The 115343-nt window shown below is 59.6% G+C and carries 86 protein-coding genes and 3 tRNA genes (1 of these 89 running past the window's edge); 53 read left to right on the forward strand and 36 right to left on the reverse strand.

The window, feature by feature from the left end:
* Positions 1-1066, reverse strand: a 1066-nt coding sequence (locus VGN12_26960) for an aminoacyl--tRNA ligase-related protein (protein ID HEY4313123.1), incomplete at its 3' end; no start/stop codon positions are given.
* A gap of 299 nt (positions 1067-1365) precedes the next feature.
* On the opposite strand from VGN12_26960, the gene VGN12_26965 reads away from it, so the two are divergent.
* Positions 1366-2520 (forward strand): GGDEF domain-containing protein, encoded by a 1155-nt coding sequence (locus tag VGN12_26965; GenBank protein HEY4313124.1) that lies wholly within the window; start codon positions 1366-1368, stop codon positions 2518-2520.
* Positions 2521-2892: 372 nt separating this feature from the next.
* On the opposite strand, the gene VGN12_26970 is transcribed toward VGN12_26965, so the two are convergent.
* The 3 genes from VGN12_26970 to VGN12_26980 all read right to left on the reverse strand — a co-directional run bounded on the left by VGN12_26970 (position 2893) and on the right by VGN12_26980 (position 6163).
* Complete coding sequence (locus VGN12_26970; GenBank protein HEY4313125.1) at positions 2893-3174, reverse strand: DUF433 domain-containing protein; 282 nt, start codon at positions 3172-3174, stop codon at positions 2893-2895.
* An 86-nt stretch (positions 3175-3260) separates the two neighbouring features.
* A complete protein-coding gene (locus VGN12_26975) occupies positions 3261-5027 on the reverse strand; it encodes a hypothetical protein (GenBank protein ID HEY4313126.1) in 1767 nt (588 codons plus the stop codon).
* A 287-nt stretch (positions 5028-5314) separates the two neighbouring features.
* Entirely contained in the window at positions 5315-6163 is an 849-nt protein-coding gene (locus VGN12_26980) for a CAAX prenyl protease-related protein (GenBank protein HEY4313127.1), read from the reverse strand.
* A gap of 441 nt (positions 6164-6604) precedes the next feature.
* On the opposite strand from VGN12_26980, the gene fusA reads away from it, so the two are divergent.
* A complete protein-coding gene (gene fusA, locus VGN12_26985; GenBank protein ID HEY4313128.1) occupies positions 6605-8689 on the forward strand; it encodes an elongation factor G in 2085 nt (694 codons plus the stop codon).
* A 117-nt stretch (positions 8690-8806) separates the two neighbouring features.
* Here fusA and VGN12_26990 read toward each other — a convergent pair whose 3' ends face one another.
* Entirely contained in the window at positions 8807-9205 is a 399-nt protein-coding gene (locus VGN12_26990) for a hypothetical protein (GenBank protein ID HEY4313129.1), read from the reverse strand.
* A gap of 317 nt (positions 9206-9522) precedes the next feature.
* On the reverse strand, positions 9523-10008 hold the full coding sequence (smpB, locus tag VGN12_26995; protein HEY4313130.1) for an SsrA-binding protein SmpB: 486 nt from the start codon (positions 10006-10008) through the stop codon (positions 9523-9525).
* A 206-nt stretch (positions 10009-10214) separates the two neighbouring features.
* Here smpB and VGN12_27000 point away from each other — a divergent pair, with 206 nt between their 5' ends.
* The 3 genes from VGN12_27000 (at position 10215) to VGN12_27010 (ending at position 12357) form a co-directional block, all read left to right on the forward strand.
* Positions 10215-10991: a hypothetical protein gene (locus tag VGN12_27000; GenBank protein HEY4313131.1), complete on the forward strand. Its 777-nt coding sequence runs from the start codon at positions 10215-10217 to the stop codon at positions 10989-10991.
* Positions 10966-11877 (forward strand): lipoyl synthase, encoded by a 912-nt coding sequence (lipA, locus tag VGN12_27005; GenBank protein ID HEY4313132.1) that lies wholly within the window; start codon positions 10966-10968, stop codon positions 11875-11877. Before VGN12_27000 ends, lipA begins: the two co-directional genes overlap by 26 nt.
* Before the next feature lie 237 nt (positions 11878-12114).
* Positions 12115-12357, forward strand: coding sequence for a biotin/lipoyl-containing protein (locus tag VGN12_27010; protein ID HEY4313133.1), 243 nt, complete (start codon positions 12115-12117; stop codon positions 12355-12357).
* Between the two features lie 8 nt (positions 12358-12365).
* On the opposite strand, the gene VGN12_27015 is transcribed toward VGN12_27010, so the two are convergent.
* The 8 genes from VGN12_27015 to VGN12_27050 form a co-directional block, all read right to left on the reverse strand.
* Positions 12366-12911 (reverse strand): hypothetical protein, encoded by a 546-nt coding sequence (locus tag VGN12_27015; protein HEY4313134.1) that lies wholly within the window; start codon positions 12909-12911, stop codon positions 12366-12368.
* A 17-nt stretch (positions 12912-12928) separates the two neighbouring features.
* Positions 12929-13582, reverse strand: coding sequence for a hypothetical protein (locus tag VGN12_27020; protein ID HEY4313135.1), 654 nt, complete (start codon positions 13580-13582; stop codon positions 12929-12931).
* A 152-nt stretch (positions 13583-13734) separates the two neighbouring features.
* On the reverse strand, positions 13735-15015 hold the full coding sequence (gene larA / locus VGN12_27025; protein ID HEY4313136.1) for a nickel-dependent lactate racemase: 1281 nt from the start codon (positions 15013-15015) through the stop codon (positions 13735-13737).
* Positions 15016-15126: 111 nt separating this feature from the next.
* Positions 15127-15441 (reverse strand): small basic protein, encoded by a 315-nt coding sequence (locus VGN12_27030; protein ID HEY4313137.1) that lies wholly within the window; start codon positions 15439-15441, stop codon positions 15127-15129.
* A gap of 221 nt (positions 15442-15662) precedes the next feature.
* Positions 15663-15751: transfer RNA gene (locus tag VGN12_27035), tRNA-OTHER, on the reverse strand.
* 90 nt (positions 15752-15841) lie between these two features.
* Positions 15842-16735, reverse strand: a complete 894-nt coding sequence (sdhB, locus tag VGN12_27040; GenBank protein ID HEY4313138.1) for a succinate dehydrogenase iron-sulfur subunit — start codon at positions 16733-16735, stop codon at positions 15842-15844.
* Positions 16736-16882: 147 nt separating this feature from the next.
* Positions 16883-18898, reverse strand: coding sequence for a succinate dehydrogenase flavoprotein subunit (sdhA, locus tag VGN12_27045; protein HEY4313139.1), 2016 nt, complete (start codon positions 18896-18898; stop codon positions 16883-16885).
* 102 nt (positions 18899-19000) lie between these two features.
* Positions 19001-19885: a succinate dehydrogenase cytochrome b558 subunit gene (locus tag VGN12_27050; GenBank protein HEY4313140.1), complete on the reverse strand. Its 885-nt coding sequence runs from the start codon at positions 19883-19885 to the stop codon at positions 19001-19003.
* A gap of 666 nt (positions 19886-20551) precedes the next feature.
* Here VGN12_27050 and VGN12_27055 point away from each other — a divergent pair.
* From VGN12_27055 to VGN12_27090, 8 genes are all read left to right on the forward strand, one after another.
* Complete coding sequence (locus tag VGN12_27055; protein ID HEY4313141.1) at positions 20552-20941, forward strand: response regulator; 390 nt, start codon at positions 20552-20554, stop codon at positions 20939-20941.
* A 251-nt stretch (positions 20942-21192) separates the two neighbouring features.
* The gene (locus VGN12_27060) at positions 21193-21636 is read left to right on the forward strand and encodes a BlaI/MecI/CopY family transcriptional regulator (protein HEY4313142.1); all 444 of its coding nucleotides are present in this window, start codon (positions 21193-21195) and stop codon (positions 21634-21636) included.
* Complete coding sequence (locus VGN12_27065; GenBank protein HEY4313143.1) at positions 21633-28355, forward strand: M56 family metallopeptidase; 6723 nt, start codon at positions 21633-21635, stop codon at positions 28353-28355. Before VGN12_27060 ends, VGN12_27065 begins: the two co-directional genes overlap by 4 nt.
* A 219-nt stretch (positions 28356-28574) precedes the next feature.
* On the forward strand, positions 28575-29024 hold the full coding sequence (locus VGN12_27070) for a DUF393 domain-containing protein (GenBank protein ID HEY4313144.1): 450 nt from the start codon (positions 28575-28577) through the stop codon (positions 29022-29024).
* A 311-nt stretch (positions 29025-29335) separates the two neighbouring features.
* Positions 29336-29740: a hypothetical protein gene (locus tag VGN12_27075; protein HEY4313145.1), complete on the forward strand. Its 405-nt coding sequence runs from the start codon at positions 29336-29338 to the stop codon at positions 29738-29740.
* Positions 29741-29790: 50 nt separating this feature from the next.
* Positions 29791-31038, forward strand: coding sequence for a hypothetical protein (locus tag VGN12_27080; GenBank protein ID HEY4313146.1), 1248 nt, complete (start codon positions 29791-29793; stop codon positions 31036-31038).
* Positions 31039-31182: 144 nt separating this feature from the next.
* Positions 31183-32607: a class II fumarate hydratase gene (locus tag VGN12_27085; protein ID HEY4313147.1), complete on the forward strand. Its 1425-nt coding sequence runs from the start codon at positions 31183-31185 to the stop codon at positions 32605-32607.
* A 357-nt stretch (positions 32608-32964) separates the two neighbouring features.
* Complete coding sequence (locus VGN12_27090) at positions 32965-33561, forward strand: TIGR03000 domain-containing protein (GenBank protein HEY4313148.1); 597 nt, start codon at positions 32965-32967, stop codon at positions 33559-33561.
* 56 nt (positions 33562-33617) lie between these two features.
* Here the strand turns inward: VGN12_27090 and VGN12_27095 are convergent, their stop codons facing one another.
* The 4 genes from VGN12_27095 to VGN12_27110 all read right to left on the reverse strand — a co-directional run bounded on the left by VGN12_27095 (position 33618) and on the right by VGN12_27110 (position 39980).
* Positions 33618-35009 (reverse strand): DUF1501 domain-containing protein, encoded by a 1392-nt coding sequence (locus VGN12_27095; protein HEY4313149.1) that lies wholly within the window; start codon positions 35007-35009, stop codon positions 33618-33620.
* Between the two features lie 189 nt (positions 35010-35198).
* On the reverse strand, positions 35199-37829 hold the full coding sequence (locus VGN12_27100) for a PSD1 and planctomycete cytochrome C domain-containing protein (GenBank protein HEY4313150.1): 2631 nt from the start codon (positions 37827-37829) through the stop codon (positions 35199-35201).
* 27 nt (positions 37830-37856) lie between these two features.
* Positions 37857-38984: a mandelate racemase/muconate lactonizing enzyme family protein gene (locus tag VGN12_27105; protein HEY4313151.1), complete on the reverse strand. Its 1128-nt coding sequence runs from the start codon at positions 38982-38984 to the stop codon at positions 37857-37859.
* A 408-nt stretch (positions 38985-39392) separates the two neighbouring features.
* Positions 39393-39980, reverse strand: a complete 588-nt coding sequence (locus tag VGN12_27110) for a hypothetical protein (protein ID HEY4313152.1) — start codon at positions 39978-39980, stop codon at positions 39393-39395.
* Positions 39981-40281: 301 nt separating this feature from the next.
* Between VGN12_27110 and VGN12_27115 the strand changes: the two genes are divergently transcribed.
* From VGN12_27115 to VGN12_27150, 8 genes are all read left to right on the forward strand, one after another.
* The gene (locus VGN12_27115; protein ID HEY4313153.1) at positions 40282-40980 is read left to right on the forward strand and encodes an HAD family hydrolase; all 699 of its coding nucleotides are present in this window, start codon (positions 40282-40284) and stop codon (positions 40978-40980) included.
* 138 nt (positions 40981-41118) lie between these two features.
* Positions 41119-43545 (forward strand): VCBS repeat-containing protein, encoded by a 2427-nt coding sequence (locus VGN12_27120; GenBank protein ID HEY4313154.1) that lies wholly within the window; start codon positions 41119-41121, stop codon positions 43543-43545.
* Between the two features lie 21 nt (positions 43546-43566).
* Positions 43567-44268 (forward strand): DUF2293 domain-containing protein, encoded by a 702-nt coding sequence (locus VGN12_27125; protein ID HEY4313155.1) that lies wholly within the window; start codon positions 43567-43569, stop codon positions 44266-44268.
* A gap of 159 nt (positions 44269-44427) precedes the next feature.
* Positions 44428-45567, forward strand: coding sequence for a tetratricopeptide repeat protein (locus VGN12_27130; protein HEY4313156.1), 1140 nt, complete (start codon positions 44428-44430; stop codon positions 45565-45567).
* 24 nt (positions 45568-45591) lie between these two features.
* Positions 45592-46698 (forward strand): tetratricopeptide repeat protein, encoded by a 1107-nt coding sequence (locus tag VGN12_27135; GenBank protein HEY4313157.1) that lies wholly within the window; start codon positions 45592-45594, stop codon positions 46696-46698.
* Positions 46699-46760: 62 nt separating this feature from the next.
* Positions 46761-47177, forward strand: coding sequence for a DUF1330 domain-containing protein (locus VGN12_27140; GenBank protein ID HEY4313158.1), 417 nt, complete (start codon positions 46761-46763; stop codon positions 47175-47177).
* 70 nt (positions 47178-47247) lie between these two features.
* Positions 47248-48651 carry a sulfatase gene (locus tag VGN12_27145; GenBank protein ID HEY4313159.1) on the forward strand — a complete coding sequence of 468 codons (1404 nt, stop codon included), beginning with the start codon at positions 47248-47250 and terminating at the stop codon, positions 48649-48651.
* A 90-nt stretch (positions 48652-48741) separates the two neighbouring features.
* Complete coding sequence (locus VGN12_27150; protein ID HEY4313160.1) at positions 48742-48960, forward strand: hypothetical protein; 219 nt, start codon at positions 48742-48744, stop codon at positions 48958-48960.
* Between the two features lie 70 nt (positions 48961-49030).
* Here VGN12_27150 and VGN12_27155 read toward each other — a convergent pair whose 3' ends face one another.
* Positions 49031-51067: a hypothetical protein gene (locus VGN12_27155; protein HEY4313161.1), complete on the reverse strand. Its 2037-nt coding sequence runs from the start codon at positions 51065-51067 to the stop codon at positions 49031-49033.
* A 67-nt stretch (positions 51068-51134) separates the two neighbouring features.
* Positions 51135-51995, reverse strand: coding sequence for a hypothetical protein (locus VGN12_27160; GenBank protein HEY4313162.1), 861 nt, complete (start codon positions 51993-51995; stop codon positions 51135-51137).
* Positions 51996-52445: 450 nt separating this feature from the next.
* Here VGN12_27160 and VGN12_27165 point away from each other — a divergent pair, with 450 nt between their 5' ends.
* From VGN12_27165 to VGN12_27245, 17 genes are all read left to right on the forward strand, one after another.
* A complete protein-coding gene (locus VGN12_27165; GenBank protein ID HEY4313163.1) occupies positions 52446-52826 on the forward strand; it encodes a BlaI/MecI/CopY family transcriptional regulator in 381 nt (126 codons plus the stop codon).
* A 2-nt stretch (positions 52827-52828) separates the two neighbouring features.
* Positions 52829-55597, forward strand: coding sequence for a M56 family metallopeptidase (locus VGN12_27170; protein ID HEY4313164.1), 2769 nt, complete (start codon positions 52829-52831; stop codon positions 55595-55597).
* A 117-nt stretch (positions 55598-55714) separates the two neighbouring features.
* A complete protein-coding gene (locus tag VGN12_27175; GenBank protein ID HEY4313165.1) occupies positions 55715-56029 on the forward strand; it encodes a metalloregulator ArsR/SmtB family transcription factor in 315 nt (104 codons plus the stop codon).
* Positions 56030-56045: 16 nt separating this feature from the next.
* Entirely contained in the window at positions 56046-56714 is a 669-nt protein-coding gene (locus VGN12_27180) for a DUF1648 domain-containing protein (GenBank protein ID HEY4313166.1), read from the forward strand.
* A gap of 162 nt (positions 56715-56876) precedes the next feature.
* Positions 56877-59030, forward strand: a complete 2154-nt coding sequence (locus VGN12_27185) for a hypothetical protein (protein HEY4313167.1) — start codon at positions 56877-56879, stop codon at positions 59028-59030.
* A 306-nt stretch (positions 59031-59336) separates the two neighbouring features.
* Positions 59337-60365 carry an AAA family ATPase gene (locus VGN12_27190; protein ID HEY4313168.1) on the forward strand — a complete coding sequence of 343 codons (1029 nt, stop codon included), beginning with the start codon at positions 59337-59339 and terminating at the stop codon, positions 60363-60365.
* A gap of 87 nt (positions 60366-60452) precedes the next feature.
* Complete coding sequence (locus VGN12_27195) at positions 60453-61364, forward strand: DUF58 domain-containing protein (GenBank protein HEY4313169.1); 912 nt, start codon at positions 60453-60455, stop codon at positions 61362-61364.
* Positions 61361-63340, forward strand: a complete 1980-nt coding sequence (locus tag VGN12_27200) for a BatA domain-containing protein (GenBank protein ID HEY4313170.1) — start codon at positions 61361-61363, stop codon at positions 63338-63340. Before VGN12_27195 ends, VGN12_27200 begins: the two co-directional genes overlap by 4 nt.
* On the forward strand, positions 63337-65535 hold the full coding sequence (locus VGN12_27205; GenBank protein HEY4313171.1) for a hypothetical protein: 2199 nt from the start codon (positions 63337-63339) through the stop codon (positions 65533-65535). Before VGN12_27200 ends, VGN12_27205 begins: the two co-directional genes overlap by 4 nt.
* A gap of 81 nt (positions 65536-65616) precedes the next feature.
* On the forward strand, positions 65617-68892 hold the full coding sequence (locus VGN12_27210) for a hypothetical protein (GenBank protein ID HEY4313172.1): 3276 nt from the start codon (positions 65617-65619) through the stop codon (positions 68890-68892).
* A 7-nt stretch (positions 68893-68899) separates the two neighbouring features.
* Positions 68900-69886 (forward strand): hypothetical protein, encoded by a 987-nt coding sequence (locus VGN12_27215; protein HEY4313173.1) that lies wholly within the window; start codon positions 68900-68902, stop codon positions 69884-69886.
* Positions 69887-69920: 34 nt separating this feature from the next.
* Complete coding sequence (locus tag VGN12_27220; protein HEY4313174.1) at positions 69921-70916, forward strand: hypothetical protein; 996 nt, start codon at positions 69921-69923, stop codon at positions 70914-70916.
* Between the two features lie 279 nt (positions 70917-71195).
* Positions 71196-71927, forward strand: a complete 732-nt coding sequence (locus tag VGN12_27225; GenBank protein ID HEY4313175.1) for a hypothetical protein — start codon at positions 71196-71198, stop codon at positions 71925-71927.
* A gap of 76 nt (positions 71928-72003) precedes the next feature.
* The gene (locus VGN12_27230) at positions 72004-72918 is read left to right on the forward strand and encodes a hypothetical protein (GenBank protein ID HEY4313176.1); all 915 of its coding nucleotides are present in this window, start codon (positions 72004-72006) and stop codon (positions 72916-72918) included.
* A 4-nt stretch (positions 72919-72922) separates the two neighbouring features.
* A complete protein-coding gene (locus tag VGN12_27235) occupies positions 72923-73999 on the forward strand; it encodes a squalene--hopene cyclase (GenBank protein ID HEY4313177.1) in 1077 nt (358 codons plus the stop codon).
* 132 nt (positions 74000-74131) lie between these two features.
* Positions 74132-76882: a TlpA disulfide reductase family protein gene (locus VGN12_27240; protein HEY4313178.1), complete on the forward strand. Its 2751-nt coding sequence runs from the start codon at positions 74132-74134 to the stop codon at positions 76880-76882.
* A gap of 117 nt (positions 76883-76999) precedes the next feature.
* Positions 77000-78385: a DUF1501 domain-containing protein gene (locus VGN12_27245; GenBank protein ID HEY4313179.1), complete on the forward strand. Its 1386-nt coding sequence runs from the start codon at positions 77000-77002 to the stop codon at positions 78383-78385.
* Between the two features lie 11 nt (positions 78386-78396).
* On the opposite strand, the gene VGN12_27250 is transcribed toward VGN12_27245, so the two are convergent.
* The gene (locus VGN12_27250) at positions 78397-79230 is read right to left on the reverse strand and encodes a transporter (GenBank protein ID HEY4313180.1); all 834 of its coding nucleotides are present in this window, start codon (positions 79228-79230) and stop codon (positions 78397-78399) included.
* Between the two features lie 373 nt (positions 79231-79603).
* Here VGN12_27250 and VGN12_27255 point away from each other — a divergent pair, with 373 nt between their 5' ends.
* Both VGN12_27255 and VGN12_27260 read left to right on the forward strand, forming a co-directional pair.
* Positions 79604-81055, forward strand: coding sequence for an outer membrane beta-barrel protein (locus tag VGN12_27255; protein HEY4313181.1), 1452 nt, complete (start codon positions 79604-79606; stop codon positions 81053-81055).
* 218 nt (positions 81056-81273) lie between these two features.
* Positions 81274-82221, forward strand: a complete 948-nt coding sequence (locus VGN12_27260) for an alpha/beta hydrolase (protein ID HEY4313182.1) — start codon at positions 81274-81276, stop codon at positions 82219-82221.
* Positions 82222-82465: 244 nt separating this feature from the next.
* Here the strand turns inward: VGN12_27260 and VGN12_27265 are convergent, their stop codons facing one another.
* Positions 82466-83872 carry an efflux RND transporter periplasmic adaptor subunit gene (locus VGN12_27265; GenBank protein HEY4313183.1) on the reverse strand — a complete coding sequence of 469 codons (1407 nt, stop codon included), beginning with the start codon at positions 83870-83872 and terminating at the stop codon, positions 82466-82468.
* Positions 83873-83969: 97 nt separating this feature from the next.
* Complete coding sequence (locus VGN12_27270) at positions 83970-87200, reverse strand: efflux RND transporter permease subunit (GenBank protein ID HEY4313184.1); 3231 nt, start codon at positions 87198-87200, stop codon at positions 83970-83972.
* Positions 87201-87795: 595 nt separating this feature from the next.
* Between VGN12_27270 and VGN12_27275 the strand changes: the two genes are divergently transcribed.
* Positions 87796-89478 (forward strand): hypothetical protein, encoded by a 1683-nt coding sequence (locus VGN12_27275; protein HEY4313185.1) that lies wholly within the window; start codon positions 87796-87798, stop codon positions 89476-89478.
* A 48-nt stretch (positions 89479-89526) separates the two neighbouring features.
* On the opposite strand, the gene VGN12_27280 is transcribed toward VGN12_27275, so the two are convergent.
* Positions 89527-91038: a S8 family serine peptidase gene (locus VGN12_27280; GenBank protein HEY4313186.1), complete on the reverse strand. Its 1512-nt coding sequence runs from the start codon at positions 91036-91038 to the stop codon at positions 89527-89529.
* 492 nt (positions 91039-91530) lie between these two features.
* On the opposite strand from VGN12_27280, the gene VGN12_27285 reads away from it, so the two are divergent.
* Positions 91531-91603: transfer RNA gene (locus tag VGN12_27285), tRNA-Asn, on the forward strand.
* Positions 91604-92009: 406 nt separating this feature from the next.
* Here VGN12_27285 and VGN12_27290 read toward each other — a convergent pair.
* A complete protein-coding gene (locus VGN12_27290) occupies positions 92010-92855 on the reverse strand; it encodes a PEP-CTERM sorting domain-containing protein (protein HEY4313187.1) in 846 nt (281 codons plus the stop codon).
* Between the two features lie 692 nt (positions 92856-93547).
* Between VGN12_27290 and VGN12_27295 the strand changes: the two genes are divergently transcribed.
* Positions 93548-94429, forward strand: coding sequence for an SMP-30/gluconolactonase/LRE family protein (locus VGN12_27295; GenBank protein HEY4313188.1), 882 nt, complete (start codon positions 93548-93550; stop codon positions 94427-94429).
* Between the two features lie 190 nt (positions 94430-94619).
* Here VGN12_27295 and VGN12_27300 read toward each other — a convergent pair whose 3' ends face one another.
* A complete protein-coding gene (locus VGN12_27300; GenBank protein HEY4313189.1) occupies positions 94620-94889 on the reverse strand; it encodes a hypothetical protein in 270 nt (89 codons plus the stop codon).
* Positions 94890-95090: 201 nt separating this feature from the next.
* On the opposite strand from VGN12_27300, the gene VGN12_27305 reads away from it, so the two are divergent.
* Positions 95091-96116: an NAD-dependent epimerase/dehydratase family protein gene (locus VGN12_27305; protein ID HEY4313190.1), complete on the forward strand. Its 1026-nt coding sequence runs from the start codon at positions 95091-95093 to the stop codon at positions 96114-96116.
* A 28-nt stretch (positions 96117-96144) separates the two neighbouring features.
* Here the strand turns inward: VGN12_27305 and VGN12_27310 are convergent, their stop codons facing one another.
* Positions 96145-97203, reverse strand: a complete 1059-nt coding sequence (locus VGN12_27310; protein ID HEY4313191.1) for an aldo/keto reductase — start codon at positions 97201-97203, stop codon at positions 96145-96147.
* Between the two features lie 309 nt (positions 97204-97512).
* Here VGN12_27310 and VGN12_27315 point away from each other — a divergent pair, with 309 nt between their 5' ends.
* The 4 genes from VGN12_27315 (at position 97513) to VGN12_27330 (ending at position 103335) form a co-directional block, all read left to right on the forward strand.
* Positions 97513-99162 (forward strand): hypothetical protein, encoded by a 1650-nt coding sequence (locus VGN12_27315; GenBank protein ID HEY4313192.1) that lies wholly within the window; start codon positions 97513-97515, stop codon positions 99160-99162.
* Between the two features lie 175 nt (positions 99163-99337).
* The gene (locus VGN12_27320; protein ID HEY4313193.1) at positions 99338-100651 is read left to right on the forward strand and encodes an MFS transporter; all 1314 of its coding nucleotides are present in this window, start codon (positions 99338-99340) and stop codon (positions 100649-100651) included.
* A gap of 51 nt (positions 100652-100702) precedes the next feature.
* Positions 100703-102625 carry an asparagine synthase (glutamine-hydrolyzing) gene (gene asnB / locus VGN12_27325; GenBank protein HEY4313194.1) on the forward strand — a complete coding sequence of 641 codons (1923 nt, stop codon included), beginning with the start codon at positions 100703-100705 and terminating at the stop codon, positions 102623-102625.
* Positions 102626-102684: 59 nt separating this feature from the next.
* A complete protein-coding gene (locus VGN12_27330; protein ID HEY4313195.1) occupies positions 102685-103335 on the forward strand; it encodes a nitroreductase in 651 nt (216 codons plus the stop codon).
* Positions 103336-103378: 43 nt separating this feature from the next.
* Here the strand turns inward: VGN12_27330 and VGN12_27335 are convergent, their stop codons facing one another.
* On the reverse strand, positions 103379-104716 hold the full coding sequence (locus VGN12_27335) for a DUF1501 domain-containing protein (protein HEY4313196.1): 1338 nt from the start codon (positions 104714-104716) through the stop codon (positions 103379-103381).
* Positions 104717-104812: 96 nt separating this feature from the next.
* Entirely contained in the window at positions 104813-105652 is an 840-nt protein-coding gene (locus VGN12_27340; GenBank protein HEY4313197.1) for an amidohydrolase family protein, read from the reverse strand.
* A gap of 77 nt (positions 105653-105729) precedes the next feature.
* Here VGN12_27340 and VGN12_27345 point away from each other — a divergent pair, with 77 nt between their 5' ends.
* Positions 105730-106578, forward strand: a complete 849-nt coding sequence (locus VGN12_27345; GenBank protein HEY4313198.1) for a glucose 1-dehydrogenase — start codon at positions 105730-105732, stop codon at positions 106576-106578.
* A gap of 56 nt (positions 106579-106634) precedes the next feature.
* On the opposite strand, the gene VGN12_27350 is transcribed toward VGN12_27345, so the two are convergent.
* The 5 genes from VGN12_27350 to VGN12_27370 all read right to left on the reverse strand — a co-directional run bounded on the left by VGN12_27350 (position 106635) and on the right by VGN12_27370 (position 109713).
* Positions 106635-106716: transfer RNA gene (locus VGN12_27350), tRNA-Leu, on the reverse strand.
* 6 nt (positions 106717-106722) lie between these two features.
* Positions 106723-108033, reverse strand: coding sequence for a hypothetical protein (locus tag VGN12_27355; protein ID HEY4313199.1), 1311 nt, complete (start codon positions 108031-108033; stop codon positions 106723-106725).
* Positions 108034-108121: 88 nt separating this feature from the next.
* The gene (locus tag VGN12_27360; protein HEY4313200.1) at positions 108122-108574 is read right to left on the reverse strand and encodes a hypothetical protein; all 453 of its coding nucleotides are present in this window, start codon (positions 108572-108574) and stop codon (positions 108122-108124) included.
* A 308-nt stretch (positions 108575-108882) separates the two neighbouring features.
* The gene (locus VGN12_27365) at positions 108883-109197 is read right to left on the reverse strand and encodes a hypothetical protein (GenBank protein ID HEY4313201.1); all 315 of its coding nucleotides are present in this window, start codon (positions 109195-109197) and stop codon (positions 108883-108885) included.
* Between the two features lie 234 nt (positions 109198-109431).
* Positions 109432-109713, reverse strand: a complete 282-nt coding sequence (locus tag VGN12_27370) for a helix-turn-helix domain-containing protein (GenBank protein ID HEY4313202.1) — start codon at positions 109711-109713, stop codon at positions 109432-109434.
* Positions 109714-110359: 646 nt separating this feature from the next.
* Here VGN12_27370 and VGN12_27375 point away from each other — a divergent pair.
* The 3 genes from VGN12_27375 to VGN12_27385 all read left to right on the forward strand — a co-directional run bounded on the left by VGN12_27375 (position 110360) and on the right by VGN12_27385 (position 113275).
* Entirely contained in the window at positions 110360-111109 is a 750-nt protein-coding gene (locus tag VGN12_27375; protein ID HEY4313203.1) for a hypothetical protein, read from the forward strand.
* A gap of 51 nt (positions 111110-111160) precedes the next feature.
* A complete protein-coding gene (locus VGN12_27380; GenBank protein ID HEY4313204.1) occupies positions 111161-112237 on the forward strand; it encodes a thermonuclease family protein in 1077 nt (358 codons plus the stop codon).
* Positions 112238-112336: 99 nt separating this feature from the next.
* A complete protein-coding gene (locus VGN12_27385; protein ID HEY4313205.1) occupies positions 112337-113275 on the forward strand; it encodes a hypothetical protein in 939 nt (312 codons plus the stop codon).
* 49 nt (positions 113276-113324) lie between these two features.
* Here the strand turns inward: VGN12_27385 and VGN12_27390 are convergent, their stop codons facing one another.
* Entirely contained in the window at positions 113325-113753 is a 429-nt protein-coding gene (locus VGN12_27390) for a hypothetical protein (GenBank protein ID HEY4313206.1), read from the reverse strand.
* Positions 113754-113926: 173 nt separating this feature from the next.
* A complete protein-coding gene (locus tag VGN12_27395; protein ID HEY4313207.1) occupies positions 113927-114283 on the reverse strand; it encodes a hypothetical protein in 357 nt (118 codons plus the stop codon).
* A 326-nt stretch (positions 114284-114609) separates the two neighbouring features.
* Between VGN12_27395 and VGN12_27400 the strand changes: the two genes are divergently transcribed.
* Positions 114610-115343, forward strand: the 5' portion of a protein-coding gene (locus VGN12_27400; protein ID HEY4313208.1) for a tyrosine-type recombinase/integrase. 508 nt of this gene lie beyond the right edge of the window; only the first 734 of its 1242 coding nucleotides appear in the window; it begins with the start codon at positions 114610-114612; its stop codon lies off the right edge, out of view.

The following is a 115343-nucleotide window of genomic DNA, read 5'->3' on the forward strand; positions in this document are numbered from 1 at the left end:
ATTTCTTGTCGGCCCGGGCGATGTCACGATCATCCAGCAGCGCACGGACCGGTTCGTCGTCGTAGCGCTGCGCGGTGAGTTCCGCCCGCAGTTTCTGGCAGTAATCGAGCACGCTCGCCCGTTCTTCATCCGAGCGATAGATTGGCAGGATCACGACATGCTGCGGCGCCAGACGCGGCGGCAGAATCAGCCCGTCGTCATCCCCGTGCGTCATGATCATGCCGCCGATCAAACGAGTCGAGACGCCCCAACTGGTGGTCCAGGCGAACTCTTCGCGCCCTTCGGATGACAGGAACTTGATTTCCTGTGCCTTCGAGAAGTTCTGCCCCAGGAAGTGCGAGGTGCCGGCCTGCAGAGCCTTGCGATCCTGCATCATGGCTTCGATGGAATAGGTATTCACGGCTCCGGGAAAGCGTTCGCCAGCAGTCTTCTCGCCGCGGATCACCGGCATGGCCATATATTCCTGCGCGAAGCGGGCGTAGACGCCGAGCATTTTGCGCGTCTCTTCCTCGGCCTCGGCACGGGTGGCATGGGCGGTGTGTCCTTCCTGCCAGAGGAACTCGGTCGTGCGCAGAAACATACGCGTGCGCAATTCCCAACGCACGACGTTGGCCCATTGATTGATCAAGATCGGCAGGTCGCGGTACGACTGCACCCACTTGGCGTACATGGCGCCGATGATCGTTTCGCTGGTGGGTCGCACGACTAGCGGCTCCTCGAGCTTGCCGGTCGGCACCAGGCCTCCGTCGGGTCCCGCCTCGAGCCGATGGTGCGTGACCACGGCGCATTCCTTGGCAAAGCCCTCGACGTGTTCGGCCTCTTTCTCCAGGTAGCTGAGCGGGATGAAGAGCGGGAAATAGGCGTTGACGTGGCCGGTCTCCTTGAACATCCGGTCCAGCACCCGTTGCATATTTTCCCACAGTGCATAGCCCCACGGCTTGATCACCATGCAACCGCGGACGGGGGACTGCTCGGCCAGATCCGCCGCGCGAACCACTTGCTGATACCACTCGGGATAATCGTCGCTACGGGTGGGAGTAATCGCGGTCTGGGGAGCTTTGGCCATGAATCAGATATCTCGATGAATGTCGATTGTGGATAAGGTGATGGGTTGCCCTGCCTGAGAGCAGATCTCTGCCTGTTTAGGCGAAAGTGCGACATTGTAGGGCATTTGAGGCTAGTCGTCAGTAGCGAGTAGCTAGTCGTAAGTAGTCAGTAGTTAGTAATCAGCAAACACCGAAGCAGGCAGGCCTTCCGCTTTTCCGGCGACCAGCTACCGACTACTAGCTGCCGTGCCCTCATTTCTTTGGACCGCACTGGGGCTTGTTGCGAGATAGAGTTGGAATGGCCCCGCGAGAATAAAGAGTGCCTGAAACCCGAGCGAAAATGCGGCAATTCTGGGAATGGCTTATCCCTCCCCAGCACTGGCAGGATCCAGAATATCTGCGCCAGGCGCGCCGTGTCGCAGTTTTTAACCTGGCGATGCTTGTATGGGTTTTAGTGTTCGCACCGGTTTACGTGATGCTCGGGGCGCCGGCCTGTGCGGCGGTTTTGACCGTGGCCGGTGTGGTGTTGGCATTGATCCTGCTCGCGTTGCGACGTGGCCATTCGCCTACGCTTTGTGGGAATCTGTTTTGCCTCGACGGGATGTACGCCTATACGACGCTGGCGCTGTTGAACGGAGGCCGGCAGGGGCCGTCGGTCATGTGGTACGCCACGGTGCCGATCATCGGCGTGTACACCGCGGGCCTGAGGTGGGGTGTCGTGTGGACGCTGGTTACGGTGCTCGCGATGGTGGGCTTTTCGGTTGCTGATTCGTTGGGCTGGGAATGCTTGAATCTGCTCACGCCCGATGCATTTCGTACGTTGGAATTGCTGGGACGCGTCGGTCTGGTCGTATGCCTGTGTGTTCTGGTTGGCGTATTGACTCGCTTCGAACGGGCCGCACAGCAGGAACTGTACGAAGCAAACTGCCGGCTCGAAATGCAGTCAGCCGTGGATGGACTGACAGGCGTGGCGAATCGCCGAAGCTTCGATCGCCGCCTGCAGGCCGAATGGGAACAGCATGAGCAAGAGCAGTTGCCGTTGAGCGTGGCACTCATCGATGTCGATTGGTTCAAGCAATACAACGATACTCACGGACATCTGGCCGGCGACGACGTAATCCGGAAAATGGCCCAGACCATTCAGGCCAGCTTGCCACGGCCGCGCGACCTGGTGGCGCGATTCGGCGGTGATGAATTCGCAGTGATCCTGCCCGACACGAACGACTGGTACGCCGAGCACGTGCTCTCGCAACTGCGCAGCGACCTGCGCGAGATGACCGTCAAGCAACCGGCCGTCGGCCACGAAAGCGGAGCGTCGCGCGGGATCACGATCAGCGTCGGCATTGCAACGACCGTGCCCAAGCGGGGTGGCAGCGCGGCCGAACTTATTAAAGAGGCGGACGTCGCTCTCTATCGGGCCAAGGCGGCCGGACGTGATCGCACGACGCAAGCCATCGGCGCGGCTTGGGCGTAGCCTTCCGGCACCGTTGCGACATGGTGGCTGTTCCTGCTACCAGTCGCCAAGAAACTCGATTCGGTCGTAAAGCGAAACGCGATTGAGCGCCGCAGCTAGGTGCAACAAACGTCGCACGACGTCGCCAATCGGACGCTGACTGGACAGTATGATGCCGATGGGCCTTGAGCCAATCCCGATGCAGCGCAGCAAAATGCGCGATATTGAACGTGACTATGGTGCGTTCTTAGGCGGACGCCCAGAGAAGTTGCGATTCGTCGCTCTCGCCGAGCCTGTGTACCTCAGCGGTCGAGACAGTATCAACTCCAGCTCGACGAAGCGCGAAAGCAACGGCCGAGTAGATGTCCTCGTCCATGAAGGATCGAGCTGCGATCATTCGCCGGATGCGTCGGAAAGGTGCTGCTTCACCGTCGCTTCGTCGTCGGATGCAATCGAGTCTTCGATTTCGTCCGCGTAGTCATAGGCGTAAGCAAGTGCGTCATGCACATCCGCCGGTTTAAGTCCGGCATACTGCTGCACGATTTCTTCGACGCTCATTCCCTGTCTATAACAGTTGAGGATGGTGGCGACGCGGACGCGTGTTGCCTGGACGACCGGCTGTCCACCGCAGCGAGCGGGGTCCCGCTCGATATTTCGGTAATCGGTTCTGGACATAGGTCACGTCGCATCAGAGGTTAAAGCCGTCGTTGCATTTTAGCTCGCACGCTCGTCAGTCGGCAATAACTGACATCCGCTGGTTTCTACACATCCAAACCCATCGCGCGCATTAGGGCTAGGGCATTGCTCTTGGTGACGACGCCGGGGCGGAGTTTGTAGTCGAAGGTCATCCGGCCGTTTTCGACCTGGTCTTCGCAGTGCATATTCACCGCTCGCGGCGCCAAATCGTCGACGATCCGCGTCAGCGCCAGGTCATGCGTCGTCATCAGGCCGATTGCACCGGCCTCGAGCAATTTCTGCATTAGTGCCTCGGCCCCGGTCAATCGGTCCTGTGAGTTGGTTCCTTGCAGAATTTCGTCGAACAGGAACAAGAGTGGCCTGTGATTGTCGGTGACATCGAGCACGGCGCGCAGCCGTTTCAAGACGGCGTAGAAGTACGACGCTCCTTCGTGGACGCTGTCGCGAAATCGCATGGCGGTGCCCAGCACCACCGGCGAAAGCGTCAGCCGCGTGGCACGTACCGGCGCGCCAGCTAGCGCCAATACGGTGTTCATGCCGACGGTGCGCATGAGGGTGCTTTTGCCAGACATGTTCGAGCCGCTGATGAGCACCAACCGCCGATCCCCGCCCAGCGACAAGTCGTTCGGCACGCAAACGCCTGGCGGCATCAGCGGATGGGCCAGCCCCTCGCCCGAGAATAGTGGACCATTGTCGACCAGCTCCGGGTAGGGATCTCGTGGACGCTCGTAGGCGTAGGCGCTCAATGCTGCCAGCGCCTCGATCTCGCCGGCCGCTGCGAGCGCGGACCGCACGGCGGGTTGCGCACGCAGCCGCCAGATTTCCCAAAGCGGCATGCCCTGAACTTTTACGGCGTGCAGAAAGCTGTTCTGCAGAAACAAGCCATAGACTTCGGCCATCCATCGCTGCGGGATTGTCAGTGCTCGACCAATCGCTGAGGCGTGTTCCGCGAGTGCGGGTGGCACGTCGCTACGGTTACGGAGCTCGCCGTGCAGGCGATAGAGCACACCCAGGGCGTAGCCCGAGTCGCCGACATGCTGGGCGACGGCGCGGGCCGTATCGCGGCGCGACAGATAGTACAGTGCCTCGAAAATCGTGAACGCGATGACGGCCCACCACCAGCCACCGCCGACGATTAGTGCCGCGACAATCGACATCGTCCATCCCCACACGAGCACAATTCCTATCAGGCGCGAGGGTATCGACGCGAAGATGGGGCGCGCGTCGGCCCAAGTCGTCAAACTCTCAGGCACGACCTGACCGAGATCGGCATCGAGCGATGCCAGTGCCTCGCGCAGGTCGAGGCTGCCTGCCAGATCGCGCACGAGGCGCTGCCGCGCGCGGATGGTTGCCAAGTCGTCGGGGGCGGAGAGCCAACGGGCCAAGGTGTCCTGTCCCATGGGCGTCTGGGCGGTGCAGAGCAGTTGAAAAAGGGATCCGCGACCGAAAATATCGAGATCTTCCGCGTACAGATGCGCATCGCTCTGATACCGGCGACCATCGACGCCTCGGCCGATCCAACGATTTTCGAGGCGCGCCATCCCACGTTCGTAATAGGCCGCGGCTTTGCTGGCCCGTCGCCAGACCCGCAGCACGGTGTTTTGCAGAAACAGCAAGGGTATCAGGGCAATGCCCAGCGGGATCAGGGCCTGGGCTTCGGTTGGATCGAAAACCACGTATCCGATCACGGAAAAGAGCATCAGCCGGCGCCCCAGCGTGATGCGCTGATTCCACCGCGCCACACGGCGTACCGTGGCCTGGCGCGCCGCCAGGCGAAGCCGGTATTCCGCGACAGGATCGGGGATGATTGCCGTGGGCTCTGCGATTGCCATGGTCACTGCAGAGAGACTCGTACTGGTTTGAAATAGGCCGCGAAAATCCGCAGCCAGGTTCCATTTAAAGCGTACCACCGACGGCCACGGGCGGTCGCCCCGTGCGCCAGCACCCTCGATCGAGGGTGAAAGCAGTAACCCGGGGGCGATCGGGGCATGGTTTACCCCCAATTCGTCCCCCAATGGAAAATCTTGGAAGCGGTACGACCATGGTCGTCGTGCTTTTCCCGCTGCCGGCAGGAGCACAGTTCGTCAAGATTCTGCGGAGCTGGCGACGCGATCGTGGCTTACATCAAATGCCACTGGTTCCAGACCACCACGTAGATTCCCAGCAGTAGATTCGTGGTGGCGTGGGCGGCAACGCAGTCCCAGATGTTGCGCGTCAGGACCATCAGGCCCGTAACCATCGAAAACCAAATGAGCGCTGCGAACAGCTCGCCGGGATGCATTGCCATTGGCACCACGGTGCCGGCCGCGACCGCCAGCAAGTTCACCGTGCCGAACGGGACGGCCGGCCAGTTCTCGCTAACGCAGGCTCGCATCAGGAACCCGCGCAGAAAGAACTCTTCGATCACGGGCACGACGAGCGCCAATCCGATGAAGCGGATCGTCAAGAAGCCCCAGGCCCAGGCGGGCTGCGCGGCTAGTTCGACGAGGGGATTAAACGCGCTGCGCTGTCCCGACCCCAACAGGCTACCGAGCCTAATTGCTGGCAAAATGCGCTGCTCGAGTTGGAGATGGCAAATGCCCACCCATATGACGACGCCAACCGCACCCACGACAAACGCCAACGGACTTAGCTTAAAAGGGAATTGCCGATACGTCGGCCAGACAAACGCAATAGCCGCGATCGAAAGTGCCACCTTCAGCGTATAAACATAGGGATACGCGCTGTAGGGAACGTTCAATCCGAACCAGCCCGACGGCTCGGCTGTCTGCTCGACGGAGCCTGCCTCGGCTGGTGCCGGCGGCGGGGTTGGTTCGAAACTGGTCATAGCCAGGAACACTACCAGCGGCAGCACGAAGCCCAGCCACGGGTAGGCTGCTAGCAAAGTGTCCCGCCAGCCGGCGTTTGCTGCCGGGGAGTTCGGGGGCAATTGCTGGTTGGAACTGGGCGTGTCGGAGGTGCTTGTCATAGTCGGTTAAAGCTAGTTCTATCAGGGGGATAAATCAACCTTACGGAATTCCAGAAAGGGGGTTGGGGAGAGGGGACGCGTCGGTCGCAAGCGTCCCAGATTGCCAGGGTCGAAACGCTCAAGAGGTGATTTCACGGATTCTTCATAGGAATCTCATCCGGAAATCAAATCCTTGTGCTCAATTTGGCCTTTGCGTGCCGAAGAAATGGGTTACGATAGTTAGACAGGCACCTTGCCATGCTGGTCCCGCTCTCTGCGGATAGAGTGCATATCTGCGGGGGATTCACGGGGTCCTTGCCTGCCTAACGGGGTTCTCGTTCCTTCCGGCGATCCCCCATGCGACTGCGATCCCCTGTGCTTGTGGCGCGGACGCTATAGACCCTCAGTCGGTCAAAGGGAACTATTCACTCGGTGTAATTCACTGGATTAAGAGACTCGACCATGGACTTGGCCAACCTACGCAACATCGGCATTTCGGCGCATATCGATTCGGGCAAGACCACGCTCAGCGAGCGCATCTTGTTCTACGCCGGACGCATTCACCGCATTCAAGAGGTGAAGGGTGAAGGCGGGGCGACCATGGATCACATGGATCTGGAGCGCGAGCGCGGGATCACGATCACCAGCGCCGCTACCACGGTCTCGTGGGAAGACCATCAGATCAACCTGATCGATACTCCGGGCCACGTCGACTTCACGGTCGAGGTGGAACGCAGCCTTCGCGTGTTGGACGGCGCCGTCCTGGTGCTGTGCGCCGTTGGTGGTGTGCAGTCCCAGTCGATGACCGTCGACCGCCAGATGAAGCGCTACCACGTGCCGCGGTTGGCGTTCATCAACAAGATGGACCGCACCGGCGCCGATTACCGCCGTGTCGTGAAGCAATTGCGCGAGAAGCTGCATTGCGAAGCCGTGTTGATGCAAATCGGCATCGGCAAAGAAGACAAGTTCGAAGGCGTGATCGACCTGATCTCGATGAAGGCCATCTATTTCGATGGCAACAACGGCGAGAACGTTCGCGAAGAAGAGATTCCCGCCGACCTGAAGGAAGAAGCGGTCCAGTCGCGGCAGGAAATGCTCGAAGCTCTCGCTATGTACAGCGACGAGTTGATGGAGCTATTGTTGGCCGAGCAGGAAGTACCGATCGAGCTGATTCACAAGACCGTCAAGGGCGCCGTCCAAGAGCAGGACGTCACTCCCGTGTTCATGGGCACCGCCTATCGCAACAAGGGTGTGCAACCGCTGTTGGACGCGGTCGTCCGTTATTTACCCTCGCCGCTGGACCGCAAGGTCTCGGCCAAGGTGTACGACAAGCCGGATGAGAAGTTCCCGCTCGAGCCCGATCCGGCCAAGCCGTTCGTCGGCATGGCGTTCAAAATCGTCGAAGATCCGTACGGCCAGTTGACGTTCACACGGATTTACCAGGGAACGATCAATAAGGGCGATACGCACTTCAACCAGCGTACCGGTCAGAAGCAGCGCTTCAGCCGCATCCTGCGGATGCACGCCGACAAGCGCGAGGAAATCGATAGCGCCTCGGCCGGCGACATCGTGGCGATCATCGGCATCGACTGCGCGAGCGGCGATACCTATGCCTCGCAGAACAAGTACTGCACGCTGGAAAGCATGTTCGTGCCCGATCCGGTCATCAAGATGGCCATCACGCCTATTTCGCGTGAGGGTGGCGACAAGCTCTCAAAAGCGCTTCAGCGCTTTACGAAGGAAGATCCCACGTTCCGCGCCACCAGTGACGAGGAAACCGGCGATACCCTGATCGCAGGCATGGGTGAGCTGCACCTGGAAATCTACGTCGAGCGGATGCGTCGCGAGTACAAGGTGGACGTCGAAGTCGGCGCGCCGAAGGTCAGCTACCGTGAGGCGCCGACCAAGGAAACTGATTACGACTACAAGCACAAGAAGCAAACCGGCGGTTCGGGTCAATACGCCCATATCAAGGGTCACTTTTTCCCGCTGCCGGAGGACGCCCCCGAGGCGTACGAATTCGAAGACGATGTTATCGGCGGCCGCATCCCGCGGGAATACATTCCCAGCGTCGAGAAGGGTTTCCGCGATTCGTTGAAGAAGGGCCCCCTGGCCGGCTTCCCGATCGTGGGCGTGAAGACCGTTCTCGAAGACGGCTCGTACCACGACGTCGACAGCTCGGATATGGCGTTCCAGATCTGTGCCCGCGGTTGTTTCCGCGAGACGTTTCTGAAGATGAAGCCGGTTCTCTTGGAGCCGGTGATGAAGCTGGAAGTCGAAGTGCCGGTCACGTTCCAAGGCTCGGTCACGGGCGAATTGACCAGCCGCCGCGGCATGATCGTCTCGAGCGAGGTTCAGGGAAACCTGGCCGTGATCGAGGCCGAGGTGCCGCTGGCCGAAACGTTCGGCTATTCGACCGACCTGCGCAGTATGACGCAGGGCCAGGGAACGTTCACGATGGAGTTTTCGCGCTACAAACGCGTGCCGGCCAGCATCCAGGAAGAAATCCTGGCCGAGAAGAAGAAACAACTGGTCGGGGCTAAGTAAGCGTCCCCGGCTGGTGCTGCTGCTTCTTGCGATTTGCAGCGACGAACATAGCGATTATTGAACATGCCCACGTCCTAAGCGTGGGCATGTTCGTTGATACTCTTCTGATCTAGCGAATCAGAAAAATGCCTTTTTCGCCCCTGCCGCTGCCTGTCTCCCTGGACACGTTCGCATAACGACGAGACACGCCACGAGGGCTAGCACGCAGACGCTCGAGTAGGCGAGCATGAAGGTTCGGCCTGGAAATGCCGCCTCGGGCATAATGTGATTGAGACGGAACGCGATAAAGCCCAGCAGGTAGGCCGACGGAATAATTGCCAGGACGGTCGGCACCAAGGACCGCGCCTTCCAGGCCACGGCGAGAAACAGGGCACCGGTGAGAAAATTCGAGATACCAAACGCGCCCAATAAGAGCAGTTGATCCTGGCCCGAATGCGCCAGATCCAAGCCGGCGATATCAACGGCCGAATGCTGCACGAAAAAAGTGTGCAACACTCCGCGCACGAGGTCGATCACGCCTAAGCAACCCAACACGATGGACGCAAAAAGAGGCGTGCGAGACGCAGGCACCGCAGAATTCTGATTTGTCATGTTCGGCGACCCCCGAAGTGCATTGAAAGACTGCGCACATTGGCTGCCGTGCGCGGCCGTCCGCTGCGAAAGCTTAGCTTCCCGTGGCGCAAAACCAGGCATTGGGCGGGCATCTTTTGACTGTGGGGCGCGGGGGAATTGCCACGAAGCTACCCGATCGAAAGCCCGACTCGGAACTTATCGTGCGATTGCGGGGCGCTGTGCAGCCATGCATGTGCCGGACCTTGCCGCAGCCGAATCCGCTACCGGTCACGCATTGCGCGTTGGATGTCGCGCTGAACCGTGCGTTTCTTCAGCTTTTCGCGCTTGTCGTGAGTCTTGCGGCCGCGGCACACTCCCAACAGCAGCTTGGCTTTTCCCTTTTTGAAGTAGAGCTTTAAGGGGACGAGCGTCAGACCGGTTTCATACGCCTTGCTGGCGAACTTGATAATCTCGCGGCGGTGCATGAGGATCTTGCGCGGCCGCCGTGGCTCGTGATTGAATCGGTTGGCTTGCAGGTACTCGGGGATGTCGCAGCCGACCAGCCATACCTCACCCCCCTTCAGACGTGCGTACGCTTCGTCAAGCGAAACGTGGGCCGTGCGCAGGCTCTTTACCTCGCTGCCGACGAGCACGATCCCGCATTCCAAAGTGTCGAGCACCTCGTATTCATGCCGGGCCGAGCGATTCTGGCTAATCAACCGCTCGTTGTCGTGTTCGCGGTCGGGCGTATCACTTTTCTTGGCCATGCGCGGGCAATTTTTTCTCTAAACGGCCACCGACGTCATTCGTCGCGAGCTGCCACTGTGGCTCAGCCGACCGAAAGTCAACCTTTGACGGTGGAAAATCTCTTGTTAGAGTAGCCAGAGCGCTCATTATACGCGAGAGCGAGCGGGCGTCAGGCCGTCGCCGTGCCGGGTGCTCGATACTGCCGAGCGAAACTACAAACACAAGTATGCGTAAATCCATCCCTGAAAATCTCGCCAATACGCCCGAGGCTCGAGCGCAACTTTCGCGTCCGGCTCTGGCTGCGTATTTGTTGGGGACGGTCGATTTCGAGGCTTGCTTGGCGTTGCAGCAGCGGCTGGTTTACGAGACCAGTGGCAGGCAGGATGGACAGATAACTCTGCTGATTTGCGAGCATTTGCCGACGATCACCGTCGGCCGGCAAGGATCGCGCCCGGACGTGCGTCTCAGCCCGCGAACTTTGGCCAGCGAGGGACTATCGGTCCGCTGGGTCAACCGGGGCGGTGGATCGATAGTGCATGGGCCCGGGCAATTGGCCATTTACCCCATCGTGCCGCTCGCGCTATTGGGTTGGACGGTGGGCGATTACCTGTCGCGATTGCAGGCGGGAATTGCCGCGGCGCTTGCCGAGCTAGGCTTTCAGGGGCAAACGCCCGAGAATCGGTGGGGGGTGTGGGGACGCACGGGACAGATCGTGTCGCTGAACGCGGCCGTGAAAAATTGGGTGACCTATTACGGGGCCTACGTGAACGTATCTCCCGCCCGGCGAATGCTTACGGCCGTTTACAGCGACAGCCGTCGCCGGGCCGTGATGAGTTCTTTGACGATCGAACGCCAACAAAATGTTAAAATGACTCGGGTGCGAGAAAGCCTGGTACGGCGTGTGGCCGAGGCTTTCGATTGCACCCGCTATCATTTGCATACTAGTCATGTCCTGTTGACGCCCCCTGCACTGACGAATGTCACAACTGCCCGCGCCAGTTAGCCTGCCGATCATCACGCCTGAAGAGGTTTCTCGGGAGGCTGCGCCCCGCTTGCCGCGCTGGCTGAAGCGCAACGTGCCGAAGGGGAATAGCAACCACTTCACGGCGAATCTGCTGGAAGAGTTGCGGCTGGAAACGGTCTGCGACAATGCGAAATGCCCCAATCGCATGGAGTGTTATTCGCAGAAGACCGCCACGTTCATGATCCTGGGCAACGTCTGCACGCGACCGTGCGGTTTTTGCGCCGTGGCCAAAGGAAAAACGCAGCAAGTCGAACTGGACGAGCCCGATCGATTGGCCGAGGCGTCCGCCCGCCTGGGCTTGGCTCACGTCGTGATCACATCCGTTACACGTGATGATCTGGACGACGGGGGCGCCGAACATTTCTATCGCTGCGTACTGGCCGTGCGTGAGCGAACGGGGGCCGCGGTCGAGGTCCTGACGCCTGACTTTCTCGGCAAGCCTGGCGCCATCGAGCGCGTCGTCGCCAGCCGGCCCGAGGTGTTCAATCACAATACCGAGACGGTGCCGCGGCTGTATCGCGAAGTGCGCGGTCGCAAGAGCGACTATCGCTGGACGCTCGAATTATTGCGGCGCGTCAAGGAACTCGATCCCACGATCAAAACCAAAAGTGGCCTAATGCTGGGCCTCGGCGAATTACGTGACGAGGTGCTCGATACGCTGGCCGATCTGCGAGATGTCGGCTGTGATCTGTTGACGCTGGGGCAATATCTGCAGCCCTCGCCCGAACATTTACCGGTTGTTCGCTATCTGCCGCCGGAGGAGTTCGACGAATTGGGCCTCGCTGCTCGACGGATGGGCTTTGCCCAGGTCGCCAGCGGACCATTTGTTCGATCGAGCTATCACGCGCGTGAAATGGCCGAGTAGGATTCAGCCGGCCTTGCACGACGCTGCAGTTCTATTCACTGACTTCGTCGGACGAATGGTAGCCGCAGATTTCGCAGATGGACGCAGATTAGGAATCGGGGGAATCGTACTGCCTGTAGGCAGGACGTAGTCCGCCATGAGATTTTCCGTTTTATCTGCGAAATCTGTGTCATCTGTGGATCGTCTCTTCTACTTGGAATCCTCGCCTAAGCGATCATGAGCCACGAGGGAACACGCGTGCGACATAACCTCGTGGTACCGGACCTTGGGCTTGGCAGCCGTCACGTAACGCTCAGTCTGTGGCTGGTTGAGTTGGGGGCGGAGGTCACGGAAGGGGATCGGTTGGTTGAGCTATCCGCTGACAGCGTGACGGTCGATCTGCCGGCGCCCGCCAGCGGCCGTTTCGTGGAATCACTGGCCGTAGAAGACGAAGAGATCGCGGTCGGCCAGGTGCTGGGCGTCGTCGAAAGCGACGATTAGCGTCTCCGTTAGGCGGCCGGCTCACTCGGCAATGCACTCGCATAGACATCAAGGGCAATTAGTTGCCCCTTGAGTAGCTGGCGCTCTGCGCACGAGTTCAGAACGGCGAACGGCGCAAATAGAACGGCCGTTAGGATCGCATACCCGGTCAACGGTTCGAGATCGCCTTTGAGCGACAGGGCAATCGACGCCGCAAATTCGAAAGCCGCTAGGAACGCGATCCCAACGTTGTAAATATTGGAAAACCGGGCGTTGTGCCGCGCGATCTCGCGGATTGCGGCGGCGCACGCCTGTGGCGGAATGCGCGTTTGACGACGTGTGCCAATATACATGCCGGTAACCAGGAACAAGACTGGCCAGGCCAGTACGGTCAGTAGCTCAGCGGTTTCATTGCCGCGATTGGCAAAGTGCAGGAGGATCGGGCCACCCCAGGGAAAACCGTAGCACCAGCCGAAATACCAAGCCTTCGATACCCACGGCACTAAAACAGCCCGCGAAACTTCGTCGTCCAAAGAGTGCAAGTCGAGCTGGTGGTGTTTGCTGTCAAACGCCATTGGACTGCTGACCGCTGTTACCGCACCAGTTCCAGCGTTCCCCACACGCTGGGGTCGTCGCGATAGGGGAATTCCTTGCCGCAACTAAACGTTTGCTCGCCCAGCTCTTGATCGACGACGGCGTAGGTGAAGCCAAGCTTCGGGTGCTCGGCTGGATCCCAGCCCGTGAGCGCGGCCGCGGGAATGTACGCTTCGAGCACGTATCCATCCACTCGCTTTTCGCTGCGCGCTTTCAGCAGGTCGGCCCGGATCGACTTGGGATTTTCGCGGGCCCGATTGATGAAGTACAACTCGCCGTACGGATCGGCCAGATTGCGACCGCTGCCGGCGGGCAGAAAGATGAACTGATGGCAAAAGCGGCTGGCACGATGGATGTTGTGTGTATCGCGGGTGTCGATCCATAAACGCAGCCCGTCACTTTCGTCGGGGCGCGATTCACGGCACCAAGGGGGCCGCCGCTTGCCGGAAACTTGCACCGAGAACACGAGCCCCGCGTCGCCCCAAGCCGCGCGAACATCGGCAAACGAGATCTGCTCGTCGAGCTCGGCGAAGCTGGGCAAACGAAATTGCGGTCCAAGCTGCGCGCCAGTCGGTGACCATAGAGGCTCATGGCGATGGCAGGGCGCCGAGAATTGAAAGAGCAGTCGTGGGGGAATCAGGCGGTCGGTCATGGCTTGCGTCGTTGATGGGGCAGTAGGGAATTTTCGCAAGTGGCGATTCAGTCTCGCGCGATTAGAGTTTCGATGAGGGTGAGTTTACTCGCTTCGGCACCCCGTCGCCCTGCCCGCCCATGTGGGCAAAACGTATTTAATCGCGGCAAGGATTAGTTTTTCGTCGCGACCTGGGCCAGCACGTAGGGACCTTTGGGTATTACAGCCATCGTGGCTTGTGGTCCGTACTCGGCGAGTGATTCGGCGACGGCCGTTTCAACGTTCGGCGCGCTTTCGACGAACAGGCTGTCGATCGTTTCGCGCGGCAGGCCGTCGGTGATGATCTTCACGCGCGCCTTGCGACAGACCTTGGCCAATTCCTCGAGTTGCCATTGATCGAGTACGAAGTAATCTTGGCCCAAGATCCGCTGGACGAAGACTTCCAGATTCTCGTGCTCGCGAAACAGGCTGGCGAACTCGGGGCTGCCGATTCCCTCGGTCATGCTGGCGGCCAAAATGATCGTGCCCCCTTGTTTCACGATGGGGAGCGCACCGGTCAGCCCCTTCACCGCCTGGTAAAACGTCGTGTCGAGCGGATAGCCGGCCGCGCTGGTGACTACGACATCGACCGGCTCGACGACGGTATCGACGACCACACGGCGGACAAACGCCACACCCTCAAGGAACGCCCCTTCCATGTCGCCCGCCACCAGGGCCAGTGGACGGCGCTGATCATCGATTACGGCATTGATAATAAAGTCACAGCCAGCGAGGCGGCCGATCCAGGTGTTTTCTTCGTGGACGGGATTTCCGTCGAGGATGCCGCAGTCGGCCTTGGGATTTTCGAGAAAAGCCGGGCCATGCCACACTTTGACCGTCTCGAGCGCGGCCAGTCCGGGACAGATCAGCTTGCGCCCTCCCGAGAAGCCGGCCATCAGATGCGGCTCGATCAATCCGATCGTGATTTTCAAATCGGCGTTCACATACCGGGAATCGATCCATACCGGGACGCCGCGGGGACTTTCTCCCAGGTACGTATGCTCGGCTAGGACGGTGCCATGATGATTCTCGACGCGATACTGGGCCGCGACGTGCGGGCCGACCATCTCGACGATCTCGGCTGCGGTCGCCGGGCGGTGCAGGCCCGTGGCCACCAGGATCCTGATCGAATCGCGCGGAATGCCGGCCGCCTCGAGCGTCGGCAGCACTTGCGACAGAATCAATTGATTGGGCACCGGCCGCGTAATATCGCAAATCACGATACAGGCGTCGCGACGACCTTGTGCCAGTTCTGCCAGAGGTGGCGTGCCATTCGGCTCGGCCAGCTTCTTTGCTAGCTCAGCCGATGGGTCCGCAAGCGGTTGCGCGTCCTTGTAGCCCAGCGTGCGGACAACTCGCTCCGCGGGCAACTCGACCTGCAGGCCGGTTTTACCGTACTCGAGCGTGACGCGCATGATTCAACAGCTTTCAACGCTGCGTGGCGTATCTTTCGTCGCACCGCATTTGAGGCACTGGCTCGCTACGCGCAGGGACGGAACGGCACTGCAATCTTGCCAATGGCACGACTACTTCTTGGCCGGAGCGCCCTTGCCAGCAGTGGCGGCCTTCGCGGCGGGGGCTTTGGCAGCCGGCGCCTTGCCGGCCGGCGCAGCTCCCTTGGCGGCGGCCGGTGCAGCGGCGTCCCCTTCGCCCTCTTCCTTGGTCTTCTTTTTCTTCTTCATCGAGAGCTTCATCACCCGGACCTTGGGCAGGCCCAGGGGGCTGCGGCCATCGGGGAAGCGGTCCATTTCCTGCAGCTTCGCGATCCGCTCGCCGCGGCTCAGTACGCCACGGGCACGGACCAATCCGAGCGTAGTCCGCAGGCTTTTATCCATCGTCATGACAAATCTCTCCGAATAGCGTGCGCCGGGCCCTGCACGGGCGCGAGCGAATCCTGAGGCCCGGGGGCCCTAACCAAGACCCGTCAGTATACGGGTGCAGAGGGGGGGCGATCAAGGCGGGGGTTAACGAATGCCCTGGGGGCGTGCCGCTTGCTCGTGCAGCTTTAAACTGGGGCGGCAGATAAGTACTGTGCCGGGAAACCAATGCGGCAAATCGTTAGCGGAGAGGGCACGATTCGAACGTGCGGATCGGTTGCCCGACCACGAATCCCGAAGGACCCGTCGCCTTAAGCCACTCAGCCACCTCTCCCGAACTTGTTAGTCGGTCCATCTTAGTCGGACCGATGGCAGGTCTCTACCGGCGAACGGCAGTTTGCCTGGTGGAAACCAGAGGAGTAGCTCAGCCGCTGAACCACTTCGTAATCGCCCGCAGGGCCGTGGCCCGGCCGGCGCGGCCGATGCTGGTGGTGAGGGGAATTTTCTTCGGGCAGACATTCACGCAGTTCTGGGCGTTGCCGCAGTCCTGGATGCCGCCGGGAGCCATGAGTTCGTCCAGCCGCTCATTGGCATTGAGCGCACCGGTGGGATGGTTATTGAACAGCATGACCTGGCTGATGGCGTGCGCGCCGACGAAGTGCGTGTCGAAGGCCGCTTGTTCGCGCTTGGCAAAATCGGTGGCCGATTCCCCTTCGTGCGGCTCGACCTCGAGCTTCGTGAATTGTGGGCAAGCATCCAGGCAGCAGCCGCAGCTCATGCACTCAGACAACGGATACGCTTGCTGCTGCTGCTCGGGCGAGACGCGCGGGCCGGCCCCCATGTCGTAATAACCGTCGACCGGAATCCAGGCCCGGACTTTCTCCAGGGCGCGGAACAACCGGCGGCGATTCACCACCAGGTCGCGGACGACGGGGAATTTCTCCATCGGACGCAGTTCGATCTCGTCCGGATGTTCGGCCAAGAGCCGATCGACCAGGGCCGTGCAGGCCTGGCGAACGCGCCCGTTGACGAGCATGGTACAAGCACCGCACACCTCTTCCAGGCAGTTGCAATCCCACGCCACCGGCGCGACGCGTCCCCCTTCCACGGTTTTGGCCTGGGCCGCGACGCGTTGCAGCACGCTGATGACGTTCATATCCGGCTCGCGCTTGATGCGGTGCCGTTCCCAGTAGCTGGCCTCGCCCGGCGCGTCCTGTCGCAGGATGCGGACGTCGAATTCCGTGACCTGCGGCGCGGCATGCCCATGCCCGTCAGCGTGTGTCTCGTGCGACGAATGTCCGTTAGTAGTGGCTTGCATGGGTTCCTTTGGCGCTTCTGGCTACGCAGAATTTCCTGAACGTCCCTCTCCCGCCGGGAGAGGGCAGGGTGAGGGGACTCTAACCGAGGTTCGTATCTTCTGTATCTGAAATCTGTGTTACCCGTGGATCAAATCGTCGTGTTTTCGTTACCCAGCGGCGACGGTCTTGGCCGCTCCTTTACCTTGCGAGCCGTTGCCGTCATGGCCGGCGGTCTTCGCGGCCGAACGTTCCTTCCACACTTCCTCGATGGCTTCGGCTCCGACCAGGCCGTACAGTCGCGGACGCGGCGGAATCAACGTCGTGTCGATTTCTTCGTATGTCAGCACCGGATCGCCGTCCGGAACATACGTTGCAATCGTCGACTTCAACCATTTGCGCGTATTCTCTTCGAACCGATCGCACCAGGCTTCCGCCTCGCGACGATGCGCCGCCGGCTCGGTCGCCTCGAGCCCGGGCATCGAAAAGTCGGGCTTAAAATGGGCGCCGCGGCATTCGTCACGTTGCAAGGCACCTTTGACGATCACCTTGGCCAGCGGGAACATATCAATCAGAGACTTGGTAAAGACCACGTTCTGGTTGGTCCAGTTGCCGGTGTCTGAAAGCGAGCAGTGCTTGGCTCGCTCCTCCAACTCGCACACCGTACCGTACGCTTCGGCGAGCGTGTCGTTGCGACGCACCACCGTGGCCGCCTTGGTCATGACGTTCCCCAGTTCCTGATGGATCAGGTAGGGGTTTTCGCCGCCGCCGGTGCGCTTCAGCAAGTTATCGTGCGCCTGCTGGTGCTGGCGACGGGCACTGTCGAACAAGCTCGACGGCTGGTCAACCGCCGCGCCGCGCGGTGCGTTCTTCATCCAGGCGGCGATGCCAGGGGCCGTGATGAGGCCGCTGAAAATGCAGCTCAGCAGTGAATTGGCTCCCAGCCGGTTGGCGCCGTGATACTGGTAATCGCACTCGCCGATGGCATACAGGCCAGGGATGTTCGTGACCTGATTTTTCGGCGACCCCAGCCGCAGCCCGCCGGCCGCGGTTCGCTCGTAATCGACCCACAGTCCGCCCATCGAATAATGAACGGCCGGGAAAATCTTCATCGGTGTTTCACGCGGGTCGACCCCTTGAAACTTCTCGTAGATATCGAGAATGCCACCGAGCTTTTGATCGAGCGTCGCGCGAGGAATGTGCGTGACGTCGAGATAGACGCACAGCCGATCCTGCTCGACCGACAGTCCCTCATACGTACAAACGTTGAAAATCTCGCGCGTGGCAATGTCACGCGGTACCAGGTTGCCGTACTTCGGGTAGCGTTCTTCAAGGAAGTAATAACGTTCAGCCTCGGGAATCTGCTTCGGGTCGCGCGTGTCTTGTGGCTTGCGTGGTACCCACACGCGCCCCCCTTCACCGCGAGCACTTTCGCTCATCAATCGCAGCTTGTCGGCACCGGGAATGGCTGTGGGATGAACCTGGATGAACTCGCCATTGCCGTATTTCGCGCCGGCGCGAAAAGCACGCGCCGCGGCGCTGCCGGTACATGCCATCGACATCGTCGAGCGGCCGTAGATCAATCCGCAACCGCCGGTGCCCAGGATCACGGCGTCGGCCGGGAAGGTGCGAATTTCCATCGTCACCAGGTCCTGCCCGACGCAGCCACGGCAAATGCCCGCATCGTCGATCACGGGACCAAGGAAATCCCAGAACTCGTATTTCTTGATCTTGCCCGCGACTTCCCAGCGGCGGACTTGCTCGTCCAGGGCGTACAACAATTGCTGGCCTGTCGTGGCGCCGGCGAATGCCGTCCGCTTGAAGAGCGTTCCGCCGAAGCGGCGTTGATCGCGAAAGCCCTCAGGCGTGCGATTGAACGGTACGCCCAGCCGGTCCATCAGATCGATGATCTTGGGCGCCCAGTCCGTCATTTCCTTGACGGGCGGCTGATGATTCAAAAAGTCGCCGCCGTAGACCGTATCGTCGAAGTGCAGCCACTCGCGATCACCTTGCTGTCGGGTGACCGAATTGACAGCGTTGATGCCCCCTTGGGCACAAACGCTGTGCGAGCGTTTCACCGGGGTGAGGCTCATCAGGTCGACGTCGATGCCGGACTCGGCCAGTTCCATGGCGGCCGCCAAGCCTGCCAAGCCACCCCCGACGATCATCACGCGTTGCTTTGCCATGTTCGCTTGAACCTCGCGTTATTCATTGCCGCGGCTCTTTTGAGCCGCACAGGCCGAGCGGGCCAGCCCCGCCACTCGACAGAGGGCGGATTTGTTCGTTGTCTACGGCCGCGGAATTGATTGGGCCACGGGCGGGATCGGCTCGTCGCTCGGAGGCTTCTCGGCCGGTTTCGTTTCGGCAGATTTCCCCGGAGCCTTCTCTTGTTCTAGCCGAGACTTGTAGTCTTCTTCGAAACGCTGCTCGGCATCGTCCTTGGCCTGTTCGTACGCCTCGGCCTTGAGCAGATTGTCTTTTTCTCCGGCCCGTACAGCCCCGAACAAGGCGGCCATACCGACCACGAAAATGAAGATCCCAATGCCGCTGCAGACCCAGTTGGCGCGGCGTTGTGCCGTGGCGGTTTCCCAGATGCCCCAGGTAATTCCCATCGTCCACAGGCCGTTGGCGAAGTGGTAAACGCAGGCCGCGACGCCGATCGCATACGCAACTCGCGCCGTAAAGGGAGCCAGCGCCAAGCCGACCGAGGACGTGGCATGGTGCGGATTGAACTGCCCGCCGTACAGAGGCTTGGCCAGGTTGTTCATCCAATAGTCGTTATGAAGCCAGCCGTGCATGTGAAACACGTGCCAGAAAATGAACACCAGGGCGATCCAGGCCGTGGCCCTTTGCAGCGTATAGCGAACATTGCCCGAGTAGGCATACCGGCTGGAATTGGACTTTCCGCTGCGGACGATCATCACGCCCACGACGGCGTGAAATATGATCGGCAGGAAGATGAACGTCCATTCGATCAAGGGGAGCGCCGGCCCGAGCGAATGGATCGAGTCGACGTTCGTCTGGAATGACTTCGCCCCTGCCAACAGGCTGGCGTTGGTCAGCAGGTGGACCACCATGTAAAGGCCAACCGGCATCAAACCGGTGAGCGAATGCAGGCGTTTGATCAGAAACTCGTGACGCAGATAGAACGACTGCGGAGAAGTGCTTGTCACGCGAGATCTTTCCTGGGCACTCTGCGAGCGGGGAGTGCGCGATTCGGTGGCGGCAAAATGAACAACTTCATCGGTAGTATAGAGTTGCCCTGCCCCCTGACAAGCCGACCGTGAAACACCGTTGCGATTCGTAAAATTTATCGCGCTTGATCTGCTGGTCTCGCCCGCGCGATGAGAATGTGGCGAACCTGTTCCGCATGTTCTGAGGACTGAATCAACGGAGAGTGCCTCGCAAACAAATCCTTGCCGCGCGCTCGAAGATGACAAGGGGGATCACGAGGACGCTGGAGCCGGATCATCAACGCCGTTGCCGCAGGCCCGCGCATCGATCAGGGCGACGCGACACCCCTCTCGACGGCTCACGCCTGCCGCGCCGGCCCCCCGTCGGCCGAATATCGCCTACAAGCTGAGAATGCCTGCCGAATTGGCAGCGAATTCCTGGCAAAAGCCATCGGAACTTCTGCCAAATTACCTAAGCTAACTTGTGGAAAGAGGCCGCCCTTCGATATTAACATGAATACAGGCAAGGGATTACCGCGTGCCGGATGCTCGTCGAAGGCCGTACAGGCGAGCAATCGGCATCTGAGTTGCAATGCATTCGTTGGTGCAAGGAACTAATACCGCCACGATGGGCTCGAAAGTCCACGTGCGGAAGGGGATTATGCCGTGACCGGCGCCATGCCCAATCTGCTGATAACTGACGACGACCTGAGCTTTCGGGAAACGCTTCGCGGCGTGCTCGAGCCGCAAGGTTTTCGTACGTTCATGGCCAGCGACGGCGAAGAGGCGTTACACGTCGTCCAGCGCGAAGAAGTGCATTTGGTCCTGCTGGACATGCACATGCCGCGGCTAACCGGGCTTGAAACCTTGCGGAAACTAAAGCAAATCAAGCTCGTGCTCCCCTGCATCATTCTTTCGGCGAATGCTGACGACGAGCTGCGCGAAGAGGCGCGGCGCGCAGATGCTTTCTCGGTATTAGCGAAACCGGTTAGCCGGATCAATCTGACGACCATCGTGCATGCGGCACTGCGACTGACCTATAACTGGTCGATCTAGCCGTTGGTCGGCTTGGGTTTTAATGCCCCCTTCTGTCGTGCGTGGCCGGCGTTGACTTTCGACGCGCATTCTTTCTTCACCTGCGGTGCAAAAAGCATGGCACTGCCGAGATTTCTGCCTTCAGGCGCCGGGCTCGACGGGGCTTAGTGCCGAGTTGGAGGCCTTCCCCTCTCGCGCGGCATTTTTTTCTTGCGTTTTACGACAACGGTCATACAATCCCGTTTATGACACTTGTCGTACACGGAGGCGTGATGAGTAAAAATCGCAAGCTGCCCCGGCTCTCGGCCGGCGAGATGGAGATCGTGCAAATGCTGTGGCGCGCAGGGGGCGCCACCCTCTCCGAAGCGCACGCCGCGCTCGAACGCGACATCGGCTACACCACCGTACAGACCCGGCTGAATCGATTGGTGGAGAAGGGGATCGTCAGCCGCACCACGGATCGTCCGGCACGTTATGCGGCCGTGGTCAATCCGGCGGACGTCAGTGCGCGGCATCTCGATTTGCTGCTGGAGCGCGTCAGCGACGGCAGTGTAGTCCCGTTGGTTGCGCACCTGGTGCGGGACCGCCATCTTACGGCTAGTGAGATTGCGGAACTGAAGGAACTGATTGCCGCCGCCGAGCAAAGCGGCCAGCGTCAGGCGGAACGCGTGGGTCGGAACAGCTCTCAAACGTCCAAACGCGAGGCGAAATCATGATCTTCATGACGGACGAACTGCTGCTGAATCTTGGTCGCACCACTTTAACCCTGGCCGTGGCCGTGCTGCTCATTGGCCTGCTATTGCGGGCAGCACGCGTCTCGGCGCCGAGCGTACACCGCGCGGGATGCCTGCTAGCGCTGGCGGTTGGCTGGACGTTTCTGCAATGGCCGGTACACGTTCCCTGGTACGACGCGGCGGGAATCGTCGACGACGATCCGAGCGAGGTAGTTGCGGCGATCGACACGGAATTCATTCCGTCCACGGCCGATCCAACGAATGACGTCATCGCGCCGCCTGCCAATGATGTGTCTGCTGACACTGCGGATTCCTCGAGCGTGCCATTAGCCACGATCGAGTTGCCGCACGAGGATCTCAGCAGTCCGCTGGGGGAATCGCAGACCGAAGAAACAGCGGCGGCGGTGCCAACGTTTGACGAGACGCCTGCAACGCCGATCGCTGAGCTCGCCGTGGAGGCACCAATGGCTGGACCGAGCGAGGCGGTCTCGATCGACATTGCGTCCGACGATGTTTCCAAGGCGATTGTATTGCCTGACGACGAACTCGCGGCAGCAGAAGGGACAACAGACGAACCGACGAACGTCTTGGCAGCCGTGACGCCGTCTCTTGGCACTGCGTGGATCTCGGGCATCCTAGCGCTGGTGTCGTTTTGGCTGGTGGGATATATCCGCTTTGTGCGCCGTCTACCGTGTGCCCGCGAGGGAGATGCAGATTGGTTGGCCCAATGGCAGTCGCTCCTCGCTGAACAAAATGTGCGCGCCGCGGTGCCCTTGCGAGTTACGCACGACACCGGCCCCATGCTGTGCCGGCTGCCGCGAGGTTACGAATTGCTGGTGCCTGGTTCGCTGTGGCGCGAGCTTAGCGTGGCCGAGCGGGCTGCGATTCTGCGGCACGAGCTGGCGCATTTGGTGCGCGGCGATGTGTGGAAGTCCTTGGCCGCACGTGTATTGGCGCTACCCCATTGGTTCAATCCGTTTGCCTGGTGGGCGGTGCGTCGCTTCGACGAAGCGGCCGAATGGTCCTGCGATCGTGCCGCCGCGGCCGAGAATTCGACCACGGCCTACGCCCGGGCCCTGCTCCGCTTGGGGGAAGCCGCGGGGCGTCATGCCGCTTACAGCCCTGCTGCGCGCGGCCGACCGCTGGCGTCGCGCATCCGCCGCTTGCTGGCGGCACGCTCGCATGAAGATTCGCCCACGAAAAAGGCCCTGTTACTAACGGCCTGCATCGGATTTGCCGTCGCCGCCTTGGTACGCGTGGAACTCGTGGCGCAGGAAGCGCCTGGCGCGGCACGGCCCGGCACAGCCCCGGATGTGCGCGAATCGGTTGTCGCACCGGAGGATACTGCGCTGGCGTTGGCGGATGGCAGCCCTCCCTCGTCAAGCGAACACAGTTCGATCTCGACGAAATCAAGCCTGGAGGTATTGGCCGACCAAAGCCGCGGGAAGATTCACTTTACCGCAGACGAGCTTACCGCGCGCGGACTGCGACTTGCCATTGTCAGGCCGGCCGAAGCCGAACAAGTGCGCGTCAAAGGAAAGACGAATATCGATAAGAAAGCCGCCTCGCACGTTCGAGCGTTTTTGCCTGGCATCATTGTCGCCATCAGCCCGATTGAAGGTCCCGCGGGTGAGAAGGCGCGGCCCATCGGGTTCGATACCGAGGTCAAACAGGGGCAAGTTCTTGCCACGGTTTGGAGCAAGGAGCTAGCGGACAAGGCGGGCGAGCTGATCGATGCCGACGCTCGCTTGAACGTCGAGCTACAAGCGCTCAATCGACTTCGGCTTGCCGAAAAAGGGGCCGTCGCAACCGCCGCGACCTGGGAGGCCGAACGGCAGGTTGCCACGGCCAAGATCGGGGTGGAGCGGATCGAGCGAACGCTGCGCGGCTGGCGAATCTCTGACGAGGTCATAAAGCGTTGGCGCGAGGCGGCCCAAACGCCAACCCCCAAAAGCGAGAGGCAGCCGCCGCCGGAGCACGCCCCCGGCAACTATCCGATCGTTAGTCCGCTCGACGGCCTGATCATCGAAAAGAACGTCCACGTGGGGGATATCGTCGATTCGTCTCGCGATTTGTTCCTCATCGCCGACACGGCCACCATGCCAGTCATGGTCGAGGTGCCCGAAGAAGAGCTACCGAAACTGCAACTGCTGCCAGCGGACGCGCGGCGCTGGCTGGTGAGGTCGTGGTCGGACAAACCAGATCAGCAGGTGACCGGTACGTTCGACCTGAATGGCGCGATCCATCACCCCGCACTGCACAACTTCATTGTGCATGGCACTCTGGAGAGCCCCGATCGGCGCATTCCGTTTCGGCAAACGATCACGGCCACGGTTTCGCTGCCGGCGAATCTGGATCTGGTCACGATTCCGGCCGAGGCCGTGCTGATGGATCCTGGTCACGGCTGGGGGCGCATCTTCGTCGAAGCCAAAGACAAACCGACACAATTCGAGCTTCGCAAGGTCGAGATCGTGGGGCGCGCGGCCACCGACGGAATGCTGCTGATTCGCAGTGCGCCCCGCGACGAACCGGGAGTCGTCGGCACCGATGGCCTGGCCGCGGGTGAGAAGATTCTAGCCAGTGCCGACGCGATCGGGGAAAAACAAACGACCCGCCCCTCGGAAGAGTCGCCGACCGTCAGTTTTTTGGGGACGGCATCCGACGCCGAAACTGTCGAAACGAAAGAGGCCGCGCCGCCGACTCAGCCAGTGCCCGACGTGGCGCCGGCTGACGGCGGTGACCGCGCCAAGCCGCGATTTCCCGAGGTAATCGAAGCGGCGCGCACCGGCTATGAAATGGCGAGTGTCGAATACGATCAAGATCGCATCACGCTCGACCAGATCTGTGATTGGTCGCTTCGCCTGCTGCAAGCCGAGAGCAGCAGTGAAGTGGTGGTCGATAATCCCGACGAAGCTGAGATCCCCGGCGGAGACGGCGAACCGGCGATACGTTTTCCGAACGATCAGGAGCGTCTTGCATTCGAACGATCTCACCTTGCGCGAATGACGGATTTGCAGCAGCGCATCGTGGCTCTCTACAAAATCGGGGCTCGCGGCGGCGAGGCCGAAAAGAAGGCCATGATGGACTACTACGTGGCCGAGGCGGAACGAAGCCTCGCTCGCCTGCAACGACACATCGCCGCGAAAAAACGATCGGCCGAGGCGCTGGCCGCGGTCAAGAAAGGGACCGGAGGTGGATTACGTGCGGTCGAAGATCGTCAACAACCGCACGAAGACGCAGTGTTGGAAGCCACGGACAACGAAGTCGAGCAGGGCATTAAGTTTTCGCACGATGCCGGCAGGCGAAAGCCTTCTCTTACGAAACGTACGCCTTGGAAGCCAGCGGATGACGCGCGAACACGTCTGCGCTACGACGGCCGCACGTTCGAGGATTGGGTGACGCAGCTCGATACGGATCTCAGTCTGCAGGCCCGTAATGAGGCGATCGGTGCTTTGGCCGCCTTCGGACAGCGCGGCTACGGCGCGGAATCGACCAAGAAACTCGTAGAGCTACTTAGCGACGAAGAAGTGCAGCCGCTGGCGATTCGCGCGCTCGGAAAGATTGGCCCCGCCGCCGAAGAGGCTATCCCCGCTCTGGAAGAGGCTGCCAAGAACGAAGAACGTCATCGCGACGCCACGCAAGCCATCGCCCGGATCCGCGGCGAGAAGGTCGAGAGCGTCTCGGCGCGAGCACTACTGGCTAAACGCGAGACGAAGTTGCGCGAATTATTGCAGCAGAAGAGCGAGCAGCTTGTGCGCAATATGCACGACGTCGAAGGGTTGCAGAAAAACCTGGGGATCGTCGATCCGGCCACGGCCGCTGCGCAGAACCAGATGCTGCAGCAGCAATTGGCGGTCGTGAACAATTCGATCTTCAGCCACACGTCGCAATTGGCCAATCTGGAAGTCGAGATCGACAAGGTCAAACTCGACATCGAGTTGGCCCGCGATCCGGCCGCACGCGAGGCACGGGCCGAGGAAGAAATGCTGAAGGATGATCGCTTGCGAACATTCGAGGCTCAACTGATCGATGCGGAGATCGCGCTGGACGAAGCCCGAGAGGAGAATCGGAAACAGGGTCGCGATCCCGACGAGAGGCTGCAAGGCTTCAAACGGCGACAGCAATCGATCGAAGACCGCATTCATGCGCGCCGCGACGAGTTGATGAAGAAATTCTCCGACTCCAACGAGGCCGTCAAAATCAAAGAGTACGAAGGAAAGAAGCTCGCGACCGAGAAGCATCGCGACAGCGTTTCCGAACAGTTGAAGGATCTCAAGCAACAACAAGCGGAGCTGACGGAAAAGCTGAGCGTGATGACGCGCGACACGGCCGAATTGGACGTTAAGCGTGCCCGAATTCGCGTGCAGCAAGAGATCGTCGACAAGTTGGAGCACGAGCTGCAAGCAATGTCGATCGAGAAGTTGAATCTCGACGAGGCGTCGCCGGTGCCCGAATTGCCTAAGCAGTCGACCGCCGTTCCGCAAAAGAAGCTTTCGGAAGTGGTGCGTGCCGCACCAGCGCCCACCACGGCTAAGAGTTCTCAGGCCTCGGCCCAGGCGGATCAATCGCCAATCGCGCCGGAGCCGAACGTTGGTCCGACTGTTAAGCGCACCCGAGCAACGGCGACGATACGTGATGGGAAGGGGGTGGCACTACTGCGGGTCATGCCTGACGGTGGCGGTCACGATAACAACGGATACCAAACTTATCGCACCACCATTAAGGAATGGATTCGCAGCAAGTCACTCTTGGCACGCGTGGTTCACGATCCGACGATCGCACAGTTGCCGCTCATGCAGTCGCAAACGGACCCCGAGAATTGGCTGCGCGATAATTTGCAAGTCAGCTTTCCCGACGATGGCGAGCTATTGGAAATTGCGCTGGCGCAAGTGCCTTTTGAGCAGGCCAAGCAAATCGTCGATGCCGTGGTCGACACGTATTTTAGGGAGGTCGTTGAAAAATCGATTGCCGAACGCGCGAAGAAGGCAGAGAAGCTCGCGGAGCTTCACAAAAAGAAGATGGCCGAGGTTGATGCCGAACGGAAACGGCTGCAGGCATTGGAAAATCTCACGGACCAGCTTAATACCGAACTCCAGCAACTCGAAGCCGAACAAAAGTCGCCGCGGCGCGTCGAGCGGGTCGTACAGCCGCCGAAAGACGACTCTTCTCAACGGTCGCCGGGCACCGCGCCAGCAGCAACGCCAGCGAACAATCTGGACGGTTTCCTCGTGGATCAGGAGCAGAGCCTACGAAATGAGCTGCAGACGAAGACCGAAGCAGTTCTGCATGGATTGTACGAATTCGAAAACCTGCGGCGCTCGCTGGGCGTTGCCGATCCGATCGAAGCCGCCGAGCGAAGTGCCGCGATCCATCGGCGGCTGGCCGCGGTCGATCAGGAGCTGCGGCAGCGTGCTGCCGAATGCCTGTCGTTGGATGCGGCGATCGGGAAACTGAACGAAGAGATCGCCTGGCGGAAAGATGAAGCCGGCCGAAAGGCTCGCATCGCTGAAGTATTGCAGAACGACGTTCCGCTGCTGCAATTCGAAGAAGAGCTCGCCAAACGAACGAAAGCGCTGCAAGCAGCGGCACAGCCGGACGAGGCTGAAAAGCTAGCCATCGGTGCGCTGTCGCAAAAGCGGGACGCACGCCGCGAGCAACTGATCGCGGATGCGACGGCCATGAACGCCTGGAAGCTTCGCGAAGCGGTTGGAAGCCTGGCGATTACGCATCGCAAGCGTGATCGACTGCAGGAGCAAATGGCGCTACTGACGCGTGAAGACGTGGAATTGACGAAACAAGCGGAAGACGCGGCCCGGGCCACATTGGCTACCGGCGAGTTGGAAGCCAAGAAACAGCAAATCAAGGAACTGCAGGCGCCGGTCGATGATCTCAACAAAAAGCTGTACGAGATTTCGAAGTTGATGCTCGCGGCTCGCGAGAAGCAGTCGAACGGTCCGGCGGCAGTCCTCGCGAAGCGTGAGAAATTGGAACAGTTGCTCGCCACCAAGCGCGACGAGCTGGCAGGAAATGAAAAAGGTGTTGCGCGCCTGAGCAAGATGATCGGCGCGACCGACGCGGCTGACGTTCCACGCGTCCGGCGGGAAATGGACCAGCAACTCTTACAACTCGATAAGGAACTCTTCGACCGTCGCGCACAATGTGCAAATCTGGAGAACGAACTCGATCAGCTCAGGCTGGATATCGAGCTGGCCCGCGATCCCCACGTCCAACAAGGGCGGATCGCCGAGGAAATCAAGACTGACGACAAGTTGAAAAAGTTGAGCGACCAATCTCAGGATCTCAACCTGGCGCTAGCCGCAGCGAAGCAACAGGTTAACGGGGATAACAACCCGACCCTTAAACGATTGGAGAAAGCGCGCACGGCAGTCGAGGGCAAAATTGCGCTTCGCCGTCAGGAGATCACCGACAGGCTCTCGAGCGAAGAGGGACAATTGATCTGGGTCAAGGAAAAGCAAGACAAGCTCGTCGCGGTTCAAAAGCATCGTGACGACGTCAAGCAAGGGTTGGACAAGCTGAAGCAGCAGCGCGAAGCTCTCCTCGACAAGCAGAAGTTCTTGGCGAGTGATGCCAGCACGCTGGAGAGCAGCGAACAACGAATTCAAGCTCTGAAGCGACTTGTCGACGATCTGGAAACGGATCTCAAGAAAATGGATGCCGAGCAGCCTCGACCGGCTCCTTGATCTGCCCCACAAGCATTCCAGATCGCCCGGCGCGTCGAGGGGCCGGTCTGAATCCTGCCAATGCCGTATAAATCCCGTTATTCCAGCACGATTGTGCCGGTTGAGGGCTTGGGCAGCCCGCAGGCAGTTTCGCCTGTCGCGGTAGGAAGGGGTATAATTCCCTAGTCACGGTTTTGCCTTGTTTTCGAATTCGGCTCCCACGCGGCCGGAAGACCTGCAATGTCAACCACTCTCGAAGCTCCGGTAACGCAGCAGACTGCACTGCCCGGCCCCGATCAGCGGCCGCTGGCCGACGTCGTGATTTTCGATGGGCATTGCCGTTTTTGCATCAGCCAGGTTCGTACGATCGAACGCTGGTTTGCGGCGCGCCGGCTGGCTTATCTGTCGCTGCACGATTCGCGCGTGTCGGCGCGGTATCCCGACCTGTCGCACGATGATTTGATGCGCGAAATGTACGTCGTCGATCGGCAGGGGCGGCGGCACGGGGGCGCCGCGGCGATTCGCTATCTTTCGCGTCGCCTGCCCCGACTGTGGTGGGTGGCGCCACTGTTGCATTTGCCCGGTTCAATGCCGCTGTGGAGCTGGTTGTACCGGCAAGTCGCGACGCGGCGCTATCTCTTTGGTCGTTTGGAAAGCTGCGACGACGGCAGTTGCCGGCTGCACGTGTAATCGCCACGCGCCTCGGGGGCGAATTCGACAGGCAGTTATTAGATCGAAGCGTTGCTAATCTTAGCGCTAACAGCGGCCGCCGTTTTTCTCTATAATCGCGTATCCGGCTCCACGGGCAGTGGTTGCCGCGGCGCGCGTTGATTGTGCGATCGTATTGCAAATGCGTCGTATCTTAAGATCAGCAGAAAGGGTCAACGATGCCCGAGCGACTCCATGCGATGCAAATCAGTCGTACTGCCGCGTTCATCTGCGCAGTTTTCGCAGCGGCAGCCACCGTGCGGCCGGCTGCTGCAGACGAACCGAATCCGAGAATGAGCCATGCAAAAGTTGACGGCACTCCATTGCGGTTCCTCGTCGATGATCTTAACCGTAAAGCGGCCGAAGATCCCATCGGCAAGGATCAGCCGCAACTGACCGAAGACGAGATTGTCGGCGAAATCTACGCCGCCACGCTCGAAGGTCACGAGATGAACGACGAGACGGCGAAGATTTATCGCAAGATCGCCGAGACTCGCAAGTTGCCGGCCGATGCCGACCTCTATTTCATGACACACTGGGTCATGCAGGAGCAGGCCGAGTTCACCGTGTGGTGGGTGAATTTGGACGTGAAGGTTGGCGAAAAGTCCGGCTACGCCCTGCGCGTTCGGCGACGCATCATCAATGGTCGTCCTTTGCCAAAAGGGGGCGGAGGCGTCCGCATCGAATTCAAAAAATGACGGTTATCAGTTCCCGTTGAGTCTGCGCCCTGCGGTTGCATGGGCCTGCTATGTCTCCTGTAAATGACATTTCGACCGTCGACAGCGGCATGAAATCGGCACACGGCGATCGGTCGCCACCGAACTTGCGCCGATCGCTGGTCGTCTTGGGTGTGCTCGCCGTCGTCGCGGGGGTCGTATTTAAGAATCGCTGGCATGAGCCGTGGTTTACGCCCGGCGTTCATGCGTTCCGGGCCGCCGGCGGAAAGGTGAGGCTGGAAGACCGGAAATCGGAATGGATCCGCGCCCTGGGGGGCGAGGATTTTCTCGCGACTGTCGATTGGCTCTCGCTCGACAATGAAAAACTGTCGGACGGGCAAGTCGCGGCACTGATTCGGCCGTTTTCCGAGGCCCAATCGCTTAACCTCGCGAAGATGCCCCTCGGACCGGCAACCGCCGCGCAACTCGCGCATTTCACAAAGCTGCGTTGGGTCAGCTTTTCCCACCTGCCGGTTACCGAAGAATTGCTGACGGCACTCGGTCACAGCCGCAGCCTGATGGGAATCAGGCTTAACGACGTGCAACTGCAGAGGCAACCGCTGCGCGCGTTGACCTCACTCAGGCAACTGAAATATATATCGCTCGAAGGAGCGAACGTCACGGAAGCCCAGCTTGCCGACCTTTGCGCAGCTCGTGGCCTGGCGTCTTTAAGTCTGGGACGCTGCTCACAGATTACCGATGCCGCGTGGTCCCACCTCGCCCAGCTAACGAAGGTGACCCGCCTCGACTTAAACGATACCGCGGTGACCGGCGCCGGTATCGCGCAATTAGCTCCCTGTACGTGCTTGACCAGTCTTTCGCTGTCGGGCACAGGGCTGACCGATAACGGATTGGCAGAAGTGGCGTCGCTGCCCAACGTCGCACGATTGCTTGTCGCCCGAACCAGTATCAGTGATGCCGGCCTCGCGCGCCTGGCGGGGCTCACGAATTTGAACGAGCTCGACCTGGCGTTTACGCAAGTTACCGACGCCGGACTCACGACGATCGCGGCGCTCAGTCGTCTTACCTGGCTGAGTCTCGACGGCACGGCCGTTACGGACCGTGCGCTCGTCGAATTATCACGTTTGCCGACGTTGGACTCTTTGAATCTGCGCAACACCAACGTGACCAACGCCGGGCTGCTGGCACTTACGGGCTTTCCGCAGCTCAAGAGCTTGGATCTGTGCGGCACGGCGGTCACGGATGAGGCAGTCATTGACTTCTTGCGGCGGAATCCCCGCATGACGATCCAGTTCAATGGCGGCAGCCGGTCGCCTTAGTTTGCGACGGCAGGGCATGCGCTCGCAGCGGGCCCTGTCGGACTTGCCGGGCAGACACTATTATTCACTCGCGGGCGCTAATACTAACCCGCGGGCGGCCGTATTTCCGTGATTGACAGCAGCTTTTTGCAACCGAGGATCCCCATGTCGGAATTTCGTATCGAACGCGACTCGATGGGCGAGGTACGCGTCCCGGCCCAGGCTTATTACAGTGCTCAAACGCAACGGGCCGTCGAGAACTTCCCGGTCTCCGGCTGGCAATTGCCGAAACCACTGATTCACGCGCTGGGGCTGGTCAAGCTGGCCGCGGCCACGGCGAATAACGACCTCGGCAAGCTTACCGGCACGGGCAAAAACCCGATTGATGAAAAACAGATCGCGGCCCTGAAGCAAGCCTGCCGCGAGGTGGCCGACGGAAAGTTCGATAACGAATTTCCGATCGATGTCTTCCAGACTGGCTCGGGCACTTCGAGCAACATGAACGCCAACGAGGTGATCAGCAATCGCGCAATCGAGATCACCGGCGGCGATCGTTTCAAGGCCGACAAGCCGATCCATCCGAACGATCACGTGAACATGGGACAAAGCACCAACGACATGTTCCCCACGGCCATTCACGTGGCCGTCGCCCGCGCGATCGAACACGACCTGATTCCGGCGCTCGATCGCTTGCATTCCGTTCTAGCTCGTAAAGCGAAGGAATGGGACAAGATCATCAAGATCGGTCGAACACACCTGGCCGACGCCACGCCTTTGCGGTTGGGGCAGGAATTTGGCGGCTTTGCCCGACAGTTGGAACTATCGATCGAGCGGGCCCGGATGGCCCAGAAGTCGATCCTGGAACTGCCGGCTGGTGGCACCGCGGTCGGCGCTGGCATCAACACGCACCCAGAGTTTGGCCACCGGGTTGCCGAGGCCTTGGCACGCGAAACGGGAATTGCGTTCGTCGAAGCCAAGAACCATTTCGAGGCGAACGCCCAGCGCGACGGCCTGGTCGAATGTCACGGCCAATTGCGCACGATCGCTATGACGCTGTTCAATGTCTCGAATAACATTCGCTGGCTGGGTTCGGGGCCGCGATGCGCATTTCACGAAGTTGTATTGCCGGATCGTCAACCGGGCAGCTCGATCATGCCGGGCAAGGTCAATCCGGTGATGTGCGAGAGCATGATGCAAGTCGCGGCGCGCGTCATGGGGAACGATCAAACGATCACGATCAGCGGCGCCGCGGGCGGGCAGTTTCAATTGAACATCATGATGCCGGTCATGGGGCAGACGACGCTCGAAAGCATTGCGCTTTTGGCTGGTGTGAGCCGGGCCTTCGTCGATTTCTGTGCCGAGGAGATGGAAGCCAATGCCGAGGCGTGCGAAGCAAGCGTGGAGAAAAGCCTGTCGATGGTCACCAGCCTGATTCCGTACATCGGCTACGACGAATCGGCGCGACTGGCCAAGGATGCGATGAAGTCCGGCAAGACCATTCGCGAACTGTGCCAGGAGAAGCAAATCCTGCCGGCCGACACACTGAAAAAAGCGCTCGACCCTTGGAGCATGACCGAGCCCAAGGCGTAAAACCGGTACGAACGTACTCGGAATCGGTCCGCGCGTCGGAACTGTTACTCAAAAGTTGAAATCGGTGCCGCTCTGACCTAGGGTTTGGATGCGGGAAATTTTCAGCTTTCTGGATTGCAAGAAATCAGCTTTCGCTCGCAAATCCACGGCTGGGGTGAAAATCCCACGGGGATGATTTGTTTCGAACCAGCTCGTGGCCTTCTTGATTTCGCCGCCACAGGGTTTAAAAACGACCGTGGTGGCATGGCCGACAGCAATGCACGCCAGGACCGCCGGGGTAAGTGCGGCGCGGAAAATGCAATTCCTGAGTTTCTGACGACACCGGGCGCATACGTTTTTTTCACGGGAGTACACACCATGTTGCGGCACACACTTCGTATCGGGTTGATTGTCGGACTGCTGGGCCTTTTCGTCCAAGACGCTAATGCTTTCGGCCATCGGGGCGGATGCGGCTGGGGTGGCTGTGGATATGGTTACGGCTACGCCGGCTGTGGATATGGCGGCTGCGGTTTCGGGGGGTGTGGATACGCCGGTTGCGGATACGGCTACGGAGCATACGGATACGGCGGCCCGGGATACGGCGGATACGCCGCGACCCCGGCCAGTGGATATGTGCCAGTCGGCAGTCAGCCGTTCGCAGCGTCCGTTGCCAGTAACGCGCGTTTGACGCCTAACAGCCTACTGCTGAAAGTGAAAGTGCCGGCTGATGCGAAGGTCTTCGTGAACGACCGGCCGACGACGAGCAAGGGCGAGGAGCGCCGCTTCACGTCGAACGGCCTGCATTATGCGGTCCCTTATCGCTACCAGGTGCGCGCCGAATTCGTTCGCGATGGCAAGCCCGTCAGCGAGGAGCAGACGGTAGCATTGTCCGCCGGCGAGGTGATCGCAGTCACGTTCCCCATCGACCCGAACGCGCCGAAGGTCGCCGACGCGACGGCAACAACCCAGCGGTAAACTTGCGCCCTTCACAGGCGACTGAGCTTTGTCGTTCGCCGCTAAGTAGCCGCGAATTACGCTAGCAGCTCGCGCACCACGCGTGCTTTGGTGACTTCGTGGTCGGTGAGGCTGTCGGCGCGCCCGTCGTGCGGGAAGGTAAGCTCCGTGTGGTTCATTCCGAGTGCCGCCAGGATCGTGGCGTGCAGATCATGCACGCCAACCACGTCGGTCACGGATTTGTAGCCAAAGTCATCGGTCGCGCCGTGTACATACCCGCGTTTGAAGCCGCCGCCGGCCAGCCACAAGCTGAAGGCGTGGCGGTTGTGATCGCGCCCGTCCGCTTTTTGCGAGATCGGTAGCCGGCCGAATTCGCCCGTCCAGAGCACGATCGTCGAATCCAGCAGCCCACGCTGCTTCAAGTCTTCGACAAGTGCCGCTGACGGTTGATCGGTGCGGGCGCATAAGCCGCGCAGATTTTCGGAATTCTTGGCGTGCGTGTCCCAGGGTTGACCGCTCATGAAGACCTGCACGAAGCGGACGCCTTGCTCGACTAAGCGGCGGGCGAGCAGGCAGCGGCTGCCGTACTCGGCCGTGGTCGGATTGTCGAGTCCGTAGAGCCGGCGCGTCGACTCGCTTTCGCGCCCCAGATCGAGAATTTCGGGCACGGCGGTTTGCATCCGCGCCGCGGTTTCGAAATTCGCGATGCGCGCGGACAACTCGGAATAGCCGGGATGGCGGGCCAAGTGCGCACGATTGAGCGAGTCGAGTAGCGCCAGCTCGCCTTGTCGGGCCGCAGGCGTGACGCCGGCCGGCGAGTCCAGATGCAGTACCGGCGAGCCTTTGGCGCGAAAGGGTGTCCCTTGATACAGGGCAGGCAACCAGCCGCTTTGCCAATTGCGAATACCGTCGACGGGCAGCCCGCCCGGATCGGAAAGTACGACATACGAAGGAAGGTCACGGTTCTCAGTCCCCAGACCGTAGACGACCCACGAGCCCAAGACGGGCCGGTCGGGCATGATCTTGCCGTTGTGAATCAGACGTAGCGCCGCCTCGTGATCGACGCTTTCGGTGTTCATCGAGCGGACGAGCGTCAATTCATCCGCGACCCGTGCCGTGTGCGGCAGAATTTCGGACAGCGACATACCGCATTGCCCGGCCGGCCGGAAGGCAAACGGTGAGGCAAGCAGATTCCCTTTTTGTTCGTGGAAGTGAACTTCCAACTCACCCGCATAGGGCTGTCCATCGTGCCGCGTCAGTTCCGGCTTGGCATCGAAGAGATCCATCTGGCTCGGCCCGCCGTGCTGGAATAGGCAGATCACGGCTTTGGCCTTGCCGGGCAATCTCGGCGGTGAAGACGCCTGAACCGAGCTTGGCGACGCCAGCATATCCGCCAGCGCCACGCTACCAAGCGCGCCGGCGTAGCGACCCAAAAACGCGCGACGGTTGATGGAGAAGTTGTCGTGCATGTCAGGCTGAGCGTCGGGTGGCGGATGCAAGGGTAACCGTACACGCATTCGTTAGTGCAAAGAAACGAGGAAACCACGAATAGTACGAATAGCAAGAGGACGAATTGCGGAGGCCCTCGATCATTTGTTCCGTGTTATCTGCGCGAGTCGTGGTTAAGAGTCCTTTGCCAAGTTGTTCTGCGATGATGTTTATTCGACGTACAAAAATGCGCTGCTGGCTAATAGCATTTGGCAAAAATCTCGCCACGAGCGCGCTTGCGCGTCAGCTTCCCCGGGGTAAGTATCGGGTTGGGTGGCGATAAACTGCGCGGCGGCTGTTGCTTCGTCTTGCTTGGGCAATCGGGAATAGGACAGCAGGAACGCCTGAGCGATTTTCGCCGATGTGTCGTCTCCGTTGGTGTGCTGCAGACGGGCAGCCATGGCCTCGGCCCGAGCAATGATGAATTCGGAATTCAACAGACTGAGTGACTGCAGCGCAATTGTCGAGGCATTGCGCCGCGTGCAGTTATTGCCCCCCTGAGGGGCGTCGAAGACGTCCAGCATGCTGTCCGGCTGCGTGCGACGACGCTGCAGATAAATCGAGCGGCGTGTCTCGCCGCCAGGATCGGCGACGACCACTTCGCCGGAGTCCGCACGTTTGGTGGGAATATAGGGGCCGCCGGCCTGAAGATTCAATTCGCCACTGGCACGCAGCATCGCGTCGCGAATCGATTCGGCGTCGAGACGCAGCAGCGGGAACCGCGCCAGCATTAAATTATCCGGATCAGCCGCGCGCTGTTCCTCGCTCGCCGTGCTCGATTGGCGATAGGTGGCCGAGTTCAGGATCAAACGGTGTAGCGCCTTGGTGCTCCACCCGGACCGTACGAATTCGGTCGCCAGGTAGTCGAGCAATTCCGGATGGGTTGGAGGGACACCGGTGTAGCCAAAGTTGTCGGCCGTGGCGACGATCCCGCGTCCAAAATGGCTTTGCCAGATGCGATTTACCGTGACGCGCGATACAAGTGGGTGGCGAGGATCGGTGAGCCAGTTGGCGAGCGCCATGCGACGACCGCTGGCGGGCGTGACGCCCGGGGAGACGTTGTACGCTCGATCGGCTGCGCTCATGGCTTGCGGGACGTTGGGTGAGACCTCGGAGCCGAGGGCGCGGTAGTCGCCACGCACGAGCAGGTGATGCGGCGTGGCAGTTGATTGCACATCACACAGGATTGCCAACTCGGCCAGAGGGGCCGGTCGTTGCGACTCGAGCACTTCGATCTGCGTGTTCGTCTTGTCGCGGACTTCAGAAAACTCGGTGAATTTTTCGGCGAGCGCGTCCAGGTTCAGGTCGACTTCCGACTCATGCGCCTTGACCAGCTCTTGTTCTTCCGAATTGCGTTCCTTCTTCTTGCGGGCGAGCGCTTGGGTGAGCTTGTCGCGCGTGGGTGCGTCGAGCTTCGCAAGCCGGTCTTCGCCGAGCTGATCGCGAAGTTTCTTGGCCTGTGTTTCGAGTGCGTCGCGGAGCCCCTTGAGCTGTTCGTTAAGAGCCGTGGTCCGTTCGGCGTGTTCCGTGCGTTCGCGCGCCGGCGCGACCGAAACCGTGCGCTCATTCGGTTTGCGCCAGTCGTCCGGGTTGAAAGCTGGCCAGAAGATCGTTTGCAATTCGTAGTATTCGCGCTGCGTAACGGGCTCGAACTTATGATCATGGCAGCGCGCACATTGCACGGTGACGCCCAACAAGCTCGAAGCGATGATCTGCACCGTCCCCTCGAGCACGGTAAATCGATCGGCGCGGCGCTCGTCGGGATTACCATCGCTTTCGCCGGTGCCGTCCGGGGCGTTCCGCAGGAAATGGGTAGCAACCAGCGGCTCGATCATCGCCGGCTTGACGTCGCCATCGGGAACATAAGCGGCCAGTTCGTCGCCGGCGATCTGCTGGCGCAGGAACTGATCGAACGGTTTGTCGGCGTTGAACGCCGCGATCACGTAGTCGCGATAACGATAAGCCAGCGGTCGGTCCGTGTCCGCGTTGAAATATCCGTTGCTGTCGGCGTACCCGGCCGCGTCGAGCCAATGCTGGCCCCATCGTTCGCCATAGCGCGGACTGGCCATATAACGCTCGACCATCCGCTCGTAGGCGTCGGGTGCTGAGTCAGCCAGATAGGCGGCGATCTCCTCGGGCGTCGGCGGCAGGCCGGTAAGATCGATCGCGACACGGCGCAACAGCGTCGTCGGCTCGGCCACTGGAGCGAGCTGCCAACCTCGCCGTTCTAGTTCGGCCAGGACGAAGCGGTCGACATCGGTGCGAACCTGTTCCACATGCGCGACCGTTGGAAGCGCGGGATGCTCAGGCGGGATAAAGGCCCAATGATCGGGGCCAGGCTGCGCGGCTTCTTCGGCGGACGGAAGACCATTGGCACCGGCAGCGATCCACTCACGCAGTACGGCGCTTTCTTCGGGGGGAAGCGGGGCATCCGGCGGCATCTCGCCCGTATCGATCCGTTCCCAGAACAGGCTGTCGTCCGGTTTGCCCGCCACGATGCCGGGGCCGGACTCACCGCCGCGGGCGATACTCTTTGGCGTGCTGAGGTTCAGACCGCTTTCGTGCTTCATCGGGCCATGGCACTTCACGCAGCGCGCATGCAGCAAGGGAATGATATCGTGGCGAAGATCGGGCGGATTGTCAGCCGCGATGACTGTGGACGCGATCAGCAGTGAGAGGAGCAACGAATTTGCGAAGCCAACGATGCACGGCAACCGATAGCGAGCAATATTCCGACTACCGAGCGCAACCCGACCGATGGTCGATTCTGTGAATCGCGAGTTACGGATTTCTCTAGCCATGCACGCGCTTCGACCATCGTCATTTGGTTAGGTGCGACCGGACTCCGCCACCAGGGTTGCTTTGACGAAATCTTCGTCCAAAGTCACGCCCAGGCCGGGCCGATCCGGCACAGTGATCCAGCCATCCTCGGCCTGTACGCGTTCGATCGTAAGCTCGTGCCGTAGCGGAGAATCTTCGACGCAGTCTTCGTAAATGAACGCGTCACGGCAGGTGGCCAGCCAATGCAGGCCGGCGGCGACCGTGACGGGACTGGTGTAACAATGGTTGCACAGTCGCGCGCCGATCTCCTCGACCCGATCGCGGATGTAGGCGGCGTCGGTGAATCCGTTCCGCGCCAGATCGACCTGATACACATCCACGGCGCGCCGATCGATCAGTGGGCGGAAGGCTTCGCGGCCGCACTCTTCTTCGCCCGCTGCAATCGGCACCGGTGAGCGGTCGCGCAGCCAGGCGTATCCTTCGTAGTCTTCCGGACGAAGCGGTTCTTCGAGCCATTCGATCTTGAATTCGGCGAACGCATGCGCACGTCGCAGTGCCGTGCGGGCGTCCCACACGCAGCCTGCGTCGATAAGCACCGTACCGTCGGCGCCAATTCCCTCGCGGGCCCCGCGTACGAGATCGATATCAACAGCCTCGGACGGGCCCATCGGTTCCCAACCGAATTTCACGGCTTGGTAGCCGGCCTCGCGCCAGCGGCGGCCAATGTCGGCCGTCTCGCGTCCGTCGCGGCCGAAGAGAATCGAGGCATACGCCTTGATGCGATCGTGCTGCTTGCCGCCGAGCAGGCGGTGGATCGGCTCGCCGAAATGTTTTCCCTTCAAGTCCCACAGAGCCATGTCGATGGCGGCCATGGCCGTGATCGTGGCCGAAGTACGACCGAAGTACATCGTACGCCGCAGCATCTTTTGCCAGAGTCGCTGCGTGTCGAGTGGGTTTTCGCCAACTAACAGTTCGCGCAGGCCGCAGGCAATATTGTGGCTGAACGGAGCGTCGATAATGGCCTTTACGACCTCGGGCGAGGAGTCCGCCTCGCCGAAGCCTTCCAGCCCGTTATCCGTGCGAACACGCACGAGGACCGAGTCCTGGCTGCTGGCGGTTTTGGCCTGCACGTTCTTGATTCGCAGGATCTGACAGATAACGTGCGTGATCTTCATAGATGTGCGGTGTTATGCGTGCGGCGTGGACAATGACTCGGCACGAGAAGGCGGGGCCGGCGGGCTCTTATTCTAACACAGGGCGCGTGCAGAAGTAAAAGCTCGAACCGCTGCAGAATCAGCGGCCTGACCCCCGGATTTGAAGAAACCGAGGGGGCCTGGGATCGGCCCCGCAGAGAATCAGCGATGGGAGTCTGATGGGGCGAAAAGAAGATGCGCGCAGGCAACGCTTCCGAGAAGTCACGCTTACGAGTTCATGTCTTGTCGGTGGCGCGCTGAATCAGTGAAGCGAGCACTGCTGACGGCCAAGCCATTGCGCCGGAACTTGAAAACATCGCGCGCAGCAGCGAAGTACGTTATTAGCCACGCGACAGAATTCTGTGCGCGCTCCGAAACGCCTCGGACACGTTAGTCGGTCAGCACCCAGTTGGCTCGCAGCATGTGTTTGCTGCGCTCGATCTCTTGCTGCGTCATGGCCGGTTGTTTTTTCAGTGCTTCTTGCACGCTCTGGGCCTGGGCGACGCTCGGTTCCTGAACCAACCTCGTGATACCGTTGGAGTCCTGCACGGCAAACCATGTGGGTTGAATCTGTTCGTTGGCCGGATTGATCGCCGGCAGGCGGACGGTCAAAAAGCCGCCGAGGATCGGTTCGCGGTGGCGAATGATCACATAACCGCGGCCGTTACCGGTGATGCCTTGGATTTCAGTTGTCTCGCCGGCCTTGGGTGGTTTAACGGAGAAATATTTGCCCGCCGGAATCGTGTAATTTTCAGTCCAAGCGGCGCCGTCGGCGCGGTGCAATTGAAACGTGAACGGTCGCGATGTGAGATTGTACAACCGACCTTCGCCTACCGGCACATCGAGCTTGTCGGGGCCGGCTTGGGCGTGAGCCAACGCGGTGCAGGCGAACGATGCGAGCAGAGCCAGGCCCGTCGTGACGATCAAACGTCGCGACTGTGCGGCGAATCTCAAAGCGTTGTTCGATGTACGTGTCATGATTTTATTGCTCCGGACCGAAGGCGGTGTGCGTTGATATTTGACAGGCAAAATCGATACAGGCAGGCGGCGCCGCAAAAATACACGGCCGCAGTTGCCAGCCTGGAATTATGGGACACTTCTAGCGGACCGGCGTCGAAAACCCATTTTCGCAATTTTTCCCGGCTTGGGCAAAGCGCTGGCTTTTCGGTGGAAATGAATAACGATTTCACGGTTTGTGTCCGCGAGAATCTGCCCTCGATCATGCTGGTTCGTCACGGTACAACCTATCTATTCGCTACGTGCTGACTTGCGAGGCATTATGACCACTCAGAGCGACCTGGTTTTTCTGTTCGATATCGATAACACGCTCTTGGACAACGACCACGTCCAACGAGATCTCGAGGCCCATCTCCGGCTCGAATTCGGCGAGGTTAGCCAGAAGCTCTACTGGGAGATTTTCGAGCAGTTGCGCAGCGAGCTAGGTTATGCGGACTATCTGGGGGCGCTGCAGCGCTATCGCAAGCACGAAATGTACAACCCGCAGATGCTGCGGATGTCGTCATTCCTGGTCGATTATCCGTTTGCCGACCGAGTTTATCCGCTCGCGATCGACGCCCTGACCCATTGCCGGAAGTGGGGCAAGATAACGATCCTCACCGACGGCGACGTTGTTTTTCAGCCGCGCAAAATCGAACGCTCGGGGCTATGGAACGCCGTAGATGGCAATGTGCTGATCTACATCCACAAAGAGGAGGAGCTGGCTAACGTTGTGCAAACGTTCCCGGCCCGGCACTACGTGCTGGTGGATGACAAGCTGCGCATCCTCACGGCCGTGAAAAAGCAATGGGGAGATCGGGTGACGACGGTGTTTCCACGGCAGGGGCATTACGCGCTGGATACGAAGGCAATCGCACAGTTCCCTCCGGCCGACGTCACGATCGAGGCCATTGGCGAACTGGCCGACCCCGGGCTTGACACTCTTTGGAAATCGCTGCTCGGCCGGGTTGGCGCGCCATAGCGAGCGGATGCGAGCCGGTGCGCGGCGAAAGCCTGTGTTCATGCGCTGGCCCGGGGTGGCCAGTTTTTTCTTGGGATCATGTTGCCAGCTTGGTTATATTGCTGGCGCATTTTTGGCATACCCGAGGAGAAGCCCACAATGGCACCTGTGTGCGCCCCTTTGCTGTTATTGATAAGTGGCGTTGCAGCGTCACCTGAAATTTCCTGGTCGGGCGATGGGCAGGTGAGGGTGTTGATAAGCGTGGCGGCCGAGCCGACAGCTTCTGGGCAGACGTCAAGCGGCAGCAGCTCGCGCGTTGACGAGCGTCCCGCCGATGTCCGCATCGCGTTCGAGCGATTGCTGGCTGATCGGGGCATTAAAGACCAGGTGCCCGATCCCGCGTCGATCCAGGTAATTCGGCATGACACGCAAACCGGCACGCCGATCAAGAGCCCACCGTTTGCGTTCGGGCGTGGCGAATTCGAGATCCCTTCGCGCTGGTACGACGCCACGATTCCGTATGAGTTTCCTGAATGCAATGTCAACCTGGCGACCAGCGGCGGCAAATTGACACGCACGAAGGACGTGCGGACTGGATATTTCTACGAAAGCGTCGGAGACGCGCGCGACGGCCACCTGGCGTTTGTGCATCGTGATACCGGGCAGACTGCGACGTATGCCGTGTATTTTGACCTGATTCCTGCCGGCAAGCTGCCAGATCGCCAGCCGCCGCGCGGTTTTGTCGGCGATGGACTGAATCGTTGCGACCCGGTCGGGCATAGCACGACGGGACTTATCCACAGTCGCGTCGACGTCGTTGATTTCAATGGCGATCAACTTCCCGATCTATTGGTTGGCTGCAGCCGAGGTTCGATCGTCTGGTATCCCAACGTCGGCCAGGCCGATGATTGGAAATTCACCTGCGCGCGACTGCTGGCGACACGTGACGGTGAGCCCATCGATGTGGGCTACGGCGCCGCGCCGCGTGCGATCGATTTCGACGGCGACGGCCGCCTTGATTTGTTAGTCGGAGGCGAAAGGAACCGAGTCGTCTGGTATCGCAATCTTGGTACGAGTGCTCGACCGGAACTGGAATACGCCGGGCTGGTCGAGGCCGATGGCCGACCGATGGAATTGCCGGTAACGCCCGTGCCTGAGGGGCCGGAGATTTTCAAGCTCGATTATTACCCGCTTCTAGAAACGGCTGATTGGGACGGTGACGGCGATCTCGACCTACTGGCTGGCGGTTACATAACTGGCCGGATTTACTTTTACGAGAATATTTCCGGCCCAGGCATGCCGGCGCGATTGCATTTCGCCGGTGAGTTGCTGGCCGACGGGGCTCCGCTTGATGTTGGTTGGGCGGCATCGCCTGCCATAGCGGACGTCGACGGCGATGGCGACTTTGACCTGTTCAGCGGCTCGATGCCGATGACCAGCGGCGGCGGCGACAGTGTCAGCGAAAAGACGTTCCTGTTGTATTTCGAAAACGTCGGCACGCGGACCAGCCCGAAACTGCATGCCCGCGAGTTACCGCACCGTGGCGAATTCCCTCGGGCATCGATCGCCACGCCCCGACTTGTCGATTTCAACGGCGACGGTCTGCATGACATCGTGGCCAGCTCGGGCGAGCGCATTTATTTTTTCAAAAATGTCGGTACGCGCACCGCACCGGAATTTCAGGCGCATCGTGACTGCATGCCCGGCATCTGGAGCAATGCACCCCTGGCCGGGACCCAGTTCTTCGACCACGACGGCGATGGGCATTTGGACGGGATTGATGGACCTCGTGTGTATCGCAATACGGGACGCGGCAGCCCAGGAATTTTTTCCAGCCCCGTGTCATTGCTGCAGGCCGGGCAGCGGATCGATCACCTTTCCGGTATCGGTGACGATTGGACATTTCAGCGGCTTTACGACCTCGATGACGACGGCACGTTCGATTTGCTGGACGCCGATCATGCAGGGCATATCTGGTGGCATCGCAACCGGGGGACGGCGACCAAATGCGATTTCGCAACCGCGGGGGTCCAGTTGTCGCTCGTTGACGGTACACCGCTGGTGGTCGGCGGCAAGCGCGAGGGCTTTGATGAACTGCAAGGCGCACGTGCCACGTACGCTTCCGGTGATTTCGACGGTGACCATCACGCTGACCTGGTCACGACCGATACCCACGGCGACGTTGTGTATTTTCATCAAGCAACGCCCATCGCCGATAAGCCGCCGACGTTCGACGCGGGAACAAACATCGCGAAACTTCGCATTCGCGGGGTGCCGACGGCGTGCGACTGGAACGGCGACGGTCGGCTGGACGTGGTGGCCGGATCGAGTGCCGCGGACGTGGTTGTCATTCTAAACAAAGCCGCGAGCGAAGAAAGCACGTTCGACGAGCCGCGTCCAATCGGACTGCCCCCTGCGCCCGATGGTGCCGGCGCACCGCTGGTGGTGACCGATTACAACGGCGACGGCGACCTCGACATTATTTTGCACACAGCCTACGGGTATACCAGCTTTTACGAACGATCGTTCATCGACCGCGGCTACGCAATTGGCAAGGTCGATGCTTTGCAAACCAGGCCGCGCTAGCGATCGAGGTTTTTCACGACGATGAGTTCGCAACCCGTCGCTGAGCGGGCCACCAAACAGACGCCGATCGTTGTCTCGATCATCACCGAGAAAAGCGTGCGCTGCCGCGGCTGTCGACGAATGATGAGAGCTGGCGGATTCTCAGCAACCGTGCAGAATCGGCCAGTATGTTTGCAATGTGGAGGCCTGTTGGGGCTGGTGTTTCTGCGGCGTGGCAACATTACGCTGACCAAGCGGGCTTGCAAATTGTCGGCACGCTGGATGGTCGTCGTGAAGTGGTCGCGGGCACGCCGGCGTCAAGAGCGGCAAGGAGTGCTCGTCGAACCGCAGGCGCTCGAGCAAGCGCGACTGCAGTCGGCGGCCGACGAACATCAGCGGCAAAAACGTCGCGCGCGGGCGGCGACTCGTCGTGAGCTGCAGGATCAGCAGTATACTTCCGATTTTGCCACGGCCATTCGCGCACGCTATCCGGCTAGCCCACCGGGGATCGAGAGACCGATTGCTGAGCATGCCTGTGCCAAGTACAGCGGTCGCGTTGGGCGTACGGCGGCTGCCAAGGAACTCGACGCGGAAATGATCCATCGTGCGGTCGTGGCGCATATTCGACATGCAAATACGCGCTACGACCGATTGATCGCTAGCGGAGTCAGCCGAAACGAAGCGCGCGAATTGGTCCGTACCCTGATCGACGAGACCCTTTCATGCTGGCGCGGGGAGTTCTAAGCGAGCCCCCTGTCATTGACCTGACAAATGCGTCATTCAGGGTGTGATGTGACCGCTTGAGGAAGCTAGACTTGTACGGCGTGTTTGGGCGGAAATACCTTCGGCCGCTCGTTCCTGCCTTCGCACATTTCCATTCGTTGACCCGTGCCAAGAACAGCTATGCGTTTCCTGTTTGTACTGACTTTGCTTGGCACGATCTGCCTGGGTATAGCCGTCGACGTGCCGCGTGCCAGGGCAGATGACGGTTGGCTGAATCAGAAGGTCTACATCAAGGTGAACGCTCGCCCGAAGGTTGGCAATCGGACATTCGATTGGAACGATATCCAGGTTCCCGCCAAGATCACGAAAGTGGACGGTGACTGGTTGTGGGTGGGCAGCGCGTGGGTACGCTCGGCTGATGTCGTGAAAGAAGCCGACGGCACGACCTATTTTACGCGTGTCGTGCAAGCAGATTCGAGCAACCTCAATGCCTTGCTCATGCGGGGCGTCACGTTTTACAACAAGCGAGACTACGCTAATGCGCTCAAGGATTTCAACGAAGTCATTCGTCGCGATCCAAACTCCGCCTCTCCCTATAGCAATCGGGCGGCGGTGTATAGCTGCTTGCAGCAATTCGACAAGGCCGTGGCGGACCTCAATGAGGCGATCCGGATCGCGCCGGACGTGGCCGCGTTCTATAGCGATCGCGGCTGCAATTTTCGCGGCATAAATAGCTATGCCAAGGCCGAGAGCGATTTCGACGAAGCGATACGAATCAACCCTAGGATGGCGCTATCGTATTCCAATCGCGGCGTGAACTGGATGATGCAGAAAGAATATAACAAGGCCATGGCCGATTTCGACAAGGCGATCGCCATCGATCCGCGCATGACTTATGCCTACGACGGACGGGGGTATGTGTGGAGCAAGCGTGGGCATTATGCGCAGGCGCTACGCGACTGGGACGAGTCGATTCGCGTTGCTCCCGACGAGCCTGGCGGTTATCACAACAAAGCTCGGCTGTACGCTACTTGCATGTCGTTGGGGCATCGCGACGGAAAGCTGGCGCTGGAAAACGCCAAGAAAGCTTGCGAGCTGGATCATTGGGAGGAATGGCGCTACGTTGCCAGCCTGGCGGCCGCGTATGCCGAACTCGGCGACTTCGAGAAGGCGGTGGAATGGCAGAAAAAGGTCATCGCCATGAACAAGCAGCCTGAGGAAATCGACATCAAGGAAAGCAACTCGCGGCTGAAACTCTACGAAGCAGGCATGCCATTCCGCGACCCTGAAATTCCCGAAGAGGCGGAAGACTCTAGGTAAAACAACATGTTGGGGACTGCTGCATTGAATCGAAAGCTTTCGTTCACGCTGTGTCTTGCCGCGATTGTCGTCTGCAATACGGCACGTGCCGACGACTGGGTAGGGCAACAGGTCTTTATCAAAGAGACGGCCAAGCCGAAACTCGGCAATAAGATCATTCCCTGGAACCAGGTCGGCATGCCGGCCACGGTTACCAAGGTCGACGGCGACTGGCTGTGGGTCGGTAAGGCGTGGGTCAAGAGTGGCGAAGTCGTCAAGCGTGACGACGCGCCGAGCTATTACGCCACGGTGATTCGTCGCGATCCCAGCGCGGCCTATGCCTACTTGCTGCGAGGCGTGGCGTGGCGATTGAAACGGGATTACGAGAACGCGCTGCGCGATTTCTCCGAGGCTATACGCCTCGAGCCCGACGCCCACATGGCTTATCAGGCCCGGGCGGCGGTCTATCACCAGTTGCACGAATTCCAAAAGGCTCTGGCCGATATCAGCGAGGCCATCCGCCTAGCGCCCGAGGTAGGACTGTACTACAACGACCGGGGCTGCATTTATAAAAGCCTGGAGAACTACAACAAAGCGCGCGAGCAGTTCGACGAGGCCATCCGTATTCAGCCAAACCTGGCGCTGGCCTACAGCAATCGCGGCGTGAACTGGCACGTCGAGAAGAAATACGACAAGGCGATGGCCGATTTCAACAAAGCCCTCGAGATCGATAACAAGCTGACGCACGCCTACAACATGCGCGGATACGTCTGGAGCAAGGAGGGGCATTACGCCGAAGCGCTCAAGGATTGGGATGAATCGATTAGGCTCGCTCCGTTCGAGCCTGGGGGGTATACGAATAAAGCCCGGCTCTACGCCACTTGCATGTCCCTCGGGCATCGCGATGGAGAATTGGCAGTCGAGAATGCTCAGAAAGCGTGCGAGCTGTCCTTCTGGGAAGAATGGCTGTACATCGCTACGCTCGCAGCGGCCTACGCTGAAGCCGGGAAATTCGAGGAAGCAGTCGAGTGGCAAAAGAAAGCGATCGCGATGAACAAGAATCCCGAGAAACGCGATACAATCGAACATCAAAAGCGGCTGGAACTGTACGAGGCAGGCATGCCGTATCGTGACCCGGAAGTTTCCGAGTGAGAACGCCGCAGCCGATGCGCGGCAGAGACAACGAATAATACGATAGGCTCAGGCTCCCAAACATGGCTCAAAACACATCGAGTTCGGCGACCGATGCCGCGGCCGTTGGCGCTACCATCGCCGTGCTTCCCACGCCCGGTCAGATGCAGGCGTTTCTCACCCTGCCTGACGACCAACCGATCGTGATGGTCAATCTTCTAAAGTTCAGGGTGGATGGCGGTGAGGCGGAGTACGCCAAATACTCGGCCGCGATCCAGCCGATTCTGGCGAAGATTGGCGCCAAAATCTTGTTTTCCGGAAAGGCCGAATTTTGTCTTATCGGTCAGGCCGATTGGGACATGGTCGCGCTCGTTCAATACCCGCGAAAGCAGAGCCTTGTGCAGATGTCCCTCTCGCCGGAATACCAGGCTATCCATCATTTTCGTGAGGCCGGCCTCGAAGGCCAAATCAACTACGCGGTTGTTCCGACCGGGGCCTGAATGGGCCATGCAGCAATCCACCGGCATTTCAATAGTCTCGGAATCGTCTTATCCGAGGGAATCGTCCTCTATGCGAATTAGTTTGATACTGTTCGCGTTGTTCGCGGCGCCGCTGGCTTCTTACGTCAACGCGACGACGCGCCCGAACGTCATCTTGATTCTTGCCGATGATCTGGGCTACATGGACATCGGGGCCAACAACCCGCGATCGTTCTACGAGACGCCCAACATCGACGCGATCGCCGCGCAGGGAATGCGTTTCACGCAAGGCTACTCGGCTTGCCCGGTCTGCTCGCCGACGCGGGCCAGCATCATGACAGGCAAATACCCAGTTCGGACGGGTATCACAGACTACATCGGCGGCAAGCGAGAAGAGCGCTTCCGACCGGCGCCAAATCAGGATCACCTGGCGCTGGAAGAAATCACGATTGCCGAACGCTTTCGCGACGCCGGCTACACGACGTTCTTCGCGGGCAAGTGGCATCTGGGAGAAAACCAGTACACACCGAACGCACAAGGCTTTGGTCCCGGACTGTCCGGCGCCGGACAGTTCTATTACCCGTCCAGCGACGTGCCCCTTCCCGACAAGAACGACGATCCCAAGACCACGGACCGCATTGCCAACGAAGCCGTGCATTTCATCGAGACACACAAGGACGGTCCGTTCTTCGCTTACTTGCCATTTCTGGCCGTGCATACCCCGATCAAGGCGGCGCCGAACATCGTTGCGAAGTACGAGGCAAAGAAGCCGTCCGCGCCAGCCGACGCCTGGGGCCAGGAACGCGAACGAAAGGTGCGCTTGGTGCAGAATCATGCTGCTTATGCAGCCATGCTCGACCAAATGGATGCGGCGATCGGCCGGGTGCTTGCGGCCGTCGATCGCGCCGGTCTCGGCGAGCGAACGATCATTGTGTTTACCTCGGACAATGGCGGCCTGTCTACTTCCGAAGGGCATCCAACGTCGAATCTGCCATTGCGCGCCGGCAAAGGTTGGCCGTACGAAGGGGGCATTCGCGCGCCGTGGATCGTTCGCGCGCCAGGGGTCGCCAAACCGGGCAGCGTTTGCGACACGCCCGTAATTTCGACGGATTTCTATCCAACGCTACTCGAGTTGGCCGGACTGCCACTTGACTCCGCGCAGCATATCGATGGAATCAGCTTGGTTCCGCTACTCGGCGGGGGCACTGTACAACGTGACGCACCACTGTTCTGGCACTACCCACACTATGGGAATCAGGGAGGCGCCCCGTTCGGCGCCGTGCGCGACGGGGACTGGAAGCTGATCGAATGGTTCGAAGATGGAAGTTTGGAGCTATTCAATCTTCAGGACGATGCCAAGGAACTGACGAATTTGGCCGCGAAGAATCCGGAGAAAGTCCAGGAATTGCGAGCCAAGCTGATTGCCTGGCGCGGTGCGACCGGCGCACGGATGCCCACGCCCAATCCGGATTTCGTCGAGACGCCAACCCGCTAGTCGGAATGGTGTATCGGTGCCGTGGTTTAACCAAAGAATTCGACGTCGACTGGCGCGGCGTTTGCTTTTTGCAGAATCACGGAGGGTTTTATGACAAATCGAATCAGCCACTACTGCGGCGACGTGAGCGACGTCGCGCTAGCGCGAGATACCTTGGCGTTTTGCGATGCCGTCCTGCGGTCCCGCGATCCACTGGTCGATTTGCGGCCGTGGGAGATCGACGCCCTTTCTGAACTTCATGGAGAGGCCGTGGGCATTTTCCGCATTTTTGCGGTTCCACTCCCTTGGGAACGCGCGTCCTCGCGCTGATCGTTTTCGATCCATGCTGGCCGTTTTCCGAACATCCGTGGACGGCGCTAGCTAAATCTGCAATTGAAATTTAGCCCACCAGAATCCGGGGCTGACGCTGCGGATCAGAAACAGCCTTCCGGACAAGTTCTCGCACCATCCAGGGAACATTTCCCTCGCCGAGAAGCAAGAAATTCAAATTGGCAGCCAGTGGCGGCTCGTTCGACCAGCCGAAGATGATTTCCGGCGGGCCGGCACCATCGCCGCACAACTCCAGTCCGATCGAGGCCAGCACGTGAGCAATGCTCACGCAGCGCCACACGCGGATCACTTCCAGGTTCTCTTCCCGTTCGATCTTCATCAGCGGGTTCTGATAGAAATTGCTCGGGTCGCCGAGATACGCCTCAATGAAAATGATGGGTAGCTCGGGCTCGATGCGGTAGTCACGGTGCAGGTCCGCACTCTTCTGTGTCAGGGAGATCAGGCCGGGACGATGCGGTACCAGGTATTTGACTCCCTGACGACGTAAGGCCATCCAGCGGGTCTTAGTTACTGCGTCGGCAAAGTCAAAGCCCTCGAAGCGCGGTTCCGTACTACGAATCCATCGCGAAACGATGGAGCTTACGAGAATTGCCACGACGAACGAGAGCGCGATGGCCAAGCCGGACTGATTGATGAGAATTGTCAAGCCCGTCATCGTCAGAAAGAAGCCACCTGCCACAACAAACAGAGCGAACCGGGACACGTTGGCCAGCCCGCGCGCGGCCTGCATGCGCAGATCTTTTGTCGCCGCGATCGCCGCCCCGGCCAACAGCACCAGCACGCTGGTGGCGTACGCCCATTGCTGCGCTGCCGGACTAGCCTGAAAGACCACGGTGATTAATAGAACCATGGCGTTCAGCACGAGCAGGATGACGCCCAGCTTGCCCGCCCAACTGACTTCCATGCCCAGGCGATTGAGGTAGTGGGGCAACATATTCTGCAATCCCATCGTCACCGTGGCGCCGGCCAGGCACAGAATGATGGCCGTCGACAGGTCGAACAGATCGCCGAAGCGGTGGCCGAATATCGGGCTAAGTTCAGTGCCGTTCGTCAGATGCGAGCCGTGGGCGATATATGCCAGCGCTCGATGCTCGGCAGCGCCCCCATGTTCCAATTGGAAATAGGGTACATACAGCGTGGTGACCACGACGGCGCCCAGCAAGTAGATCGCCATGATCGAGGCGGCGCAAAACATCAAGCGTCGCGTATTGCGAACCCGTCCGGCCGTTTGTTGCACCTCGTCGCCCGCGCCACCGCTGACCTGCGGCACTACGGACAGGATCATTTCGAAACCGCTGAGCCCAAGTGCCAGCGACGGAAACGTCCATAACCCCATGCTGATCCAAGCCCACAGCCAAGACTGGCCATTTTGCTCGACACCGTCCAGCGGCGTCGGTTGGGATGCAAAAATAGAATCCGTCCAAGATTGCACGATGTCAGGATGTTGCGCCAGATGGACGAGTCCGCTGGCGATCACAAGCGTCAATAGCAGCATGAAGCAACAGACAGCCGCGGCCGTCACCAGCAAGATGCGCCGGGTCAGGCCCCGCTTTAGCAGTTGCCAGGCCACGAAGGAGACGATCGACAGGCCAAGCGTGATGGTGACCTGCGGCTCGATCAGCCTTGCTAAAAGGCGCTCGAGCGGTGGCCACCAGATATGGTCGTCGATACGCAGTCCGGACGGCAAACGGGCGAGCAATCGCCGGCCGTGTGGATTGTTGAGCAAATGCACCGTCGCGTCCGCGACCGACAGGCTGCGCGTGATGACAAAGTCGGCGGCGGCAAAGCCCAATAGCGTTAACACGACAAGCTTGCCGCGCCAGCCAGGGATCAAATCTTCGAGCACGCCGACGGCGCCACGTCCGTCGGGTGCGCGGCCGACGATATACCAATAAACCGGCAGCGCCAGTAGGAAAGTGATCAGCACAACGCCGCCGGCGGCGACCGGAGCCCAGGGCCCGGCTGCCTGCACAGCGATCGACGGCAAGTACGCCAGCGTGCTGAAATAGTCGACCCCGACCAGGCACAGCACCAGCGGCCAAGGGTTCGACGAATGGTTTCGGCCGGGGCCCAGATTGTCAGGCATATATCGCCAAAATCAGCCGCACATTATTGTTGCTGACTAGATCACGACAGCACGACACGGCCGAGAATTATGCTGGCTTCGATTTTTCCTCCTCCTCGTCGTTCGTTTCCATCACGGCACGCTGGTGCAGTACGCGATCCAGGTCGTTCCATAGAAAGAACAGGCCCAGGATGTTGTCCCAGCGCTTGATGACGTTCTGATGATTGTCCACGGCCAGTAGGTCGCCACCGCCGAAGGTGAGAATGGTCTCCAACACATCACGGTACTGCGTGCGAAAGCGCAAGCCCGTGCGGTCGGTTAGTTCGCTTCCTTCCCCGAAATGGAACTCGCCAATTTCGTTCGGCGTGAAACGCTTGCGACCATTGAGGGCCATGTGCAGCAGCGATCCAACCCACGGCAATAACAGCAACCAGCTCAATACCGTGCCGGTGCCAGGATCGAACCGCGGTTGCAAGTCGGCCAGATAGTCGAAGACCGAACTGAGCATCGCGATGTTCTTGATATCCTCGATGTATTTCGAGGCGAGCCACACGAGCCCAAGAATCAATAACCACAGCCCCAGCTTGCGGGTGCTGAAGTCGTAGAGAAGCGTGATAAAGAAATACAGCAGTACCCACACATAGAGCCAGCCGAAGAAGCTGGTCCATTGCGGCTCGCGCTTGACGACCGAGGCCGACACGAAGCCGACGACGATCAGCAACCATAAAAAGAAGCTGGGATGTGCGGAGTAAACCGTCACTTCGTCGAGATTACCGCGCCGGCCGCGAATCACGACCAGCGGCAGCGTGATTATGAACCGCGCGAACTGATAAACAGCTCGCAGGGCAGGTCGGACGATTTGACGACGTGCGCCATCGCTCGTCGGTTCTTCGTGATCGAAACCACTGCCCCGCATGCCGCCACCCGCATCTGCCGAGGGTTTGGCCACTGGAATTCTCCTCCCCTGATTGATTTGCTGAGCCGGTATTTTAAATGAAACGCCCGTGATTGCGTAGCGCAGCCTGGCGGTACGATACCTAGCTACTGACGCCGAAAGCTCTTCGGTGTTTTTCGCACGCGGTAAATATTTATTGAATCGCGGATCTTGACGGCGGTGTTTTCGGCATTATGCCCTGTTGAATAGCCCGCAAGGCTTTTCGCTGGCGGTCGCGAGAAGCCGTCGCGTCGCGACCTGCTGTTTCATTCCCGAGATGCCGCGAAGGCAACATTCGGATAACGGGCTGGCACCGTAGGCATCACGTGAGCGCAGCGGATGGTCGTATTCGTTAAAAAATTAACGGAAGCAGCTTGACGGTTGTCGTGCGGGTTCGTATCATTCCGTTAATTAATTAACGGAGGTCGTCTTCCTGCCCGGGCCGGGTGCTGTTGGAGGAGTCGGATGCCTAGATTGCCCTCTGAGAATCTCACGGATCGCGAAGCCCAGATGATGGAAATCCTGTGGCGCGATGGTGCGCAGTCGGCCGAAGCCGTCCGTCTGGCTCTCGATGACCAACCCCACGATTCCACGGTGCGCACGCTGCTACGAATTTTGGCTCAGAAGGGCTATGTGCGGATTCGGGGACGCCAGCCGGCGCTGTATGAGGCCGCGATTGCGAGGTCGCGCGTGCAGGCCAAGGCGACGCGAAACCTGTTAACCCGCTTCTTCGCCGGCTCGGTGACCGACTTGGTTCAGCAATTGGTCGAGGACAAGCAACTGTCGCCGGAAGAGCTTGACCGCATTGGCAAATCGTTCAAAGCACGCCGCCGCAAAGGAGGCTGACCATGATGGCAAACGTGGCCGTGAGCTTGGTGTTTAAGGGTACGCTGCTTCTGTTGATCGCCTGGGTTGTCGATGTCAGCTTCGGGCGTCGCTGGCCCCTTGCGGTTTCTGCCTTCTGGAATGCGACGTTATTGGGCTTGGCGATCTTGCCCGTCGCGGTCGCGGTGGTACGGCCGGTGAATCTGCCATTGCTCGCCGCGCCGGTTGACAACTCCTCTCTCATGCACGTTGCGGACGCCGATTGGACGAAAGCGGGCGAGCCATTCGGCACTCGAACAACTGCGAATGACAGTTCTGACGCGACCGTAACGACTCACATATCAGCGACGGCGCCCGCTCCGGCGACCACACCGGATTCGCCAGGAACTGCTGGTTCTCTTCCGTATCGATTCCGGCTCTTCAATGCGATCGCGGCGTTCTACGGCGTGGGATGCGTGGTGGTCTTACTGCGACTGATCGGAAGCTGGCAGATCGTCGCCTTATTGCGGCGACGCTCGCACGCTGTAACGGTCAACGAATGGACTGCCCGACTGGAGTATTGGCAGATCAGGCTGTTTCACAAACCCTTGCATCGACTGATATTGCTCGAGAGCGACGAGATCGACATCCCCGTTGTCCTTGGCATATTTCGTCCCGCGATTGTTATTCCAAGGCGTTTGGCCCAAGAGACGTCGCACCAACTATTGGACACAATCATCGTGCATGAGTGCGCGCACATTCTCCGCGCCGACTATGCATGGCAGTTCTTGCAGCGAGTGGTGGAAGCTGTCTGGTGGTTTCATCCGCTGGTTTGGCTCGCCAGGCCCAGGATCGCGCTGGGGCGTGAATGTGCCTGTGACGCTTTCGCGGTCCATGCCCTTCGAGATGGTGATAGCTACGGACAGGAACTACTGCGCATGGCGGCTGGGAATAGCACACGTCGCGCACTCGGGCTGGGGCTTGCCGTCGCGCGGCATAGCAGCCTTGCGCGAAGACTGCATCTACTCAGCGAAGCCCAGGGGGCCGATCATTGTGCCGCCTCGCGATTCACTCGCGGCGTGGTCACGGCAGGAATGGTGACGAGCGTGGTGCTGAGTGCGGGACTGGTCGTTGGTCAGGCGCCCGCAATTGCGCCGCAACGAAACTCGACAGCCAAGGCCGAGCCTGAAGCGGATGAGTCGCAAGATTTGACGGTCGAAGATGTGCTTGCTCGCTCAGAGGCGGCCGCCCAGGCGATGACTCCCTACGATGTGCGCATCACCGTGAAACTATCATGGTTGATGAAGACGGTCATCGTCGATCGTGAAAAAGATCCTGAACAACCTAATTTCACGAAAAAAATGGAGTGGATTCCCTATGGGCCGGATGAAGAGCCCAAATCAATTACGAATCGCTATCGGCAGGTCGCCGCGCGCGACGGCGCCCGGCGCATTGAAACGAACCTCGACGAGGACGAGTTGCCGACGGGCGTGCAACGATCGATTCTCGTCGACGACGGTCAAACGCAGCGCAGTATTTCGTTGACGCAAAAGGACCGCCCACAGGCCAGTATGCAGCGATCGCGTTCTTTCAATTTGCAGCCAGGGGACGAGTATTTGTCCTATACCAATCATTTGCTGGCGCGGGTGCCGATTGCGCTCTTGGCGCGCGAGCGGCCGCATTCGCAACTAATCAAGGACGAAAAGCCCGACGCCAATCTGATCGGACTATTGCTGCCGGCCGAAGATGGCCCTTCGCTGAAGCAATTCGAGTTTCGTGTGTGGTTCGATCGGCGCTACGGATGGTTGCCTCGTAAGATTGCCGTGTATCAATGCAAGGAGGGTGTGAGCAACCTGTTCGGAGCGATGGAGGTGGAAACGTTCCACGAGTTTGCACCGGGCAAATGGGCGCCAGTCGAAATGACCTACACGAATTACAACGTGCAGCCGGGCGAGTTTGAAGGGAAAGTCACATCGCGTTATCGGGCGCAAGTCGATGTCGACCATTCACGTTGGGATCAGCCGCTCGACGAGGGCGTTCTTCTGCTCCCGTTTGCCGAGGGGAGTCAAGTCGTCGATATGGTGAATGCTCAGATGGTCACCGTCGGCAAGCGAGACGATGGTCGCAACTCGGACTCGCTTGCCAAGAACGCCAAGAAGACTGTTTCCATCAACACGCCGGAAACGATGCAGCGGCAGCAGGCGGACCTGGAAAAAGTGCGGCCGCAGGATCAGGAACCGGGACGCATGCTCCGGAAATATGGCGCACTCCTGAAGGCGAACGAGGAAGGCGTGATCACAAGTCTGGATTTCCAAGGGGGGCCGAGTCGCCGACGGGGCTTTGGCGAACCAGATATCGACGACGACGGCCTCAAATACGTTGCACAGCTCGACAAGCTCGAACATTTAGCTCTGTCGAACACGCAAATCACGGATGCCGGCCTGGCGCAATTGCGCGGCCTGACGAGCCTGAAAGAGTTGGCATTGACGAATTGCAATATCACCGACGACGGGGTCAAGCAGCTTGACACGTTAGTGAACCTGGAATGGCTCTGGCTCAACAATAACCTTGTTCGCGACGGGAAACGTGTGCGGTTTGTCAAAATCACGGACGAGGCGCTGCGACTGTCGCGGCCGCTCAGCAAGTTGACGCATTTGCAACTCTATGGCACCGCGGTTACCGACGCTGGGCTAGAGTACCTTAAGGACCTGCCCAACCTTGGGCAGGTTTCGCTTAACGGCTCGGATGTCACGCGTGAGGGGGCCCGCAAGTTCCGGACGGACCATCCTGGACCGCGGATTTTGCTCGACTAGGCGTAATTCCATCGGCAGAGCCGTGCTCGGTCTTGACTTGGCCCTCCTATATTTCAATAATTATTGAAATATTGAAAGTCAAATATCGTCGGGAGCCCGTAGCGCAGGTACATCCCCATGAAAGAGGTCTTCAAGGCACTGGCCGATCCGACACGCCGCGAAATACTGTCGACGTTATCGGCCGGTCCGATGAATGCCGGTGAACTGGCCGGTAAGCTCAGCGTTGCTCCCAGCGCCCTCAGCTTTCACCTCAATGCGCTGAAAGCGGCCGACTTGATCGCCGACCAGCGGCAAGGGCAGTTCGTCGTATACACGTTAAATACCAGCGTCGTCGAGGATTTGTTGCGATTCATCTCGGAGAGCTTCTTTCCCGCAGCGCACAAATCGCGCGGAAGGCAAAGTTCATGTCGAGTGCGCCCTCGCGAAGACTGAGAAAGGGAACCAGCCAATGATCACGCGATGGCAGGGAATTGGTCTGGCGCTCTTGGTGATCGGCGACTTTCTCTTCGGCGCCGTCTGTGCCGCGCGCTTGCCGCAGCGGGTGCCGGTACATTGGAATTTCCAAGGGCAAGTCGATCGTTATGGATCGCCCTGGGAGTTGGCGTTCATCCTGCCGCTGACATTGGCGATCACAACCGGAGTGATGGTCGCTCTGCCATTCCTGGGGAAAACTGGCGAAGCGCTCGAACGATCGGGCCAGATGTACGGAAGGATTATCCTACTTGCTGTAGGAATGCTCGTGGCTATGCACGTCATGATGCTGGTCCTTTGGAACCAGCCGCAGGACATCGTGACCGGAAATCTGGTCAACCTGGGCGTGTTGTTCATGGTTCTGGGCAATTGGACGAGCAAGGTTCGCCGCAATCCAATCATGGGCGTTCGCACCCTCTGGACTTTGAAAAGCGATTACGTCTGGGAGCGCACCAACCGTGTGGGTGCGCGCCTGATGGTGGCGCACGGTGTGGCGATCGTGGCCAGCGCGTTTCTTTTGCCAGTTTGGGCAACATTTACGATGGTGCTGGGCGGAGCCGTGGCGGAAGTCATTTGGGCCATGGTCTATTCGCGCTCCTTGGCTCGCGGCGAGGCACAGCGTCAAGCCGGCCTGTCCTCACAATAATCCTCTTCGCGACAAACGCATCGCCAGGGCAGTCGAACGGTTGTCCGCCGCCGGTGCCCCTGGATTGTCGGTCAGGTGACGTGCATAGTGAATAGAGTGCCGGGGCTACGCGTCTCGGATTGACGCCATCGCCTATCAGAATTGCGGACCGAGCAAATCCACTTGCCCCTTTCGCCGGAAACCACAGTCGCTGGTCACCGCGGAAAATGGACGCTGCTGTTCGTCGCTGCGCTCTTGGCCTGCTACGTCGGATTGGGCCTGACCGCCTCGACTCGTAAATCGCAGACCGGTGACGAGGGCGCCCATCTAACAGGCGGTGTCAGCTACTGGGCGTTCAACGACTATCGAATTCAGCCTGAGAACGGGAATTGGCCGCAACGCCTGTGTGGGCTGCCGGTTTGGCTCGCCGGCTACCAATTCCCTTCCACCGAAAGCGCGAATTGGCGCGAGCTGAAGCAGTGGGACGTTGCGGAGCAGTTCTTTTATGTCTGCGGCAACGACGTCGATCGAATGTTGTTTGACGGCCGCGCGATGACGGCCATCCTGGGTGTCGCACTGGGCCTGTTGGTCTTTGCCTGGTCGCGACGGTTGTTTGGGCTACTGGCGGGCTTTTTGAGTCTGACGCTCTTCGCGTTCTCACCCACCATGCTGACGCATGGTTTTCTGATTACTTCGGACATGGCCAGCGCATTGTTCTTTACGGCGTCTGTTGCTGCCTTGTGGAGGCTCGTGCATCGCGTGTCGGCCGTATCGTTGGCGGCTTGTTGGTTCGTGCTCTCCGGATTGTTCCTGTCGAAATTCGCCGCGCCGATGATCGTCCCCATCGGTGGCTTGATCGTGGCCGTGCGGCTGTTGAATGCCGCGCCGTTGAGAATTGAATTCGGAACGGGACGTGCGATCTCGGGGCGGTTGCGGCAGGTTGCCATGTTCGCAAGCCTTGTTCCCGTGCTGATCGTAGGCGTAGCGGGGACGATCTGGGCGTCGTACGGTTTTCGCTACGAAATGCTTAACCCCGGTCTGGGCCCGGCCGAGGTAGCTGTTCCCTGGGATGGTGTAGAAACAAAATCGAACATCGCGAATCAGCTACTGAGTGCGGCGCGCGAGTGGCGGCTGCTGCCCGAGGGTTATCTGTACGGCTTTTCGCACGTGCTGCATTTCTCCGAGTCACGCAGTGCATTCTTGAACGGTGAATATCGACGCTTCGGCTGGTTGAGCTTTTTCCCCTACTGTTTCGCTTACAAGACGCCGCTGGCGCTTTTGGGATGTCTGGCGTTGGCCGTTGCCGCAGCGTGGCGTTTTCCGCAACAGTCGAACGCCGTGGCGCCCCCCGAACTGGCCGATTCGACGCGAGCTCTGAACTTGCCGTCCTTCGGCGGATGGCTGTACCCGCTAGTGCCACTGGTAGCACTGGTTACTGTGTATTGGGCCTTTGCGCTGGTCAGCCATTTGAACATTGGGCATCGCCACTTGTTGCCGACGTATCCGGCGCTGTTCATCATGGCTGGCGCCGCTGCCTGGTGGATCTTCCCGCCGCAGCGAAACCCTGAACCTTCGATTCGAGTGCGCCGGCGCGGCTTCGTCCCGCTTGCGCGCGTCGCGCTCGCGGTGTGCCTGCTTTGGTCGGTCGTCGATGGGCTGTGGATTTGGCCGAATTATCTGGCGTACTTCAATCCTTTGGTCGGTGGTCCGTGGAACGGATACCGGCACCTGGTCGATAGTTCGCTCGATTGGAGCCAGGATCTGAAGGGTGTCAAAGCATGGCTCGACGCGCATCCGATTGATGCGCGCGATACGCAGCAGCTGTACTTCGGATTCTACGGTGCACCACCGCCGAGCTACTACGGAATTCAGGCTAAGCGTTTGCCATCGTTCCCGGAGAAGTGGGAGCCTCACGTTCCCGAGCCGCTGACCGGCGGTACGTATCTCGTCAGCGCAACGGTGCTGCCAGGCATCGTGCTTCTGATGCCCGGCCGGTGGAATGAAGAGTTCGAAACGCGGTATCAGAACCTGCGGAAAAACGTCGATGTTTATCGCCAACTGTCGGCCACGGCCGAGGGGCAACAGCAATTGTCGACGATTGCTTCACCGGACGAGTGGCAGGACATGTTCAGGATGTACGAAGCGGCACGCTTCAGCCGGCTAGCCAGTTTCCTGCGCCAGCGCGAGCCAGACGACGAAATCGGCTATTCGATCCTGGTCTATCGCTTGACCGACGCGGATATTGCGAATGCTTTGGACGGCCCACCCATGGAATTGCTGGAAATGCCCGAGGCGCAGAGCGAGGACCTGCGGCGCGAGGGACCACGGTTGGAATAAGCTCAGCGGTGCAGCTCACGCCGCACGATCGCGGCTGGTGGCGCTTTCAGTAGTCCTCCGCCGGCGGGGGGAAACCGTCCCTCTATGCCATTTGCCCCGCAAATTTCCCTCCTCACGGCTCCTGTGGTATGGTGATTCTTCAGCAGCTAATAAGGGATCCAGGGCTGGTTCTGCCGCGACGTTTCGCGACACATTGAGTCGCAGAACGCCAACCGGAAATTAACTCATTAAGGGGGCAGGTCCGGAGTCGTTCGTAAAATTCGCGGTTGTCATGACACTGCTGCACCTCTACCTCGGAACAAAGAGATGGCACAGCTTTCCGAATCCCCCTCCACGTCGAACCTCGACGACAATGACGTCCAAGCCATTGACCGGCTGCGCGATGTCTATCGCCGGCTGCGCGACGAATTAGGCCGAGTCATTATTGGCCAGCACGATACGATCGAGCGGTTGTCGATCTGCCTGTTCGCGCGCGGGCACTGTCTGCTGATGGGGGTGCCGGGCCTCGCTAAGACGCTGCTCGTGAGCAAGGTCGCGGAGACAATGTCGCTGCGCTACAGCCGCATCCAGTTCACGCCTGACCTGATGCCGATGGACATCACCGGTACTGACATTCTGCAGGATGGCACAGACGGCCGGCGTGAATTTCATTTTGTGTCGGGCCCGGTGTTTGCCAACATTGTGCTGGCCGACGAGATCAATCGTGCTCCGCCCAAGACGCAAGCCGCGATGCTCGAAGCGATGCAAGAGCATAAGGTAACGGTCGTCGGCAAGACGTTTCAATTGGATTCGCCATTCTTCGTGCTCGCCACGCAAAACCCGGTCGAGCAGGAAGGAACGTACCCACTTCCCGAGGCACAGCTCGATCGGTTCATGTTTCTGGTCGAACTCGACTATCCTTCGGAAGCCGAAGAGGTATTGATTGCACGAACCACGACGGGCGATGCCCTGCCGACCCTCGATCACATCCTGACGGCGACCGAAATCATCGAGCATCAGCAGCTAGTTCGTCGCGTGCCGGTACCGGATCATATTTATCAATACGCGGCGCGCCTGGTGCGCAAAACGCGGCCGCGCGGCACCGCGGCGCCGGATTGGATCAAGCCCTTCGTCGCCTGGGGCGCAGGGCCTCGGGCTGTGCAGTATTTGATCTTGGGGGCGAAAGCCCGCGCTGCTTTACACGGCAGTTACATGGTGCGGCTGGAAGATATCCACGAAGTCGCCTTGCCGGTACTGACGCATCGCGTGATCACGACGTTCGCGGCTCAGGCCGAAGGTCTCGACGCGAAGCATATCGTGCGGCGCTTGATCGAAGAAACGACGGCCGACGAGTAGATTTCGAATTACGGAATAGTGAAGTCGCAATAATTACAGCCCCACGGGGCCAGTCGGTGCGACCACAATGCACCCGCACGGTGGCGTATGCTTTCGGACCGTCAAGCGCGCAGTTTTCTCGACGCGCAAGTTCTCTCGCGTCTGGCGGGCATGCCATTGTTTGCGCGTCGCCCCATGCAGGGGAACGTCTCGGGTCGACACGCCAGTCCGCACCGCGGCGCAAGCGTCGAGTTCGCCGAATACCGCAAATACGTCCCCGGTGACGATCTGCGCCGGCTCGATTGGCGCGCTTATGGCCGCTCGGACCGGTTTTATGTCAAGGAGTTCGAGGCCGATACGAATTTGCGCTGTTGCTTCGTCATCGACACGTCAGGCTCGATGGGCTTCGGCTCGACCGGTGTCACGAAGATCGAATACGCGCGACGCCTGGCCGGCACGATTGGTTACCTGGCGTGCCAACAAGGAGATGCGGTCGGGCTGGCCTGTGTAGCGCAGAATATCGTTCGCAACCTGCCCCCCAAACGCAATGCCGCCCACCTGCGACTGGTGCTCGACATGCTCGAAGGGATGCGGCCACGTGGCGATACGCAATTGGCCGCCACGCTGCACGAACTGGCCGAGACAATCCGCCAGCGGGCTTTGGTAGTGATTATTTCGGACCTATTCGTAGAACCGGCGATTCTCAATAGTTGCTTCCAGCATCTGCGCTTTCGCCATCACGATGTGGCGGTGTTCCACTTGCTCGATCCGCTGGAACTCGACTTCAACTTTCGGCGGCCCATGCGCTTTCTCGACATGGAAGGGGGCCCGGCGATTTTTGCTGAGCCGACCGACATCGTCGACCGTTATCAAAAAGCGCTGCATCAGTATCTGGCGGACCTGAAGCAGGTCGTGCTCGAATCGGCCGTGGACTATCAACGCGTCTCACTGGCCGACGATTACGAACAAGTTCTCGTCCGTTTCCTGGTAAGCCGTGCCGCGGCCAGGGGGCGGCGTTGAGCTTTCTGCAACCGTGGCTCTTGGCGGCGCTGCCGCTGATTTCCCTGCCAATCATCATTCACATGGTGAATCAGCGCCGCTTTCAGACGATTCAGTGGGCGGCCATGATGTTCCTGCTGGCCGCTCGCCGCATGGCTCGCGGCTATTCGCGCTTGCGTCAATGGCTGATCATGTTGGCGCGGATGGGAGCGGTCGCGGGATTGATCTTGGCCGTCAGCCGTCCGCTGGCCAGCGGCATGTTGGGACTGGCTGCCGGCGGTCGCGCCGATACGACGATCATCCTATTGGATCGTTCTCCCAGCATGCAGCAGCGTGGTGTGGCGGGACAGTCGAAGCTCGAGACGGGGCGCGGCCAACTCGCCCGTGCGTTGCAAACGCTGCGCTCGGACCGCTGGGTGTTGATCGATAGCGCCACGGATCAGCCGCGAGAATTGGCTACGCCGTCCGCATTGGAAAGCGCGCCCGAATCGAGTCCGACAAGTGCGCCGGCCGATCTGCCGGGCATGCTACAAGCCGCCTATCGCTACATCCAAGAGAATCACACGGGACAAACCGAAATCTGGATCTGTTCGGATTTGCGTGACAACGACTGGGCGCCGGAGAGCAATCGCTGGTCGACCTTACGCAAGGCGTTTACCGAAATGCCGCAAGGCGTGCGGTTTCATTTGCTCGCTTACCCGCAGACCGCTAAGGCGAACGTCGCGGTGCGCGTCACGGACGTGCGACGGCAAGAGAACGACGACGGGGCTGAACTGCTCGTCTCCTTGAAGATACAACGTGAAGAAGGGGCCACGGACAAGGTCACGCTGCCAGTCCAGTTCGAGATCGAAGGTGCTCGTTCCGTGGTGCCGGTCGAACTATCGAGTCCGGTGACGGAGCTGAAGGACCATCAGATTCCGCTCGAGCGCTCGCGTCAGCGTGGCCGGGGTAAGGTTTCGATCCCGACGGATTCGAATCCGGCCGACGATGATTTTTATTTCGTATTCGATAAGCCGCCTCCTCGCCGGGCTGTGATTCTTTGCGAAGATGCTCGCGTTGAACGACCTTTGGCGCTTGCCACCGCGATCGCTCCCGAGCCTGGCCTGGAATGCAGCGGTCAAACGATCGACTTCGGCCAACTTTCCACCGTCGATTGGGACCAAACGGCGCTGTTGATCTGGCAAGCGCCGCTGCCGACAGGCCCGACCGCAACGATGCTGCAAAACTTCGTCGAGCGAGGCGGGCAAATAGTTTTCTTCCCACCGGCGAATCCAGGCAGTGAGGAATTCTTCGGCATGCGTTGGCAATCGTGGGTCGTGGATAACGACCACGTGCCCATAGAAACCTGGCGCAGCGACGAGGATGTTCTGGCCCGCACTCTCAGCGGCGCCGCGTTGCCGGTCGGGCAATTAGAGGTGTCGCGCTATTGTGGTCTGACAGGCGAAGCGACCACCTTGGCCACATTGCGAGGCGGCGCCCGACTCTTGGCGCGGGCCCCTACGAAACGCGGTGGCGTTTACTTCTGGGCGACGACCCCTTCGCCGGTCGACTCGTCGTTGGCCACCAGCGGCGTTGTGCTCTATGCGTTCGTACAGCGCACCTTAGCGGCGGGAGCCGACGTTCTTGCCCAAGTGAGACAACTCAATGCCGGACAGCCCGACGGCGAAGACCCAACGTCGTGGACGCGCGTTGTGGACACAGATCAGGGGCTTTCGACCGAGGCCGCCTATCAGCGTGGCGTTTATCGCGATCACGATCGGCTGCTGGCCGTAAATCGTCCATCGGCTGAGGATGATGCAAAAATCATGAGCGATGAACGTGTGGCCGAACTGTTTCACGGTCTGAACTACGCGCGCGTCGATGACGAAGCAGGGAATGTCGGCTCGTTGGTGCAGGAAATCTGGCGCGCGTTCTTGGGCACGATGCTCGTAGCGCTGGTTCTCGAAGCGGCGCTCTGCTTGCCCAAGGCGACATCAAGTGCGGGAGCCGGCCGATGACCGCTTCCCATTCCTTGACGTTCCTCTGGCTACCGTGGTCGGTCTTTGCCGCGATTGTCGTCGTGGCGGGCACATCGGTGCTCAGTTTCATTGCCTGGCGGCGCAGCGGTTATCGGCGCGACTACGGGTTGCTTGAGTTATTGCGGCTGGCCTTGGTGATGCTCGTGGCGATATTGTTCAATCAACCAGAATGGGTCGAAGAGTACCGTCCTGACGAAAAGCCGACGATTGCCGTGTTTTGCGACGCCTCGACGAGCATGGACACGCGGGACGTGTCTGGTGCGGCTGCATCGCCGACATCGATCTCGACACGGCGCGAGGCGATCGCGCCGCTCGCCGACAACACGTTCTGGGATTCCCTGCGCGATCGGCTGGCCGTCGAAGTGCAGGTCATTTCACCGGCCGAGACGGCGCACGGTACGAATCTGTACGAACCGCTCATGACGTCCATCGACCGCTATCGCAACCTGCGCGGCATCGTTCTGGCCTCGGACGGCGATTGGAACGAAGGGCAGCCTCCGGTGCAGGCAGCCACGGCCCTGCGATTGCAAGAGGTGCCGGTGTTCGTCGTGCCGGTTGGCAGTGCCGCGCGATTGCCCGATGTCGAACTCCTGACGCTCGATGCGCCGACGTTTGGCATTGCCGGCAAGTCGGTGCGAATCCCCTTTACGATCGAAAGCACCCTGCCTCGCGAGCAGATAACGACCGTCGTGCTGAAAACCTCGGACGGCGAAGAAGTTTCCAAAGAGTTGCGCATCGCGCCGATGGGGCGCACCAGCGACTGGTTGATTTGGAAACCAAAGAACGTCGGTGATTACACGCTAGCGATCGACGTGCCCGTGCAAGAGGATGAGTTGCTGACGGATAACAATCGTTTGGTGGCGCCGATTTCGATTCGCGAGGAAAAGCTGCGGGTGCTGCTGGTCGAATCGATTCCGCGTTGGGAATACCGTTACCTTCGTAATGCACTATCGCGCGATCCCGGCGTGGAGCTTTCTTGCCTGCTATTTCATCCCGGGCTGAACAAGGTCGGCGGTGGTAACAAGGATTACATCAAGCAGTTTCCTCAAGGCTTGGATGAGCTTTCGAAGTTTGACGTTGTTTTTCTCGGGGATGTCGGCATTGAGGAGGGGCAACTTACGAGCGAAGATTGTCGCCTGTTGAAAGGGATCGTCGAGCATCAGGCCAGCGGCCTGGTCTTTATGCCTGGCTGGCAGGGGCGGCAAAACTCGCTCGTTGATAGTGAGCTGGGAGATCTGTCTCCCGTGGTTCTCGATCCGGCCCAGCCCGGCGGCTGGGGCTCGCGCACGGCCAGCACCCTGGAACTGACCGAAACCGGTCGCCGCAGCTTGCTTACGAAGCTGGCGGACACGCAGGATGACAATACCGATGTCTGGGAGAATCTGCCCGGCTTTCAGTGGTACGCGGCCGTTAAGCGGGCCAAGGCTGGCTCGGAAGTACTGTGCGTCCATAAAGATGCGGCCAACGAATTCGGCCGGCTCCCGCTCTTGGTGACAAGAACTTTCGGCGCAGGAAAAGTGCTTTTCATGGGAACAGACGGCGCTTGGCGCTGGAGAAAAGGTGTAGAAGACAAGTATCATTACAGGTTCTGGGGTCAGGTGGTACGCTGGATGGCGTATCAGCGGAACATGGCGAAGGGCGAGACGATGCGGATGTACTACTCACCCGAGCAGCCGCAAGTCCGGCAAACGATCGCGCTGTCGGCGAATGTCGCCGAACGCAGCGGCGAGCCACTTACGCACGGCGACGTCACGGCGCGCATCATCGCCCCGTCGGGCAAATCGGAAGTCGTGCGGTTTACGTCATCCGGAGATGAATGGGGCCAGTTTGCCGCGCGCTACACGGCGCACGAGCCCGGCAAGCACGAAGTCACACTCGCCTGTCAGCAAACCGGCGCCACGCTCGACGCGTCGTTCTTCGTACAAGGCACACAGGTCGAGCGCATCGGCCGTGCGGCGCGTCCAGAAGTGTTGGAAGAGATCGCCCGCGTCACGCGCGGCAAAGTGATTCGTCCCGACCGCTTGGACGAGGTAGTTGCCTCGTTGGCGGCACTACCCGATCCGCCGGCCTCGGTGCGTCGCGTGCAATTATGGTGTCATCCGGCGGTGATGGGATTGTTGGTGACTCTGTTGGGAGTTTTCTGGATCGGACGAAAAGCCGTTGGGTTGGTGTAAGAACAATTGCCCGGCGGTCAGAGCAATTTACACAATAAGTAATTTTGGGCAGAACGGACTCTTACGGAAGGCACGGCCGATATGAGCATGCTCCAGGCAGGTAACAGGCTCGAATTGCCAGGCTCGTTGGAAACGCAGCTTTACGATTACCGACGGCGCGTGTGGGTCGTTAAATCGATCGAGGCCCTGGGCGGCGCCATCTTCGGCATCCTTATCTCGTACCTGACGCTGTTTGTGCTGGATCGCCTTATCGACACGCCGGGCTGGGCCCGCGTGGTGACATTTTGCGTCGCCATTGCCGCCTGCGGTGTGGTGCCGGTTTATTTCCATCGCTGGATTTGGCGGCAGCGGCAGTTGCAACAATTGGCAAGGCTGTTGAGCCGGCGCTATCCGAGCATGGGCGACCAGATGTTGGGCGTCATCGAGCTGGTGCGCAACGATTTCGAGCAACATCGTTCGCGTGCCTTGTGCGAAGCGGCGATTCAGCAGGTCGCACAAGAAGCCGCCAAGCGAGATTTCAACGATGCGGTACCCCATCCGCGCCATCGGGCCTGGGCTTTTGCCGCCGCGGCGCCGCTGGGCATGGCCGTCATCCTGTTCGTCTTGTTCCCGTCGGCCGCGATGAATGCCTGGGCCCGATTTGTCGCACCCTGGCGTCCTGTGCCACGCTATACGTTCACGGCGCTCGAAGAATTGCCGGCGACGCTGATTGTCCCTCATGGCGAGCCGGTGACGATCCCCGTTCGCTTGCGAGAAGATTCGCGCCGGGATCCTGACCGCGGTACCGTGCAACTCGGAAATCAACCGGCGGTGGAAGCCGAGCTACGTGACGGCGTATACGAATTTGAGCTGCCGTCCCAGATCGCGGCGGACACACTGCAGGTGCGCATCGGTGACGCCCGGCAAACCGTCGAGCTGGTGCCGATGCTGCGGCCGGAACTTTCAGCCGTGACGGGCGAGATCAGACTGCCGGTATACCTCGGCCGGCCTGAAGTTCAGAACAAAGACGTCCGCGGTGGCGCGATTACGCTGGTGCGCGGCAGCACGGCGACCTTCGCCATTACGGCCAATCGCGACCTGAAAAGCGCGACAGTTGACGAGCAGCCCGCCGCTCCATCGGGCCCATCACTGACGACAGCGCCCGTCAACATCGACGAGACGCGCACGCTCTCCTTCCAATGGCAAGACGAGTTCGGCCTTGCGGGGCGCGAGCCCTTTAACATTGCCATCACGGCACGAGATGACGATCCGCCGTCGTTGGCTTGCGATGATTTGCCGCGCCAGAAAGTGGTGCTGGCTTCGGAAGCACTGGCTTTCAAAGTCCGCACGATCGACGACTTTGGCATCAAGCTCGTCGGCATCGAGTGGGAAGGAATGGATCAGAACGCCGCGGCCCACGTGGCGAAAGGAGAGCGGACGCTGGCCGCGGGCGGCAACGACAAGGAATTTCTCGACGTCGCCGGTACGTTTTGCGCCGATTCTCTGGAGATCGAACCACAACCTCTCGCGGTGCGCTTATTTGCCGAGGACTATCTGCCGAATCGAGAGCGAGTGTACTCTCCGACTTTTGTCTTGTACGTGCTGTCGGCCGAGCAGCATTACGTCTGGCTTACCGAGCAGTTGAGCAAGTGGCATCGCCAATCGCTGGAGGTGCGGGATCGCGAATTGCAATTGCACCACACGAACGAGCAATTGCGAGCGCTGCCGCCCGAGGAGCTCGACACGCTTGAGACGCGCCGCCAAATCGAGAATCAGGCCGCCGCCGAGCGTGCCAACGGCCGGCGATTGACGGGTCTGGTCGGCAGCGGTGAGGACCTGGTGCGGCAAGCCATGCGGAATCCCGAGTTCGGCGTGGGCCACTTAGAAAAGTGGGGTGAGATGCTGCAAATCCTCAAGGACATTTCGGCCAACCGCATGCCGAACGTCGCGGATCTATTGAAGCAGTCTGCGCAGGCGCAGGGCACATTGGCCAAGGCCGCCACACAGTCGCCGCCGACGGCCGGAAACGTTCACCTTACGCCGCAAGGCAAACCAGCTGCCGCTCCCGAGCCGCAAAAGCCGCAGCCCATGGTTCCGAAGGTCGTAGACGCGGAGTCGTCGCAGCAGCCGGCGTCCAAGGAAGACGACGCCAACGAGCCCGGCAAGAAGGCGTCGCGCCCCAGCTTGAAATTGCCAGTCACGACGATTGCCAGCACACCTCCCAAGAAAGACAAAGAAGAGGGGGAAAAGAAAACTCCCGAGGAAGAGAAGCTCGACGAAGCCGTGGTCGTGCAGAAGGACTTGTTGGCCGAGTTCGAGAAGATCGCCGAAGAATTGAACAAGGTGCTGGCGAACCTGGAAGGGAGCACACTCGTCAAGCGACTGAAGGCCGCCTCGCGCGAGCAGTACGTTGTTGCAGGAAAAATCGGCGATCAACTCGGCGATACCTTCGGAATGCGCGGCCGCGCGGTCGACGGTCCTGCTAAGACCCTGCACGAGTTGTCCGATGTCGAAGCGGCCAGCAGCCAGAACGTGTCAACGATCATGGACGACATGCAAGCGTATTTCGAGCGTCGCCGGTTCCAACGCTTCAAGACCGTGCTCGATGAAATGCGCGAGCAGGACGCGGTCGGTAGCTTGCGCCAATTGGGAGAGGACGTCCGGCTCGAAACCGGCATGTCGATGGCCCAATGTGAATTCTGGTCGGACACGCTGGATCGGTGGGCGGATAATCTTGTCGATCCGGCCTGCGCCGGCCAATGTCCGGGTTGCAAGTCCAAAGGTTGCCTGCCACCGTCGTTGATCCTGGAAGCGATGAAGATCCTCGAAGCTGAGGTGAATTTGCGCGAAGAGACGCGCGTCGCCGAGCAGGCCAAGCCCGCGATCGCAGCCGAGGAATTTGCGACGCGCGCCAGCAAGCTCTCGGTCACGCAGGAAAAGCTCGCCGAGCGCGTCAGGGTACTGAACGAGCAGATCAAGGAACTGCCCAATGCCAAGGAAGATTTTGCCTTCGAGATCGCCTTGTTGGGCCGGGTGAAACAAGTGATGGACGAAGCGTCCGGTATTCTGAATCAGCCCGAGACGGGGAATCCTGCAATCGCGGCCGAGACCGAGGCAATCGAACTCTTGCTTCGTTCGAAACGCATCAATCCGCGTGGCGGTGGCGGTGGTGGATCATCGCCCGGCGGCGGCGGTCAGGGGACGACTAACGATTCGGCCCTGGCGCTGGTCGGCAACGGAATGAACGACAAGGAGGTCCGTGAAGATCGCGGCGTCTCGCAGGCGACGGGCGAATCGGGAAATTCGCTGCCGGAAGAATTCCGCGCAGGCCTCGATGAATACTTCAATCGCCTGGAACGCGAGTCAGGCTCGGAGTGACCTGGCCATGGCAATGCATAAGTTGCGAGTGACGACGGGGAATGCAATTCATCGTTCCGCAGGCGCCAGCCGCACGCTTGCGACACTGGCGATATTGGTTTTGTCGCTGACGTCCATCCTGGCTCTAGATCGCACGGCTTGCGCCGATGAACCAAACGCGCAGCCGGTCGAGATGGAAAACTTTCTTATGCCGGTCGACGTCGCCGAATTGCAAGTCGTCGACGATCAGGAAGGAGCTCAGCTAGTCATCCAAGGCAACCCTGTGATCGCCTTTGCCGTCCAGGCTCCCAACAATCTGCTGGAACAGTTCACCGAGCAGTGGCGACCGACGTTAAACGCGGAATTGAGTTTCGCACGCCTCATCTGCGGCGATATTCCGATGGAGCAGCGCAAACAAATCAAAGCCGCAGGCGATCTGGCACTGTCTAACGTTGCGAAGGCGCTAGTTGAACAGCAACAGCAGGCGCAGCAACAAATGCAGCAGCAGCCTAATTTCTTGGTGCAATGGCTCGGCATGAAGTTACAGCCGCGTCCTATCGTGCCCACGACGCGGATCCGTCAGTCGTTAGCGAAGGCGATCAAGGAAACGGTTGAACCGACGATCTCCGATCGTTACGCGGTCGAGCAGGCTGCGCGACTCGCCCGGCAAAAGCGCGCCGCGCTTCTCGTCGTCATGGCGAGGCTCGATCAGTTTCTCTATCTCACGGTCGATCAGCGGCGCGAGATTTCGGCGTCGATTTCGACTGCGTGGCGGCCTGAATGGGAGAGTTGGCTACACGGCAGCAGCTATCAAAGTAACTATGTTCCGCAGTTTGCCGATCAACACGTAGCCTGTTTGAACGACGACCAGAAGTCGGTCTGGGCATCGTTGCAGAAAGTCGACTTCGGAATTGCAAACTTCGGCCAGCAGGCGCAACTCGATGTCGAATGGTGGGGGGGCCCAAAGCCGATGGGCCCGACGTTCTGGAATATGTTGCGGAAGGCCTTCGAATAAACGACACATCAGGTGCTTGTCTGTGACGATGCCGATGCTCAGTCGACGATTCGTAGCAGTCCTCGTGCTGGCCTCGTTAGGTCTGCCGAACATCACTGCGCGCGCCGCGCCGGACGATGAAGTCGTTCTGGATCTAGAGTCCGAAGGTGACGACCAATTCATGGTTCAGGACTGGAACCTCGAACAATTTATCTTTCCCGGGTGTCAGAATATCGCCGCCGCCTACGAGCAAGCCACGGTTCGGGCAGGGTTACATCTCGACGCGGTGGATCGGGTTTGCTCGCTTTCCGACGATCAACGGCAAAAGCTGGAGCTGGCCGCGCGTGGCGACCTCAGGCGGCTGTTCGACGCGGTAGAAGAACTCTGTACCCGATTCAAAAAGATCAAGGATGACCAGAATGCGTTTGGCACATTCTGGCCCGAGATTCAGGCGATGCAGACCAAGGCGGGGCACGGCCTGGGAGGAGAGAATTCGCTCCTCGGCAAAATGGTTCGAGCGACCCTCACCCCTGATCAGCTAACGGCGTACGAGACCGCACAGAAGGAGCGCGCTCGTCGGTATTACGAAGCCATGATCGAGGCTGCGCTGGTTGATCTGGAGAATGTGGTGCCGCTGACGGACGAACAGCACAAGGCGATCGCACAGCGACTGCTCGACGATACACTGCCACCACTGGTCAGCAGCGACAACAACGGTACTTACGTTCTCTATCGGTTCTCGACTTCGCCGGTTACGCCGCTCAAGACATTGCTTAACGCACGGCAATACGAGGCGTTGGCGAACCACTTGAGCAATTTCCGTGGCACGAAGATGTTGTTGATTCAGCAAGGGATGATTTCGCCCCTTGAGGCTGATGCCCCAAAAAAGAAGAAAGGCCGGCAGACCAACGCGCCAGCAGTCTCGACCCCGGTGACCAACATCGTGCCGGCCGCAGTTGCCGCGCCCTACGAAGTTGCACCGCCTGCCGAGCTGACGCCACCTGCCAAAGATGCCGCGCCGGCCGAAGTAGCGACGCCATTGACACCTTGAACATTGACCAGCAACGTTGCCATTTGCGCCATGGTACTTTACTCGCACAAACCAAGCTTCTGCGTGGGTGTCAGTCACGCTGGCTGTCGGCGCTGCCACACATTTTATTTCTCCGTTCTGCTCATCGCATGGTTCTTGTCGGATTGCGAACTTTTCGCTGTCGAACCGCCAGCCAGGCCTGCCGATGCCGTGGCCGTGCCAGCGCGACAAACCGGGCTCATTGGTTGGCAACCGGCTGTTAAAGCGGTTGCCGCCCCGGTATTCCCGGTCAATGCAGACATGAACCTTCAAGCGGGTGAGCCGATTGGCAACTTGCAACTGCCGCTGAACGACCCGGTCGCGCAGCAAATTGCCCGAGAACTGCAACCGGTGTTGATTGGCGAGTTGGCATTCGTACGGCAGATTTGCGGAGACATATCGGCGCGTGATCGCCAGCGAATCAAAGCGGCTGCCGAATTGGCTTTGCAGGATGCCGCCATGCGCGGATCTGAATCGCGCAAACAGCAAGATCAGCAGCGGAGAAACCGGCAACGCATCATGACAGTTGTTGCACCAATCTCGGTGCTGCGAGAGGGGCTGGCTCGGACTGTGCAAGAGAATCTGGCTGTCGAAGTCAGCGACCGCTACGTCGCCGAGGCCGCGCGCCGGATCGCGAATCGGAAGCGAGTCGCGAGCGGCGTCATCGTGTCGCGCCTGGAAGACATTCTCTATCTCACCGCGGCGCAACGGGCCGAGATCCGTGATTCGCTCAACGACTATTGGGTGACCGATTGGGAGAAATGGCTGCATTTCTCCTATCCGTCACCTTATGTTCCTGCCATCCCTGAAGGGCATCTCGTGACGCTCACCTTCGACCAACGCTCGGTTTGGAATAGCCTGCAGAAGGTTGATCTCGGGGCGTTGTCGCATTCTTCAATGCGTCTGCAACGTGATCCGTGGTGGGAGGAGCGAGCGAAAACTAACCCGACCAGCGAGACCGTATTTCGCATATTACGCGACCGGCTCGAGTAGAATCGTAGTAATGGCATACCCAGATGGGTGAATCTCAACTGAACTCAATCGGATAGAACGAATCCGCAAACGAACGATGCCAAACGCGTGCCTTGCACTGCTGAACTCGATGCCGATTGCGGCGGCCCTGCTAGTCGGGGTCGTTCGTGCCGCGCCCGATGATGTTGTGCAAGGGGCCAATGGCGGTGGAGGCGGGGCGGCTGCCGCCGAGGGAAGGATCTTCGAGCCGCGCATGGCAGCGGGCCCCGCGCACGCGTTCGACCAGGTGATCTTGCCGGGCTTTCCCAGTATCGCGGCCGCGCACACGCAATTGGTTACGCGCATGGAGTTATATTTGGCGATGGTCGATCGCACCTGCCAAATATCCGAGGAGGAACGCACCAAGTTGCGATTGGCCGCCTCGACCGACATTAAACGCATCATTGATTCCGCCGAGGATCTTCGCCGTCGCCTGGTCAATGCACGGGGCGGGCGGGCGGAGTTGGCCCAGTCGTCGGAAGATAGACAGACGCTCCAATCGCGTCTGAATCCCGGTCCGTTTGGCGAAAGTTCACTCGTCGGCAAGACTTTGCACAATTCACTCAACGCCGAGCAACTTGCCAAGTACGAGGCTCATTGCGTCGAGCGACAGCGAGAGCATTATCGTACCGCGATCGAAGCCACGCTATTGGGGCTCGAGGATGTCGTGCCCATGACGGGTAATCAGCACGATGCCCTTATCAACCTGCTGTTGACGGAAACGCCACCACCGCGGATCCGAGGGCCGCTTGACGATACCTACGTTCGATATCAATTGGCAACGTTGCCTGAGTCATCGATCCGGGCGCAATTGGACAAGCGACAGGCGGATTTGCTCGAGGCACAAGTCTCGACCGCACGCAATGCTCGCTCGCTGCTCATCAAGCAGGGGTTGATCGTGGCCGGCGACGTTGAACAAGCCATCGAAGAAGCGAAGAAACTGCCGCAGAATTATCGGCTGATCGAAGAATAATCGTATGACGAACTATCTCCTCCGATTCCGCGTTCGGTTCCTTCACGGCATGGTGATGGTTGTTGCCGTGGCGGCAATGATCGCGGCGAAATCGGAAACGGCACAGGCCCAGCCCCCGACGATCAAGATTGGCGAGTCGGTGCCGCGCGACGTGCGCGAAATCTACGACCGTGGCCTGCAATACCTCGTGACATCGCAAACCGAATCGGGCGACTGGCAAGGGGGCGGCCAACAGGGACCCGGCATCACTGGCATGGCGTTGATGGTCCTGCTGGCGTCGGGCGAAGATCCCAATTTCGGCTTGTACGCCAACAGCGTGCGCCGGGCGTTGCGCAGCATCATCAGCCAGCAAAGCGCCTCGACCGGCATCATGGGCAATAGCATGTACCATCATGGCTTTGCCACGTTGGCACTGGCCGAAGCGTATGGCACAGTCGATGATCGCAACCTGTGGACAGGCACAGAAACGAATCGCCGCACGATCGGGCAGGCCTTGGAGTTGGCCGTACGCGGCGCGCTGACGGCGCAAAACAAGAATCAAGTCGGCGGATGGCGGTATTCGCCGGACAGCCGCGACGCGGATACCTCGGTCAGCGGCGCGGTGCTGGTCGGCCTACTGGCCGCACGCAACGCCGGCATCGAGATTCCTGACGAAGCGATCGAAAAGGCCATCAAGTACTACACTCAAATGACCTCTGACGCGGGGCAGGTCGCCTATGCCGGCGGCTTCGGCGGATTCGACGAGTCGCTGGCCCGGGTGTCGATCGCTACGCTGGTTTATTCCGTCGCCCGGCGCAAGGACCTGCCACAGTTCAAGGCCACGCTGCAATTCCTTACGCAACGCATCGAAAGCAATTCGAATCAATACCCGGAATATACACGCTATTACCAGGCTCAGGCTTTATTCCAGGGCGATGTCGATGCCTGGGAAAAGTGGAACAAGTTGCTGGTTCGCCAGTTGAAAACCGCGCAGGCCGCCGACGGCAGCGTGCGCGGACAGTTCGGACCTACGATCGGCACTTCGCTATCGATGCTCGCGCTGGCCGTGAATTACCGTTTCTTACCGATTTACGAGCGCTAGAGCATGATCGACCGACAGTTACGACGGCAGCATATCGAACGAGAAATCGGGACCGTGATGCCACTGCAAATGAGACGAGGCGATACTTCTAATCGCGCCCGACTTTTCATTGCTCTCATAGCCATGGTCGTCATGGGCCTCGCACCCGCGACAACCGTCGCAGCGGAAGTGCCCGGTCCGGCGCGGCAGCCGGTGATTCATCTCCACGATCGGGATTCGTTGACCGGGCAATTGGCGGATTCCCAGGCCACGGATCGGCTACTCTGGAAATCGCCCGTTTTTGCCAGGCCGCTTGAGATTCCTCTGGCCGCGATCCGCACGGTTCATTTTCCGGTCAACGAACAATTGCCGCAGCCGGCCGGCGAATACGGCATTGAACTCGCCGGTGGTGACGCGCTGTTCGGAGAGTTGGTTGAGCTCACCGCCGATGGTCTGACCGTCAACGCGACGGGGCTGGGGCAACTACACATCGAACGTTCGATCTTGCGACGCCTTTATCGATTGCGGGCTATCGAGCTGATCTTTGCGGGGCCCAACGGCGTGGATGGTTGGAAAACCTCAGGCAGCAACGGGGCCTGGCGCGAGGATCGAGGGCATCTCGTTTCGGACGAGATCGGCGCCGTGATTCGTCGTGATTTCGGCACACCGGCGCTCGCCCGCTTCGAGGTGGAATTGTCGTGGCAAAAGAAGCCGGATTTCGACCTGGCCTTCGGCGTCGGCGACGATCCCAAGTCCGTCTTGCGGGCCTTTCGCCTCGATGTGTGGGACAACAAAATCGTGGCCTGGCGCGAGACGGAACGCGAGGCCGACGTGACCGCGCTAACGCGAATTGAGCCGGGGGCGGGTCGCATTCACCTGCAAATCCTGGTCGACCAGGAGAACGGGCGGATGATGGTCCTTTCGCCGTTTGGCGAAAAGCTCGCGGACCTGCGCGTAGCAACCGGAAAGCCCCAGATCTTCGGCGGTCTGCAGCTCACCAATAAGAGCGGCGACATTCGGCTCGAGCGGCTTCGCGTGGGACGCTGGAACGGCGAGGCGCCGCATGCGATCACCGCCGAGAAAGCGCGGCTGCACATGACCGATGGCACGATTGTCTACGGCCAGGTCGCATCGTTCGACGCTACTCAAAAGCAGTTCGTCGTGCAGTCCGAAGAGGGAGAGAAGCGAATTCCCGAAGCCCAGGTCCAGGATATTGTCGTGGCCAGCGCGGCAGAGCCTGGAGCGCGTTCGATCAGCGCCCTGTTCATCGCCGGCGCACGTGCCAGCGGACAACTGCTGAAAATCGAGCAGGGCAAAGTTTGGCTGCAAAGCCCAGGCATTCGCGAGCCGATTGCCGCACCACTCGACGCGCTTTACGCGCTCACAGCGCTTGAGGGTCAGGCGGCCGACCAGGTACAGGAAAAGGAGATTCCGCTGCCCAGTCGCGAAGGGCGGTTGGAGGTCGACGGAACTCTCTTGCGCGGCTGCCTGATCGAGGGGGCCGACGGCGACACGAGCGGCCTTGTTTGGCAACCACGGCATTGCAACACAGGCAGCCCCCTGGCACCCGAAGTGAAGGGTCGAATCGTGTATCGTGATCGACCATCGCCCGCTAAGGCGCAGGCACGTCAAGCTGGCGCAGCACCGGCTGGTGGTGGCGCAGTAGCACTCGCTGGTGGCGGTGGACTGGCAGCTCGCGCCGTCGCCGCCCCCGGCCAGGAGAAGCAACTCGATACGCTGCCAGGCTCGGGCGGACCGCGACCCAAAGCCGGCGAAGCGGTATTGCATCTACGTTGCGGTGACACGATTCCCGGCACGGTGCTGTCGATTGATGAGCGAGGGATTACGTATCAATCCTCGGTTAGTGATGCCACGTTCGTTGCGCATGACCAGGTGCAAGCTCTCGAGCTGATGCCCGAGGCCAAATCGACATCGATCGTAAAGCAAAAAAAAGAACGACTGTTGACCGTGCCGCGAATGCAGCGTGACAGTCCTCCCACGCACTTGATTCGTTCCGACGACGGCGATTACTTGCGCTGCCGATTGGTTTCGATGAATAGCGAACAACTTGAGGTCGAGGTCCGCCTCGAAACTAAAACCCTGCCGCGCAAGGGCATTGCGCGCATCATCTGGCTGCATCCCGACGGTGCCGAAGAAATCGTCGAGCGACAGATTCCGGCCGGCATGCGCGTCCAAGCGCTGCAGGGGGACGGCAATCGACTGACCTTTTACGCCACGCGTTTTGCGGGGTCGGTCCTCTCAGGTACCAGCGAGCTGTTGGGTAACTGCCACGTCGACGTCGGCACGATCGACGAATTGTTGATTGGCACCACGATCGAAGAGGCGGCGGCCGCGCTCGTGTTTCATCAGTGGAAGCTCACACCCGCGTTGGAGCCACTCGCCAATCCCGACGGCGAAGGCGAGGGGGGCGAGGCGACGGGTTTGGATTCGCCGCTCGTGGGAAAGGCCGCTCCGGATTTTCAGCTCGACATGCTTGATGGGCCACGCTTCGTTCTGGCCGAACAGCGCAACAGCGTTATGGTCCTCGATTTCTGGGCTTCGTGGTGTGGACCCTGCCGGCAGGCGATGCCGCAGGTCGACAAGGTAACGCGCGAATTCGCCGATCAAGGGGTAAAGCTCGTGGCTGTGAATCTCTCAGAGACGCCCGAGCAGATTCGCACGGCACTCGAACAGTTGCAGATCTCAGTACCCGTTGCGCTGGATCGGCAGGGACGCGTGGCCGAACAGTACGGCGCCACCGCAATCCCGCAAACGGTGATCGTGGCGCGCGACGGCACCGTCGCCCGGCTGTTCGTCGGTGGTGGCAACCATTTCGAGGAGCAGTTGCGTGCGGCGCTGCGCAACGTGCTGAACCCGGAGCCACCGGCGAGCGAATCGCCCTGATTTTGCGAGATTATCGTTCACGTAGATGGCCGCTCCGGCCTTCGATTTGAGCAGCCAGCGTGATTGTGCGAAGATGGGGGCCCAGCCAGCAATCTCCCGCCCACGCCGATGCCCGCCATGCAGCGACGCGAATTTCTCCGCTTTGGCCTGACCGGACTCGGCAGCCTCTCGCTGCCCGGCCTGATGCGATTGCGCGCATCATCCGCGGTCGCCGAAAAGCAGCCACGAACGGCTGTCATCCTCGTTTGGCTTCGCGGCGGCTGCAGTCATCTGGAGACGTACGATCCGAAGCCCGAGGCCAGCAGCGACTTTCGCGGGCCGTTTGGCACCATCGAAACGACGGTCCCAGGTCTCCGATTGGGCGAGTTGCTGCCACGGCACGCCGCGATCGCGGATCGGTTCACGATTCTGCGTTCGATGGCCCATACAGGCGGCGGCCATCCGGCCGGATCATTGCAGTTACTGACGGGCGATCCTTCGCCTCAGGACAAGCCAAAGCCGGAGTTCCCTGATTTTCTCACCGTTGCGAACTATCTGCGGTTCGATCCGACGAGAAAGATCCCGAATTTTGTCGGCGTAAACGGCATATCCAGCTACGACGGGTTCGTGATCGCCGGGTCCGCTTACCTGGGAGCACGTTACGAACCATTCCGTGTCACAGGCGATCCCAGCCATCCCGATTTCGCGGTACCCAATATCGGGCTGCGCAGTGCCGAAGACGCTACGAATCTGCGCAACCGTGTCGGACTGCGCGAATCGTTCGATCGCTTGAAGCGCACGATCGACAGCTCGGGCAGCATGCGGGCGATCGATTCGTTCGAGGCTCAGGCCTTGAACCTGTTAACTAGTTCCGACGCACAGCAGGCCTTTGACATCAGCCAGGAAGATCCGCACATCCGCGATCGATACGGCCGCAACGCATGGGGGCAGCAATGCCTGATGGCGCGGCGCCTGGTCGAGGCGGGGGTCGAATTGATCACCACGACGTTCGACGGCCCGTTGTGCGGCCGCGTGGCAAACTGGGACGATCACGCGGTAAATCATCACGTCTTCGACGCGCTGGCGTTCCGGTTGCCGGTTTTCGATCAGGCGGTCACCGCCCTGATCGAGGACATTTACGAGCGCGGGCTCCATGAACGGGTAATGGTGGTCGTGACCGGAGAGTTTGGCCGCACGCCGAGGATCTCTTACGTGGCCAGCAGCGGCGGAGGCGTCGCTAGCGCCGCGCAAGGCGTCGTGCAGCCGGGCCGCGATCACTGGCCGGCCGCTAATAGCATGCTGTTCGCTGGTGGGAATATCCGCACGGGGCAGGTCATCGGTGCGACCGACCGCCGCGGCGAGGAGGTGATCGAACGTCGCTTCGGGGTTCACGACTTCCTGGCCACGCTCTACCGGCATTTGGGCATCGACGCCGCACGCGTCGCGATTCCGAATTTTTCCGGCCGCCCGATACCCATTCTGGGCGAGGGGGAACCGATCCGCGAGCTTGTGGCGAGCGCCTAAAGCAGCGGGCGTTAAAAGCGGCAGCCGAACCCGATATTGTTGAAGAAGCTCGCGGTCTGTTCGTTCAAGCCGAATCCAAAGCGACCACCCAGCTCGAAGTTCGGCGTCAGTAGCACATGTCCGCCAAAACTGATGTATTGCTGACTGATCGATGAATCGCGGTTCGAAGTGACGATGCCGAAGTACTCGGCATGCACGGCCCAACGGTCGTTCAGGGGGATTTTCAGAACCGTCGACGGTGCCCACTGGTTGAAGTCGTCGGTCAGGTTGTTATTCAGGCCGTAGCGCAGCGACGTGTTCAATTGCCAACGGTTGGGAAACGTCCAGCCAAAGACTTCGGCCATTACCAGACGTGAAAAGCTCGACGGTCCCGACGTCGGCGTATATCCCTCGATGATCACTGAGCTTTCGGGGATCCAGCCCGACTGCTGCGTCGTTTCGTACTTGATTCCGTAGAGAACTTTCGATTCTTTTTCGCTTCCGAAATCTTCATCCCCTAGGTCGCTGCCGGCGACGGCCCCTGTCGGCCCGCCAGATTCGTAGTTCCAGCCAAGCCGGATCTCGAAGCGATCCGTAATTCCGGTGCGGATCAGCAACTCGGGCACGCTGTTGGCGTCTGGCACCGAGCGATTGGCGATGAATGAGTACGACGATTCGACCATCAGCCGCCCGCGCCCGACGCTACTGGTGGCGGGGGTGAAAGAATCGCGGTCGGTCTCCATCTCCATGCCGGGTGGATTGAATTCGGTGGGGCGCGCCAGGATGTCCTGCGCACTGGCAGCGAACGGGGTTGCGCTAGCTGCGCAAACCGTGGCCAGAATCAGGAATCGGGCGAGCCGTATCACAGCATGTCCTTTAGGCCAACTCAGAAACAAATTGCTTCGACATCAGGGGATTCTTCGGCCGGATCGACGTGTGGCTCGGCAATGACTTCGGCATGTCGGTGTAACCGGCGAGCAGAGCGTAGCTACGATGCTAGCGCGGCCGCAAAGTTTACCAACGTTCTCTCGGTTTAAGCCGGGAGTCAGGCTGGTCGAATTTCTTCCGTCCAGATTCCAGCCGGATAACCGGTACCGCCGATACTGCCGTTACAACCCGAATGATCGTCACGCCGGCGGCCAGCCGTTTTCCCGCAACGAAGCTCGCCGCCGGCCGGTGTTCGTAACGTCAGCAGATTCCTGCGCACCCGCGCCCGAGACCCACGGAGGCGGCTTAGCTATGCCCTCGTTCATGCGCCGTATGCCTGCGATATTCGTCGCGGGTTTTTGCAGTTTCATTCTCGCCGGTGCTGCGACTGCCAGCCAAGACTTCGCAGGTGAAATTCCGCCCGAACCGGCAGCAGTCGCCGACGTGATCGAAGACGGCGTTATCATGCCGCCGAACGAGGACGACAACGCTTGGCAGGACGGCGCGGTCGAATCCGAACCCATCGGCGTTGGCACGTTTTCTGGCGCCGGTGAAGCACTCGAATATGACGGCTGCACGATCGGGGACGGCTGTGCAACTCCCCGATGCCCCAAACGGTGCCAATGTGCGAAGTGCCAAATCAAGGCAGGGGGCGATCCCTATAACCGTTTGATCCCTCAATCGGGACCGATCCGCGTGCGCGGCTGGGTCGACGGTGGTATTCTCGGAAACACCTCGAATCCCGACAGCCATTTCAATGGCCCCTATAACGCTACCGAAGTCGATAATGGCCAGCTCAATCAGCTCTACTTGATTGCGGACCGGCCGATGGCCGCCGACGGCTCGTGGACTTACGGCGGTCGCTTTGACCTGCTCTACGGCGGCGATTACAACCTGGCCCAATCAACCGGCTTGGAAGTCAGTCCCAACGGCACGCCACGATGGAACTCAAACGAGTTCGACGGACTGGCCCTGCCGCAGGCTTACGCCGAGATCGGCACGAAGAACACCTCGATCAAAGGTGGCCACTTCTACACGGTCGTTGGCTACGAAGGTGTGCAGTCACCGACCAACTTCTTTTACTCGCACGCTTACAGCTACATGTTCGCCGGCCCCTTTACAAACTGGGGCGGCATGTTGAACGCTGTTCGCGGCAATTGGCAGTTGCAGGCCGGCATCGTCAACGGCTGGAACAACCTCGTCCAGCAGCAGAATCACGGCAACTTCCTCGGCAATCTTCGCTACTCGGGCAAGGCGTGGTGGAGCTCGCTGGCTGTCATCACCGGAGATGAATTCAGCAATCCCGGCAATTTGCCCAACGTCACGAACGCCTATACGAACCGTACACGTTACAGCTTCATTGTTGATCTACAGCCGACGAGCCGACTGGAATACGTCTTTCATCAATGGCTCGGCAGCCAGGCCCAGGGCGCCCCGGGGGGCGGCACCGCTCTGTGGTACGGCATCGACCAATACCTCTATTACAAGCTGGCCGACAAATGGCGGATAGGGACCCGCATCGAATGGTTCCGCGATCAGAGCGGCACCCGCGTCGGCCTGACCGAGCAGTCGAACCCCAACAAGGTTCCGCTACCCGGCAATTTCGCTTCGTGGACTTGGGGTGTGAACTGGACCCCCATGAACAACGTCATGCTGCGTCCCGAAATTCGCTGGGATAGCTATCGCGGTCCGGCTAAGCCCTTCGACGATGGGCTACGCACCTATCAGTTCCTGGTCGGCATGGACGCGATCCTGCAGTTCTAGCCGGCAGGCCTCGAAGGCCCGGTCTGCGGCGGCGAATTCTTACTAAATCGGCCGGTCGCGAAGCAGTTTCCGATCCCACGCGCGAAGACCTTCTGTAGACGATTGCGCCGGCGGCGATTACAACGGAATGGTGTCCGGGCAAATGCCCCGCCCACGGTGCAGCAGCCCGTGGCAGCCCGCGATCCGCATCCCGCCGCCTTCGAGGATCTCTTACGGCCATGAAGAAATTCTTCCTGCTCTCGACCGTTTGCTCGTGCCTGTGCCTGCTCGCGGCGTCCCATGCAGATGCCGCGGGTTATGCCTACGAGCGGCAGCAAGACGTCATCTATGGGCGCAAGTTCGGCATGGCTCTCACGATGGACGTGTTCACGCCAAAAGAGTCGAACGGTGCGGCAGTGGTACTGGTGATGAGCGGCGGCTGGGTTTCGAGCAAAGATCAGATCCAGCCGATTTTTGTCTTCGATTTGATGAAGCGGGGCTACACGGTCTTCGCCGTGGTACACGGCAGCCAGCCGAAGTTCACGATACCAGAATGCGTGGCCGACCTGCATCGCGCAGTGCGTTACATTCGCACCAAGGCCGATGACTTTCAAATCGATCCGAATCGCATCGGCATTAGCGGCGCGTCGGCCGGTGGGCACCTGTCGTTGATGATGGGGTGCGCCGGAGAGACCGGCAATCCGAAGGCGAAGGATCCCGTCGATCGCGCGTCGAGCCGGGTGCAAGCCGTGGCCTGCTTCTTCCCGCCAACGGATTTCTTGAACTATGGCAAGCTTGGAGAAAAGGTGCTGGGCATCGAGCCGAATCACCAGTTCAAAGCTCCGTTCGATTTTCACGAGCAAGAGGCAGGCACCAAGCTATTCAAGCCGGTCGACATGGAAACGCGCGAACGGATCGTCAAGGAAATCTCGCCCATCTATTACGTGACCAAGGATGATCCGCCGGTACTTATCATTCATGGTGACGCCGACGAGCTTGTGCCGCTGCAGCAGTCTGAACTGATGGTGGCAAAGCTGAAGGAGACGGGCGTGCCGGTCGAGCTAGTCGTCAAGAAAGGGGGCGGCCACGGCTGGCCCACGATCCTGGCAGACTTCGTCACGCTGGGCGAGTGGTTCGATAAGTATCTGAAGGCGCCTGTCGCGGCCGAGGCACAAGCTGCGAAGTGAGAGCCAGTAAGAGGGCGCTCCCGCCAGTGCCGCGGCTTGCTCACATCGATTCCTCTCCCCCGTGAGAGATAAGTTCGGAGAGGGGGTAGCGCGACGGGCACGCCTGGATTTCGTGCGCGATATCTGGGCCAGGGGTGCTTGGCTGGGCGCGGGCCGTTTCTTTACTTCGCCCTCACCCTGCCCTCCCCAAGAGGGCCCAGAAGGAGAGGGGTTTCGAGGGTAGCAGTGTTCTCAAACGGCCGATCTATTTTGCCGTGGCAATTTTTACTTCGCCGCCGTCGACTAATTCGGTGAGGTCGCCTTCGATGACCTGGTCTTTGGTGTCGAAATCGACCCATGCACCGGCGTGCTGCTTTTTCAGAACTTCGACCAAGTCGCCGGCTCGCAAGCCGATCTGCAGCGGGGTCCGCACCGACTTGCCGTCGATATACAAGAAGCAGCATTGCTGGTTGCCATTCTCGACGATTGTCGATTGCGGCAGCGACATGGTTTTTGGTCGTTCGATCATCACCGTGCCATAGGCGTACATGCCCGGCAGCAAGCGGGCGTCGGGATTGTGTAAATCAATTTCCGCTCGCAGCGTACGGCTTTTCATATTCAATGCCCACGAGCTTCGCGTGACCGTCGCCGGGATATCGTCGTTTTGAAAGGCCGCGATGCGCACCGAGGCCTTGCTTAGCGGGCGTGGGTCGCCGGCCTTTTTGTCGACTTCGCTGACGATGTAATTCGCCTCGGACTCGGGCACGTCGACGTAAATGCGAACTACGTCCGTGCGAGCAAGAACGTAGATCGGTGTGCCACGAGCGGCCGATTGATCGATCGTACGGCCCGACGCCGATGGATCGCCCGTGGCCGGCAACACAAAATCCCCTGTGTTTGCGTTGCGCAACACAACAATGCTCGGATAGGGGGCGATCAGCTTCGTATAGCTGTACAGCGCGGCAACCCGTTCGGCATCGGCTTTGGCGACCGAGAGCCGTGCGTCCGCCACTTCGACATCGACCTTCGACTTCTCTAGATCCGCCGCACGGGCCACGTCGATCGCTTCGGCCGTTTGCACTGCCGCATCAGCGGCATCCTTCGAGGCGACACTCGATTCGAACTGGCGGCGCGATTCTCCCAGAATCTGCTGATCGAGCACGCGTTCGTCAACCATTTTGACTTGCCGCCCGACTTCCGAATCCCATCGTTTGACAAGCGCTTCGAACTTGCCGACGTCAGCCCGCGTTTCGAGAATCTTGGCGTCGGCCGCTTTCAGATTGCCAGCCGCCACGTCGACCAGTCGTTTCGCCTGGGCGACCAGAGCCGTATCCATCGTGACCTGCGCCTTTTTCAGGTTCCATTCCTGTTCCAGCTCGGGAATGTAGAGCGTTGCCAGCAGGTCCCCTTCCTTGACGCGATCGCCGATATCGGAATTCCACTTCTGGATGTAGGCCGGCAGCTTGGCATAGATCGCCGTTTGCTCGTAGGAATCAATGAATGACGGCTGGCCGACGGCGCGCGAAAGATCGCGACTTTCCGCATGCACCAGTTTCACCGTGGGAATGTCTGAGATGACCTCGGCATCGCTCTTGGCATGGCGCCCGCAGCCGGTGAGCGATACGGATAGCAGTAGCGCAAGTGCGGCCGCAGCTGTGCGCGTGCCCCTCACCCTGCCCTCTCCCAGAGGGAGAGGGATATCGCGCGTAGCGCTCACGCCTGACGCTCCCAGAGGGAGAGGGGACAAGATGTTCGTCTGGTGTGCGGATTTATGCTTGCGGATCATAATGCGGACTTTCTGGATCGTCGGGATGTACCGAGAGTGAATGTGGCGACTGGCGGCCCATCACGACCACAAAAATCGCCGGTACTACCAGCAATGTGGCGAAGGTCGAGCAGACCAAACCGCCGATGACGGCTCGGCCCAGCGGTGCCTGCATTTGGCTGCCGGCCTCGAGCGCCAATGACATGGGAATCATGCCCACGGTCATCGCGCAGGCGGTCATGATAATCGGCCGTAAGCGTTCGGCGGCACCGCTCGTGGCGGCCAACACACTCTTCTCGCCGCCGCGCCAATGTTCGTTAACGAAGGTTACGAGCATCACGGAGTTCGACACCGAGACGCCGATGCACATGATCGTTCCCATGAACGATTCCAGGTTCAACGTCGTGCCGCTGAGTAGCAAGATAATCACGATGCCGGACAATACGCCCGGCACGGCGCTGATCGAAATGATGGCCAGCCGCGGCGATTCGAAATAGGCGGTCAACAAAATCAGAATAACGACAACCGCGATGCAAAGTCCGATGCCCAGACCTTTGAACATTTCGACCATCGGGGGGAACTGGCCGCGGGTCATCACGCGGACGCCGCGCGGCGGAGCGCCAGCCGCCTTGATCGCTGCGGATACTTGCCGCGAAGCGCGCCCCATATCTTCGCCTTCGACGTTGGCAGTAATGCTGACGTAACGCTGCGAGGCGATGCGGTCGATCTGCTCCATCATCGTCCCTTCGCGAATGTTGGCGACGTCGCGCACCATCAGGTTGACGGCGTTTGTTACCTGTTCGATCGGTAGCGTGGCGACCTGGTCCGACGAAGTCATTTGCTGTGTTGGCACCAGAACTTCGACCTGGTAATCGAAGCCCGTTTTCGGATTTTGCCAGTAATTGAGTGCGATGAAGCGGCTGGACGAAGTGGCCACGATCGCGGCGTTGCCCACTTGTTGCGCCGTCACGCCCGACAGGCCAGCCTTTTCGCGATCAATGTCGATTTCGACCGACGGATAGGCGAGTGACTCGTGAAACTGCACGTCGCGCAGATAGGGAATCTTCTGCATTTCTGCCCGGACACGGTCGGCATGCTTGATAGCGTCCGGAATGTTCGGGCTGGCGACCACGACCTCGATCGGCGTCGGCGACCCGAAGCTCATCACTTCACTGACGATATCACCCGGCTCGAAGCCGAAGCTGCAATCTTTCGCTCGTTTCGCGGCCACTTCCGGCGCGACGCCGTACGATTCCAGTAGCTTTGCCATGAACGGGACGATCTTCTCAGGCAAAACGGTGCGCATCCGCTCGCGGAAGGCATCGAGCTTAACGCCCCCGCCCTCGCGGAATTTCGCCCGCATCCAGCCGTCGTCCGGGCCGCGCATGAACAGCACGATATTGTTCATGCCGAAGTTCGGCGCGATCTGCCCGGCATACCCCAGGCTGATATCGATATTCTCGGCTCCGACGTCCTGCTGCATGATTTGCAGGATCTTTACACCCATTTGACGCGTGATCTCGAAATTCGATCCCGCGGGGGGCCGGTATCGGAGCACGAACTCGCCGGAATCGACTTGCGGAAAGAGCTCGGTTCCTAGCTGCATACCGCCCAGACCGAGAACTAATCCGCAAAGAATCAGATAGCCCGGCACGATCAGCCTGCGATGCTCGACCACGTGGCTGACGAGCTTCTCGAACCGTGACTGCAGCCCATCGAACCAGTCCTTCTTATGTTCAGGCTCTCCCTCTTCGTGCTCGGCATGCGGCTTAAGAAGCCATACGCAGACAATCGGCACCAGCGTGCTGGAGAGCAAGTACGATGAAATCATCGCGAAGCCGACCGCGAGCGCCAGCGGCATGAACAGAGATCGGATCGGATCTTCCATGACGAACGCCGGGATGAACACGGACAAAATGCACAGCATCGCCAGCAATCGCGGCACGGCCGTTTGCATGCTGCCACGTTCGACGGCCCTGGCGAGCCGTTTAGTCTTTGTCATCTGAACGTGAATATTCTCGATCGAGACCGTGGCCTCGTCGACCAACATGCCGATCGATAGCGCCATGCCGCCCAGCGACATGATGTTGATCGTATTGCCGGTCAACCACAGGCCGGCCAGCGACCCGGTGAGTGCGAGGGGAATATTTAGCACCACGACCACCACGCTGCGCACGTCGCGCAGAAAGATCAGAATCATCAGGCCGGTCAGCGTCGCGCCGATGAAGCCTTCGGTCGCCACGCTGCGGATCGCGTCCTTAACCGTGGGAGATTCGTCGAACTCGAAGCGGACGGTCACGTCCTTTGGCACGGCGTCTTTGAATATCTGCAACGACTTGTACACGTCTGCAGCCACGGTCAATGTCGACGCCGTGTCTTTCTTGATGATGGGCAGGTAGACCGACTTCTTGCCGTCGACCAGTGCATAACCGTAGTTGACGTCGGTCGAGTCTTCGATCGTCGAGACGTCGCGGACATACAGATTCTGTCCCAATCGAAGCGGAATCTTGCCAATTTCCTGGATATCGTCGACCAGTGCGTTGTTGGGCACCAGCGGCATCTGGTCCTTGATATACAAGTTGCCGGCGGGCACGATCGTGTTACCCGCCATCAACGAGTTGACGACATCCTGCGGCGTCAGGTTGTAACTCTGCAACTTTTGTGGATCGATGTTTACCAGAATCGTGCGCACGTTTGGGCCGAACGGCGCCGTGGCCACAGTTCCCGGCACATTCGATTGCACCAGCGGACGAATCACGTTCATCGCGATATCGCCGACGAGCCCTAGTGGGGTCGTCTCGCTGGTTAGTACCAGGTAGCCGACCGGCACACTTCCTTCGTCCATGCGCATGATCATTGGCGGCAGCGTGCCGGGGGGCATGCGCGACATGGCGCGATTGGCCATGGCCACGACTTCGCCTTCGGCCGCTCCCATGTCCGTGCCGGGAAAGAACGACATCTTCACCAGCGCGACCTGCTGAATGCTGTGCGATTCGATCGCCTTGATGCCGTCCACATACTGGAAGAGCAGTTCGAACTGGTTGACGATCAACCCTTCCATCTGGGCGGGGCTCATACCGCCGTACTGCAAGAAGACGTAAATCCGCGGCTCGTTCAGCGGCGGAAAAATATCGACGCGCATTCGGCTCAGGGCCATCGTGCCGCCGCATACCAGGCCCACCACCAGCATCAGGGTACTGATGGGATGCTTCATGGCGAAGAAGACGGGATTCACGCGGCGGACCTTTCTCGAGCGGCAGGAGTCGAATACGTCGAAGCGGCAGTCGGCAGGAGCCAGTTAAATCGCCGCGCAGCGAGGCTGGTAAACTCGCGCGCGCAGGCATCGCTATCATCCGGTCACTGGCATGATCCGGATTCAAATCTCAAGATGCCAGCACGAATCCCTGCCGCAGAGCAGCCTTAGGAACGTACCACTCAGGATGTGAGGATGCGGAAAGCTGCGAAAACAGTTGCCGACCGTGCGGGTTCAAACGCCTGTAGGCCGCCGCTACCACCGGCTCATGCGGAACCGACGGCAAGTCCGATTCCAACATCACAGACCGAATAATCGCGCCCCGTGCGCGCCCCCCTCGTTTCATGATGGTCGTCCTGACCTTTGGGCCAACCGAGCACGTCGCAAATCTGGCGAGGCACCCGCCCGCAGATTAACGACAGCGTGCGTTACCTGTACGTGCCGAGCTTGTTTGGCTCTTTTAGTATTCACCCGTAAGGAACTCGCGATGGCCCAGGCCGCCTCGGCAATTCACGAGGCGCGGCCAGCCTGTTGTCCGGCATTTCCTTGTCGAAAGCTCGGACGGTGGTGCTGCGCTATGATCGTCCTGGCATTAGCCATGGTCACTTGCGATGCTGCGCGCGTTTCGGGCCAGGTCGTTAGCTTGGCCCAACGCCCGGCGCCCCCCGAAGCGATAGCGGCGCCACCCCCCGCCCAGTCCGCCACAGGCCCCGGTCCGACGCGTTTGCCCAGTCCGTCCCAAAGCATGGTCGGCCCGCCCGTGGGGGCAATGTCGATACCGGCGAATCCTCCGCCGCGCCCGGCTGATGTGATGACCGGCCCGCTGCTTTCGGATCGTGGCCCCGCTAAAGTCCTTCCACCCGGCGAACCTGCCCCATCAGATCGACCGCTGCCGATCAATCTTGCAACGGCGTTGCGGCTCTCGAACGGGCGCCCGCTGTTGATCGCCGCGGCACAAGCGCGCGTGCAGATCGCGGCGGCACAAGCGGAAAAGGCAAATGTCCTCTGGCTGCCGAACCTTGACGCGGGTAGCGCTTACATTCGCCACACCGGCGGCATTCAGAACACGAATGGTAACCTGCTTGTCGACAGCACGAACTCCTTCATCGCCGGCGGCGGTGCTGTGCTGCGTGTCGGAACGGCGGACGCTTATTTCGAGCCGCTGGCGGCGCGCCAGGTGCTGGTTGCGCGGCGCATCGATACGCAAACGGCCCGCAACGAGGCGCTCGAAATCACGGCCGAATCGTACTTCAACGTGCAGATGGCGCGTGGCACGTACTCGGCAATGACCGATGCCACGACCAAGGCCGATGACGTCGTCCGCCGGGTCGAGTCTTTAGCTCGCGGCCTGGTGGCGCCGGACGAGATCGAGCGTGCGCGGACTTTAAAGGCTGAGCTAGAGCAGTCAACCCAAATCGCGCGCCAACAATGGCGGGTGTCGAGTGCTAATTTGACGCGCGTTTTGCGGCTCGATCCTGCGGCCGTGATTGTGCCACTCGAGCCCGATCATTTGCAGGTCACGCTGATCGAGCCAAGCTGGATGGTGGATGACCTGATCGTGGTTGGGTTGATGAACCGGCCCGAGCTGGCCTCGAGTCGTGCCATCGTCCGCGCGAATATTATTCGACTGCAACGCGAAAGACTACGTCCGCTGATGCCCAGCTTGCTGGTGACAGGCAACGGTACGCCGGACTTTTACTTTCAGGGGGGCATTTACGCGACCGGCACTAACGGCAGCTTGAACCAATGGGCCGGCCGTGGTGATGTTGCCGCGCAGGCTGTATGGCAGCTCGACAACCTGGGCTTCGGCTATCAGGCAAAGGTTCGCGAACAGCGTGGCGAAACCGAGCTGGCCAATATCGAGCTCTTTAACACACAGGATCATGTGGCCGCCGAGGTGGCCCAGGCCAAGGCCGACGTCGACTCGGCAACCATGCGCGTTGTGCAGGCCGAGACCGGCCTGAAGCAAGGGCTCGAATCCTATCGCGGAAACTTGATCGGACTGGGGCAGACGCAGCGTTTCAACGATATTCTGACGCTCGTGAATCGGCCACAGGAAGTCGTGGCCTCGCTGCAGCAATTGCAACAGGCATACGTCAACTACTATCGCACCGTGGCCGATTTCAACCGCGCACAGTTCCGTCTGTTCTACGCGCTCGGCTTTCCGGCCGAGGCTTTGGCCTGCCGCAGGCCGCCAGGCCCTATCGAGCCGGTGGACACCTATCGCGGACCGGCCCTGCCGAACGTGCGTGGGCAGTAGGTCGGGGCAGTCGCGAACTGTTCTCGACCAGAAATCTCTCGATCACCATCAACTTGTGCGATCGTCTTTCTTGCGTCGCCGCGCGAATAACGCCCCACTACCGAGTGCGAACAGTGCGAGGGTCGAAGGCTCAGGCACCTGCGTCGCCGTCCAGGCGAGCCCGAATTCTTCGCTCGCGCCGCTGCCGCTGGCGCGCGTCACACGAATGTTGTAATCGCCGGCCGCGACGTTCGTAAGGAACAACGCCTGCACATCATCGACCGTGCTCAGCGAATCGGCGATCAGTTGCCCGTCTCGATAGACGTAAAGATTCAAATGAGCCAGCGGCGCGAGAATGGGAAACGCATCCGACGAATCGATCAGGCCGTTATGGTTTAGGTCAGTCCAGCCAACGTGACGCATCCAGTCGAGCGTCGTCGAAAGGCTGCTGCCGGCTTGCAGTTCTCCCAGGTGACAGTCGAGCGTCGTGGTGCCGACATTGTCTAGATCCCACCCGGCGCTTGGCACGTTTCCCGGACCGTGCTGTCCGGCGATGTATTCTTTGGCGAATTGCAAGCCATCCACCTGGCCCGCGCCCGCCGAGGCTTGCAGTGGGCTGGTCACCGTCAGAACGCCCGCCGATGTACTGGCCGCCTGGGGTGCCCAAGCATTGCCGCTGCGGTCGAGGACTTTTTCGGCCGTGTTTATCAGTGCCGCCTTCAGCACCAATGGGTCGGTCGACAGGTCATTGGCTTGCCCGTAGCCGATGGCTGCGGTCAGCACACCAGCGACATTCGGCGCCGCGAAGCTCGTCCCGCTCCACAGACTGTAACCGGTCGTGTGCTCTTGCGCTGTGGAAACGAGGTCGCCCGGCGCCGAAATATCCGGCTTGTCGCGACCGTCGGTCGTGGGGCCGTATGAGCTGCTCGATACGATCTGGCTCCAGCCAGACGCCTTCGAGGTCGAGCCGACGCTGAAGACGTTGAAGGCATCTCCCGGTCCCTGCGGCAAGGGATTGGATGAAATTCCGGCATTGCCGGCGGACACCGTGATCGGGATGCGCAGACCGTAGCTGATATAGTCGGCCATCTCGGACAAGCGGCTATTGCCCGACGTATTGGAATTGAAATAGCCCAGGCTGAGATTGATGATGTCCGCGCCATTTGCCACCGCGAAACCCATTCCGTTCACGACCCAGGCATCGGACGAGAAGCTGTTGGTCGAGTCGAGAACTCTCGCATCGACGTAGCGTGCATCCGTCGCGACCGCCAGATGCGAAGAATTTCGTGACATGATCTGCGCCGCGACTGCGGTGCCGTGGCCGTAAACGTCGTCGCCGGTATTCGTAGGCTCGGTCGTGACGAAATTGGCCTCGGCCACCAGCCGCGGCTGGCCGCCGCTAACCGTGCCGGAAAGCGCGGGGTGATTCACGTCGACGCCGCTGTCGACGATACCCACGATCACCCCGGTCCCGGTTCCCAATAGTGTCGCGGCGTCGTCACCGTTGATTCGCTTTGTATCCAGTCCCGCCGCGTCTAAGCGATTGGCCAGCATCAGGCCCAAGGCCACGCATGGAATCACGATCGTTATTATCCTGCCGATCGCCTGAGGTCTCTGCATGAGCTCGCTCTGCCAGGATTTGAGGAAAAGGGTTCAAGAACGCAACAATTCAGCCAGGCCTACCAACGGGCGGGGCAGTCGACTTGCACCGCGCCCTCTCAATTGGCGCAATCGTGACGAACGGAAACCGTCGAATCGATGGGCGCGATCAATGGCGCGGCACGAAAAAGTACGGAACCGGCGAGACGGCGCCACGGATCGCCCCAGAGGGGCTGGCGCAGCCGGAGTCTCAAGCGCTCACTAGCGTTTTTCCGAGAGGGGGCGGATTTATCCGACGGTCATTAGCTGTCAAGCTCGGTACGAGGCGAATACGGGGAACCCGTCGGCCTGATCCTAATGACGTCTCCGGACCGGGTCCAGCGATTTTTATAGGCGGATTCGCCCGTGGCCCGCCCGGCTAACCAGGGAATCTTGTCCCAAGTTGACTGATAAAGTACCATTGCAAATTCCTGATCCCCGATAGCTCAGTTGGTAGAGCGAGCGGCTGTTAACCGCTAAGTCCTAGGTTCGAGTCCTAGTCGGGGAGCTGAACTTGTCGTACCGACTAGTAAGTCCTCGTTTCCCGCAGAAATTTCGGGGGTCGAGGGTTCGAATTCCTGCTCGGATCGAGCCAAAACGGCTGCTTGCTGCGCCGGATCGTGCAGCGCTTCTATGGGCCGCTCAATGTGCTCGGCGGCGACTTGCGAATAGTGCGAGGTCGCCACGGCCTGTGTGACTCCGATCCGAGCATATTCCGGCAGCAATTTGCTGCCGTCGCTCCTCTTTGCGGTGGCCGTCGCAATGAAGTCTGCCCCGCCAGCGCCAATTCGACGCCGACGGAGCAGAGGTTGGTTTCAGATCATCTGCCGGCTCGTTAGGACGTCAAGCCGGGCTGAGACCGAGGGCCCGACGAGCGGCCGGGCGGTAGGCACCTGCACTGTCCGGAATTGCTGTTAGTTCCGCCGCGCTCGCTTGGCGATCGTGCGACCCTTGCAGGCCAGAAAACCGATCGCGCCCAGGCCGAGCAGTGACAGGCTCGCGGGCTCGGGAACTGACGCCGTGGCCGAGAGGGGAAAGAACTCGGCCGTTCCGAAGAAGTTGCTGACGAAGCCCGTAATGTCGAGCGCCGCGGCACCGCCACCGCCGAGGGCGTTGAGCTGCGCCAACCCGTTGGTCGTCGAGGGAGTCTGGCCCACATTGCTGTAGCTTTTGTTCGCGTACAGTATCGCAATATTGAGTCCATCCGTAATCGTGTACGACGTATTTTGCGACAGCGTCGTGGAAGTACCTGCTGCAAAGTGGACGTTTTTGAGCGTCACGATGGCCTCGCCATACTGTGTCGCGCTGCCGGATGCGTTAACCGCGGAATTGAACTGCGGGATGGAGATCACGGGGATGTTGAGGGGATTGCCGGACGAAACGAGCGAGACCGCTGTGTTGCTACTGCCGGCCAACTCTGGTCCGTCCTGGAACGGCGTGTTATTCGCGGTGAGGTTGATGATGTCGCCCACCTGAGGAACATACGTGGCGTTCGGGATTCGAAAGTCGAGGATCGAGCCGGTCGAGTCCTGGAGAACCACCGTGTTGTTGGTCGAGAAGCTGTCGAGTATTCCGACAACTTCGACGTTATTGAGCGTGAAGGAAGCGGCAGCAGCGGCGCCGCCGGGAATTTGCGAGATGGTTGTGGCAGAAGCGTGCCCAACCGCGGCGAAAGCGATCACCAGCGCAAGAAGACCGAGCATAAGATGGTGCAAGGGCGCAGCGAAGAGCGTACGTTGCGAAGCAAAGGTGCAGGTCATTAGACGATTCCTTTTTTAGGCCAAATGATGGGGCAAAGCCCCGGTTTTTTGGCAACTGTGAGAGTCGGAAGAACTGAACGTGCGCATGCCACCACAGCTAGAGCGCAAGGGGCGCAACGCAAATCGGCGGCCGCCAATGAGGAAGCGCGACTCTAGCGACGCGGAAGAAGGCTCGAACGAATGGCAGATTCGTTGGCTAGCGTCACCATGGTCACGAAGGCGGGAAACGGCGTTGCCCAGGATCGCGATTCGAGCAATTGGTCACTCGCTATCCATGGGCCGGGCAGCCGTACATGGGCCGAAGTTTATCCGCCGAATGTTCGCGCATGATGAGAGCCAGGTTAGATCATGGCGAGAATCGCCAAACCCTCCTCTGATCGAATGAGGAGGGCTGCCATCTCACCTCAAAGCCGCCATGCCGGGAAACCTTTCGGCGTCCTCATAGAATGCCTTCTTCTTGAATTGCATTGGGAAATAACCTGACGAGGAGGGCGGAACTTGCCGGTGAACTGCCCGCGGATTCTTCCGAGGAACCGTAAGGTGCAGATAGGGGGCCGCATTATTTGGGTCTGGAAATCGTGCGGCCACAATTGAAACTCGTTCCGCAGGTCGTTATACCTGAGCGGGAACCACGGTCTACGGTCCCGCATCGACGCCTGCTGTCCATGCCATTTTTCAGGGAGCATCCATCAATGATTTTGCGGTACACCACGACGTTGCGATCGCTACGCGTTGCATTTGCGATCGGCGTCACGGTCTTTGCTTTCGGTCTTTCCGGCGTAACTCTAGCCGCGGAAAAGATTCTGCTCGCCGAGGGGCTTGATAATCCGGAATCGGCCGTGGTTGGCGACGATGGCCGAATCTACGTCACAATCACCGGGAAGCCTGACGCCGAAGACGATGGCCAGGTAGTCGCCATTGAGAATGGCAAGGCGACCGTTATTGCCAAGGGAATGAATGACCCGCGCGGCATTGGTCGTAAAGGAAAGGAACTTTTTGTTGCCGACAAGAAGAAGGTGTGGCGGATTGATGCTGCCGGCGAGGCCAGCGTCTTCGTCGACACTGACGGATTTCCGGTCAAGCCATTCTTTCTGAATGACATTGAAGTTGGTCCAGAAGGCGACGTATTTGTTTCCGAATCGGGAACTTTCGTCGCCAATGGCGCTGTCTATCGAATCCGGCCGAACAAGGAAGTCTCGATCGTCACCGATACGAAGGCGGCACCCGGTCTCAAAGGGCCGAATGGCCTGTTGGCCGATGGAAAGGATCACCTGTTGCTGGCCGACGTTGCATCCGGCCGGCTTTATCGGGTGGAAATCGCGAACGGCGCGGCAACTGAGTTGGCCCCGGGTCTTGGTGGCGCTGACGGCGTTGTCAAAGACGCGAAGGGCAGAATCTACATCGGCGACGTGCGCGGTGGCCGGGTTTTCCGCATCAACGAGCCCGGCGCAAAACCAGAAGTCTTCGCCGAAGGATTCAAATCTGCGGCCGACATTGTTCTGGACGACAAGGGGCGGATCCTGGTCCCGGATTCGAAGGCCGGAACGCTCACGGCGATTCCCATTGTCGACTGACGTGCCGTGGCATGGCTTGAACGCTCGGCGGCCCTGGTGGTGGCAAAGCGCGGTTGATGGTTGAACAACGTCCGGGGGCCACCGGGCTGTAGACGATGCCGGTCTGTGCATTAGGACAAACTGCGCGGTGCGTCAGTCAGGCGGCCCTCAGCACCACATCACGAACACTCGATCAGGCTGGTATCGAGAACTATGCGCGGTCGCTCGGGCAGTTAAGCGGCGATTCGTGATGGCTCGGACTGCCGGACTCCATCCGCAGAACCGGCGTATTGAGCCGACAAACCGTCGCCGCTGGATCAATGGTGCTGGCACCAAAAGCTGACGTGACCTTGGCAGCGGGCTCAACAACCGAGTAATCGTACGGTATCAGCCCAGCAGCCGGGCCGTACAATTCGGGGGCAGCCCCCTTTTCGCGGCGAAAGATCGATAAGCTGGAGAGTGGGAGGGCGGCACGAATCACGGTGAAATCTCCGAGCGGACCCCATGTCCCACAAGCTTACGGGGCTGTTACCCTGACGTCACTTCGCCATTCGGCATCCCACTGCGGTAGGGTGGGTTGAACGGCATCCGAAGCGACGGTACATCGACGCGCCCCGGCTCACTGCCGCATTGTGACCGAGCCTGCCGACGGATTTTGCTCAAGACTTAAGTGAGGTCGACTTTGGCGAAGGTTTTGGTGACCGGCGGGGCCGGTTTTATCGGAAGTCATTTGACCGATTCCCTGCTGGCCCGCGGCGACACGGTGACGGTTGTCGACGACGAGTCGACGGGCAACTCTGCGAACCTAGCAGCGGCCCGCCAATCAGAACGGTTTCGCTTCGTGTCCGGTTCTGTTGCCGATCGCGAACTGGTGCATCGGTTAATAGCGGATGTCGATAGCGTCTACCACCTGGCGGCGGCCGTGGGAGTGCAATTGATCGCACGGGACCCGGTCCGCACGATCGAGACGAATATTTATCCCACCGAGTTGATCCTGGCCGCGCTCAAGGCCCGTCACGATCGGGGTGAATCCGTCAAGTTGTTTCTGGCCAGCACCAGCGAAGTGTACGGCAAGAATCCTCGGCCCAGTTGGACCGAGGAGGACGACCTGGTCTTCGGACCCACGACTAAAGCCCGCTGGTCGTACGGCGTGTCGAAAGCGATCGACGAATTTCTCGCCCTGGCCTATGCGCGTGAGCATGGACTGCCGCTGGTCATCGCGCGATTCTTCAACGTCGTCGGTCCGCGGCAAAGCGGGGCTTACGGCATGGTGCTCCCGCGACTGGTCAACGCCGCGCTTGCCGGTGGCCCGCTGGTGGTTCATGACGATGGCCAGCAGGTTCGCTGCTTTGCTCACGTGGCTGACGTCGTTGCGGCGGTGATCACCCTGATGGAAATGCCGTCGGCGTTGGGGAGAGTCTTCAACATCGGCAGCGATCATCCCGTGAAGATTCTCGATTTGGCCCGCCGGGTAGCGGTGGCGATCGATCCGGCGCTCGCCATCCAATTCCAGAGCTACTCCGAGGCGTATTCGGCCGATTTCGAGGACGTTCGCAGCCGTGTGCCGGACCTGACTCGGCTACGCAGCACGATCGATTTCCAATTGCGCTACGACCTGGACGCGATTATCCACGATGTGATTGCGTCGCGACGCGACGTGTGTACTGGTCGAGAATCTGCTTCTCGTGATTCAAAAGATCGCGGGTGAGGCATTTGTCGCGCGGCACTCGCTCGGTTCACGTCACCTTCATCTTCTGCACGGTTTCACTAGCGTAGGCCTTGGCTGAGAACTCCGCCAATAACGTGCGATCATCGTTCGTGTAGGCCAGGTTGCCAGTGAGCGTTGCCAGGTTCTGATCGATGTCCGAGGGCATCGACACGCCGATGTTCAACATCGAGATACGCGGATCCTGCAGCACCCAGCGGATCGCCGCGGCGGGCAACTTGTCCAGCACGGCCGGATCGGAGTCAGCCACCAGGTTCTTCGAGTTGTGGCTAAAGATGTTCGCCCCCATCACCTTCATGGCGACGATCGCCATGCCCAAATCGGCCGCTTTAGCCAGGCACATGTCGCGGTATTCAACCTTCGGGTTCGAAAGGATCGTATCCATCCCGCGGCGGAAGTAACCATAGGCCAGCAGCACCTGGTCGAATCCGGCGGTGCCGATCATCTTCAGCACGTCCTCGAAGGCGACGTGCGTTGTCAGCCCGATGAAGCGCAGCATCTTCTCATCGCGCAGCTTGGCGAGTTCGGCATGGATCTTCATCCCTCCCTCGAAGCCAACTCGCTCGATGGGCGGACTGTGAATTTGCACGCAATCGACGTAATCGGTGCCGAGCTGTTCGAGCGATGTCTCGACGCACTTGCGCACCTGGCCGGGATCGGTCATGTGGCACTTCGTGGCCAGGTAAACATTGTCGCGCACGCCTTTCAATCCGCGACCCATGATCGATTCGCTCTCGCCATAAACGCGGGCTGTATCGAAGTAGCGCAAGCCGCTGTCGTAGGCGTGTCGGACCATCGCAACGCGATCGTCGACGGGCAGCAACTCGACGCCGTAGGCACTCGTAAAGAGCCGCACCATGGCCGAGCCTCCCATGCCCAGGATCGGCAGTGTGTGGCCGGTTTTGCCGAACTTTCTCGACGGCAGTTTCGCCTCGGTCAGTTCGATCGATTTCTCGGCAGGGGCGGCGGCTGTCGCGAGACGTTGTCCGAGCGCCGCGGTTCCGGCAGCCGCGATCAGGCCTGACTTCAAGAAATCGCGCCGTTCGAAGCCGTGCCGTGATTCGCGCATCGCAGAACCCTCCTCGCTAGGGGACAGATCGGTTCGCCGGAAGTTGGCTCGTGTTTGGCGTGCAATGAGACGCAATACCTTGCATGAACACGAGCGATCCATGAGAGGCCTCTCGATCATAGGATTTCGCGCCTTGGATTGCCATGTTTTTCCAGAATTGGAAAGTTTCCGGTACCCATCGATCTTCGCGGGAATAACCTCGACGCTCGCTTGCAACATGGCCTATCGGCGGCTAGTTATCGGATAGCCCGCTTGTCCGTGATTACCGCCGAAGTCCCGCCCACACATCCTCCCGTTGGATTTAGATCGATGAATGCCCTGCTCTGCTGCGTCGCGCTACTGGCAGCTCACGACGAAACGTATCTGGCGTGGGTTGCCGAGCCGGTTGCCCAAACGGCGCTTCCAGCCTCGACGGGTGAAACGCTTTCCGCGGCGCAACTCGCGGAAATCGAATATGGTCAGCCGACATTCCCGTTCAGTGACGTAACGACAGGCACGAAGGGTTCGGACGGCAGCCTTTGGGTTGGTTCTCAGCATGGATTGACGTTGCTTGCGCCCGGGGCAACGCGCTGGCGCGTTTTCCACTCGCGACATTGGCTGCCCGCCGACGACGTGCAGGAACTGAGCCTGATAACGTCAAACGAAGTCGCCGTGAAAACTTCGGCCGGCGTCGCGCGGATCAAGCAGTCAGAGACGACTCTCGACCAAAAGATGGCCGAGATCAACGACAACATTCAAAAGCATCACCTGCGCTTCGGACTGGTCGGCGATATCCACCTGAAAGAACCCGGCAATCTGGCGGCTGGATATGTGCAACAGACCAACGACAACGACGGTCTATGGACCAGCCTGTATGTGGCCGCCGAGGCGTTTCGTTATGGCGCCACGGGCGATCCGCAAGCGAAGAAGAACGCACGGGCTGCGCTCGAGGCCCTGATGTTCCTGGAGAGAATTACGGGGATACCCGGCTTCGTCGCCCGAAGCGTTTTGCCGATCGATGACGATTCGTGGAAGCATGGCGGAGAATGGCACAAATCGGCTGACGGCCGTTGGTGGTGGAAAGGTGACACGTCGAGTGACGAGGTCGACGGGCATTTCTTCGCCTATTCGATCTACCACGACGTTGCGGCGACCGCGGAGGAAAAAAAGGAAATCTCGGCCTACGTCGCGCGGATTACGGACCACATCATCGACCACGGCTTTTATTACGTTGGTCCGCCCGGGAAGCCGACCACTTGGGGTGTCTGGGCACCCGAAGCGTTGAATCATGACTTGAAACGGTTGGGCGACCGTGGCCTGAATTCGCTGGAGATCCTGTCGCACTTGAAAGTGGCCGATCACATCGTTGGCAAGCCCCGTTACGCTGCGGCTGCGAAAGACTTGATCGAGAACCACTCCTATGCGACCAATACCGTCCTGCAAAAGAGCACCTGGCCGATGGAAATGGCCAATCACAGCGATGATGAGTTGGCGTTTACGGCCTACTACCCGCTCGTGATCTACGAACGTGACCCTGACTTGCGCGCCAAGTACATGGCCAGCCTGAAACGTACGTGGCTGGTCGAGCGACCCGAGCGAAGCCCGTTCTTCAATTTCATTTACGCGGCGGGCGTGCAGGCCAACACCTGGACGGACCCGCTCGCGCGACCGGACGCCGGCCTGATCGCTGCGGAGGATTACGACCTGACCGATTGCCTGGAATGGTTCCGCGAGGTTCCGCCGGACACGACGCGGTGGGGTATGAAAAACAGCCACCGCCGCGATGTAGCGGTCACGTTTTCGAACCGATTCAAGCGTGCGCGTGGCAATGTCGTGTTGCCGATCGCCGAGCGGCACGTGATGAAATGGAACGGCGATCCCTACCAGCTAGACCATGGGGGCGACGGCCGGGCCCGCGATGACGGCACGTTTATCTTGCTGCCCTATTGGATGGGGCGCTATCGGCGACTTTTAGAATGAACGTCGCTGAAACGTCGTAGTTTTTTGTGGTGCAGCCGTCTCGGCTGCATTCACTCACTCGGCACCAGCTCGTTGCCTCCGTAGATGAATCCTCGACGGTTGGCAATTCCCCGGCCGTTGCCTTACTATTGGGGCTCGCCAAATCCCGTTCCACGCCCAGAAAGGCCTTGTTCCTGTGCATCAACCCACCACTGAGAAAGCGCCGGCTGAACCAGCGGCGGGCGCCAGCGGATCTTACAAGTGGTGGGTCGTCGGGATGCTGTGGTTTATCTGTTTTTTCAATTACGCCGATCGCGAAGTGATCTCGGTCACTTTTCCGCTTTTGCAGGAGCAGTTCGGCTTCTCGAAATATGAGCTGGGCTGGATCAAGTCGTCGTTCATGATCGTGTACGCCGTTTCGGCCCCCTTTGCCGGCCAGGTGGGCGACCGCATGAGCCGCAAGCTCGTGATTCTGAGTGGCCTGTATGTATGGAGCGCGATTACGGGCTTCACGGCCGTGTGCCGCAACTTCTGGCACTTCATCTTCGTACGAGCTTCCGAAGGTCTGGGCGAGACGTTCTACTTTCCCGCGTCCATGTCTTTGGTTAGTGACTATCACGGCAAGAGCACGCGATCGCGCGCCATGGCCATCCATCAAACGGGCGTTTATGCCGGCATCATCGGTGGCGGAGCCATCGGCGGCTGGATGGGGGAAAAGTTCGGCTGGCAAACCCCGTTCATCTTTCTTGGAGCGGCTGGCGTGGTGCTAGGGCTGATTCTCGCGGCGTTCATCCGTGAACCGGTAAGGAACCAGGCCGAGATTCTCGAAGGGGATACTGACGTGCAGCCGGTCGAGACGAAGCCCATCTCGATGGCAGCCTTTCTGCAGTATTTGCTCAAAACTCCCACGGCCGTGGTGCTGTTGATCGTGTTTCCCAGCGCGAATTTCGTCGCTTGGGGTGTCTTGACCTGGATGCCAACGTACCTGCACGAGAATTTCGACATGTCGGTCACTCGGGCCGCCATCGTGGGCACGTTTTATATTCAGATCGGCAGCGTCACCGGTACCATCGCCGGCGGGTTTCTGGCAGATTTCTGGCGGCGGTTCGCCCTCGGAGGCCGTGTCGCGACACAGGCGGCAGGCCTGTTGGTCGGTGCCCCGGCGGTCTACTATTGCGGAGTCGCGGACACTGCCAACGCTTTGATCGCGGCGATGGTCGTGTTCGGCTTCTGCAAAGGAATCTACGATTCGAACATCTGGGCCGCGATTTACGACGTAGTACCCGCAGCCCGCCGCGGCACAATTGTGGGCGTTGCAAACTTCGTGGGATGGATGGCCGGAGCGGGAGGGCCGATTCTGGTCGGCGGAGCGGTTGACCAGGGACGGATCACGCTGGGCGCCGCGATTGCCATGATGGGAACCGTTTACGTGGTGATCGGTGGACTGACGCTAGTGTGCGCCTTGTTTCTCACGCCTCGCGACGTCCGCCGTGCCGCTCGCGTAGAATGAGCCAGGGTCGCCGCATCGCTCGCTCGCACTTTCTGGAAAGGTCAGGCGGATATGTGTGGCATTGTTGCCATGTTCTCGCGCAGCGGCCCCGTTTCGGTCCCCGCGCTCGAGCGGGGTATGCAAACCCTGCACCATCGCGGGCCGGATGGTCAACGGCATTGGGTGGCGCCGCACGGTCGGGTGGCCCTCGGGCATACACGTCTGAGCATCATCGACCTGAAGACGGGGGACCAGCCGATCGCCAACGAAGATGAGCGGCTGCACATCATCGTCAACGGCGAGTTCTACGATTTCGAACGCATCCAGCGCGAGCTAACGGCGCGCGGCCACACGCTGCGTACTCATTCCGACAGTGAAATCGCGCTGCACCTGTATGAGGATTACGGCGCCTCGGCGCTGCAGGAACTGCGTGGCGAGTTCGCCATCATCCTGTGGGACGAGGCCAACGGAACGTTAATGGCCGTTCGCGACCGGTTTGGCGTCAAGCCGCTGTATTACGCGCAGGTCGGCGACACGCTCTATTTCGCCTCGGAGGCCAAGGCCTTGTTCGCTGCTGGAGTCCCGGCGCGGTGGGATCACGAATCATTCTTTCAGATTTCGCACGTCTATTTCGACCAGGACCGTTCGCTGTTCCAGGGCGTTCGCCAGGTCCCACCCGGCTGCTATTTGCTGGCCACGCAGCAACACACGCAAATCGTCCGTTATTGGGATTTCGACTATCCGCGCATCGATGAACCGCGTCCCGCGCTCAGTGACGCCGAGCATATTGAGCGCATGCGAGCTACGCTGGACGAGGCTGTCCGCATTCGCCTGCGAGCCGACGTCCCCGTCGGGTGCTACCTGAGTGGCGGGCTGGATAGCTGTGCCCTGCTGGGCATCGCCGCGGCGCACCGCAGTGATCCGATCGAAGCCTTTACCCTCTGCTTTGACGTCGATTCCTACAACGAGGAATTTGTGGCCCAGGAGATGGCCGAGCACGCACATGCCAATTTCCATCCGCTGCCGATCAAGCAGACACAACTGGCCGACAATTTCTCGGACGCCATCTGGCACAGCGAGACGCTGACGGCCAATCCGCACGGTGTGGCCAAATTCCTGCTCAGTCAGATGGTGCGCGATCACGGCTTCAAGGTCGTGCTCACGGGCGAAGGATCCGATGAGATCCTGGGTGGGTATGCCCATTTCCGCCGCGACATGCTGCTGTATAACTCGGCCGGGCAAGATCCCAACGAGGTCGAACGGCTGCTGAAAGAGCTGACCGATAGCAATCAGGTCTCCCGTGGCGTCCTCTTGCCCAACGGCGAGCCGCTGCCGATGGATAGCGTAAAGCGCACATTGGGCTTCGTGCCGTCGTGGCTGGAAGTTCGCTCTGCAAACGCTGTGCGCTATCGTCGCCTGCTGCGGCCGGAATTCTTGTCCGAATTTGCTGATCGCGATCCCTTCCGTGTATTCCTGAATCGCTTTGACGTGCGCGGGCAGCTCAGCGGGCGCGAGCCTGTGAATCAGTCGCTCTACTTGTGGACCAAGACGATGCTCGCCAACTACCTGCTGAACATGCTGGGAGATCGCATGGAGATGGCGCACTCGATCGAGGGACGCGTTCCCTTCCTGGACCACAAAGTGGTCGAGCTGGTACGTGATCTGCCCGTGGCTATGAAGATCCGCGGTATGACCGAGAAATACGTGCTCCGAGAGGCAGCCAAGCCGTTCATTACCGACACCATTTACCGGCGGCAGAAGCATCCGTTCCTGGCGCCGCCGTCAGGCTTGGAGCAGACAGGTCGGCTTAGCCAGTTGATGAACGACACTCTGCGTGGGCCGGCACTTGAATCGCAACCGTTTTATGACCCCAAGGCCGTATTGGGCGTACTTGACCGCATGCCCACCCTGGACGAACAAAAGCGGAGCGGCGCGAGCTATCTGCTTACCCACGTGTTGAGCGCGTGCGTTTTGCAAGAACGATACAAACTATAGGCAATCTGACTGCTTACAGCCCTCTGCCAACTGCTATCCTCATGCACGACCTTGACCAGATGATTCGTGAGAGGCGTAGCGTACGCGGCTTTTTTGCTGATCGGCCGGTGCCGCGCCAGGTGTTGGACGAAGCGTTAGAACTGGCACAGCGTGCTCCCTCGAACTGCAACGTGCAGCCGTGGCGAGTCTTCATCGCCAGTGGGCCGGCACGCGATAGGTTGCGGGCTGCTTTATGTCAGGCCGTGGCGGAGGGGCAAATGCCCGACGCCGACGATGCGCTCGACGCTTTCGCGGGCGTCTATCGCAAGCTGCAGGTCGATTGCGCGGTGACGATGTATCGCGAGATGGGCATCGCCCGCGACGATTACGAAGGTCGCATGCGAGCCACGCTGCGCAATTTCGAACTCTTCGACGCCCCGCACGTGGCCATTGTCTGCATGCAAAAAGCGTTTGGCGTACGCGTGGCACTCGATGTCGGGGCGTATGTGCAGACATTGCTCCTGGCGTTGTGGTCTCGCGGCGTGGCGAGTTGCGCCCAGGCGAGCCTCAGCAGCTATCCTGGCATCATCCGCCGCGAATTGTCGATCTCCGACGATTTGCGCATCGTGTGTGGCATCTCGTTCGGATATGAAGATCCGTCGGTGCTTGCCAATCGCACGCGGCAGGCTCGCGATCCGATGTCGGCGAACGTGACGTTCCTCGACGCCTGACCGCTCAATTAGGGTGCTCTGTGAGCACCGAAACCGCCTAGACCTATAACAACTCGTGTAGTACGCGCCCCTTGCATAGCACGATCGGCCGGTCGAATCGATCGCGCAGTTCGGTCGTGGGATCGACCCCCAGATGCGACCACATCGTGGCCAACACGTCGGCCGGCGCCACAGGCTGACTTGTTACGTAAGCGCCTTTGGCATCGCTGGCCCCGTGTACAATTCCACCGCGGACGCCACCGCCGGCCAGCAGGCACGAGTAGGCGCTCGGCCAATGATCCCGCCCCGCCTCTTTATTGATGACCGGCGTACGACCGAATTCCCCTGTCTTGATAACCATCGTCCGCTCGAGCATCCCGCGCGATGCCAGGTCTTCGATCAGCGCGGAATAGGCCTGATCGAGGGGGGGCACTCGATGCTTATACGTGTTCTGGATGTGGCCGTGCGAATCCCAAGACTGGTTGAAGGCGTTGTACGAGACCATGCGGACGCCCGCCTCGACCAGGCGCCGGGCAAGCAGCAATGACTGCCCCAGCGACGTCTTTCCATACCGGTCGCGCATCGCGTCCGACTCGCGCGAAAGATCGAGAGCGTCACGAAAGCCTGGATCGATTAGCAGATCGTACGCGCTTTGACGCAGTCGATCGTGCGATTGTGTCAATTGGTTTTCCAAATGCCTGGTCGTGGCGTCGATCTGTTCGCGCAGGGTCCAGCGAGACTGCATCCGGTCGAGCGGCACGTACTCAGGCAGCGTCAAGTCGAGCGGCTTGAAATCGGCTTTGCTCGGATCGCCCGAAATTAAAAACGGATCGGTCAGGTTTCCCAAAAAACCGCCGTATTGTCCCGGCATACGATTCGACGGACCAGGAATGCTCAACCAGTTGGGCAACGACACACTCACGGGCACCGCGGCCGGCGATCGCTGTAGATAGTTCAGCACCGCGCCGGGACCTGGGAAATCCTCGCCACGCGCCTCGCGATCCTCATTGCGTTGATCGTTCGAGCCTGTGAGCGTGACGTACGTGCCCGCAATATGATTATTGAAATCATGTTCCATCGACCGCACGAGCGCGACGTGATGCGCGATCTTGGCTGTTTGCGGCAGCATCTCGCCCAGCCGCAGCCCCGGTACGCTGGAATCGATCGTGCCGAAGGGACCGCGAATCTGCTCGCTGGCCTGTGGCTTTGGGTCGTAAAGATCGATATGGCTCAGTCCGCCCTGCAGCAGTATGAAAATGCAACGCCGCTGCGGATCGCCCGCGCCTGAACGGGACGTAGCCGCCTGCACAGCCTGGCTGCCGGCGCCGGCCAGGATCGACAAGCCGCCGACACGCAAAACCTCGCGACGGCTCCAAGCAGAAGGCAAATGGCCACGTGGCATGAGGAAACTCTCGGGCGGGAAAGGGCTCGGGGCGGGTGTCCGTCAGTGTAGCCAGATTTATCACCGATCGCCAAGCGAAATGGCCCTTATACGGTCTTACAACGCCAGCTTGTAAACGCGCAGGGCATTTTCGCGCAAGAACTTTGCCATCGTTTCCGGTTTTAGCGGCAACTCGCGAGCCTGCGCCGCGCATTTTTCCAGCGAGAGCATTGGGAAGTTCGTGCCGAACAGCACCTTGTCCGCGCCGTACGTGTTCATGAAATGGATGAGTTGCGGCGGGTAATATTTCGGCAGGTAGGCGCTCGTATCGATGTACACGTGCTCGTGTTTCCAGGCCAGCGCGATCATCTCGTCCGTCCACGGATAGCCAATGTGCCCACCAAGAATTCGCAACTCAGGAAATGTCAACGCCACTTCGTCGATGTAAGGAATCGGGCGCCCCGGTTCAGACGGCATCAAGGGGCCTGTGTGTCCGACTTGCGTGCAAAACGGAATATCCAGTTCGATGCACTTTACGTACAGCGGATAGTACAGCTTGTCATTCGGCGGGCGATTCCACAGCCAAGGAATCACGCGCAGCGCCTTGAAGCCCAACTGCCGCACGGCACGATCCAGCTCGCGCACTGCCTCGACTGGTTTCTCTAAGTTCACCGTCGCCACGCCGACAAAACGTTTCGGATAGGCGTGCAGAAACTCGGCAATGCGATCGTTGCTGGTGATCGAAATGCCAGGTCGAGCCCAGGTGGTCATGCACACCCGTTCGATGCCGGCGGCGTCCATCATTCCCACCATCTCGTCGGCGCTTACCCCTTTCTCCAACAGGTGTGCGGAGCCCGACTGGCGGAACAGCCTCGCGATCTCGGGCACGGAATCGAACATCTCCTTGATGGCCGGGTTGGCCCAGGCGTCGATGATTGGAATCGGCTGATCGGACATCGGAATTGTCTCGGGCGCAGGGTGGATGTGCTTTCGGCACATCGTAAGCCGTGCGGCGCTGTCGAAGCAAGCAATGGATGGCCGCAGTTGCTAAGTTAGTCTCGTCACATGGCAAAAAAATCGAAGTGATCGACGAGGCGCATGGCATGAATTCCTTGGCCGGACGCGTAGCGATTGTTACCGGTGGAGCGAGCGGCATTGGTCGGGCCACGGCAATTGCACTAGCCCGTGAAGGGGCAAAAGTCTTTGTTGGTGACGTTCGACTGCCAGAGGAGAACACGCCAAGATTTGGAGAGCTTGGCATTCACGCGCAGTTGTGCGACGTGCGACGCGATGAAGAAGTACGCCGACTTTTGGAACGGGCCGTGTCTGACGAGGGGCGGCTGGACATCATTGTCAGCAACGCCGGCATTGGTCTCGTCAAGCAAATACCGGACGTCACCGAGGCAGAATGGGACGCCGTTATGGAGATCAATTTCAAGGCGACGTACTTGCTGGCGCACCATGCTATTTCGCATCTGCGCGCAGCCGGCGGTGGTTCAATCATCGTTACCGCCAGCAACGCCGGACTGCTTCCGCGCGCGCACGATCCCGTTTATTCGACGAGCAAAATGGCTTTGATCGCGATGACCCGCAGCCTGGCCCTTTGTCACGCGCGTGATCGGATTCGGGTGAACGCCGTTTGTCCCGGTCCCGTTGGCGACACAGGCATGATGAACGCCGATCTGGCCTCGGCCACGGATCGCCAGGCTACGGCTGCGCGATTCATCGCCGCCAGTCCACTTGCCCAGGCCTATGGCCGGATGATCACGCCGGAGGAAGTGGCGCAGGCGATCCTGTACCTGGCCAGCGAGGCTGCGGCGATGGTGACCGGCACAATGATCGCGATCGACGGCGGCAAATCGCTGGGCGTGCCGCCCGAGTGATTCTCACCTCATCCGGCGATAGATCTAGCCGTTGCCGCATTGTGCGCGATTCGAAATGCGAGAGGAGGGACTCGAACCCTCACGCCTTGCGGCACTGGATCCTAAGTCCAGCGCGTCTGCCAATTCCGCCACTCTCGCGAAGTGTTATGCAGAAACAGTTTGCGTCGAATTCCGTGACTCGTCAAGGGAGCCTGTTTCGGGCTGCGCGCAACGGGCGCGCAATGATCGGTGCATCTGTGTTGCGCCCTTGCCGCCTGTGCCGATCCTGCGTTCGACGTTGCGTCGTGCAATAGTTAGTTGATCCATCCTGTCGTAGTGCCGACGGATCACCTCAGGAGTGGCGCCAACCATGACGCTGACGTCTTTCTCCGAAGCGCCAGCCATTTGCATGCCGGTTATTGCAGTGCGCCGGAAATCGTGCATCGTGAACGGCTCCCATTGCCTCTTACCTTCCACGGCCTTCGCCGTCTTGGCGTCGTTAAACCGCTGTAGCTCCTGCTGGACCCATCCGACGAGTCTGCAGGGCCCGAATCCCTTCACCCGGGCCGCGTGGTTTGGCTGGCGTTTCCAGAGGATCAGGAGCCGCCGCAATTCGTCCGAGAAACGGCCAAACGCCCAGCCGCCAGCCGAGCAGGCACACAACTCGGCGTGGAGATCCTCGGGAAGCCAGCCATATTTGTACTTGCGCGTCTTGGACGATCCTGCGCAAACCCGCACGTAACCATCGGCCAGCAGGTCTTCGTCTCTAAGGCTCGCAATCTCGGTTGCCCGCCAGCCGAGCAACGCCGCGACCTCCAAATAAACGAGCGGCAGCCGCCAATTATTCCAGCGCTCATTCAGCCAGGCGAACAGTTCAGCCGTTTCGCCGGCCGTCACAATCCGGACATCGGGATCGTCGCACTTGGGCGGCTTAACCTTCTCGAAGGGATTTGATGGCAGCAGACTGCATTCGGAACCCAACCATTTGCCGAATACCGCTTTGAGAGTCGAGAGGTCTCCCCGGAGCGTCCAGGGGGACACAGCGTTCTTACCCTCGGAACGTCGACGCTTGTACTCGTTGGCATGTTCCAAGGTCACATCAGCGGGACTGCCCAAATCGGGGAATCCCTTCTGCAACGCGTCAAAGAGCAGCAATGCATCCGCAACGTAGGAGGGACGCAAATTGTCCGCCCGCATTGCTCGCTCTACAGCGTCACGGCAGTCCAGCCAAGATGGCCTGAAGGGCTCGGGTTCTGGTTCCAAGGCAATCGGCGCTTGGGGCAGAAGCCCGTTGACCTCTGCCCATTTCAGTTTGCGTAGGGACTCCGCCTCGGAACGATCTGCCGTTCCCGCGGCTTCACATTGCCATTTGCCGGTAGCAGGATCCTTCCAACGTAGGGCGAGCTTGTACGTCGCCTTGCCATTCTTGCGTTTCTTACTGGTTTTGCGCTTTACGATATAAATGTTCGTTGCCATCGTGCATCCTCCCATGAGAAATCTCAAAAGGCACCTGGACCCGACCATTGTGGGACTGATCGTAGAAGATCAGCCCCACCCGGCACCTTCAAGATGAGGCGCCGTCCGGCCGAAACACATCACCGTTTACCCTGAGTACGGGGTCCGAACTGTTGTCAGCGTTCGAGGGCTCGGTGCCGGCAGGCTCGACCTCAAGGTCCTCGAAGTCGACGTCGACCCCGGGTTCGATTGGCCGCAGGGTATCGCCCAGGCGAAGGTGATAGCGGATGAGATTTGCCTGTCCCTGAATCAGCTTATACAGGCTCTCAAATGCGCCCTCTGGACTTCGAGGAATGTCCATCGTGCCGTTGATAACGAAGGCAACATGCAGGCGATCCCCTTCAAATCGCCAATCTAGCCGATCCTTAATCCCTTCAAACTCGGCGGATAGTTTTCGGCCAAGCGAAAACCTCAAACCATCTTCGATGTGCTCCAAAATCTCGTTCGCTTGATCCGTGTCAATGGAATTCGAACTTGGAACGCTTGCGAATGCTGTAGCCATTTTGGCCAGCCCTTCTCGCGCCCGGATAGGCGCGCAAAAAAACCCCAGCCCCGGTCAGTCGCCTTGAAAGCACCTGTGAGGGTGCCGCGCAGGAGTTACCTGCCTGCGCGCGGCTAACCGGGGTTGGGGTGTTTCTGTAACGCATTGGAAATTCTCTCACAGTTCGCGGTTTCAAGGCCGCGTCCAAACGTCCTGCGCAGTATCGTGCCGATTTCCGGCACTGTCAATCTCACGAGGAATGCCAGGCTAGAACTGGGCTTCCTTCCTCCTACTTGTTAGGTGAACCGGTACCGTATATACGAGAGACTTCAAAGCTCGCCTGGCACAGACGCCAGCGCGCCCTCAAGCTCTGAAACCCTCTCTCGGAGCCAGACCAGAATTTGCTGGCCGACTTCCTTCGAGGCGTCTACGCGCAGGTTGTGTAGCTTGTCATCACCAGGCAGCATTAAACCGACGCCCCAGCGCTTGCGTGGTTCGCCGGCGGCGGTTACCTCGTTCATCACTTCAATGAGCCAGCCAACGCTGTCGGCAGCGGCTCCTAGGCGATCTAGGTAGCAATTGAGATGTTGCATCCGACTCGGCTGAAACAACTCGGTCGCAGGGGGCTTGGTAATGGTAGCCATTTGGCACATTCTCTCTCTCGCCCTAGGCGCGCAAAAAAACCGCAGCCCCGGTATGTCGCTTGATAAGCGCCTGTGAAAGCGCCGCGCAAGTGTTACCAGCATGCGCACGGCGTACCGGGGTTGCGGTCATTTTGTGACTCATGGAATTCCACTCACAGCGCGGTTATCAAGCCGCGTCCAGTCGTCTCCGGTAATATCATGCCGCTCCGCGGCGCTGTCAACGCTTCTATATGTCTATTGCGATAATTGATTCTTAGGCTTAGCCGGACGCTTTCGCCTCCGCTTGGCGAGTCGCACCTGACGAGCCTTCACGAGTGCTGCAAGATCATCCTTGGCAATTCGGATCATTCCCTTATCCATACCACCTAGCCGGTAATGCCGTAGTCCGGCGCGATAGCAAAGACCGTAAATCCCTGGTCGTGACATGTTCAACAGTTTTGCCGCTTGCGCCACGGTTAATAGCGCCGGGGCGTCGGCAAACGCTGCGATCAGTTCATGTGGTATTTCGTAACTCATTGCTTCAGACGCCGTCGTTCGTTGGTGCGCTTAAGTCGATCAATCTCTTACCATAAACGTGCCAGCCTCGATTCACCGAAGATGCTAAGTTCGACCAATCGAAGCTGCCGAGCGTTGATCGTATTTAATGCCAACAGATTTGCATTGGTGATCTACTTCGCTTCGCTTAGTTGTCATCCAATTCCAGTCTGCTCCGACTTTGAACATTTGGGCTACTCCGCATGCCGAAGCCCGCGTGCCGTGCCAGTCAATCTCAGCGAAGTCGCATACTGGAAATCTATCGACCTCGCCCCGAATGTCAATATGATAAATTATCGTAAGTTATGTCTATTTATGGACTTATGTATATCGAGTAGATATAGTCCATGTCTAATATGGACGATCTCGGGTCCTCAATTCGCGGTAACCTAACTCGACGTGGGCCGATTTTGCATCGAATCAGAATCCTTCTGCTGAAAAAGCAGACGGGGAGAACGTCCCGTTCATCAGCCTGATGGGTGGTCTTAGATAAGGACAAGAACAAACTCCACTATGAAGGCCAGATGGTTTAGGTCACCAGCTTTCGATTGACCACCGCCAGATCGGAAGTATCATCTGCCCGTGGCAACGCTGTTGATCGACAATTGCTTCTGCAGAGGAAGTTCTAATGAATCGGACAGTGAGTAATCTGGTGTTGTTTGCCGCTCTAATGGCGCCACGCGGCATCGCAGAAGCAACGCCGATTACCAACCTCTACGGAACAGGCTTGGCAGCCGATGGATCGCCGCTGGGCGCCGGAGCAATTGATGCTCACTATTCAATCATTTCTGCGCCGACTGGCTCGGGCCTTGGGCCATCGGCGTTCGTGGCCTTAGACACGACGCCGTATCCGTTCGATGGCTGGTGGCTAGCAAACGGCATGACCAGCCAATGGATCGCACCTGTGGCCGATCAGAACGGCGCGATGCCAGGTGGCGACTACGACTACCAAACCACTTTCGACATAACAGGAATTGATCCGTCGACGCTTTTAATCACAGGTCAGTGGGCGGTCGATGATGCCGCGTACGTACTCGTTAATGGGCAGTCGACGGGCATCGTCAACACGGGTGGTTGGAGTCAATTCTCGCCGCTGTCGGTCTCAGCGGGATTTGTATCCGGCGTCAATACGCTCGACTTCATCGTGCATAACATCGGCGACCCAGGCCTTAATGGTAGCGGCCTTCAGGTCCAGCTATCGGGTTCCCAAGTTCCGGAGCCCGGAACCGCTTTCTTAGCGATCGCAGCGTTGGGGTACATCGCAATTAGACACGTGCGTTTTTCGCGAAGTGCATCTTCGTTCGCGCCAACTCCCAACTCAGCGAGCTGGTCTTGCGATCTTCACAGAGGTGCCACGATTGGCAAGGAACATCGCTGAAGTCCCGATTGGTCCGAATGGCGCGCCTTTTTAATATCGAGGACGGTCGAAATGGATTCGAGGCAAGTCGTCGCCGTTTTCATGTCATTGGTTTGCGCTACCATCGCTGGTGCCGACGTCCGTAGTTGGTCGGACGCGACAGGCAAGTTTCATTCAGAAGCGGAGCTAGCGGATTTTCAAAATGGCGTCGCCTACCTCAAGGAAGCCAATGGCCGGATCGTCGCTGTCACGCTGAATCGCCTTAGCTTAGACGACCGCGACTACATTGGATCCACGATATCTCGCGTCGAGGTCCTCAAAGGCAAGGCTGTCGGCATCACCGACGGGGATACTCTCACGTTGCTGGATGGACAGCAGCACCAGGTGAAAATCCGTCTAGAAGGGATCGATGCCCCAGAGAGCCATCAAGCGTATGGGACGCTCGCTCGGAAGGCACTAGCCGGTAAGGCCTTCGAGAAAGACGTAGTCGTAGAGTCGCACGGACAGGACAAATACGGGCGCACGTTAGGCCACGTATTCATAGGTTCGCGTTGGATCAACAAAGAGTTGGTGCAGGAGGGTTGGGCTTGGCATTACCGCGAATACTCGAAGTCTGCAGTACTCGCCGATGCGGAAAGCGAAGCACGGACCAAACACGCAGGGCTTTGGCAGGATGACAAACCAGTTGCGCCATGGGACTTTCGACACCCTCCTGCGCAATCCAGCGTCGCCGTGGCGCAACCCGCTTCGCCGTCGGCAGCTCCCACGGTTTCGCTAAAGCCGCAGTCCTCCAAACCTACTGACGAGCAAACCGTCTATGTAACGAAGACGGGTACCAAATATCATGCACCTGGATGCCGGCATCTAAGCAAGAGCAGCATTCCGATAAAGCTCTCGGACGCATCTGCCAAGTATTCACCGTGCAGTGTTTGCCACCCATCAGTGGTGAAGACAGAGAGTTCGGATAACACGCTGACCTCTGTACCGTCCCGATCATCGTCCGCAACTTCAATTGACGTTGATCGCAATCCAGACAGCGAGGCTGTAACGGGCCATACTGCAAATGGTATCCCAACGTATACTGGGCCGCGAGGTGGTCACTACCACTACAGCAAGAGCGGGAAAAAAGTCTACGAGCGCAAGAAATAGTAAGCGATCGGCGGACAGAGGCTCTTTACGCACTGCAACCTAATAAGAATCCCGTCATCGATCTCTTTTAAAGAATGCAGCAAGAAGGACCGTCATTCGATGCACATTCGCTCTAACGTCGTACTCGTAACGATCGCTCTTCTCTGCTCTTCAACGCAAGCAGATGAAAATGAAATCAGTCTTATCGAGTCGTTGGCGTCGCCAAATCGTGAAGCGCGCTACGAAGCAATCAAATCGATAAGTGATCTAAAAACCATCTCAAGTGCCGTCGCCAGCGCGATGTTTGAGACGTTGAGATCGGAAACAACGAGACTTTCCGAACCGGCCCAAAAGGATAAGACCGTCCCGCAGAAACTTCCAAAGAACGGTGACGAGACTTCGCTTGTCCGAGTTAAGGCCGATCCGGATCTGTTTATCGGGAAGCCGTTCTACATTGTGGGACGTGCAAATCTCGCGGACTATTGGAATTATCAGTACCGGAACGCGGAAACGACTCATTATTCGATCGCGTTCCAGGAAGCGGATGGAGCGAACGAACGCGCGTATTTGTATCTGGAACGAGAAAAGGGACGCGCTTTCGCTGACCAACTCGCAAAAAATGCGGAAAACGGTATTCCGTCAACGCCGCTCCGGGCAAAGGTGACGCTAGTCTCCGGCGGGTCTCGTGCGCCTGACCAGTGGGACATGCTTGAGTTAATGGATATTCAGCTGCTTAGCGAGGATCAGAAGAAGTGGGATCCGTCAGCTTTCGAGGGAATCTTGATGATCGTGAACGAGCTCAAGCGTTGCGATAAATCCGCGGTCCCGGCATTCGTCGAAGTACTACTGGCGCCGCCGGGGACTGGCACTGAACAAGCGTTTCAATCGCTCGCACTTGTTACGGTTTCGAGGATGAACAAGACCGCGAAGTCAGCGGCGCTCACCTCATTGAAGCGAGCGGAACGCGTTAGCAAGATTAAGGACGAAAAGGCGCGCATTGCAAAGATGGTCGCCTTCATTGATGCCGCAGGTAAGCCAAAGAGGCGGGACTTGGACTGAATGCAATCGTGTCGACTACAGCCCCGATATTTCTCCCGCGTCACGAGCCTCATTCGGGCAAACCCAGTCCCGGATCGTCGGCCATTTCAATATCCTCACGACGCAGTCGGTCCCACGTCTTTTGAGGTTCCCCGGTGGGATACTCATTCCACCAAGGACCACGTTCAGCGCTGTCCAAGTCTTCGCCAATAAGCATTCGAACTTTCGCCTTAGCGTTCAAAAAAGAGGATGGAAAGACGAACTCGCGGTACGTTTTATCTGCCTCTTGGACTTCATATCTGTAGAAAAGTTCCTCTGTCGAGAGATCAACAACGACCTCAAGTAGTTGACTTCCTTTTGCTCCCTCATTGCAATTAAGTGGGGACGCGGATAGCCAGACGCGCGGTCCAAAAATCTCGCCCAAACCGCGTGCGCCGTCGCGAAACCCCTCGGCAAGGATCTTTCCGGCTGAGTCAGTTCTGTGGTAAAGAATCGGCATGCGTTCATCCTGAATAGAACCGCCCCGTCAGCGCCGCAATGTTCGTAGGGTGGAATGCCGCTGGCGGAATTGAAAAGAAACTGGTCTATCTAATACGAGCACGCCCGGCCGAAATCGATTGTCCGGCCGGGCGTGGCACCTTCAGTCGCTAACTGGGGTCGCTACGGCCCGCATCACGCCTGGTTGCCATGCTTCTCGTACATTCTCGCGAGCTTATTCCATTGATTCGCTACTTCGCGACATTCATGCGCCAGTTGCTGCGCGAGGGAGTTGGTTCCGCGATCGTCGAGAACGATTTCTCCGTTTCCGAGCGCCATTTCGGCCTTCTCATTGCAGATGTCGACCAAGACGCCATAAAGGTGACCTTGGCCGTCATTGCTATGTTCGAGGCCATAGCTGCCTGTCGGTTCGAAATCGACTTTCAGCCACCCACGGGACAAGCGAGCAAGGGTAACGGCCGCTTCGTACTGGGAGCGAAACTGGTCTGTGTCCTTGGCCTTTTTCGTCTTCTTGGATGTGACGGTAGCCATTGGGAGCCAACCTTTCCTGCGCGCAGTAAAACACTGAGCGCAATAAGGGGTCCGCGCGGCGAGTGACCGTGGCTTACTCGGACGGACAACAGACCGCCCGTGGGATCGTTACCTACACCAAAGGCCGGTTCGCCCGCCGCGCGGGCCCTGAACTTGTTGTTTTCGATTCAGTGAAACGCATCGAACTTCTAGACGCTGTTGTTTTCCCGCCGGTCATCACGAAAGAGGGCGACCGGCAACGCAGGTTTCAGTGACCGCATTTTGATTGCGAACGGTCGTATTGTCAACGAGAATCACTGGCCGTCGCTAAAGCCATAAAGGTCGACATGGATCCGTTCACCGATTTCAGTTCGCAAGGGCCACCCTCTCTGACTGATCCGTTGACGACCGTAAGGGATGAGACGCCCGACCCTAAATCCAAACCTGACAAGCCGAAAAAGCCTCGACCGGATTTTCCGTTGTTTCCGCACGCATCCGGGCGATGGGCCAAGAAGGTTAAAGGCAAGTTTGCCTACTTCGGCAAAGTGGGCGACGATCCGGACGGTGTCAGAGCATTGCAGACGTGGATCGCCCAGAAAGATGATTTGCTAGCTGGTCGGGTGCCGCGGACTAAGAAAGAAGGCGGCGCAACGATTCTGGAGATGTGCAATCGATTCATGGCCGACAAGGAGGCGTTGCTAAATTCCAGCGAGATTGCGCAGAGAACGTTCGACGACTACTGGAACACAACGCAAAGGCTGCTATATGCATTCAGCAAGGATCGCCCCATTACGGACATTTCAACTGAGGATTTTGGGAAACTCCGAACAGCCCTTTCGCAGACATGGGGACCGGTGTCGCTTGGCAACGAAATCAATCGCGTCAGGATCGTTTTCAAATATGCCTTTGATGTGCGGTTACTCAAGGAGCCGGTTGTTTTCGGGCCAGGATTTAAGAGGCCGAGCAAACAGACACTGCGACGTCAGAGACGGATACGCGGCAAGAAGCTACTGACGGCCGAGCAGCTCAGATCACTCATCGAGATCGCAGATGTGCAGTTAAAAGCGATGATTCTCCTGGG

The sequence above is a fragment of the Pirellulales bacterium genome, from assembly GCA_036499395.1.
In the GTDB taxonomy this organism is placed as follows: Bacteria; Planctomycetota; Planctomycetia; order Pirellulales; family JACPPG01; genus JACPPG01.

Bases quoted from the DNA above. Each gene is read 5' to 3' on its own strand.
- VGN12_26970 (HEY4313125.1), bottom strand. From the start codon at position 3,174: ATGTCCAGAACCGATTACCGAAATATCGAGCGGGACCCCGCTCGCTGC.
- VGN12_26975 (HEY4313126.1), bottom strand. From the start codon at position 5,027: ATGGCAATCGCAGAGCCCACGGCAATCATCCCCGATCCTGTCGCGGAA.
- VGN12_26980 (HEY4313127.1), bottom strand. From the start codon at position 6,163: ATGACAAGCACCTCCGACACGCCCAGTTCCAACCAGCAATTGCCCCCG.
- fusA (HEY4313128.1), top strand. From the start codon at position 6,605: ATGGACTTGGCCAACCTACGCAACATCGGCATTTCGGCGCATATCGAT.
- smpB (HEY4313130.1), bottom strand. From the start codon at position 10,008: ATGGCCAAGAAAAGTGATACGCCCGACCGCGAACACGACAACGAGCGG.
- VGN12_27000 (HEY4313131.1), top strand. From the start codon at position 10,215: ATGCGTAAATCCATCCCTGAAAATCTCGCCAATACGCCCGAGGCTCGA.
- lipA (HEY4313132.1), top strand. From the start codon at position 10,966: ATGTCACAACTGCCCGCGCCAGTTAGCCTGCCGATCATCACGCCTGAA.
- VGN12_27015 (HEY4313134.1), bottom strand. From the start codon at position 12,911: ATGGCGTTTGACAGCAAACACCACCAGCTCGACTTGCACTCTTTGGAC.
- VGN12_27020 (HEY4313135.1), bottom strand. From the start codon at position 13,582: ATGACCGACCGCCTGATTCCCCCACGACTGCTCTTTCAATTCTCGGCG.
- larA (HEY4313136.1), bottom strand. From the start codon at position 15,015: ATGCGCGTCACGCTCGAGTACGGTAAAACCGGCCTGCAGGTCGAGTTG.
- VGN12_27030 (HEY4313137.1), bottom strand. From the start codon at position 15,441: ATGACGATGGATAAAAGCCTGCGGACTACGCTCGGATTGGTCCGTGCC.
- sdhB (HEY4313138.1), bottom strand. From the start codon at position 16,735: ATGCAAGCCACTACTAACGGACATTCGTCGCACGAGACACACGCTGAC.
- sdhA (HEY4313139.1), bottom strand. From the start codon at position 18,898: ATGGCAAAGCAACGCGTGATGATCGTCGGGGGTGGCTTGGCAGGCTTG.
- VGN12_27060 (HEY4313142.1), top strand. From the start codon at position 21,193: ATGAGTAAAAATCGCAAGCTGCCCCGGCTCTCGGCCGGCGAGATGGAG.
- VGN12_27065 (HEY4313143.1), top strand. From the start codon at position 21,633: ATGATCTTCATGACGGACGAACTGCTGCTGAATCTTGGTCGCACCACT.
- VGN12_27070 (HEY4313144.1), top strand. From the start codon at position 28,575: ATGTCAACCACTCTCGAAGCTCCGGTAACGCAGCAGACTGCACTGCCC.
- VGN12_27075 (HEY4313145.1), top strand. From the start codon at position 29,336: ATGAGCCATGCAAAAGTTGACGGCACTCCATTGCGGTTCCTCGTCGAT.
- VGN12_27080 (HEY4313146.1), top strand. From the start codon at position 29,791: ATGTCTCCTGTAAATGACATTTCGACCGTCGACAGCGGCATGAAATCG.
- VGN12_27085 (HEY4313147.1), top strand. From the start codon at position 31,183: ATGTCGGAATTTCGTATCGAACGCGACTCGATGGGCGAGGTACGCGTC.
- VGN12_27090 (HEY4313148.1), top strand. From the start codon at position 32,965: ATGTTGCGGCACACACTTCGTATCGGGTTGATTGTCGGACTGCTGGGC.
- VGN12_27095 (HEY4313149.1), bottom strand. From the start codon at position 35,009: ATGCACGACAACTTCTCCATCAACCGTCGCGCGTTTTTGGGTCGCTAC.
- VGN12_27100 (HEY4313150.1), bottom strand. From the start codon at position 37,829: ATGGCTAGAGAAATCCGTAACTCGCGATTCACAGAATCGACCATCGGT.
- VGN12_27105 (HEY4313151.1), bottom strand. From the start codon at position 38,984: ATGAAGATCACGCACGTTATCTGTCAGATCCTGCGAATCAAGAACGTG.
- VGN12_27110 (HEY4313152.1), bottom strand. From the start codon at position 39,980: ATGACACGTACATCGAACAACGCTTTGAGATTCGCCGCACAGTCGCGA.
- VGN12_27115 (HEY4313153.1), top strand. From the start codon at position 40,282: ATGACCACTCAGAGCGACCTGGTTTTTCTGTTCGATATCGATAACACG.
- VGN12_27120 (HEY4313154.1), top strand. From the start codon at position 41,119: ATGGCACCTGTGTGCGCCCCTTTGCTGTTATTGATAAGTGGCGTTGCA.
- VGN12_27125 (HEY4313155.1), top strand. From the start codon at position 43,567: ATGAGTTCGCAACCCGTCGCTGAGCGGGCCACCAAACAGACGCCGATC.
- VGN12_27130 (HEY4313156.1), top strand. From the start codon at position 44,428: ATGCGTTTCCTGTTTGTACTGACTTTGCTTGGCACGATCTGCCTGGGT.
- VGN12_27140 (HEY4313158.1), top strand. From the start codon at position 46,761: ATGGCTCAAAACACATCGAGTTCGGCGACCGATGCCGCGGCCGTTGGC.
- VGN12_27145 (HEY4313159.1), top strand. From the start codon at position 47,248: ATGCGAATTAGTTTGATACTGTTCGCGTTGTTCGCGGCGCCGCTGGCT.
- VGN12_27150 (HEY4313160.1), top strand. From the start codon at position 48,742: ATGACAAATCGAATCAGCCACTACTGCGGCGACGTGAGCGACGTCGCG.
- VGN12_27155 (HEY4313161.1), bottom strand. From the start codon at position 51,067: ATGCCTGACAATCTGGGCCCCGGCCGAAACCATTCGTCGAACCCTTGG.
- VGN12_27165 (HEY4313163.1), top strand. From the start codon at position 52,446: ATGCCTAGATTGCCCTCTGAGAATCTCACGGATCGCGAAGCCCAGATG.
- VGN12_27170 (HEY4313164.1), top strand. From the start codon at position 52,829: ATGATGGCAAACGTGGCCGTGAGCTTGGTGTTTAAGGGTACGCTGCTT.
- VGN12_27175 (HEY4313165.1), top strand. From the start codon at position 55,715: ATGAAAGAGGTCTTCAAGGCACTGGCCGATCCGACACGCCGCGAAATA.
- VGN12_27180 (HEY4313166.1), top strand. From the start codon at position 56,046: ATGATCACGCGATGGCAGGGAATTGGTCTGGCGCTCTTGGTGATCGGC.
- VGN12_27190 (HEY4313168.1), top strand. From the start codon at position 59,337: ATGGCACAGCTTTCCGAATCCCCCTCCACGTCGAACCTCGACGACAAT.
- VGN12_27195 (HEY4313169.1), top strand. From the start codon at position 60,453: ATGCTTTCGGACCGTCAAGCGCGCAGTTTTCTCGACGCGCAAGTTCTC.
- VGN12_27205 (HEY4313171.1), top strand. From the start codon at position 63,337: ATGACCGCTTCCCATTCCTTGACGTTCCTCTGGCTACCGTGGTCGGTC.
- VGN12_27210 (HEY4313172.1), top strand. From the start codon at position 65,617: ATGAGCATGCTCCAGGCAGGTAACAGGCTCGAATTGCCAGGCTCGTTG.
- VGN12_27215 (HEY4313173.1), top strand. From the start codon at position 68,900: ATGGCAATGCATAAGTTGCGAGTGACGACGGGGAATGCAATTCATCGT.
- VGN12_27220 (HEY4313174.1), top strand. From the start codon at position 69,921: ATGCTCAGTCGACGATTCGTAGCAGTCCTCGTGCTGGCCTCGTTAGGT.
- VGN12_27225 (HEY4313175.1), top strand. From the start codon at position 71,196: ATGAACCTTCAAGCGGGTGAGCCGATTGGCAACTTGCAACTGCCGCTG.
- VGN12_27230 (HEY4313176.1), top strand. From the start codon at position 72,004: ATGCCAAACGCGTGCCTTGCACTGCTGAACTCGATGCCGATTGCGGCG.
- VGN12_27235 (HEY4313177.1), top strand. From the start codon at position 72,923: ATGACGAACTATCTCCTCCGATTCCGCGTTCGGTTCCTTCACGGCATG.
- VGN12_27240 (HEY4313178.1), top strand. From the start codon at position 74,132: ATGGGCCTCGCACCCGCGACAACCGTCGCAGCGGAAGTGCCCGGTCCG.
- VGN12_27245 (HEY4313179.1), top strand. From the start codon at position 77,000: ATGCAGCGACGCGAATTTCTCCGCTTTGGCCTGACCGGACTCGGCAGC.
- VGN12_27255 (HEY4313181.1), top strand. From the start codon at position 79,604: ATGCCCTCGTTCATGCGCCGTATGCCTGCGATATTCGTCGCGGGTTTT.
- VGN12_27260 (HEY4313182.1), top strand. From the start codon at position 81,274: ATGAAGAAATTCTTCCTGCTCTCGACCGTTTGCTCGTGCCTGTGCCTG.
- VGN12_27275 (HEY4313185.1), top strand. From the start codon at position 87,796: ATGATCGTCCTGGCATTAGCCATGGTCACTTGCGATGCTGCGCGCGTT.
- VGN12_27290 (HEY4313187.1), bottom strand. From the start codon at position 92,855: ATGACCTGCACCTTTGCTTCGCAACGTACGCTCTTCGCTGCGCCCTTG.
- VGN12_27295 (HEY4313188.1), top strand. From the start codon at position 93,548: ATGATTTTGCGGTACACCACGACGTTGCGATCGCTACGCGTTGCATTT.
- VGN12_27310 (HEY4313191.1), bottom strand. From the start codon at position 97,203: ATGCGCGAATCACGGCACGGCTTCGAACGGCGCGATTTCTTGAAGTCA.
- VGN12_27315 (HEY4313192.1), top strand. From the start codon at position 97,513: ATGAATGCCCTGCTCTGCTGCGTCGCGCTACTGGCAGCTCACGACGAA.
- asnB (HEY4313194.1), top strand. From the start codon at position 100,703: ATGTGTGGCATTGTTGCCATGTTCTCGCGCAGCGGCCCCGTTTCGGTC.
- VGN12_27330 (HEY4313195.1), top strand. From the start codon at position 102,685: ATGATTCGTGAGAGGCGTAGCGTACGCGGCTTTTTTGCTGATCGGCCG.
- VGN12_27335 (HEY4313196.1), bottom strand. From the start codon at position 104,716: ATGCCACGTGGCCATTTGCCTTCTGCTTGGAGCCGTCGCGAGGTTTTG.
- VGN12_27340 (HEY4313197.1), bottom strand. From the start codon at position 105,652: ATGTCCGATCAGCCGATTCCAATCATCGACGCCTGGGCCAACCCGGCC.
- VGN12_27345 (HEY4313198.1), top strand. From the start codon at position 105,730: ATGGCCGCAGTTGCTAAGTTAGTCTCGTCACATGGCAAAAAAATCGAA.
- VGN12_27355 (HEY4313199.1), bottom strand. From the start codon at position 108,033: ATGGCAACGAACATTTATATCGTAAAGCGCAAAACCAGTAAGAAACGC.
- VGN12_27360 (HEY4313200.1), bottom strand. From the start codon at position 108,574: ATGGCTACAGCATTCGCAAGCGTTCCAAGTTCGAATTCCATTGACACG.
- VGN12_27365 (HEY4313201.1), bottom strand. From the start codon at position 109,197: ATGGCTACCATTACCAAGCCCCCTGCGACCGAGTTGTTTCAGCCGAGT.
- VGN12_27370 (HEY4313202.1), bottom strand. From the start codon at position 109,713: ATGAGTTACGAAATACCACATGAACTGATCGCAGCGTTTGCCGACGCC.
- VGN12_27375 (HEY4313203.1), top strand. From the start codon at position 110,360: ATGAATCGGACAGTGAGTAATCTGGTGTTGTTTGCCGCTCTAATGGCG.
- VGN12_27380 (HEY4313204.1), top strand. From the start codon at position 111,161: ATGGATTCGAGGCAAGTCGTCGCCGTTTTCATGTCATTGGTTTGCGCT.
- VGN12_27385 (HEY4313205.1), top strand. From the start codon at position 112,337: ATGCACATTCGCTCTAACGTCGTACTCGTAACGATCGCTCTTCTCTGC.
- VGN12_27390 (HEY4313206.1), bottom strand. From the start codon at position 113,753: ATGCCGATTCTTTACCACAGAACTGACTCAGCCGGAAAGATCCTTGCC.
- VGN12_27395 (HEY4313207.1), bottom strand. From the start codon at position 114,283: ATGGCTACCGTCACATCCAAGAAGACGAAAAAGGCCAAGGACACAGAC.